Annotated in this window: 101 protein-coding genes, 3 tRNA genes and 1 pseudogene (1 of these 105 only partly in view); 27 read left to right on the top strand and 78 right to left on the bottom strand. The window is 68.4% G+C overall.

What is annotated here, in order from left to right:
* The 11 genes from truB to CKCBHOJB_RS06890 all read right to left on the bottom strand — a co-directional run.
* Positions 1-831, bottom strand: partial view of a tRNA pseudouridine(55) synthase TruB gene (gene truB, locus CKCBHOJB_RS06940; protein WP_281051251.1) — the 5' portion only. Its footprint begins 156 nt before the window's first position; 831 of the gene's 987 nt are visible here — the first part of the coding sequence; its start codon is at positions 829-831; its stop codon lies beyond the left edge, outside the window.
* Complete coding sequence (rbfA, locus tag CKCBHOJB_RS06935; protein ID WP_281051250.1) at positions 809-1,237, bottom strand: 30S ribosome-binding factor RbfA; 429 nt, start codon at positions 1,235-1,237, stop codon at positions 809-811. The genes truB and rbfA overlap by 23 nt, the downstream gene beginning before the upstream one ends.
* 3 nt (positions 1,238-1,240) lie before the next feature.
* Entirely contained in the window at positions 1,241-4,120 is a 2,880-nt protein-coding gene (gene infB, locus CKCBHOJB_RS06930; RefSeq protein WP_281051249.1) for a translation initiation factor IF-2, read from the bottom strand.
* Between the two features lie 13 nt (positions 4,121-4,133).
* Positions 4,134-5,609 (bottom strand): transcription termination factor NusA, encoded by a 1,476-nt coding sequence (gene nusA, locus CKCBHOJB_RS06925; protein ID WP_281051248.1) that lies wholly within the window; start codon positions 5,607-5,609, stop codon positions 4,134-4,136.
* Between the two features lie 27 nt (positions 5,610-5,636).
* Positions 5,637-6,071, bottom strand: coding sequence for a ribosome maturation factor RimP (rimP, locus tag CKCBHOJB_RS06920; protein ID WP_281051644.1), 435 nt, complete (start codon positions 6,069-6,071; stop codon positions 5,637-5,639).
* Positions 6,072-6,335: 264 nt separating this feature from the next.
* Positions 6,336-7,493 carry a 23S rRNA pseudouridine(2605) synthase RluB gene (gene rluB / locus CKCBHOJB_RS06915; RefSeq protein WP_281051247.1) on the bottom strand — a complete coding sequence of 386 codons (1,158 nt, stop codon included), beginning with the start codon at positions 7,491-7,493 and terminating at the stop codon, positions 6,336-6,338.
* Entirely contained in the window at positions 7,441-8,043 is a 603-nt protein-coding gene (gene scpB, locus CKCBHOJB_RS06910; protein ID WP_281051246.1) for an SMC-Scp complex subunit ScpB, read from the bottom strand. The genes rluB and scpB overlap by 53 nt, the downstream gene beginning before the upstream one ends.
* On the bottom strand, positions 8,021-8,851 hold the full coding sequence (locus CKCBHOJB_RS06905) for a ScpA family protein (RefSeq protein ID WP_281051245.1): 831 nt from the start codon (positions 8,849-8,851) through the stop codon (positions 8,021-8,023). The genes scpB and CKCBHOJB_RS06905 overlap by 23 nt, the downstream gene beginning before the upstream one ends.
* Positions 8,852-8,953: 102 nt before the next feature.
* Positions 8,954-9,613: a site-2 protease family protein gene (locus CKCBHOJB_RS06900; RefSeq protein ID WP_281051244.1), complete on the bottom strand. Its 660-nt coding sequence runs from the start codon at positions 9,611-9,613 to the stop codon at positions 8,954-8,956.
* A gap of 15 nt (positions 9,614-9,628) precedes the next feature.
* Complete coding sequence (locus CKCBHOJB_RS06895) at positions 9,629-10,252, bottom strand: L-threonylcarbamoyladenylate synthase (RefSeq protein WP_281051243.1); 624 nt, start codon at positions 10,250-10,252, stop codon at positions 9,629-9,631.
* A gap of 39 nt (positions 10,253-10,291) precedes the next feature.
* Positions 10,292-11,176, bottom strand: coding sequence for a 3',5'-nucleoside bisphosphate phosphatase (locus tag CKCBHOJB_RS06890; RefSeq protein WP_281051242.1), 885 nt, complete (start codon positions 11,174-11,176; stop codon positions 10,292-10,294).
* 125 nt (positions 11,177-11,301) lie between these two features.
* Between CKCBHOJB_RS06890 and CKCBHOJB_RS06885 the strand changes: the two genes are divergently transcribed.
* Positions 11,302-11,946, top strand: a complete 645-nt coding sequence (locus tag CKCBHOJB_RS06885) for a YitT family protein (RefSeq protein ID WP_281051241.1) — start codon at positions 11,302-11,304, stop codon at positions 11,944-11,946.
* Between the two features lie 3 nt (positions 11,947-11,949).
* Positions 11,950-12,237 carry a hypothetical protein gene (locus tag CKCBHOJB_RS06880; protein ID WP_281051240.1) on the top strand — a complete coding sequence of 96 codons (288 nt, stop codon included), beginning with the start codon at positions 11,950-11,952 and terminating at the stop codon, positions 12,235-12,237.
* A 3-nt stretch (positions 12,238-12,240) separates the two neighbouring features.
* Here CKCBHOJB_RS06880 and ylqF read toward each other — a convergent pair whose 3' ends face one another.
* Positions 12,241-13,179: a ribosome biogenesis GTPase YlqF gene (ylqF, locus tag CKCBHOJB_RS06875; protein ID WP_281051239.1), complete on the bottom strand. Its 939-nt coding sequence runs from the start codon at positions 13,177-13,179 to the stop codon at positions 12,241-12,243.
* A gap of 254 nt (positions 13,180-13,433) precedes the next feature.
* Between ylqF and CKCBHOJB_RS06870 the strand changes: the two genes are divergently transcribed.
* The 3 genes from CKCBHOJB_RS06870 to CKCBHOJB_RS06860 all read left to right on the top strand — a co-directional run bounded on the left by CKCBHOJB_RS06870 (position 13,434) and on the right by CKCBHOJB_RS06860 (position 19,108).
* Positions 13,434-13,643, top strand: a complete 210-nt coding sequence (locus CKCBHOJB_RS06870; protein ID WP_002926583.1) for a cold-shock protein — start codon at positions 13,434-13,436, stop codon at positions 13,641-13,643.
* An 89-nt stretch (positions 13,644-13,732) separates the two neighbouring features.
* Complete coding sequence (locus CKCBHOJB_RS06865; RefSeq protein WP_281051238.1) at positions 13,733-15,742, top strand: DEAD/DEAH box helicase; 2,010 nt, start codon at positions 13,733-13,735, stop codon at positions 15,740-15,742.
* A 219-nt stretch (positions 15,743-15,961) separates the two neighbouring features.
* Positions 15,962-19,108 carry an EAL domain-containing protein gene (locus CKCBHOJB_RS06860; protein ID WP_281051643.1) on the top strand — a complete coding sequence of 1,049 codons (3,147 nt, stop codon included), beginning with the start codon at positions 15,962-15,964 and terminating at the stop codon, positions 19,106-19,108.
* 58 nt (positions 19,109-19,166) lie between these two features.
* Here CKCBHOJB_RS06860 and CKCBHOJB_RS06855 read toward each other — a convergent pair whose 3' ends face one another.
* Genes CKCBHOJB_RS06855 through CKCBHOJB_RS06845 form a run of 3 tightly spaced genes read right to left on the bottom strand, consistent with a single transcriptional unit; the run spans position 19,167 to position 21,005 of the window.
* Positions 19,167-19,715: a YaeQ family protein gene (locus tag CKCBHOJB_RS06855; protein ID WP_281051237.1), complete on the bottom strand. Its 549-nt coding sequence runs from the start codon at positions 19,713-19,715 to the stop codon at positions 19,167-19,169.
* Positions 19,715-20,485 carry a hypothetical protein gene (locus CKCBHOJB_RS06850; protein ID WP_281051236.1) on the bottom strand — a complete coding sequence of 257 codons (771 nt, stop codon included), beginning with the start codon at positions 20,483-20,485 and terminating at the stop codon, positions 19,715-19,717. The genes CKCBHOJB_RS06855 and CKCBHOJB_RS06850 overlap by 1 nt, the downstream gene beginning before the upstream one ends.
* A 10-nt stretch (positions 20,486-20,495) precedes the next feature.
* Positions 20,496-21,005: an HAD domain-containing protein gene (locus tag CKCBHOJB_RS06845; RefSeq protein WP_281051235.1), complete on the bottom strand. Its 510-nt coding sequence runs from the start codon at positions 21,003-21,005 to the stop codon at positions 20,496-20,498.
* Positions 21,006-21,196: 191 nt separating this feature from the next.
* On the opposite strand from CKCBHOJB_RS06845, the gene fabI reads away from it, so the two are divergent.
* The 3 genes from fabI (at position 21,197) to folE (ending at position 23,336) form a co-directional block, all read left to right on the top strand.
* A complete protein-coding gene (gene fabI, locus CKCBHOJB_RS06840) occupies positions 21,197-21,976 on the top strand; it encodes an enoyl-ACP reductase FabI (protein ID WP_281051234.1) in 780 nt (259 codons plus the stop codon).
* A gap of 14 nt (positions 21,977-21,990) precedes the next feature.
* On the top strand, positions 21,991-22,587 hold the full coding sequence (locus tag CKCBHOJB_RS06835; RefSeq protein ID WP_281051233.1) for a hypothetical protein: 597 nt from the start codon (positions 21,991-21,993) through the stop codon (positions 22,585-22,587).
* 95 nt (positions 22,588-22,682) lie between these two features.
* Entirely contained in the window at positions 22,683-23,336 is a 654-nt protein-coding gene (gene folE / locus CKCBHOJB_RS06830; RefSeq protein WP_281051232.1) for a GTP cyclohydrolase I FolE, read from the top strand.
* A 25-nt stretch (positions 23,337-23,361) separates the two neighbouring features.
* Here folE and CKCBHOJB_RS06825 read toward each other — a convergent pair whose 3' ends face one another.
* From CKCBHOJB_RS06825 to rlmJ, 4 genes are all read right to left on the bottom strand, one after another.
* The gene (locus tag CKCBHOJB_RS06825; RefSeq protein WP_281051231.1) at positions 23,362-23,703 is read right to left on the bottom strand and encodes a DUF3301 domain-containing protein; all 342 of its coding nucleotides are present in this window, start codon (positions 23,701-23,703) and stop codon (positions 23,362-23,364) included.
* 48 nt (positions 23,704-23,751) lie between these two features.
* Positions 23,752-25,332, bottom strand: coding sequence for an inorganic phosphate transporter (locus CKCBHOJB_RS06820; protein WP_281051230.1), 1,581 nt, complete (start codon positions 25,330-25,332; stop codon positions 23,752-23,754).
* A gap of 98 nt (positions 25,333-25,430) precedes the next feature.
* Positions 25,431-25,799, bottom strand: coding sequence for a nucleotide pyrophosphohydrolase (locus CKCBHOJB_RS06815; protein WP_281051229.1), 369 nt, complete (start codon positions 25,797-25,799; stop codon positions 25,431-25,433).
* Positions 25,796-26,641 carry a 23S rRNA (adenine(2030)-N(6))-methyltransferase RlmJ gene (gene rlmJ / locus CKCBHOJB_RS06810; protein ID WP_281051228.1) on the bottom strand — a complete coding sequence of 282 codons (846 nt, stop codon included), beginning with the start codon at positions 26,639-26,641 and terminating at the stop codon, positions 25,796-25,798. The genes CKCBHOJB_RS06815 and rlmJ overlap by 4 nt, the downstream gene beginning before the upstream one ends.
* Positions 26,642-26,817: 176 nt before the next feature.
* Between rlmJ and CKCBHOJB_RS06805 the strand changes: the two genes are divergently transcribed.
* The 3 genes from CKCBHOJB_RS06805 (at position 26,818) to CKCBHOJB_RS06795 (ending at position 28,766) form a co-directional block, all read left to right on the top strand.
* Positions 26,818-27,372 carry a gamma carbonic anhydrase family protein gene (locus tag CKCBHOJB_RS06805; protein WP_281051227.1) on the top strand — a complete coding sequence of 185 codons (555 nt, stop codon included), beginning with the start codon at positions 26,818-26,820 and terminating at the stop codon, positions 27,370-27,372.
* Positions 27,372-28,070 carry an SIMPL domain-containing protein gene (locus CKCBHOJB_RS06800; RefSeq protein WP_281051226.1) on the top strand — a complete coding sequence of 233 codons (699 nt, stop codon included), beginning with the start codon at positions 27,372-27,374 and terminating at the stop codon, positions 28,068-28,070. Before CKCBHOJB_RS06805 ends, CKCBHOJB_RS06800 begins: the two co-directional genes overlap by 1 nt.
* A gap of 99 nt (positions 28,071-28,169) precedes the next feature.
* Positions 28,170-28,766, top strand: a complete 597-nt coding sequence (locus CKCBHOJB_RS06795; protein WP_281051225.1) for a C40 family peptidase — start codon at positions 28,170-28,172, stop codon at positions 28,764-28,766.
* A gap of 112 nt (positions 28,767-28,878) precedes the next feature.
* Here CKCBHOJB_RS06795 and ftsB read toward each other — a convergent pair whose 3' ends face one another.
* The 8 genes from ftsB to CKCBHOJB_RS06755 form a co-directional block, all read right to left on the bottom strand.
* The gene (gene ftsB, locus CKCBHOJB_RS06790; RefSeq protein WP_281051224.1) at positions 28,879-29,151 is read right to left on the bottom strand and encodes a cell division protein FtsB; all 273 of its coding nucleotides are present in this window, start codon (positions 29,149-29,151) and stop codon (positions 28,879-28,881) included.
* A gap of 76 nt (positions 29,152-29,227) precedes the next feature.
* The gene (eno, locus tag CKCBHOJB_RS06785) at positions 29,228-30,511 is read right to left on the bottom strand and encodes a phosphopyruvate hydratase (RefSeq protein ID WP_281051223.1); all 1,284 of its coding nucleotides are present in this window, start codon (positions 30,509-30,511) and stop codon (positions 29,228-29,230) included.
* A 157-nt stretch (positions 30,512-30,668) separates the two neighbouring features.
* Complete coding sequence (kdsA, locus tag CKCBHOJB_RS06780) at positions 30,669-31,508, bottom strand: 3-deoxy-8-phosphooctulonate synthase (RefSeq protein ID WP_281051222.1); 840 nt, start codon at positions 31,506-31,508, stop codon at positions 30,669-30,671.
* 11 nt (positions 31,509-31,519) lie between these two features.
* The gene (locus CKCBHOJB_RS06775; RefSeq protein ID WP_281051221.1) at positions 31,520-33,157 is read right to left on the bottom strand and encodes a CTP synthase; all 1,638 of its coding nucleotides are present in this window, start codon (positions 33,155-33,157) and stop codon (positions 31,520-31,522) included.
* A 103-nt stretch (positions 33,158-33,260) separates the two neighbouring features.
* Entirely contained in the window at positions 33,261-38,078 is a 4,818-nt protein-coding gene (locus CKCBHOJB_RS06770; RefSeq protein WP_281051220.1) for an NAD-glutamate dehydrogenase, read from the bottom strand.
* Positions 38,079-38,349: 271 nt separating this feature from the next.
* On the bottom strand, positions 38,350-38,892 hold the full coding sequence (locus CKCBHOJB_RS06765) for a hydrolase (protein WP_281051642.1): 543 nt from the start codon (positions 38,890-38,892) through the stop codon (positions 38,350-38,352).
* Between the two features lie 12 nt (positions 38,893-38,904).
* Positions 38,905-40,881: an acetoacetate--CoA ligase gene (locus CKCBHOJB_RS06760; protein ID WP_281051219.1), complete on the bottom strand. Its 1,977-nt coding sequence runs from the start codon at positions 40,879-40,881 to the stop codon at positions 38,905-38,907.
* 115 nt (positions 40,882-40,996) lie between these two features.
* Positions 40,997-41,404, bottom strand: a complete 408-nt coding sequence (locus tag CKCBHOJB_RS06755) for a thioesterase family protein (protein ID WP_281051218.1) — start codon at positions 41,402-41,404, stop codon at positions 40,997-40,999.
* Positions 41,405-41,563: 159 nt separating this feature from the next.
* Between CKCBHOJB_RS06755 and CKCBHOJB_RS06750 the strand changes: the two genes are divergently transcribed.
* Positions 41,564-43,201, top strand: coding sequence for an electron transfer flavoprotein-ubiquinone oxidoreductase (locus CKCBHOJB_RS06750; RefSeq protein ID WP_281051217.1), 1,638 nt, complete (start codon positions 41,564-41,566; stop codon positions 43,199-43,201).
* Positions 43,202-43,227: 26 nt separating this feature from the next.
* On the opposite strand, the gene CKCBHOJB_RS06745 is transcribed toward CKCBHOJB_RS06750, so the two are convergent.
* A complete protein-coding gene (locus CKCBHOJB_RS06745) occupies positions 43,228-43,797 on the bottom strand; it encodes a GrpB family protein (protein ID WP_281051216.1) in 570 nt (189 codons plus the stop codon).
* A 175-nt stretch (positions 43,798-43,972) separates the two neighbouring features.
* Here CKCBHOJB_RS06745 and CKCBHOJB_RS06740 point away from each other — a divergent pair, with 175 nt between their 5' ends.
* Together CKCBHOJB_RS06740 and parC are read left to right on the top strand one after the other, a co-directional pair.
* The gene (locus tag CKCBHOJB_RS06740) at positions 43,973-45,961 is read left to right on the top strand and encodes a DNA topoisomerase IV subunit B (RefSeq protein WP_281051215.1); all 1,989 of its coding nucleotides are present in this window, start codon (positions 43,973-43,975) and stop codon (positions 45,959-45,961) included.
* Between the two features lie 31 nt (positions 45,962-45,992).
* Positions 45,993-48,437: a DNA topoisomerase IV subunit A gene (gene parC / locus CKCBHOJB_RS06735; protein WP_281051214.1), complete on the top strand. Its 2,445-nt coding sequence runs from the start codon at positions 45,993-45,995 to the stop codon at positions 48,435-48,437.
* Between the two features lie 32 nt (positions 48,438-48,469).
* Here parC and CKCBHOJB_RS06730 read toward each other — a convergent pair whose 3' ends face one another.
* The 4 genes and pseudogenes from CKCBHOJB_RS06730 to rlmD form a co-directional block, all read right to left on the bottom strand.
* Positions 48,470-48,946 carry a DUF192 domain-containing protein gene (locus CKCBHOJB_RS06730; protein WP_281051213.1) on the bottom strand — a complete coding sequence of 159 codons (477 nt, stop codon included), beginning with the start codon at positions 48,944-48,946 and terminating at the stop codon, positions 48,470-48,472.
* A gap of 194 nt (positions 48,947-49,140) precedes the next feature.
* Positions 49,141-49,683: pseudogene (locus CKCBHOJB_RS06725) on the bottom strand (pseudouridine synthase); the annotation flags it as partial.
* Positions 49,684-49,737: 54 nt separating this feature from the next.
* Positions 49,738-49,827: transfer RNA gene (locus tag CKCBHOJB_RS06720), tRNA-Ser, on the bottom strand.
* A 37-nt stretch (positions 49,828-49,864) separates the two neighbouring features.
* Positions 49,865-51,175, bottom strand: a complete 1,311-nt coding sequence (rlmD, locus tag CKCBHOJB_RS06715; protein WP_281051212.1) for a 23S rRNA (uracil(1939)-C(5))-methyltransferase RlmD — start codon at positions 51,173-51,175, stop codon at positions 49,865-49,867.
* Between the two features lie 498 nt (positions 51,176-51,673).
* Between rlmD and CKCBHOJB_RS06710 the strand changes: the two genes are divergently transcribed.
* Positions 51,674-52,012: a hypothetical protein gene (locus tag CKCBHOJB_RS06710; RefSeq protein ID WP_281051211.1), complete on the top strand. Its 339-nt coding sequence runs from the start codon at positions 51,674-51,676 to the stop codon at positions 52,010-52,012.
* A 73-nt stretch (positions 52,013-52,085) separates the two neighbouring features.
* On the opposite strand, the gene bamC is transcribed toward CKCBHOJB_RS06710, so the two are convergent.
* From bamC to CKCBHOJB_RS06695, 3 genes are all read right to left on the bottom strand, one after another.
* The gene (bamC, locus tag CKCBHOJB_RS06705) at positions 52,086-53,228 is read right to left on the bottom strand and encodes an outer membrane protein assembly factor BamC (RefSeq protein WP_281051210.1); all 1,143 of its coding nucleotides are present in this window, start codon (positions 53,226-53,228) and stop codon (positions 52,086-52,088) included.
* Between the two features lie 26 nt (positions 53,229-53,254).
* Positions 53,255-54,133, bottom strand: coding sequence for a 4-hydroxy-tetrahydrodipicolinate synthase (gene dapA / locus CKCBHOJB_RS06700; protein ID WP_281051209.1), 879 nt, complete (start codon positions 54,131-54,133; stop codon positions 53,255-53,257).
* Positions 54,134-54,243: 110 nt separating this feature from the next.
* A complete protein-coding gene (locus CKCBHOJB_RS06695; RefSeq protein WP_281051208.1) occupies positions 54,244-55,170 on the bottom strand; it encodes a histone deacetylase family protein in 927 nt (308 codons plus the stop codon).
* Between the two features lie 156 nt (positions 55,171-55,326).
* On the opposite strand from CKCBHOJB_RS06695, the gene CKCBHOJB_RS06690 reads away from it, so the two are divergent.
* The 5 genes from CKCBHOJB_RS06690 to CKCBHOJB_RS06670 are packed head-to-tail and all read left to right on the top strand — an operon-like array spanning position 55,327 to position 61,138.
* Positions 55,327-56,244, top strand: a complete 918-nt coding sequence (locus tag CKCBHOJB_RS06690) for an AAA family ATPase (protein ID WP_281051207.1) — start codon at positions 55,327-55,329, stop codon at positions 56,242-56,244.
* Positions 56,244-57,242 (top strand): DUF58 domain-containing protein, encoded by a 999-nt coding sequence (locus CKCBHOJB_RS06685; protein ID WP_281051206.1) that lies wholly within the window; start codon positions 56,244-56,246, stop codon positions 57,240-57,242. The genes CKCBHOJB_RS06690 and CKCBHOJB_RS06685 overlap by 1 nt, the downstream gene beginning before the upstream one ends.
* Positions 57,239-59,242, top strand: coding sequence for a DUF3488 and transglutaminase-like domain-containing protein (locus CKCBHOJB_RS06680; RefSeq protein ID WP_348634862.1), 2,004 nt, complete (start codon positions 57,239-57,241; stop codon positions 59,240-59,242). Before CKCBHOJB_RS06685 ends, CKCBHOJB_RS06680 begins: the two co-directional genes overlap by 4 nt.
* On the top strand, positions 59,239-60,336 hold the full coding sequence (mltB, locus tag CKCBHOJB_RS06675; RefSeq protein WP_281051205.1) for a lytic murein transglycosylase B: 1,098 nt from the start codon (positions 59,239-59,241) through the stop codon (positions 60,334-60,336). Before CKCBHOJB_RS06680 ends, mltB begins: the two co-directional genes overlap by 4 nt.
* A gap of 13 nt (positions 60,337-60,349) precedes the next feature.
* Positions 60,350-61,138 (top strand): DUF2189 domain-containing protein, encoded by a 789-nt coding sequence (locus tag CKCBHOJB_RS06670; protein WP_281051204.1) that lies wholly within the window; start codon positions 60,350-60,352, stop codon positions 61,136-61,138.
* Positions 61,139-61,142: 4 nt separating this feature from the next.
* Here the strand turns inward: CKCBHOJB_RS06670 and rpoS are convergent, their stop codons facing one another.
* The 30 genes from rpoS to gyrA all read right to left on the bottom strand — a co-directional run bounded on the left by rpoS (position 61,143) and on the right by gyrA (position 89,860).
* Complete coding sequence (gene rpoS, locus CKCBHOJB_RS06665; protein WP_281051203.1) at positions 61,143-62,078, bottom strand: RNA polymerase sigma factor RpoS; 936 nt, start codon at positions 62,076-62,078, stop codon at positions 61,143-61,145.
* A gap of 9 nt (positions 62,079-62,087) precedes the next feature.
* Entirely contained in the window at positions 62,088-62,921 is an 834-nt protein-coding gene (locus CKCBHOJB_RS06660; protein ID WP_281051202.1) for a peptidoglycan DD-metalloendopeptidase family protein, read from the bottom strand.
* A gap of 17 nt (positions 62,922-62,938) precedes the next feature.
* Positions 62,939-63,541 carry a protein-L-isoaspartate(D-aspartate) O-methyltransferase gene (locus tag CKCBHOJB_RS06655; protein ID WP_281051640.1) on the bottom strand — a complete coding sequence of 201 codons (603 nt, stop codon included), beginning with the start codon at positions 63,539-63,541 and terminating at the stop codon, positions 62,939-62,941.
* A 47-nt stretch (positions 63,542-63,588) separates the two neighbouring features.
* Positions 63,589-64,332: a 5'/3'-nucleotidase SurE gene (gene surE / locus CKCBHOJB_RS06650; RefSeq protein WP_281051201.1), complete on the bottom strand. Its 744-nt coding sequence runs from the start codon at positions 64,330-64,332 to the stop codon at positions 63,589-63,591.
* Between the two features lie 120 nt (positions 64,333-64,452).
* Positions 64,453-64,529, bottom strand: a tRNA-Pro gene (locus CKCBHOJB_RS06645).
* A gap of 59 nt (positions 64,530-64,588) precedes the next feature.
* Positions 64,589-64,969: a MerR family transcriptional regulator gene (locus tag CKCBHOJB_RS06640; protein WP_281051200.1), complete on the bottom strand. Its 381-nt coding sequence runs from the start codon at positions 64,967-64,969 to the stop codon at positions 64,589-64,591.
* Positions 64,950-65,255 (bottom strand): integration host factor subunit alpha, encoded by a 306-nt coding sequence (locus CKCBHOJB_RS06635; protein ID WP_004299096.1) that lies wholly within the window; start codon positions 65,253-65,255, stop codon positions 64,950-64,952. The genes CKCBHOJB_RS06640 and CKCBHOJB_RS06635 overlap by 20 nt, the downstream gene beginning before the upstream one ends.
* Before the next feature lie 4 nt (positions 65,256-65,259).
* The gene (gene pheT, locus CKCBHOJB_RS06630) at positions 65,260-67,650 is read right to left on the bottom strand and encodes a phenylalanine--tRNA ligase subunit beta (RefSeq protein ID WP_281051199.1); all 2,391 of its coding nucleotides are present in this window, start codon (positions 67,648-67,650) and stop codon (positions 65,260-65,262) included.
* An 85-nt stretch (positions 67,651-67,735) separates the two neighbouring features.
* A complete protein-coding gene (gene pheS / locus CKCBHOJB_RS06625; RefSeq protein ID WP_281051198.1) occupies positions 67,736-68,767 on the bottom strand; it encodes a phenylalanine--tRNA ligase subunit alpha in 1,032 nt (343 codons plus the stop codon).
* A gap of 175 nt (positions 68,768-68,942) precedes the next feature.
* A complete protein-coding gene (rplT, locus tag CKCBHOJB_RS06620) occupies positions 68,943-69,302 on the bottom strand; it encodes a 50S ribosomal protein L20 (RefSeq protein WP_004299089.1) in 360 nt (119 codons plus the stop codon).
* Positions 69,303-69,314: 12 nt separating this feature from the next.
* Positions 69,315-69,512 (bottom strand): 50S ribosomal protein L35, encoded by a 198-nt coding sequence (gene rpmI / locus CKCBHOJB_RS06615; protein ID WP_002923845.1) that lies wholly within the window; start codon positions 69,510-69,512, stop codon positions 69,315-69,317.
* Between the two features lie 144 nt (positions 69,513-69,656).
* Positions 69,657-70,178 carry a translation initiation factor IF-3 gene (infC, locus tag CKCBHOJB_RS06610; RefSeq protein ID WP_281051639.1) on the bottom strand — a complete coding sequence of 174 codons (522 nt, stop codon included), beginning with the start codon at positions 70,176-70,178 and terminating at the stop codon, positions 69,657-69,659.
* Between the two features lie 26 nt (positions 70,179-70,204).
* Entirely contained in the window at positions 70,205-72,121 is a 1,917-nt protein-coding gene (gene thrS, locus CKCBHOJB_RS06605; RefSeq protein WP_281051196.1) for a threonine--tRNA ligase, read from the bottom strand.
* Positions 72,122-72,303: 182 nt separating this feature from the next.
* Positions 72,304-72,380 (bottom strand) — tRNA-Val (locus CKCBHOJB_RS06600).
* Between the two features lie 69 nt (positions 72,381-72,449).
* Positions 72,450-72,692 carry a GlsB/YeaQ/YmgE family stress response membrane protein gene (locus tag CKCBHOJB_RS06595; RefSeq protein ID WP_281051195.1) on the bottom strand — a complete coding sequence of 81 codons (243 nt, stop codon included), beginning with the start codon at positions 72,690-72,692 and terminating at the stop codon, positions 72,450-72,452.
* Positions 72,693-72,727: 35 nt separating this feature from the next.
* On the bottom strand, positions 72,728-73,531 hold the full coding sequence (locus CKCBHOJB_RS06590) for a 3'-5' exonuclease (RefSeq protein ID WP_281051194.1): 804 nt from the start codon (positions 73,529-73,531) through the stop codon (positions 72,728-72,730).
* Positions 73,531-73,959 (bottom strand): YdbL family protein, encoded by a 429-nt coding sequence (locus tag CKCBHOJB_RS06585; protein WP_281051193.1) that lies wholly within the window; start codon positions 73,957-73,959, stop codon positions 73,531-73,533. The genes CKCBHOJB_RS06590 and CKCBHOJB_RS06585 overlap by 1 nt, the downstream gene beginning before the upstream one ends.
* Positions 73,956-74,150, bottom strand: a complete 195-nt coding sequence (locus tag CKCBHOJB_RS06580) for a hypothetical protein (RefSeq protein ID WP_281051192.1) — start codon at positions 74,148-74,150, stop codon at positions 73,956-73,958. Before CKCBHOJB_RS06580 ends, CKCBHOJB_RS06585 begins: the two co-directional genes overlap by 4 nt.
* Positions 74,151-74,176: 26 nt before the next feature.
* A complete protein-coding gene (locus CKCBHOJB_RS06575; protein ID WP_281051191.1) occupies positions 74,177-76,267 on the bottom strand; it encodes a hypothetical protein in 2,091 nt (696 codons plus the stop codon).
* The gene (cysM, locus tag CKCBHOJB_RS06570) at positions 76,230-77,120 is read right to left on the bottom strand and encodes a cysteine synthase CysM (RefSeq protein WP_281051190.1); all 891 of its coding nucleotides are present in this window, start codon (positions 77,118-77,120) and stop codon (positions 76,230-76,232) included. The genes CKCBHOJB_RS06575 and cysM overlap by 38 nt, the downstream gene beginning before the upstream one ends.
* Positions 77,121-77,232: 112 nt before the next feature.
* On the bottom strand, positions 77,233-78,408 hold the full coding sequence (gene lapB, locus CKCBHOJB_RS06565) for a lipopolysaccharide assembly protein LapB (protein ID WP_281051189.1): 1,176 nt from the start codon (positions 78,406-78,408) through the stop codon (positions 77,233-77,235).
* A 6-nt stretch (positions 78,409-78,414) separates the two neighbouring features.
* Complete coding sequence (locus CKCBHOJB_RS06560) at positions 78,415-78,723, bottom strand: LapA family protein (protein WP_281051188.1); 309 nt, start codon at positions 78,721-78,723, stop codon at positions 78,415-78,417.
* A gap of 87 nt (positions 78,724-78,810) precedes the next feature.
* Positions 78,811-79,098, bottom strand: a complete 288-nt coding sequence (locus tag CKCBHOJB_RS06555) for an integration host factor subunit beta (protein WP_281051187.1) — start codon at positions 79,096-79,098, stop codon at positions 78,811-78,813.
* An 11-nt stretch (positions 79,099-79,109) separates the two neighbouring features.
* Entirely contained in the window at positions 79,110-80,813 is a 1,704-nt protein-coding gene (rpsA, locus tag CKCBHOJB_RS06550; RefSeq protein WP_281051186.1) for a 30S ribosomal protein S1, read from the bottom strand.
* Positions 80,814-80,903: 90 nt separating this feature from the next.
* A complete protein-coding gene (locus tag CKCBHOJB_RS06545; protein ID WP_281051638.1) occupies positions 80,904-82,856 on the bottom strand; it encodes a bifunctional 3-phosphoshikimate 1-carboxyvinyltransferase/cytidylate kinase in 1,953 nt (650 codons plus the stop codon).
* Positions 82,857-82,907: 51 nt separating this feature from the next.
* Positions 82,908-83,795, bottom strand: a complete 888-nt coding sequence (locus CKCBHOJB_RS06540; RefSeq protein ID WP_281051185.1) for a prephenate dehydrogenase/arogenate dehydrogenase family protein — start codon at positions 83,793-83,795, stop codon at positions 82,908-82,910.
* A gap of 13 nt (positions 83,796-83,808) precedes the next feature.
* On the bottom strand, positions 83,809-84,906 hold the full coding sequence (gene hisC, locus CKCBHOJB_RS06535; RefSeq protein ID WP_281051184.1) for a histidinol-phosphate transaminase: 1,098 nt from the start codon (positions 84,904-84,906) through the stop codon (positions 83,809-83,811).
* Between the two features lie 76 nt (positions 84,907-84,982).
* Positions 84,983-86,050 carry a prephenate dehydratase gene (gene pheA, locus CKCBHOJB_RS06530; protein WP_281051183.1) on the bottom strand — a complete coding sequence of 356 codons (1,068 nt, stop codon included), beginning with the start codon at positions 86,048-86,050 and terminating at the stop codon, positions 84,983-84,985.
* A 58-nt stretch (positions 86,051-86,108) separates the two neighbouring features.
* The gene (serC, locus tag CKCBHOJB_RS06525; RefSeq protein ID WP_281051182.1) at positions 86,109-87,206 is read right to left on the bottom strand and encodes a 3-phosphoserine/phosphohydroxythreonine transaminase; all 1,098 of its coding nucleotides are present in this window, start codon (positions 87,204-87,206) and stop codon (positions 86,109-86,111) included.
* Positions 87,206-89,860, bottom strand: a complete 2,655-nt coding sequence (gene gyrA / locus CKCBHOJB_RS06520; RefSeq protein ID WP_281051181.1) for a DNA gyrase subunit A — start codon at positions 89,858-89,860, stop codon at positions 87,206-87,208. Before gyrA ends, serC begins: the two co-directional genes overlap by 1 nt.
* Positions 89,861-90,143: 283 nt before the next feature.
* Here gyrA and grpE point away from each other — a divergent pair, with 283 nt between their 5' ends.
* The 3 genes from grpE (at position 90,144) to dnaJ (ending at position 93,983) form a co-directional block, all read left to right on the top strand.
* Entirely contained in the window at positions 90,144-90,719 is a 576-nt protein-coding gene (gene grpE, locus CKCBHOJB_RS06515) for a nucleotide exchange factor GrpE (protein ID WP_281051180.1), read from the top strand.
* A gap of 117 nt (positions 90,720-90,836) precedes the next feature.
* Positions 90,837-92,765, top strand: coding sequence for a molecular chaperone DnaK (gene dnaK / locus CKCBHOJB_RS06510; RefSeq protein ID WP_281051179.1), 1,929 nt, complete (start codon positions 90,837-90,839; stop codon positions 92,763-92,765).
* A gap of 96 nt (positions 92,766-92,861) precedes the next feature.
* Complete coding sequence (dnaJ, locus tag CKCBHOJB_RS06505; RefSeq protein WP_281051178.1) at positions 92,862-93,983, top strand: molecular chaperone DnaJ; 1,122 nt, start codon at positions 92,862-92,864, stop codon at positions 93,981-93,983.
* Positions 93,984-94,146: 163 nt separating this feature from the next.
* On the opposite strand, the gene cysS is transcribed toward dnaJ, so the two are convergent.
* On the bottom strand, positions 94,147-95,535 hold the full coding sequence (gene cysS, locus CKCBHOJB_RS06500; protein WP_281051177.1) for a cysteine--tRNA ligase: 1,389 nt from the start codon (positions 95,533-95,535) through the stop codon (positions 94,147-94,149).
* A 401-nt stretch (positions 95,536-95,936) separates the two neighbouring features.
* Between cysS and CKCBHOJB_RS06495 the strand changes: the two genes are divergently transcribed.
* From CKCBHOJB_RS06495 to CKCBHOJB_RS06480, 4 genes are all read left to right on the top strand, one after another.
* A complete protein-coding gene (locus tag CKCBHOJB_RS06495; RefSeq protein ID WP_348634865.1) occupies positions 95,937-96,455 on the top strand; it encodes a peptidylprolyl isomerase in 519 nt (172 codons plus the stop codon).
* Positions 96,456-96,551: 96 nt separating this feature from the next.
* The gene (locus CKCBHOJB_RS06490; RefSeq protein ID WP_281051175.1) at positions 96,552-97,046 is read left to right on the top strand and encodes a peptidylprolyl isomerase; all 495 of its coding nucleotides are present in this window, start codon (positions 96,552-96,554) and stop codon (positions 97,044-97,046) included.
* A gap of 53 nt (positions 97,047-97,099) precedes the next feature.
* Positions 97,100-97,864 carry a UDP-2,3-diacylglucosamine diphosphatase gene (locus CKCBHOJB_RS06485; RefSeq protein ID WP_281051174.1) on the top strand — a complete coding sequence of 255 codons (765 nt, stop codon included), beginning with the start codon at positions 97,100-97,102 and terminating at the stop codon, positions 97,862-97,864.
* 193 nt (positions 97,865-98,057) lie between these two features.
* Complete coding sequence (locus tag CKCBHOJB_RS06480; protein WP_281051173.1) at positions 98,058-98,468, top strand: DUF4332 domain-containing protein; 411 nt, start codon at positions 98,058-98,060, stop codon at positions 98,466-98,468.
* Positions 98,469-98,611: 143 nt separating this feature from the next.
* On the opposite strand, the gene CKCBHOJB_RS06475 is transcribed toward CKCBHOJB_RS06480, so the two are convergent.
* From CKCBHOJB_RS06475 to CKCBHOJB_RS06420, 12 genes are all read right to left on the bottom strand, one after another.
* Positions 98,612-99,799, bottom strand: coding sequence for an O-succinylhomoserine sulfhydrylase (locus CKCBHOJB_RS06475; RefSeq protein WP_281051172.1), 1,188 nt, complete (start codon positions 99,797-99,799; stop codon positions 98,612-98,614).
* 55 nt (positions 99,800-99,854) lie between these two features.
* On the bottom strand, positions 99,855-101,393 hold the full coding sequence (purF, locus tag CKCBHOJB_RS06470) for an amidophosphoribosyltransferase (RefSeq protein WP_281051171.1): 1,539 nt from the start codon (positions 101,391-101,393) through the stop codon (positions 99,855-99,857).
* A gap of 11 nt (positions 101,394-101,404) precedes the next feature.
* On the bottom strand, positions 101,405-101,896 hold the full coding sequence (locus CKCBHOJB_RS06465; protein WP_281051170.1) for a CvpA family protein: 492 nt from the start codon (positions 101,894-101,896) through the stop codon (positions 101,405-101,407).
* Between the two features lie 10 nt (positions 101,897-101,906).
* A complete protein-coding gene (locus CKCBHOJB_RS06460) occupies positions 101,907-102,638 on the bottom strand; it encodes an SPOR domain-containing protein (RefSeq protein ID WP_281051169.1) in 732 nt (243 codons plus the stop codon).
* Between the two features lie 12 nt (positions 102,639-102,650).
* Positions 102,651-103,970 carry a bifunctional tetrahydrofolate synthase/dihydrofolate synthase gene (gene folC, locus CKCBHOJB_RS06455; protein ID WP_281051168.1) on the bottom strand — a complete coding sequence of 440 codons (1,320 nt, stop codon included), beginning with the start codon at positions 103,968-103,970 and terminating at the stop codon, positions 102,651-102,653.
* Entirely contained in the window at positions 103,970-104,848 is an 879-nt protein-coding gene (gene accD, locus CKCBHOJB_RS06450; RefSeq protein WP_281051167.1) for an acetyl-CoA carboxylase, carboxyltransferase subunit beta, read from the bottom strand. Before accD ends, folC begins: the two co-directional genes overlap by 1 nt.
* A gap of 2 nt (positions 104,849-104,850) precedes the next feature.
* The gene (gene trpA, locus CKCBHOJB_RS06445; RefSeq protein ID WP_281051166.1) at positions 104,851-105,666 is read right to left on the bottom strand and encodes a tryptophan synthase subunit alpha; all 816 of its coding nucleotides are present in this window, start codon (positions 105,664-105,666) and stop codon (positions 104,851-104,853) included.
* 43 nt (positions 105,667-105,709) lie between these two features.
* On the bottom strand, positions 105,710-106,921 hold the full coding sequence (gene trpB / locus CKCBHOJB_RS06440) for a tryptophan synthase subunit beta (protein WP_281051165.1): 1,212 nt from the start codon (positions 106,919-106,921) through the stop codon (positions 105,710-105,712).
* A complete protein-coding gene (locus CKCBHOJB_RS06435) occupies positions 106,908-107,531 on the bottom strand; it encodes a phosphoribosylanthranilate isomerase (protein ID WP_281051164.1) in 624 nt (207 codons plus the stop codon). The genes trpB and CKCBHOJB_RS06435 overlap by 14 nt, the downstream gene beginning before the upstream one ends.
* A complete protein-coding gene (truA, locus tag CKCBHOJB_RS06430) occupies positions 107,532-108,329 on the bottom strand; it encodes a tRNA pseudouridine(38-40) synthase TruA (protein WP_281051163.1) in 798 nt (265 codons plus the stop codon).
* Positions 108,326-108,937 (bottom strand): CbiQ family ECF transporter T component, encoded by a 612-nt coding sequence (locus CKCBHOJB_RS06425; RefSeq protein ID WP_281051162.1) that lies wholly within the window; start codon positions 108,935-108,937, stop codon positions 108,326-108,328. Before CKCBHOJB_RS06425 ends, truA begins: the two co-directional genes overlap by 4 nt.
* Before the next feature lie 72 nt (positions 108,938-109,009).
* Complete coding sequence (locus tag CKCBHOJB_RS06420) at positions 109,010-112,126, bottom strand: FimV/HubP family polar landmark protein (protein ID WP_348634861.1); 3,117 nt, start codon at positions 112,124-112,126, stop codon at positions 109,010-109,012.
* Positions 112,127-112,210: the final 84 nt, after the last annotated feature.

Below are 112,210 nucleotides of genomic sequence, written 5' to 3'. Positions count from 1 at the left end.
CCCCTGCAGCAGGCCACGCGCAGCGTCCTCGTCCAGGTTCAGCACCGGGAAGTCCGCGACCAGCGCATCGACCGGCGCGAGCAGTGCATCGCGCCCGCCCTCCCCGGCCGCCTCGAGGGCTTCCAGGCTCACCGCGCCCGCCAGATCGAAACCGCCGATCGCGGTCCGGCGCAAGGCCGCGAGGTGGGCCCCGCAACCGAGCGCGGCGCCGATGTCCATCGCCAGGCTGCGGATGTAGGTGCCCTTGCTGCAATGCACACGCATGGCGAAGCGCTCGCCGGCGAAGTCGAGCAAGTCCAGCGCACGGATCGTGACCCGGCGCGCCTCGCGCTCGAGCTCGATGCCCTGGCGTGCATATTCGTAGAGCGCCTTGCCGTCGCGCTTGAGCGCCGAATACATCGGCGGCACCTGCTCGATCTCTCCGCGGAAGCGCTCGAGCACGGCCTCCAACGCCGCGCGATCGACCGCCACCGGATGGGTCGCGAGGACCTTGCCTTCGGCGTCGCCGCTGTCGGTTTCCACGCCGAGCTGCACCACCGCCTCGTAGGTCTTGTCGGCGTCGAGCAGCATCTGCGAGAACTTGGTGGCCTCGCCGAAGGTGAGCGGCAACAGCCCGCTCGCCATCGGATCGAGGGTGCCGGTGTGACCGGCCTTGGCGGCGTTGAGCAGGCGGCGCGCGGTCTGCAGCGCACCGTTCGAGCTCATGCCCTGTGGCTTGTCGAGCAGCAGCACGCCATCGACCGCGCGGCGGACGATCTTGCGCTGCGGCTGCTTCGGGCGTTTCGCCCGCGGCGCAAGCGCCGCAGCCTCAGGCGCGGGGCTTGCCGTCATCGTCCCTGGCGGCGGAGTCCTCGCCGTCGGCGGGCGCGTCCTGGTGACGCGCCTCGTCCTCCTTAACCACCGCATCGATCAGCTGCGACAGACGCGAGCCCTCCTCCACCGAACGATCGTAGTGGAAGTGCAGCTCCGGGATGGTGTGGATGCGGATGCGGCGCCCGAGCTCGCGGCGCAGGAAGCCGCTCGCGCGCCGCAGGCCCTGCAGGATCTCGGGCACGTCGCCCTCGCCGGTCATGCTGGTGAAGAACACCTTGGCGTGGGCGTAGTCGGGCGTGATCTCGACATCGGTGAGGGTGATGAAACCGACGCGCGGATCCTTCACCTCCAGCCGGATCAGCTCCGCCAGCTCGCGGCGGATCTGCTCCACCACGCGCTGGCTGCGGGAATACTCCTTGGGCATGGCTTACAGGGTCCTCGCCACTTCCTTGATCTCGAAGACCTCGAGCTGATCGCCTTCGTGGATGTCGTTGTAGTTCCTGAGCTGCAGGCCGCACTCGTAGCCGAACTTGACTTCCTTGACGTCGTCCTTGAAGCGCTTGAGCGACTCGAGTTCGCCGGTCCATACCACGGTGTGGTTGCGCAGCAGGCGGACGTGCGAGTTGCGCCGCACCACGCCTTCGAGCACGTAGCAGCCGGCGATCGAGCCGATCTTGGAGATCGTGAACACTTGGCGGATCTCGACCAGGCCGGTGATCTCCTCGCGCTTCTCCGGTGCCAGCATGCCCGACAGCGCCGCCTTCACCTCATCCACCGCATCGTAGATGATGTTGTAGTAGCGGATATCGACGCCGAAGGTCTCGGCGAGCTTGCGCGCACCGGCATCGGCACGGGTGTTGAAGCCGATGATGACCGCGCCCGAAGCCTGTGCCAGGTTGACGTCGGACTCGCTGATCGCGCCGACCGCGGCGTGGATGACGTTGACCCGCACCTCGTCCGTGGACAGCTTCTGCAGCGACTGCACCAGCGCTTCCTGCGAACCCTGCACGTCGGCCTTGATGATCAGCGGCAGGGTCTTGACCTCGCCCTCGGCCATCTGCTCCATGAGCGTCTCGAGCTTGGCGGCCTGCTGTTTGGCGAGCTTGACGTCGCGGAACTTGCCCTGGCGGAAGAGCGCGATCTCGCGCGCCTTCTTCTCGTCCGTGAGCGCGATCGCTTCATCGCCCGCGGCGGGCACGTCGGACAGGCCGAGGATCTCGACCGGAATGGACGGGCCGGCTTCGTCGATCTGCTTGCCGTTCTCGTCCAGCATCGCGCGGATGCGGCCGAAGGTGGCGCCGGCGAGCAGGACGTCGCCCTTGCGCAGCGTACCCGACTGCACGAGCAGGGAGGCCACCGGGCCGCGGCCCTTGTCCAGGCGCGCTTCGATGATCAGACCCTTGGCAGGGGTGTCCTTCGGCGCGGTGAGTTCCAGCACCTCGGCCTGCAGCAGCACGGCCTCGAGCAGTTCGTCGATTCCGGTACCCTTCTTGGCCGACACCGGCACGAACATGGTCTCGCCGCCATAGGCCTCGGGGATGACTTCCTCGGCGATCAGCTCCTGGGTCACGCGCTCGGGGTTGGCGTCGGGCTTGTCGATCTTGTTGATCGCCACCACCAGCGGCACGCCGGCCGCCTTGGCGTGGTGGATCGCCTCGCGCGTCTGCGGCATCACGCCGTCGTCGGCCGCGACCACGAGGATGACGATGTCGGTCGCCTTGGCACCGCGGGCACGCATCGCCGTGAAGGCCTCGTGACCCGGGGTGTCGAGGAAGGTCAGCATGCCGCGCGCGGTCTCGACGTGGTAGGCGCCGATGTGCTGGGTGATGCCGCCGAATTCGCCCGCGGCGACCTTGGCGCGGCGGATGTAGTCGAGCAGCGAGGTCTTGCCGTGGTCGACGTGGCCCATGACGGTGACCACCGGGGCGCGCGGCAGGACCTCGGCGTCCTTGTGCGCTTCGCTTTCCTCGAGGAAGGCATCCGGATCGTCGAGCTTGGCCGCCACCGCCAGGTGACCCATCTCCTCGACGATGATCATCGCGGTTTCCTGGTCCAGCACCTGGTTGATGGTGACCATCGAACCCATCTTCATCAGCGCCTTGATGACCTCGGTGGCCTTCACCGCCATCTTGTGGGCGAGATCGGCGACGGTGATCGTCTCGGGCACGTGCACTTCACGCACGATGGGCTCGGTGGGCGCCTGGAAGGACGAACGATCGTCCTGCTGGTGGCGGCCGTGACGGCCGCCGCCCTTGCCGGCACCTCGCCAGTTGCTGCCGGCGGTGGCACCGACCTCGCCGCGCGTCTTCATGCCGCCACGGCGCTTTCCGGCACCCTCGGCCTCGCGCGCCGGCGCTGCAGGCGCGGCGCGCTTGCTGTCGCGGCTGGCGGGCTTGTCCTCGGTCTTGGCCGGGCGATGCAGCGTGCCGGTGGTCGGCTTGACAGGCTTGGCCGGCTCTTCCTTCTTCTGCTGCTCCGCGCGCAGGCGGGCCTCTTCCTCTGCCTTGCGCGCCTCGGCCGCGGTACGCGCCGCCGCCTCGCGTTCCTGACGCGCACGCAGGTCGGCCGCCTGGCGCTCCTTCAGGGCGCGCTGGCGATCCTCGTCACGCTTGCGCGCGGCGATCTCTTCCTCGCTGAGGATCTCGGACAGCGGCAGCGGCTTGCTCAGCACCGTGGTGACCTGCGGCGCAGGTTCCTGGCGGCCGGGACGCCCGGCACGGCCCGAGGGCGCGGACTTGTCGCCCGCGGCAGACGGCTCCGCCGCGGTCGGCTCGGCGGCGGTCTCTTCGGCCACCGCAGGCGCGGGCGCCTCGACGACTTCCGGCACCACCGGCTCGGCGGCAACGACCCCGGGAACGATCTCGGGCGCGACGGGCTCCGCCGCAGCCACGGCCTCGATGGCCGGCGCTTCGGCAACCGGCGTCTCGAGCACCGGCGCGGGCACTTCGACCGCCGCGGCGAGCTCCTCGACCGGCACGGCTTCGGCCGCAGCCCCCTGCTCGGCGAGTTCGTCGCGCTTGACGAAGGTGCGCTTCTTGCGCACCTCGACCTGCACCGTACGCGCGCGACCGGTCGAATCGGTGGCGCGGATCTCGGTGGTCTGCTTGCGCGTCAGGGTGATCTTGCCCTTGGGCTGGGTGTCGCCGTGCGAACGCCGCAAGTATTCGAGCAGCTTCGCCTTGTCCTGTTCGGTGAGCAGGTCGGCGGCGCCGGATTTATCGACGCCCGCACGCTTCAACTGCTCGAGCAGCACCGCGGCCGGCATTTTCAGTTCGCCGGCAAACTGGGTCACGCTCATCTGTTCCATTACAGCCCTCCCATCATTCTTCGAACCAATGGGCGCGCGCAACGGAAATCAGCGCCTTGGCTCTTTCTTCGTCGATCCCGGCCATTTCGACCAGTTCGTCGACCGCGAGGTCGGCCAGGTCGTCACGGGTACGAATGCCCTGCTGGGCAAGTTTGGCGGCCAGGGATTTCTCCATGCCGTCCAGGTTGAGCAGATCGTCGGAGACGTTCTCCAACTGCTCCTCGGTGACGATGGCTTCGGTCAGCAGCACGTTGCGCGCACGATTGCGCAGCTCGTTGACCGTGTCCTCGTCGAAGGCCTCGATCTCCAGCATCTCGGCCAGCGGCACGTAGGCCACCTCTTCGAGCGAGGAGAAGCCTTCCTCGATCAGGATGTCGGCGAGTTCCTCGTCGACATCCAGCTTTTCCATGAACAGCGCGCGCAGGCCCTGCTGCTCCTGCGCGGTCTTCTCGGCCGACTCCTGCTCGCTCATCAGGTTGATCGTCCACCCGGTGAGCTCGGAGGCGAGCTTGACGTTCTGGCCGTTGCGACCGATGGCGATGGCGAGGTTGTTCTCGTCGACCACCACGTCCATCGCATGCGCCTCCTCGTCCACGACGATGGAGACGACTTCGGCCGGCTGCAGCGCGGCGACCACGAACTGGGCCGGATCGGCCGACCACACGATGATGTCGATCTGCTCGCCACCGATCTCGTTGCGCACCGCGGTGACGCGCGAGCCGCGCAGGCCGACACAGGTGCCGATCGGGTCGATGCGCTGGTCGTTGGACTTGACCGCGATCTTGGCGCGCAGGCCGGGGTCGCGGGCGCAGGCCTTGAGCTCGAGCAGGCCGTCCTCGATCTCGGGAACCTCGAGCTCGAACAGCTTCATCAGGAATTCGGGCGCGGTGCGCGAAAGGACCAGCTGCGGGCCACGGGCGCCGCGGTCGATGCGCAGCAGGAAGGCCTTGACGCGATCGCCGACGCGCAGGTTCTCGCGCGGAATCTGCTGATCGCGCGGCAGCACGGCTTCCATGCGGCCGACCTCGATGATCGCGCTCCCGCGCTCCATGCGCTTGATCGAACCGGAGACGAGGAATTCCTTGCGGTCGAGGAAGTCGTTGAGCACCTGCTCGCGCTCGGCGTCGCGGATCTTCTGCAGAATGACCTGCTTGGCGGCCTGGGCGCCGATGCGGCCGAAGTCGATCGGCTCGAGCTCTTCCTCGATGTAGTCGCCGATCTGGATGTCCGCACGCAGCTCGCGGGCGTCGATGATGCCCATCTCGGCCTCGTCGTTGACGACCTCCTCGTCGAGCATCACCAGCCAGCGGCGCTTCGAGGTGTAGTCGCCGGTGTCGCGATCGATCGACACGACCACGTCGGCGTCATCGTGGATGCGCTTCTTGGTCGCAGAGGCCAAGGCGGTTTCGAGCGCGGAAAAAACGATCTCCTTGGCGACGTTCTTCTCGCGCGCCAAGGCATCGACAAGCAGCAGGATCTCGCGGCTCATTTCAGTAAAACCTCCACATCCACAGTCTCAAAATTGGGGTACCAGGCGTGCCTTCTCGATGTCCTCGAAGGGCAGCAGCACCTCGCCCTTCTCGGTGCGCAGCGCCACCGCGCCCTCGCGCACCCCCTCGATCACGCCCACGAAATTGCGTTGGTTGCCGATCGGCAGCGACAGGCGCACCTGGGCCTGCTCGCCGGCGAAGCGCTCGAAGTCGGTCAGCTTCTTCAGCGGACGATCGAGGCCGGGCGAGGACACCTCGAGCCGGTCGTAATCGATGTTCTCGACCTCGAACACCCGCTGGAGCTGGTTGCTGACGGTGGCGCAGTCGTCGACCGTGATGCCGCGCTCGATGTCGAGGAACACGCGCAGCAAACGTCCCTTGGGCGAGAACTCGACATCCACGAGTTCGTACCCCAGTCCGGTCACCACCTGTTCGATCAGTTGCTCGACATCCGCTCGCATCTCGCCGCCCCACCACTCGCCGGCGCCCTTGTTCGGCGCCACAAATAAAAAATGGGCGAAACGCCCATCAAACAATTGTTCCTGCAGGAAACCCGCCGCTGGCCACAACCGCACGACAGACAGTTGATCGGCGCCGAACGCGGTCGACGCGGAAATCCATCCATCAAAGCCCGCCGAGTATACAGCCAAACCGTGTGGACGAGCAAATCCGCACGCGAGGATCGCGCGATCCCCGCGGTGCATCCGGGCGCGGGCGCCGCGCGCTCAGCGCGGCTGGGTGCGATGCAGCTTGACCGGGCGCTTGGCGCGCTCGTCCTGCTGCCGGCTCGGCTGCGGCGGCGGCAGGCCGGCGAGCGCGCAGGCCTCGGGCTCCGGCATCTCCATCCACATGCCGCGCTTGAGGCGCGCAGGCAGCTCGACGCTGCCGTAGCGCACCCGCATCAGCCGGCTGACGGTCAGGCCGACGGCCTCGAACATGCGCCGCACCTCGCGGTTGCGGCCTTCGGAGATGGTCACGCGGTACCAGTGGTTGGCACCCTCGCCGCCCTCGTCGCGCAGCAGGTTGAACTTCGCCGGCCCGTCCTCGAGCTGGATGCCCTCGGTCAGCGACTTCGCCTGCTCCTCGGCCAGCTCGCCGAGGATGCGCACCGCGTACTCGCGCTCGAGTTCGTAGCGCGGGTGCATCAGCTTGTTGGCGAGGTCGCCGTCGTTGGTGAACAGCAGCAGGCCGGAGGTGTTGAAGTCAAGGCGACCGACCGCCAGCCAGCGCCCCTTGCGCAGCATCGGCAGGCGCTCGAACACGGTGGGCCTGCCCTCCGGGTCGTCGCGCGAGACGATCTCGCCCTCGGGCTTGTGGTAGATCAGCACCCGCGGCGAGCGCTGGGTGAAGCGCAGCGGGATCAGCTTGCCATTGACCTTGACGCGGTCTCCCGGGCCGATCTTCTGTCCGAGCGAGGCCGGCAGGCCGTTGACCGAGATGCGCCCGGCGACCACCCACTCCTCGATCTCGCGCCGCGAGGCGACGCCGGCCTGGGCGAGCACCTTCTGCAGGCGTTCGGGCTCGGTCAGCGTGGTCGGCGCATTGCGCCCGCCCTGGCCGCGTCCGCGGGCGGGACGCTCGCCGCGCTCGGGCTGGCCGAGCGCGGACTTGTGCGCCTCGGGATGGCGCGCCGGGTCGCCCTCGATGCGCGGCCGGCGCGGCGCCGGGGCGGCACCTCCGGCACGCTGCGGCCGTGGCGTACGCGGGCCGCGCGGATCGGCGCTGAGATGGGCATCCTTGCGGCTGGGCTGGGCGTCCTCGTCACGAGGAGCCCCTTCGCCACGACGGCTGCGCGACTCGCGCGGGTCGCGATCGAGGATCTCGATCGCGTCAGACTTCTTCTTCAGGGGCGGGCGCAGCGGCCGGTTCGGTTTGTGAGGCATCGATGAGGTCCATGATCTTTTCGATTTCGGTGAGTGCCGGCAGCTCGGTCAGGCTGCGCAGCCCCATGTCATCGAGGAAGCGCCGGGTGGTGGCGAACAATGCCGGCCGCCCTGGCGTGTCGCGGTGGCCGACGACGTCGACCCAGCCGCGCGACTCGAGTGTCTTCAATACGTTGGGCGAGACCGCCACGCCGCGGATGTCCTCGATGTCGCCGCGAGTGACGGGCTGGCGGTAGGCGATGATCGCCAGTGTTTCCATGACCGCACGCGAGTAGCGCGGCGGCCGTTCCTCCTTCAGGCGGTCGAGGTAGACCTGATACTCGGCGCGGGTCTGGAAACGCCAGCCGCTCGCCAGCTGCACCAGTTCCACGCCGCGGCCGGCGGCGGACCAGTCCGCGCGCAGCTCGTCGAGGAGGCGGCGCACCAGGTCCGGTCCGGGGTCTTCGTCGAACAGCTTGCGCAGCTCGGACACCGGCAGCGGCGCCGGTGCGGCGAGCAGCGCGGCCTCGACGATGCGCAGCCAGGCCTCAGGCGTCGTCGCGGTTTCCATCTGCCAGTTTCACGTAGATCGGCGCAAAGGCCTCGTTCTGGGTCACTTCGACCAGTTTTTCCTTGACCAGCTCCAGCACGGCCAGAAAGCTCACCACCAGCCCCGATGCACCGAGCCGGACGTCGAACAGGGTGTCGAACACCACGAAGCTGCCGTCGCCCAGCTTGCGCAGGATCGCCGTCATGTGCTCGCGCACCGAGAGCTGCTCGCGCCCGACGCGGTGATGCTGGTTGAGCCGCGCCTTCTTCATGATGCGCAGCCAGGCCAGCTGCAGGTCGTGCAAACTGACTTCGGGCTGGCGCTCGATCACCTTCTCGGCGACGAACACGCCCACCCACTCGAAGTCGCGCTCCACCCGCGGCAGGCCGTCGAGGCGCAGCGCGGCGAGCTTCATCTGTTCGTACTCGAGCAGCCGGCGCACAAGCTCGGCGCGCGGATCCTCTTCTGCCGCGTTCTCGCGCGGCGGCCGCGGCAGCAGCATGCGCGACTTGATCTCGAGCAGCATCGCCGCCATCAGCAGGTACTCGGCCGCGAGCTCGAGGTTGGTCGCACGCATCGCCTCGACGTATTCGAGATACTGCGTGGTCAGCGGGGCCATCGGGACGTCGAGCACGTCCAGATTGGCCTTGCGGATCAGATACAGCAGCAGGTCGAGCGGCCCCTCGAAGGCGTCGAGGAAGACCTGCAGCGCATCGGGCGGAATATACAGGTCTTTCGGCAGTTCGAGCAGGGGCTCGCCATAGATGCGCGCGAACACATCTGCCGGTTCCACGGTGTCGACCGGCGCCAGCTCCAGCGTCATGTCCATGATGATCCCTGTTCCATCGTTTCGCGTGCGTGGCGATCAGCGGCGATCGAGTGCGATCGCGTCACGCACGGCGGAAAGGAGGCGTTGTGCGCACATGGGGACTCAGAAGCCGAAAACGGTGGAGAGCAGGAAGCGGAAGCCGGCGATCAGCGGCCACAGGATCTCGCCGAGGATGCCGGTGAACAGCAGCACGAGCAGGATCGGGAAGCCGTAGGGTTCGAGGCGGGCGTACTGCCAGGCGAGCCGGTCGGGGAGCAGGCTGACCGCGATGCGCCCGCCGTCCAGCGGCGGGATCGGCAGCAGGTTGAGCGCCATCAGCACGGCATTGATCTGGATGCCGGCGTCGGCCATCTTGAGCATCGGCAGCGTGTAGGCCCCGGTCTCGCCGCGGGCCGCGAACGCGAACAGGATCGCCCAGCCCACCGCCATGACCAGATTGACGAAGGGCCCCGCGGCCGCCACCCACAGCATGTCCGCCTTGGGGTTGCGCAGGCGGCCGAAATTGACCGGCACCGGCTTGGCCCAGCCGAACAGGATGCCGCCCCCACCCATCAGCGAGCTGAGCGCGAGGATGCCCGCCGGCACCAGGATGGTCCCCACCGGATCGATGTGGCGCAGCGGATTGAGCGTGATGCGGCCGGCGCGATCGGCGGTCGGGTCGCCGAAATGGCGTGCGACGTAGCCATGGGCCGCCTCGTGCAGCGTGATCGCCAGCAGCACCGGCAAGGCCCAGATGGCCAGCGTCGGAATCAGGGAATCCATACGGGCTCGCGGCGCCTACAGTCCGAAGGGCTCGAGCGAACCACGCCCGGCGCGGACCAGTTCCGGCGAGCCCGAGGTGAGATCGATCACCGTGGTCGCCTCCGGCCCGCAATAGCCGGCCTCGATGACCAGGTCCACCTGCTTGCCGAGACGGTCACGGATCTCGTCCGCGTCGGTCAGCGGCAGATCCTCGCCGGGCAGGATCAGGGTCGAACTGAGCATCGGCCCGTCGAGTTCGGCGAGCAGCGCCGACACCACCGCATGCTCGGGCACGCGCAGGCCGATGGTCTTGCGCTTGGGGTGCAGCACCCGCCGCGGCAACTCCTTGGTGCCCTCGAGGATGAAGGTGTAGGGCCCCGGCGTGGTCGCCTTGAGCAGGCGGTACTGACTGTTGTCCACACGGGCGTAGGTCGCGATCTCGGACAGGTCGCGACACAGCAGCGTGAAGTGATGACGATCGTCGACACCGCGGATGCGGCGCACGCGCTCGAGCAGCGCGGCGTCGCCGACCTGGCAGGCGAGCGCGTAGGCGGAATCGGTGGGCAGCGCGACCACGCCACCGGCGCGGATGATCTCGGCGGCCTGGCGGACGAGCCGCGGCTGCGGTTGCTCGGGATGAAGCGAGAAGAATTGAGCCATTAGAGTCAGCTTGTGATGACGGTTCGTGCGTGCAGCGGCCTAGCCGCGCACCATGGTGGGCGGCAGCAGCCGCATCCACACCGGCTCGAGATCGGGCGGCAGCGGATTGCAGCGACCGAGGTCGACCGGGCTTTCCTGCTCGCCATGGAAGTCCGACGCGCGCGAGGCGAGCAGGCCGCGCTGGCGCGCCACGGTGGCGAAGCGGCGCATCTCGTCCTCGCTGTGCGCGCCCGAGACCACCTCGACCGCCTCCCCGCCGGCGGCGACGAAGCGGTCGAACAGGGCGCCCATGTCGGCGGACGAAAGCCGGTAGCGCGCCGGATGCGCGACCACGGCGATGCCGCCCGCGGCGCGGATCCAGCCCACCGCATCCTCCAGGACCGCCCATTCGTGCTCGACGAAGCCGGGCTTGCCGCGCACCAGGTAGTGGTCGAACACCGTCCTGACGTCGGGCATCACCCCGCTCGCCACCAGATGGCGCGCAAAATGGGCGCGACTGACGAGTGCCGGATTGCGCGCGAAGCGCCGCGCACCGGCGAGCGCGTCGCGGATGCCGACCTTCTCCAGGGCATCGCTCATCTGCCGGGCACGGGCATCGCGACCACCACGCACCTGCGCCAGCCCCTGGAGCAGCACCGGATGGCGGTGATCGATGCCGAGGCCGACGATGTGGATCGTCTCGCCGGCGAAGGACACCGAGATCTCCACCCCGGCCACGAAGCCCAGCCCGTGCGCCTGCGCCACCCGTGCCGCGTCATCGATGCCGCCGACCTCGTCGTGGTCGGTCAGCGCCAGCAGCTCGACGCCGTTCGCCAGCGCGCGCAGGACCACCGCTTCGGGGTCGAGCCAGCCATCGGAGACGGTCGAGTGGCAATGCAGATCGGCATTGAGGACGCGCAGCCAGTCGGCTGACGGAACGCTCATGGATTTCCTGTAGGGGGATGTCGGCATCAATGATAACAAACGTGCCGCCGCTTCGCCGTCCGCTCTCCGGCGCCCGGGAGCCCGTATCATTGCGCCTCCCGACTACCGTATCGCGCAGCACCTCAATGTCCGCATCGCAAGCCAACACCGAGCCCGCCCGCCCGCTGCTGCCCCAGGCCCGGCCGCACACGCCCTTCGAGGACGTCCAGGGCGTGCTCACCGGCTGCCTGTTCGTGGCGCTGGCGCTGGTCATGTTCCGTGAGAGCACGCTGCTCACCGGCGGCACCACCGGCCTCGCCTTCCTGATCCACTACCTCGGCGGCTGGCCGCTGGGGGCGATCCTGTTCCTGCTCAACCTGCCCTTCTACGTGTTCGGGCTGCGCGTGCTGGGGCGGGCATTCACGATCAAGACCTTCTGCGCGGTGGCGGTGCTTGCGATGCAGACCGAACTCCTGCCCGCCCTGGTCAGCTTCGACCTGCTCGACCCGGTGTTTGCCGCGGTGATGGCCGGGCTGCTCGCCGGCACCGGCATCCTGATCCTGATCCGCCACGGCGCCAGCCTCGGCGGCGTGACCATCCTCGCGCTCTACCTGCAGAAGCGCCGCGGCTGGCGCGCGGGCTGGGTGCAGATGGCGATCGACTGCGCGATCCTGTCGTTGGGCTTCTTCGTGCTGTCGGCCGACAAGGTCGCGCTCTCCGTGCTGGGCGCGGCCGCCCTGAACTTCGTGATCGCGGTCAATCACCGGCCGGATCGCTACTTCGGCATCTGAACCATGGACACTGCGACCGCCCCCGCGCCGCATTCGCCAGGTTCACCCGCCACCGCGGCGCACGCGCGCGGCCCGGTCGCCGAGCTGCGGCGCTGCCCCACCTGCAATCGCTGGGGCGGCAAACGCGAGGTCGGCGAGGACGGCTCGACCGTGCATCTGCATCCGGTCGAGCAGCGCGGCGCGTGCAACGAAGGGCCGTGGCACGGCTCGCTGCGTGGTCCGCGCAACGCCTGCGGGCAGTGGCTGCGCTGGTTCGCGATCGCGGCCGAGCGCGACACGAGCCGCGCCTGACGCTCAGTCGCCGTCGCCGGCCGCCTCGTCCGCAGCGTCGGCGGGCTCGTCCGCCGCCTGCGCCGCCGCAGCGTGCGCGGCCGCGATCATCTGCGCCCGCGTCTCCGGCGTTTCCAGGCTGATGCGGCCGAGCGCGCCGTCGCGATAGTCCTGCAGCAGGATCTGCGCCGCCTTCTCGAGGTCGAGCCCGCCGCCCTTGACCAGGCAGCCGCGCCGGCGGCCCACCGCCTCGACCAGCGCCGGACCGTCCAGCGCCGCCACCAGCGCCGCATCCAGCCGATAGCGTGCGGCGAGCTGCGCCGGATAGCGCGCGATCAGGATCTCGCCGAGGAAGGCGGCCACCTCCTCGTCGATCACCGCGTTGCGGCCGATCGCATGGCTGGCGGCGAGCATGTAGCCATCGGCGTCGTAGTCGATCTTCGGCCACATCATGCCCGGGGTGTCGGTCAGCGTCATGCCGGGCCCCAGGTCGATGGTCTGCTGGTGCTTGGTCACCGCCGGCTCGTCACCGACCTTGGCCACCTTGCGCTTGAGGAGCGCATTCATCAGCGTTGATTTGCCGACGTTGGGGATGCCCATGATCATCATCCGCAGCGGCTTGACGCCGTCGTCCCGGTGCGGCGCGAGCTGGCTGCACAGCGCGGGGATGCGCGCCACCTCGGCCGCGCTCTTGGCCGAGATCGCCACCGCCTTGACGCCGGGCTGGCGGTTGTAGAAATCCATCCACAGGCGCGTGGCCGCCGGATCGGCCAGGTCCGACTTGTTCAGCAGCTTAAGGCACGGCCGGTTACGGAAGCGGCGCAGCTCGGCGATCATCGGATTGCTGCTGGCCTCGGGGAGGCGGGCGTCGGTGACCTCGATGACGACGTCGATGGATGCCATCGCCTCGGCCGCCTTCTTGCGCGCCGAGGCCATGTGTCCGGGAAACCACTGGATGGGCATGGGGATTCGCCTTGATTCGAGAGCTGCGGATTATCCCATCCGAGGTTTTTTTGTGCGAACCCCGAAATAAATCGCGCACACGGCAAAAAACCGTGTATCGTGCCGCTCGCAGTCGATTCAAGCAGTGGTTGTTCTGGTGGTTGCCCTGCGTGTTCCAAGAGAACGCGTGTCGGTTTGATGCCCCCTGATTACGTTTCTTGATCGTTCCTGCATCTCCAGGGCGCAAGCCCGCAATTCTTCATATGGAACGCAAAATGAGCACTCAAACCGGTACCGTGAAATGGTTCAACGACGCCAAGGGCTTCGGCTTCATCACTCCTGAAGGCGGCGGCGACGACCTGTTCGCCCACTTCTCGGAAATCCAGAGCAAGGGTTTCAAGAGCCTGGCCGAAAACCAGCGCGTGGAATTCGAAGTCAAGACCGGCCCGAAGGGCCTGCAGGCGGCCAACATCCGCCCGCTGTAATCGACGCGACGTCACCGACGTCCCTCGATTGATCCGAAACGCGGCCTTGCGCCGCGTTTTTGCTTTTGTAGCGCCCGGCCCGGAACATCATGACCGACTCTGCCCGCCCCGAATCCATCGACGCCGAAGCCACCCTGCGCTTCGCCGATCTCCAGCTGCCCGCTCCCCTCCTTTCCGCGCTCGCCGAAGTCGGCTACGAGACGCCTTCGCCGATCCAGGCCGCCTGCATCCCGCAGCTGCTCGCCGGCCGCGACATCCTCGGCGAGGCGCAGACCGGCACCGGCAAGACCGCCGCGTTCGCGCTGCCGATGCTCGCCCGCATCGACCTCGCCGACACCCGACCGCAGGTGCTGGTGCTGACCCCGACGCGCGAACTCGCGATCCAGGTCGCCGAGGCCTTCGCCAAGTACGCCCACCACCTGAAGAATTTCCACGTGCTGCCGATCTACGGCGGCCAGAGCATGGTGGTGCAGTTGCGCCAGCTGTCGCGCGGCGCGCAGGTCATCGTCGGCACGCCGGGCCGGGTCATGGACCATCTCGAGCGCGAGAGCCTCAAGCTCGACGCGCTCAAGGCCATCGTCCTCGACGAGGCCGACGAGATGCTGCGCATGGGCTTCATCGACGACGTCGAGTGGATCCTCGAGCACACCCCGGAAGACCGCCAGACCGCGCTGTTCTCGGCCACGATGCCGAACGTGATCCGCGACGTCGCCCGCCGCCACCTGCGCGAACCCGAAGAGATCAAGATCCGCGCCGCGACCGCCACCGTGGCCAAGATCAGCCAGCGCTACTGGCTGGTGCGCGGCGTGGACAAGCTCGACGCGCTGACCCGCATCCTCGACGCCGAGGAAAGCTTCGACGCCGCGCTCGTCTTCGTGCGCACCAAGCTCGCCACCGACGAACTCGCCGACAAGCTCGCTGCCCGCGGCTACGCCGCCGCCGCGCTCAACGGCGACATGACCCAGGGCATGCGCGAGCGCGTGATCGAGCAGCTCAAGGGCGGCGCCCTCGACATCGTCATCGCCACCGACGTCGCCGCGCGCGGCATCGACGTGCCGCGCGTGTCGCACGTCATCAACTACGACATCCCCTACGACACCGAAGCCTACGTGCACCGCATCGGCCGCACCGGCCGCGCCGGCCGCGAGGGGGTGGCGATCCTCTTCGTCGCGCCGCGCGAGACGCGCATGCTGAAGATGATCGAGCGCGCCACCCGCCAGCCGATCACGCCGATCGCGCTGCCGAGCAGCGAGGAAGTCACAAACCTGCGCGTGGCGCAGTTCAAGCGCCAGGTGGTGGACGCGATCGGCGGCGAGGACCTCGGCTTCTTCATGGGCATCGTCAACGACCTCGTCGAAGAGAACGAACTCGAGATCCACGAGGTCGCCGCCGCGCTGACCCTGCTCGCCCAGCGCGAGCGCCCGCTGCAGATCGAACAGTCCGGCCGCGGCTGGGACATCGCCACCGCCGCCCCGGGCGAGGGCCGCGCCCCGCGCGCCGAGCACTTCACCACCGGCGCGCCGCGCGAACGCACGCCGCGCCCCAACCGCGACGAGATCCTCGCCCGCCGCCGCGCCTTCAGCGACGGCGCCCTGGTCCGCTACCGCATCGAGGTCGGCCGCGCCCACGGCGCCAGCCCGAAGGAGATCGTCGGCGCGATCGCCAACGAGGGCGGCATCGAGGGCAAGTTCATCGGCCAGATCCACCTCTTCGACGATTTCTCCACGGTGGAGCTGCCGTCCAACCTGCCCGAGGACCTGCTCGCCGTCCTCAAGCGCACGCGCGTGCGCCAGATGCCGCTCAACATCCGTGCGCTGAGCGCGGCCGAAGCGGCGGCGACGCCGGAACGCCGCCGCCCGCCGCGCGACGAGGGCTGGCGTGCGCCGGCCGGCGACGAGCGTCCGCGCAAGCCCTTCGATGCCGAGCGCAGGCCCCGTCCGGAAGGCGGCTACGCCGGCAAGGGACGCCCGCAGGACCGTGACGAGCGCCCCGCGCGCGCCCCTGCCCCGCACGGCAAGGACGCGCCGCGCAAATCCTTCGACAAGGCTCCCCGCCCGTACGACGCCAAGCACAAGCCCTTCAAGCGTCGCGACAGCTGATCGAGCTGTGCGCGCGGCGTGATCTTGTCCGCAGACGCCGCGCGCCGGGGAGCCTAGAATGTGCGCCCTTCGAACGTGCGCCCTTCCGATCCGCTCCCCTGCGATGCACCAAGCTCCGTCCCTGCCCGCCATCGCGCCCACTCCCTCGGGCAGCGCGCGCCCGTGCACGGGCTGCCCGGGCGCGACAGCAGTTCGCCCGCCGGAGGCGGGCCGCTCTTGATGCGCCTCGTCCGGGTCCTGCTGGCCGTCCTCGGCCTGATCGGCAGCCTGCCCGGCCATGCCGGACAGGCGCTCACACTCGGCGTGTTCGCGGTCAGGCCGGCGCCACTGGTCGAGGCGATGTGGCAGCCCTTCGCGGATTACCTCGGCGCCGGCCTCGGCCAGGAAGTCCGCCTGCGCGTGCTCGACGCCGGCGGGATGGCGGATGCGATCGCCCGCCACGAGCTCGACCTGATCCTCACCAATCCGACCCACCTGATCGAACTGCGCGCCTCGAGTCCGCTCTCGGGCGCGATCGCGACCCGACTCGAGCTCACGACCGGGCACGCGGTGAGCGAGTTCGGCGGCGTCATCCTGGTCCGCCGTGACACGCCGCGGCTGCGCACGATCGCCGATCTGCGCGGCAGGCGCGTCGCCACCACGCACGCCAACTTCCTCGGCACCTTCCCCGCCCAGGCGCTGGAGCTCAAGCGCGCCGGCCTCGAGCCGTCCGCACTGCAACTGGTCCGGACCGGCCAGGACCAGGACAGCGTCGTCGCTGCACTTCTCGACGGCAGGGCGGATGCGGCCTTCGTGCGGACCGGCCTGCTCGAGCAACTGGCCGGCGAGGGCCGCGACCTGTCGATGCTGAGGGTCCTCAATCCGCTCACGGACCCGCCCTATCCCCACCAGCGCTCCACCCGCCTGTACCCCGAATGGCCGCTCGTCGCCCTCGCCCACACCGACGAGCGCACCGTGCGCAGGGTCGCGGCGCTGGTGCTGGCGCTGCCGGAAGACCATCCGGCCGCCCGCGCAGCCCACATCGCCGGCTTCACCATTCCCGCCGATTACTCCGTGGTCGAGGCGCTGATGCGCGAGCTCAAGCTGGCGCCCTTCGACCGCAGCACGGTGGTGAGCTGGCGCGACGTGTGGACGCAGTACCAGCACTGGATCGTCGCGCTCGCACTCGCGGCCTGCGCCATCGTGCTGCTGCTCGTACGCCTGGCGCAGCGCAATCTGCAGCTCGCGCGTGCGAGCGCCGTCGAGCGCCGACTGGCCGAGCAGGTCGACCTCGAGCGCCAGCACCTGCGCACGATCGTCGAGGCGGCACAGGCCGGCAGCTGGGAATGGAACGTGGTCAGCGGCGAATGGGACGCCGACGCGCGCTGGGCGTCGATGCTCGGCTACGCGAACATGAGCGAGCTCGCGCCCGGCCGCGAGCGCTCGGCCTGGCGTGCGCTGGTGCACCCCGAGGACCTGCAGGCGGCGGAGTCGGCGCTGGCGCGCCTGCTCGACGGGTCGTCGCCCGTCTACGCCCACGACCTGCGCCTGCGCCACCGCGACGGCCACTGGATCTGGATGCACGACCGCGCGATCGTCGCCCGCCGGGCCGCCGACGGCAGCACGCTGCTGCTCAAGGGCGCGCAGATCGACATCAGCCGCCACAAGTCCGCCGAGGAAAAGCTCTGCCTCGCAGCGAGCGTGTTCTCCTCCAGCTACGAGGCGATCATCATCACCGATGCCGACAACCGCATCGTCGACGTCAACCCCGCCTTCACCCGCATCACCGGTTACAGCCGCGACGAGAGCATCGGACGCGACCCGAGCCTGCTCAACTCCGGCCGCCAGAGCAAGGCCTTCTACCGCGCGATGTGGGACACGCTGGAGAAGCACGACTACTGGCAGGGCGAACTGTGGAACCGGCGCAAGGACGGCAGCGAGTTCGCCGAGGTGCTGTCGATCAGCCGCGTGCGCGACCAGGCGGGCCGGCTGCTGCACCATGTGGCCACCTTCTCGGACATCAGCCGCCTCAAGCGCCAGGAGGAAGAGCTCAACCGCATCGCCTATTTCGATCCGCTCACCGGCGCCCCCAACCGCCGCCTGCTCGACGACCGCCTGCGCCAGGCAATCGCCCATGCGAACCGCACCGGCAAGCCGCTCGCGGTGTGCGTGATCGACCTCGACGGCTTCAAGCCGATCAATGACCGCCACGGGCACAAGGCCGGCGACGACCTGCTGATCGGCATCGTCGACCGCCTCAACGCGATCCTGCGCGCAAGCGATACCGTCGCCCGCCTCGGCGGCGACGAATTCGTGCTGCTGCTGGAGGATGCCGAGGGCGACGCGGTGCTCGAGCGCTTGCTCGAGGCGATCCGCCAGCCGCTGCTGATCGGCAGCGAGCTCGTCGGCGTGTCGGCCAGCATCGGCGTGACCCGCTTCCCGGAGGACAACGCCGACCCCGAGACCCTGCTCCGCCACGCCGACCAGGCGATGTACCGCGCCAAGCAGCGCGGTCGCAACTGCATCCAGTTCTTCGACACCAGCGTGGAGGAGGAGCAGCGCCAGCGCAAGCTGCGCCTGGCCCGGCTCGAGGAGGCACTGCGCAAGCGCGAGTTCGTGCTCCACTTCCAGCCGCAGGTGAACATGAAGACCGGCGCCGTGACCGGCATGGAGGCCCTGATCCGCTGGCAGCATCCCGAACAGGGCCTGTTGCCGCCGAACAGCTTCCTCGCCGACATCGCCGGCACGGAGCTCGAGACCGCGCTCGACCAGTGGGTCATCGACGCCGCGCTCGAGCAGCTGCTCGAATTGCGCGCTCAGGGCGCGGACATCGGCGTCAGCGTCAACATCGGCGCGCGCCTGCTGCTGATGCCCGGCTTCGTCTCCGGCATCCGCAGCGCCCTCGCGCGCCATCCCGGCATCCCGCCCGAAAAGCTCGAGCTGGAGATCCTGGAGTCCTCCGCCCTGGACGACATCGTGCTCGCCACCGAGGTGCTGCACGCCTGCCGCCGGCTCGGCGTCCGCGTCGCGCTCGACGACTTCGGCACCGGCTACGCCTCGCTGCGCCACTACCGGCAGCTGCCGGTCGACAGGCTGAAGATCGACCGCGGTTTCGTGCTCGACATGCTTAAGGACAAGGAAGCGCGCGCGATCGTGGGCGCGGTCGTGCAGCTGGCGCGCACCTTCGAGCGCGAGGTCATCGCCGAGGGCGTCGAGACCCCCGCTCATGCCGCCGCGCTGATCGAACTCGGCTGCGAGCTCGGCCAGGGTTTCGGCATCGCCCGGCCGATGCCGGGCGCGCACATTCCGGCCTGGCTGTCATGGCAGTCGACACCTGCAGAGGGGCGCGCAATACAACACGACGAGACGCCCGCGCCCGCAGTCTGAGGCGCGATCTGCGGTGCAGCGTGTGCGCCCGGCCGTCAGCCCAGAAGCGGATGCGGACTCAGGGCCAGTCGGGGCCGAAGATCCGCTTCGGCTCCAGCGCCACGCTGTCGCGGCCGTTGCCGACCCACACGTGGCCGTCCTGGATCGTGAACTGCAGTCGCATCGTGCGCTCGGCCAGGCGGGCGAGCTCCGCGCTCGCCTCGCGCCCGAGCTCGAACACGCGCAGGTTGCCGTGGCGCTCGAGCTTGCCGCGCACGCCGTTCCACCACACCTCGAGCGCGCGCCCGTAGGCGAGCACCACGACCTCGCCGGCACGGCCGCAGGCCTTGCGGATCCACTTGTCGTCGGGCTGGCCGACGTCGATCCAGCGCTCGATCGCGCCGGTCAGGTCCTTCTGCCACAGGTCCGGCTCGTCATCCACACACAGGCCCTTGCCGAAGGCGAGCGCCGGATCGGCGAACAGCGAGAAGGCCAGCAGGCGCACCATCATGCGCTCGTCGGTCTCCGACGGATGGCGGGCCAGGGTGAGGCTGTAATCCGCATAGTGGTGCCGATCCATGTCTGCGACCTGGATCTCGGCCTTGAAGATGGTGGCCTTGAGCGCCATCAGTGGACCTGCGTCGGGCCGCGGCTGGCCTGCTGCCACGCGATCACCGCGCGCGCCGCATGGGCCATGACCAGGTCGCGCTGCTCCGCCGGCAGCTCGCGCGCGAGCGCGCCGAACAGCGCCTGGGTCGCCTCCTGGCCCACACCTTCGGCGGCGAGTCCGTCCGCCAGGCAGCGGATCTGGATGAAGGCCAGCGCATCGGCCACCAGGCGCCAGCCGGCGACCGGCATCGCGCGCGTCAGCGCCAGCAGCTGGCTGCCCAGATGGCCGGCCAGGCGCAGCGCCTCGTCACGGCTCTCGGTGGCGATCGACGAATGCCACAGCGCGAGATGCAGGCCGCGGCGCAGCTCGACCTTGAAGTCGATCGCGTTCTCCTCGGTGGCGCCGACATCCTCGAAGTGACGCAGGAAGCGCGCCTCCTGGCTTGCGTCGAGACCGGTGCGCAGCGCGCCGACGAGCTCGCTCAGGCCGGGGATGGCCACCAGTCCGAAGGCCTGGCTCCACGCCATGCCCCACTGGTCCATGCCGGTCAGCAGCAGCGCCAGGCGCAGCGCACGGGCCTCGCCGTCGGCAGCGGATGCGGTCCACTGCGAAAGCTCGGAACGCAGCTCCTCGACGCCCTTGTGGCGGACGCTCTCGGTTTCGGCCACGCTGAGGCGGAACACGCGGGCGAAGGCTTCCTGTGCCAGGCGGGCGGCCTGGCGCTGGGTTTCGGGATCGACCAGCGATGCCAGCCGGTCGGGCGGCAGGACGGATTCGGATGCGGTCATCGGGAAAGACTCAGGCGATGTTGCGCGCCCACAGCGAGTTCACCACCGGCCCGGGTGGCTTCGCCATCCCCGCACGGAAGCCCAGCAGCATGCGCCGCAAGGCGTTGGCGTCCTCGGCGGTGAAGCCGCGCTTGAAGTCGGTGAGGATCAGTCGCGAGCGCGACAGCCAGTTGCCCGGCGCATCGTCGATCGCGCACCAGGCGGCGTCGGCCGGGTCGCTCTCGTGCTGAGCCAGCCACAGCATCGCCTCGCGCTCGCGCAGGCCGTGCAGCTCGGAACCGGTCTTGGGCAGCATGTGCGGCGTCGCGCCGGCGATCTGCGGGCGCACATCCTCGGCGAAGCGTGCGACCAGCTTCTGCATCGAGAACAGCATGCGCCAGTCGGAGGCGATCACGATCCGCGCTTCCGGAAACTCCCGCACCACCGCCTCGATGTGCGGCAGACAGCGGAAATCCTCGACCTCGCCCCAGGGATGGGTGACGCCGTCGAAGTCCATGAAGATGTATGCGGTACGTGTCATATGCCACTCGGCGGCGGACGAAAATCCGCTGCGGTTTTCCAAAGATGCTGCAATGCGCAATATACTCGAAAGCGAGGTCCTCCGCCGCCTGGCGGATTTCACGCCCCCGCTGATTCGTGTAATCCGGGCGGCGTTCAATACCGATCTGTTGCAATGCAGCAACAAACTTCCGCTTCCACAAGGAAACCAGCATGAGCCCCATCGTCAACCTCGAAGGCAAGGTCGGTCTGATCACCGGCATCGCGAACGAGAAGTCCATCTCCACCGGCGTCGCCGAGGCCTGCGCCCAGGCCGGCGCCAAGCTCGTCATCACCTACCAGAACGAGAAGACCCGCGCCTTCATCGAACCTGTGATCCACCGTCTCGGCGTCGAGGACGTGTTCCTGCTCGACGTCACCCGTCCCGAGACCATGGACGCCGTCTTTGCCGAGATCGAAGCCCGTCACGGCAAGCTCGACTTCGCCATCCACAGCATGGCCTTCGCCAAGCGCGACGACCTCCACGGCCGCGTGGTGGATACCTCCGCCGACGGCTTCGCGCTGGCGATGGACGTGTCGACCCACTCCTTCGTGCGCCTGGCGAAGAAGGCCGAACCGCTGCTGGAGAAGGCCGGCGGCGGCGCGCTGGTGACCATGACCTACCTCGGCTCGGAGAAGGTCATCCCCCACTACGGCGTGATGGGCCTGTGCAAGGCCGCGCTCGAAGCCGCGACCCGCTACCTGGCGGCCGAGCTCGGCGCCAAGGGCATCCGCGTGAACGCGGTCTCGCCCGGCCCGCTGATGACGCGCGCCGCCTCCGGCATCGCCGGCTTCGACGGCCTGATGGCCGCCGCGGTCGAGCGCTCGCCGATGCACGCGCTGGTCACCCCCGAGGACATCGGCGCGCTGACCGCCTTCCTGGTCTCCGATGCCGGCCGTCTGGTCACCGGCGGGGTGCATTTCGTCGACGCCGGCTATAACATCATGGCGTAAGCGACGGAGGCGTCATGTTCGATCTGGCGGCGGCACGTGAGGCAATCGGGCGACAGGCCATCCTGCTGCCCGATCCGGTGCCGCCCCACCCGCTGCTCGACGGCAAGCGGGAGATCGGCCGTGGCGAGTACTCCATCGTGATCGACAAGGGCGACGGCGAGCGGGTGTACAAGATCGTCAGCTCGCCCGCCGACTACTTCCTCTACACCGCCGACGACCGGCCGCGCGGCGAGCACTTCCCGCACATCCATGCCGACCATGGCGTGATCGGGCGCGCCGCCTCGGGCTATCCGCTGCACCTGATCGAGATGGAGCGGCTCTATCCGCTGGCCGAGAACTCCGCGGCGGCGGAGCTCGCCAAGCGCCTGATCGAGTTCTACTGGTCGGCCTGCCAGCAGTGGAGCCGGCTGGGCGCCGACATGGGGCGGATCGCGCTCTATCACATGACGGTCCAGCCGCTGGCGATCAACGAGAGCCTGCAGCAGGCCCTGAAGGCGCTGTCCGACTTCGTCGAGGAATACCAGGTGCTGCCCGACATCCTCAACGCCAACAACCTGATGATGCGCAAGGACGGCACCCTGGTGTTCTCCGATCCGGTGTTCATCGCCTGATCGTCGTCCCGGTGCGCGCCAGCGGCGCACGGCCTACGGGCGCGGCAGTCGGTGAGTGCGCGTATCATCGGGACGTCTTCGCATCGAGCACCGCCATGAGCACGCCCCGCCACGACCATCCCGGCCACGACCACCCGCCCCAGCCCCATCCGGCCACGGTGGGCATCCCGCGCAGCGGCGATTTCGACCCCGTGGCCTTCGAGCGTGCGGTCGGCGACCTGCTGCGCGCCTGCGGCATCGCGCCGGACAACGCCCACACCGGCCGCACCGCGCAGCGGGTGCGCGAGCTGTGGCAGCGCCGGCTGCTCGGCGGCTACGAGCTCGACCCCGCGGACGTGCTCGGCGAGGGCTTCGAGGACCCACGGCGCGACATGGTCGTGGTGCGCGGCATCGCGGTGCACGGCGTGTGTCCGCACCACCTCGTCCCCTTCCGCGGCGTCGCCCACGTCGCCTACCTGCCGGGCGGAAGGCTGCACGGTTTCGGCCGCATCGCCCGCCTGGTCGACGCGATCGGCCACCGCTTCACCTACCAGGAGTGGATGACGCGCGACATCGCCGATGCGCTGATGGTGCACGGCAAGGCCGCGGGCGCGGCCTGCATCATCGAGGCGGAACAGCTCTGCCTGCTGCTGGGCGAGGACAGACGCGGTGACGAGCGCGTGGTGACGCAGGCCTTCGCCGGCACCTTCGAGCACTCGGAGCAGGCGCGCAACGAGTTCCTGCGCGCGATCGAGGGCCGGCGGGGCTGAGCGCGGCGCGCACGCCACCCGGACTTCAGTGCAGGTCGATGACCACCGCGCGCCGGGCCAGGCGGTGCGCGCTCACATCCACCAGCACCACCTCCCGCCCTTCCAGCACCACGGAGCCGGTGTGGCGGTCGTCCCCGCTCACCGAGTACTCGAACTCGAACGCGCGTCGTAGCACGACGTGTCCGCGCTCGTCGCGCGCCAGCCGCAGGCCATGGCCGACCACGGTCTCGTCGAGGAACTGCACCGCCTCGCGCAGGCAGGCTCGCCGCGCCGCATCGATGCCGGCCTCGCGCGCCTTGAGGCTGTCGAACCAGAACCAGACCAGCCCGCCCAGGAGCAGCACGGCTGCCAGCTCGGCAAGCGTCATGCCCGGCCCGCCGGCAGGAGAATCGGCACGTCCATCGGGGTCCCGGAATCAGGGCAGCATCATGCCGCGGATGGTGAAATACAGGATCGCCGCCATCAGCGCCGAGGCCGGCACGGTGATGACCCAGGCCGCGGCGATGCGCATCAGCTGCGAGCGCTTGACCAGTTCCCGGCGATAGACCTTCTTCAGGTCCTTGCGCTCGCCCTTGGAGAAATGCGCGGGGTCCTCGGCCTTCTTCGAGCGCTCCTTGAGGTCGCCGAGCATGCGGCCCTTCTCCTCGAGCGAGGCCTTGTCGAAGCGCTGGATGAAGGCCTCGATGGCGGCGAGGTCGCCCTCGGGGTGATGGGCCTTGATCTCGGCGAGCATGCGGTCGTAGTTGCTCTTCAGGTACTCGCGCAGGAAGCCGACGCCGAACACGCCGCCGACGGCGATGTGGGTGGAACTGACCGGCAATCCGAACTGGCTGGCGACGATCACCGTGATCGTGGCGGCCATCGCGATGCAGTAGGCGCGCATCTGATCGAGCTCGGTGATCTCCGAACCGACGGTGCGGATCACCTTGGGACCGAACAGCGCCAGACCGAGCGAGATGCCGATGGCGCCCACCATCATGACCCAGGTCGGGATCTGGGCGTCCTTGTGCATCGCACCGCCCGAACTGACCACATCCACGATCGCCGCCAGCGGCCCCACCGCGTTGGCCACATCGTTCGAGCCGTGGGCGAAACTGAGCAGCGCGGCGGCGAAGATCAGCGGCACGGTGAACAGCTTGTTCACGCTCTGCTTGGTGTTGGCGACGATGCTGGCATTGCCGCTGAGGACCTTGCGCACCACGACGAACACGGCAAGACCGACCACCAGCCCGTAGAGCGTCGCCGCACCGAAGCCGACCTTCCACACCTTGTTCAGACCCTTGAGGATCAGGTAGGTGGCGAAGGTCCACGCCATCAGGCCCACCAGCAAGGGCACCATCCGGCGCGCAGCCGCGGCCATGTCGACCTGGTAGGTGATGCTGCGCTTGACCAGGTACAGGAAGCCCGCCGCGAAGATGCCACCGAGGAGGGGCGAGATGACCCAGCTCGCCACGATGTTGCCCATGGTGCCCCAATCGACGATGTTCGGTCCGGCTGCGGCCATGCCGGCACCCAGCACCGCGCCGACGATCGAGTGCGTGGTCGACACCGGGGCCCCGACCGCGGTGGCGAGGTTGAGCCACAGCGCGCCGGCGAGCAGTGCGGCCAGCATGATCCACACGAAGGTGTCGGAGTCCGTGATCAGATCGGGATCGATGATGCCGCTGCGGATGGTGCCGACCACCTCGCCGCCGGCGATCAGGGCACCCGCAGCCTCGAAGATGGCTGCGATGACCAGTGCGCCGACGAGCGTGAGTGCCTTCGAACCGACCGCGGGGCCGACGTTGTTGGCAACGTCGTTGGCGCCGATGTTCATCGCCATGTAACCGCCGACCATGGCCGCCATGACCAGGGTCATGCTGCCTTCGCCGGTGCCGTTGAGCGCCGCGTAGAACATCACGCCGACGATGAAGATCACGCCCATGCCGAGGCGGAAGACTTCGCCCCGGCCGCTGTGCGCCGCGCGCTCGATATCGCTGATGTGCTGCAGGTCCACGATGGGGATCCGATGAATACGAAAGCCGATATTGTTTCAGAAAAATTGCACCGACCCAATGCGCGCGTGCGCCCGGGGCACAAATTCCCGCACCGGCGTCACAGCCGGTCGTACTTGTCGGCCCGTCCGCGCGCCAGTTCGACCGGGTACCGGCGCGCATTGATGGCCATCTTGCGCCGCGCCGCGTCGGCGAGGTCGATCCCGAGCACGTCGGCCATGCGCACGAGGTAGAGCAGGACGTCGGCCATTTCCAGCGCGACGGCTTCGCGCTCCGGCGCCGGGAGCGATGCCGACTGCTCTGCGCTCAGCCACTGGAAATGCTCGATCAGCTCGCCGGCCTCGCCGGAAAGCGCCATCGCCAGGTTCTTGGGCGTGTGGAAACGCTCCCATTCGCGCTCGGCGGCGAAACGGCGAAGCTCGTCACGCAATTCGCTGAGAGCATCGGGCGGGAGTTCGGCGGCACTCATGCGATGCGGTGCTCCAGGTCGAAACCCGCACCCTCGTCCACCGCGAGACGTTCGGCGAGCCAGGGCAGCGCCGCCTCCAGCCGTTGCGGCAGCACCCAGGGCGGGTTGATCACGTACAGGCCGCTGCCGAACATGCCGAAGCCGTCGCGCGGCGGCTTGCGCACCGCCAGCCGGACGTCGAGCCAGCTCTCGGCGCCGAGTTCGGCCAGACGCTCGGGCAGCGACCGCGCCTCCGCACGGGCGAGCATCGGGTACCACACAACGAAGGTCCCGGTGGGAAAGCGGCGCAACGCGTCGCGCACGGTGTCGACGACGCGCCGGTAGTCCTCCTTGAGCTCGTAGGGCGGATCGATCAGCACCACCGCCCGGCGCGAGGGCGGCGGCAGCAGCGACTTGAGGGCGCCGAAGCCGTCCGCGCGGCGCACCTGCACGCGCTCCTGCTCGCTGGCGAAGGTGCGCTGCAGGGACTCGAAGTCGGCCGGATGCAGCTCGAACAGGCGCAGCCGGTCCTGCGCCCGTGCGCGCGTCATCGCCAGCGCCGGAGAGCCCGGATAGAACAGCAGCCGTCCGTGCGGATTGAACTGGGCGACCGCGTCGACATAGCCCGCGACCGCCGGCGGCAGGTCCTCGCGCCCCCACAGCCGGCCAACGCCATCGGCCGCCTCGGCGGTCTTGTCGGCCTGCTCGCTGTCGAGCGCATAGCAGCCGCCGCCGGCGTGGGTGTCGACGTAGTACCAGGGCTTGTCCTTGCGGTTGTAGTAATCGAGCAGCTCGAGCAGCACGAGGTGCTTGAGGACGTCGGCGTGGTTGCCGGCATGGAAGGCGTGGCGGTAGCTGAGCATGTGGGTTTCCGGTTGGCGGGCGGCATCCTAGCACCCCCTGCCGCGGCGCAAAACCCTTGGCGGATCAGCCACATTGGGCCACGCACCGGTGTTTCCATGCTGCACCGCAGTTGCTATGATGCGCGCCCCGACTGCCGCGAGCATCCGGCGAGAGACATCCAATAGCGAGAACAAGCATGAGCATCTATGCCCTTGGCGACCGTCGGCCGAGCTTCGGCGAAGGCAGCTGGATCGCGCACAACGCGACGATCGTCGGATCGGTGACCGCCGGGCGCAACGTCAGCGTCTGGTACAACGTGGTGATGCGCGGCGACAACGACCCGATCACCATCGGCGACGACACCAACATCCAGGACGGCTCGGTACTGCACAACGACGACGGCGTGCCGCTGGTGATCGGCAAGGGCGTCACCGTCGGCCACATGGCGATGCTGCACGGGTGCACGATCGGCGACGGCAGCCTGATCGGCATCAACGCCGTGATCCTGAACAAGGCGGTGATCGGCAAGGAATGCATCATCGGCGCCAATGCGCTGATTCCGGAAGGCAAGGTGATCCCCGACCGCTCGCTGGTCGTGGGCTCGCCCGGTCGCGTCATCCGCACGCTGAGCGACGACGAGCTCGAGCATCTCAAGTGGAACGCGCAGCACTACATCGACAACGCCCGGCAGTACGGGCAGAGCCTGTGCGCGCTCGAGCCCTCCAGCGTGATCGGCAGGTCGGAGGCGTGATGCGCCACCGCCTAGCCGCGCTGTCCGCGGCGGCCGTGCTCGCCGCCACCCCGGTGCGCGCGGCCGAGCCCGTCGCCGCCGCGCAGGCGACCACGATCGAACTGTCTGCCGAGGCGAGCCGGGCTGCGGCCAACGACCTCGCCACTGCGGTGCTGTTCGCCGAGCGCAACGGCCCCAACCCGGCCGCGGTGGCGCGCGAGGTCAATCGCGACATCGCCGCCGCGCTCGACATCGCCCGCACGCGCGCCGACATCAAGGTGCGGTCGGGCAACACCTCGACCTGGCCGGTCCATGCCCCGGACGGCAAGGGCCGCATCGAAGCCTGGCGCATGCGCTCGGAGATCCGCCTCGAAAGCCCGAACCTCGCCGCCATGTCGGAGCTCATCGGCGAGCTCCAGTCCAGCCTCGCCCTCGCCCACATCTCGATGCAACCGGCGCCGGAAACCCGGCGCAAGGTCGTGGACGAGGCCACGGTCGACGCGCTGCGCGCCTTCGAACAGCGTGCGGCGCTGATCGCAGGCGCGCTCGGCAGGAAGCACCGGATCGCCCACCTGGCGGTCGGCGACAGCGGTTTCCAGCCGCCGATGCCACGCATGCGCGCCGCGGCGATGGTCGCGGAAGCGGCCGCCGCGCCGCTAGAAGGCGGCGAGAGCCAGGTCTCGGTGCAGGTCAGCGGCCGCATCGAACTGATCGACTGAGTGACCGACACCCGGCACGCAGCCGCGGGCAGCATGGCCGCGCGGCTGCCGCAGGGTGGACCGCAGCCCTGCTGCTGGCTTATCTTTGCGGCCATGAAGATGACGCGCCGATTCGGGCGGGAACGCCGCTCCGCCGAAACCGCCCCCGTCCACCACACTGCGGAGCACCTCCCTGCGCACCGTGGCGCGCTCGCCGGCGCAGCCCTCGTGGTGGCGCTGCTCGCGGGCTGCAGTTCGACGCCGGTTGTCGCCCCACAGACCACCGCCCGCAGCGCCCCGGCTGCGGAGCGCTACATCACGCTCGACGACGAAGCCCAGACCCAGGAGATGGTGCTGTTCGCGCTCGGCCTGCTCGACACCGGCTACCGCTTCGGCGGTCGCAATCCGGAAGCCGGGCTGGACTGCAGCGGCATGGTGGCCTACATCGTCGAGAACATCAGCGCCCGCCGCCTGCCGCACAACGCCGCGCAGATCGCCGACCGCACCCGACCGATCGACGTGGACGAACTGCAACCGGGCGACCTGGTGTTCTTCAACACCATGAAACGCCGGCACTCCCACATGGGCATCTACATCGGCGACGGTCGTTTCGTGCACGCCCCGTCCAGTCGCGGGCGGGTGCGGGTGGAGCGCCTGGACAATCGCTACTTCGCCCAGCGCATCGACGGCGCGCGCACGCTGCTGGCACGCAACTGAGCTCCCCTGCGGGCCGCGCCGGGGACGAGAAAAAGCCGCTCGTCCCGACCGGGAAGAACGGCTCTTCAGTCGTGCGCCGCGATGTTCGAGTGCAGGCGCCAGGCGCGTTGTTTCAGCGCTGCGGAATCTGCACGTAGATCTCGCCCGGCTTGATGAGACCGAGTTCGTAGCGCGCGCGCTCCTCGATCGCCTCGTTGCCCGACTTCAGGTCGCTGACCTCGGCCTCCAGGCTCGCATTGCGCTGCTCGAGGCGCAGGTTCTGCTCGCGCTGCGCCTGCAACTGGCGGTCGACCTCCCACACCCGCAGCCACCCGCCCTTGCCGAGCCAGAGCGGATACTGCAGCAGGACGACGAGTGCGATCAGGATCAGAATCGGCCAGCGCATCGGGCAGGAAGGATCTCGGCAGTTGGTGGCAGCAGCGGGCCGGCAGCGCTTCCGCCGACCCGATGCAGGACACGAATCAGCGCAGGTTGTAGAACGCGCGCTTGCCCGGGTAGAAGGCGGTATCGCCCAGATCTTCCTCGATGCGCAGCAGCTGGTTGTACTTCGAGATGCGGTCCGAGCGGCTCAGCGAGCCGGTCTTGATCTGCATCGCGCGCAGGCCGACGGCGATGTCGGCGATGGTCGAGTCGTCGGTTTCGCCCGAGCGGTGCGAGATCACCGCGGTGTAGCCGGCGAGCTTGGCCATCTCGACCGCGGCGAAGGTCTCGGTCAGCGTGCCGATCTGGTTGATCTTGATCAGGATCGAGTTGGCCACGCCCTGCTCGATGCCCTGCTGCAGGATCTTGGTGTTGGTGACGAAGAGGTCGTCGCCCACCAGCTGCACGCGCTTGCCCAGGCGCTCGGTCAGGATCTTCCAGCCGTCCCAGTCGCCCTCGGCCATCGCGTCCTCGATCGACACGATCGGGAACTTGTCGCACAGGGTCTCGAGGTAGTCGGTGAAGCCTTCGGCGCTCAGCGACAGGCCTTCGCCCTTCAGCTCGTAGCGGCCGTCCTTGTAGAACTCGGAGGCGGCGCAGTCGAGCGCCAGCAGCACGTCCTGGCCGGGCACGTAGCCGGCGGCGACGATGGCTTCCTGGATCAGGTTGAGCGCTTCCTCGGTGCCCGAGACGTTGGGGGCGAAGCCGCCTTCGTCGCCGACGGTGGTGGGGTAGCCCTTGGCGTCCACGATCTTCTTGAGGTGCTGGAAGATCTCGGCGCCGCAGCGCAGCGCCTCGCGGAAGCTGTCCATGCTCACCGGCATGATCATGCATTCCTGGATGTCGAGGCTGTTGTTGGCGTGCTCGCCGCCGTTGATGACGTTCATCATCGGCACCGGCATCACCATCGGGCTGGAACCGCCGAAGTAGCGGTACAGCGGCAGGCCGGCCTCTTCGGCGGCGGCCTTGGCCACCGCCATCGACACCGCCAGCATGGCGTTGGCGCCCAGGCGCGACTTGTTCTCGGTGCCGTCGAGCTCGATCAGGGTGCGGTCGATGAAGGCCTGCTCTTCGGCGTCGAGGCCGATGATCGCCTCGGCGATCTCGGTGTTCACGTTCTCGACCGCGCGCAGCACGCCCTTGCCGAGGAAGCGCGACTTGTCGCCGTCACGCAGCTCGATCGCCTCGCGCGAGCCGGTGGAGGCGCCCGAGGGCACCGCGGCGCGGCCCATCACGCCGGATTCCAGCAGCACGTCGGCTTCGACGGTGGGGTTGCCGCGGGAGTCGAGAATCTCGCGGGCGATCACATCAACGATTGCACTCATGTCTTGTCCTGTAGCAGTTGCGGGGGATTCGAATCGATCGGCGGGAGACGCGGACCGGCGGACTGCCCATGCTGCCGCACGCGCGCCGCCTCGTGAGCGACACCCGGCAATAGCATCTATCAGCGCACGCGATACCGGGCGTCGCCCGAATCTGTTCTCAAAGCGTGGTTTCGAGGAAACCCTGGCGCTTGACCAGGGTGTCGATGTCCTTGAGCGTGGTCAGCAGCGCCTTCATCTTCGGCAGCGGCCAGGCATTGGGACCGTCGGAGAGCGCCTTCGCCGGGTCCGGATGGGTCTCCATGAACAGACCCGCGACGCCCACCGCCACCGCGGCGCGCGCCAGCACCGGCACGAACTCGCGCTGGCCGCCCGAGGCCGTGCCCTGCCCGCCCGGCAGCTGCACCGAATGGGTGGCGTCGAACACCACCGGACAGCCGGTGTCGCGCATGATCGCCAGCGAGCGCATGTCGGAGACGAGGTTGTTGTAGCCGAAGGAGGCGCCGCGCTCGCACACCATGATGGTGTCGGCGCCGCCGTTGGCCTCGCGCGCCTTGTCGGCGACGTTCTTCATGTCGCCGGGGGCGAGGAACTGGCCCTTCTTGATGTTCACCGGCTTGCCGCTGGCCGCCACCGCGTGGATGAAGTCGGTCTGGCGGCACAGGAAGGCCGGGGTCTGCAGCACGTCGACCACGGATGCGACCAGCGGGATCTCCTCGATCGTGTGCACGTCGGTCAGCACCGGCAGGCCGAGCTGCTTCTTGACCGCCTCCAGCATCTTCAGGCCGGCGTCCATGCCGTGGCCGCGGAAGCTCTTGCCCGAGCTGCGGTTGGCCTTGTCGTACGAGGCCTTGAAGATGTAGGGGATGCCCAGCTCGGCGCAGATTTCCTTCATCTGCCCGGCGATGTCCAGGCACATCTGCTCGGACTCGGCCACGCAGGGGCCGGAGATCAGGAAGATCGGCTTGTCGAGGCCGACTTCGAATCCGCAGAGGTTCATGCTTCGCTCCTTCAGGCCGCGGCCTGCTTGTGCGCGATCGCCGCCTTCACGTAGGCGGTGAACAGCGGATGGCCCTTGCGCGGGTTGGAGGTGAACTCGGGGTGGAACTGGCAGCCGACGAACCAGGGATGGACCTCGGCGGGCAGCTCGACCATCTCGCACAGGTCGGTGACCGGCGCCCGCCCCGCGACCACCAGGCCCTTCTCCTCGAGCCTGGCGAGCAGGGTGTTGTTGACCTCGTAGCGATGGCGGTGACGCTCCATGATCTCCGGCGAACCGTAGATCGCGCGCGCCAGCGTGCCGTCCTTCAACTGGCAGACCTGGCCGCCGAGGCGCATGGTGCCGCCGAGATCGGACTCCTCGGTACGCTTCTCGATCTTGCCCGTGCGGTCCTTCCACTCGGTGATCAGGCCGATGACCGGGAATTTCGTGTCGCGCTCGAACTCGGTCGAGTGCGCGCCCTCCATGCCGGCCACGTCGCGGGCGAACTCGACCACCGCGAGCTGCATGCCGAGGCAGATGCCCAGGTAGGGCACCTTGTTCTCGCGCGCGTAGCGGATGGCGGCAATCTTGCCCTCGGTGCCGCGCTTGCCGAAGCCGCCCGGCACCAGGATCGCGTCCATGGCGTCGAGCACGCCGCAGCCGTCGCGCTCGATGTCCTCGGAGTCGATATAGTGGATCTTCACCTTCGACTCGGTGTGCATGCCGGCGTGGTTGAGCGCCTCGATCAGCGACTTGTACGACTCGGTGAGGTCGACGTACTTGCCGACGAAACCGATATCCACCGTCTGCTTCGGGTTCTCGAGCGCGTGGATCAGCTTGTCCCATACCGAGAGGTCGGCCGCGCGCGCGAGGATGTCGAGCTTGTGGCAGACGATCTGGTCGAGCATCTGGTCGTGCAGCTGGCCGGGGATCTTGTAGATCGAGTCGGCGTCCAGGCACTCGATGACCGCCTCGGGCATCACGTTGCAGAACAGCGCGATCTTGCGCCGCTCATCCTCGGGCACCGGGCGGTCTGCACGGCAGAGCAGGATGTCGGGCTGGATGCCGATCTCGCGCAGTTCCTTGACCGAGTGCTGGGTGGGCTTGGTCTTGAGCTCGCCGGCGGTCGGGATGTAGGGCAGCAGCGTGAGGTGGATGAAGCAGGTGCCGTGGCGGCCCTCCTCGAAGCCCATCTGGCGGATGGCCTCCAGGAAGGGCAGCGACTCGATGTCGCCCACCGTGCCGCCGACCTCGACGATCGCCACGTCGGCGCCCTCGGCGCCGCGCTTGACGTAGGCCTTGATCTCGTCGGTGATGTGCGGGATGACCTGCACGGTCTTGCCCAGGTACTCGCCGCGGCGCTCCTTCTTCAGCACCGACTCGTAGATCTGGCCGGTGGTGAAGTTGTTGCGCTTGCTCATCTTGGCGCTGGTGAAGCGCTCGTAATGGCCGAGGTCGAGGTCGGTTTCCGCACCGTCTTCGGTGACGAAGACTTCGCCGTGCTGGAACGGGCTCATGGTGCCCGGATCGACGTTGATGTACGGGTCCAGCTTGAGGTGCGTGACCTTGATGCCGCGGGACTCGAGGATCGCCCCCAGGGAGGCGGCCGCGATGCCTTTGCCCAGGGAGGACACGACACCGCCGGTAACGAAGACGTATTTGGTCATGGGAGATGTGCTGCGGGAAAGCGCGATGATAACCGAAGCACCCGGGCCACGTCAGCAGGCAGACCGGGCACGGGCCGCGCGGCGGCCCGTGCCCGGCGCGCGCTCACGCCATGCCGCGCAGCTCGCGCAGCAGCACCGACAGCATCGCCAGGTCGATGCTCTGCGCACCGTGGATCTCGGCGAGCAGATGCTGGTAGCGCTCGAGGGCGACGGCGGCACGGCTGCGCCAGGCCGCGAGCATGGCCTCGACTTCGCTGCCCTCCGGCGCCAGCCGGATCGCCTCGCCGGCGAGCGTGCGTGCGAGCGCCGACAGGTCGGTGCGCAGGGCGCCGCGGGCGAGGTTCTGCCAGCGCGTCTCCGCCGGCAGCGCCGAGATCTGCCGCCCCAGCCAGTGCAGGTCGAGCTCGCCGCCGAGGGCGAAATACACCCGCGCCACGGTCGCCTCGTCCCGCCCGCTTTCGGCCGCGACCTCGACCAGATCGAGCGCCGAATACAGCTCGTCGAGCGCCGCCACCCGACGCGCCAGCGCCTCGGGCACGCCCTGCTCCACACGGCGCGCGATCGATTCGTCCAGCTCGGCACGGTAGGCCGGTGCGACGTATGCGGTCAGGCGCTCGGCCAGCGCCGCCACCCCCGGCGAGAAGTGCGCCAGCGTCGCCTGCAGATCCGTCAGCCAGCGCCGCTGGCGCAGGAACCACAACGTGCCGCGCTGCACCAGCCGGCCCGACTCCATGATCAGCTCGGTCTGCAGCGTGTTGTCGATGCGGTTGTCGAGCGCCTCGATGTCCTGCCACAGCCCCACCAGGCCGAACACCTCGCGCGTCGCCATGTAGGCGCGCACCACGTCCGCCGGCGCGGCGCCGAGCTCGCCCTTGAGCCGGCTGACGAAGGTCGGGCCGACGCGATTGATCATGCTGTTGATGACGTGCGTGGAGATGATCTCGCGGCGCAGCGGGTGGGCCTGGATCTGCGTCGCGAAGCGCTGGCGCAGCGGCACCGGGAAGTAGCGCTCGAGCGCGGTGCGGATGTAGGGATCCTCCGGCACGTCGGAAGCGAGCACCTCGTCGTAGAGCTCGATCTTGCTGTAGGCCAGCAGCACCGCGAGCTCGGGGTTGGTCAGTCCGATCCGCGCCGTCCTGCGTTCGGCGACTTCCTCGTCGTTGGGGAGGTATTCGAGCTTGCGGTTGAGGCGGCCGGCGTGCGCCAGCCGGCGCATGAACTCGGCCTGCTCGTCGAGCAGGGCCACGCCGCGCGTGCGCGTCACCGACAGGATCTGGGTCTGCGCGTAGTTGTCGCGCAACACCAGCGCGGCGACTTCGTCGGTCATGTCGGCGAGCAGCTGGTTGCGCTGCTTCATGGTCAGCTCGCCTTCGGCCACCACGCCGCCGAGCAGGATCTTGATGTTGACCTCGTGGTCGGAGCAGTCCACGCCGCCGGAGTTGTCGATGGCGTCGGTGTTGACCCGCCCGCCCTTGAGCGCGAACTCGATGCGGCCGAGCTGGGTGGCGCCCAGATTGCCGCCCTCGCCCAGCACCTTGCAGCGCAGCTCGCCGCCATTGACCCGCACCGGGTCGTTGGCACGGTCGCCGACCGCGGCGTCGGTCTCGGATGCGGCCTTGATGTAGGTGCCGATGCCACCGTTGTAGAGGAGCTCGACCGGCGCGGCGAGGATGGCGCGAATCAGCTCGGTCGGGGTCAGGCGCTCGGCCTCGATGTCGAGCGCGGCGCGCACCTCGGGCGACAGGGCGATCGACTTGGCGCTGCGCGGCCACACGCCGCCGCCCGGCGAGATCAGGGACTTGTCGTAGTCGTCCCAGCTCGAGCGCGGCAGCGCGAAGATGCGCGCGCGCTCCTGCCACGAGCGCGCGGGGTCGGGATCGGGGTCGATGAAGACGTGGCGATGGTCGAAGGCCGCGATCAGCCGCGTCTGCCTCGACAGCAGCATGCCGTTGCCGAACACGTCGCCCGACATGTCGCCGATGCCCGCCGCGGTGAAGGGTTCCTGCTGGATGTCCTTGCCCATCTCGCGGAAGTGGCGCTTGACCGCCTCCCAGGCGCCGCGCGCGGTGATGGCCATCTTCTTGTGGTCGTAGCCCACCGAGCCGCCGGAGGCGAAGGCGTCGCCCAGCCAGAAGCCGTACTCGGCCGAGACCGCGTTGGCGTAGTCGGAAAAGCTCGCCGTGCCCTTGTCGGCCGCCACCACCAGGTAGGGGTCGTCCTCGTCGTGGCGCACCACGTCCGCGGGCGGCACCATCGCGCCCTGCACCAGGTTGTCGGTGAGGTCGAGCAGGCCGCGCAGGAAGTTGCGGTAGCAGGCGATGCCTTCGGCGAGCAGCGCCTCGCGTCCGCCCTCGGCGGGCGGGCACTTGACCACGAAGCCGCCCTTGGAGCCCACCGGGACGATGACCGCGTTCTTGACGATCTGCGCCTTCACCAGGCCGAGGATCTCGGTGCGGAAGTCCTCCATGCGGTCCGACCAGCGCAGCCCGCCGCGCGCGACCTTGCCGCCGCGCAGGTGCACGCCCTCGAGCCGCGGCGAATACACGAAGATCTCGAACATCGGCAAGGGCTGCGGCAGATTGGGGATCTTCGCCGGCAGGAACTTGAACGAGGTGTAGGCCTTGGGCGCGCCGTCGCTGCCGCGCTGGAACCAGTTGGTGCGCAGCGTGGCCAGGACCATCGCCAGGAACTGGCGCAGGATGCGGTCCTCGTCGAGGTTGGCGACGTTGTTCAGATCGGCCTCGATGCCCGCCACCAGCGCCGCGCACTGCGCCTCGCGATCACCCGCCAGCGCGGGGTCGAAGCGGGTGCGGAAGAGCTCGAACAGCGCGCGCGCGAGCTTCGGGTAGGCCGCCAGCGTCTGCTCCATGTAGGCCAGGCTGAAGGTGAAGGCGGCCTGGCGCATGTAGCGGGCGTAGGTGCGCAGCACGCTGACCTCGCGCCACGACAGCCCGGCGAGCAACACCAGACGGTTGAAGTCGTCGTTCTCGACCTCGCCGCGCCATGCACGCAGGAAGGCGTCCTGGAACAGCGGGCGCACGTCGTGGATGTTCAGGTTCTCCGCCCCCGCGAAGTGCAGGCCGAAGTCGTGCATCCACACCGTGCGCCCGTCCTGGCGCTGGATGTCGGAGGGACGCTCGTCCATGACCCTGACGCCCATCTTCTCCAGCATCGGCAGGCTCTGCGACAGCGGCACCGGCGCATCCAGCCGGTACAGGCGCAGGTTCAGGCGCCCGGCCGGCGCCTCGAGCGGCACATAGAGGTTGAGCCCGAGCGCCTCGCCGTCGGCCAGCGCCTCCATCTGCTCGATGTCGAACACCGCCATGCGCGGCGAGTAGTCCTCGCGATAGCCCGCCGGGAAGCCGCCGCCATAGCGCCGCATCAGCGCCAGGCCGCGCTCCTCGCCGCACTGCTCGACCAGCGCCTGCTGGAGCTCGTCCTCCCAGCGCCGCGCGGCGCGGATCAGGCGCTGCTCGAGCTCGCGCACGTCGAAGGGCGGGATCGTCGAGTCGGTGGTGCGCACCGTGATCAGGATGCGGGCGAGCGCGGAATCCGAGAACTGCACGTCGAACTCGGACGCGCTGCCGTTGAAGGCGTCCATCAGCACCGCCTGCATGCGCTTGCGCTGGTCGGTGTTGTAGTGCTCGCGCGGCACATAGACGAGGCAGGAGACGAAGCGCGCAAAGGGGTCGCAGCGCACGAACAGCCGCGTGCGCAGGCGCTCGCCCAGGCGCAGGATGCCCATCGCGTGGGCGAAAAGCTCGTCGCTGCCGATCTGGAACAGCTCGTCGCGCGGATAGCGCTCGATGATGGTCTGCAGCGTCTTCGCCGCATGGCCGCCCGGCGGCAGGCCCGCGCGCTCGATCACCGCCGCGACCTTGCGCCGCAGCAACGGGATCTGCGCCGGCGTGGTGCCGTAGGCGGTCGACGCGAGCAGCCCGATCACCCGGCGCTCGCCGCACACCAGACCGTCGGCGTCGTACACCTTGACGCCGAGGAAATCGAGGTAGGCGGGCCGATGCACCGTCGACCGCGTGTTGGACTTGGTGATCGTCAGCACGCCCGGCATGTGCGCCTGCGCCTTGAGCTGGGGCGGCAGCGCGGCGAACGAACGCGACTGCCCGTCCTCGCCCTCGCCGCGCAGCAGGCCCAGCCCGGAGCCGGGGACGATGCGCAGCTCGTTGCCCTCCTCGCTGCTGACGAGCTCGTAGTCGCGGCAGCCGAGCAGCACGAAGTTGTCCGCCGCGAGCCATTCGAGGAAGGCGCGCGCCTCGGCGCGCTCCCCGGCATCGACCGTGGCCGGGATGGTGTCGACGCCGGCGATGACTTCCTGGAGCCGCTCGCGCATCCGCGGCCAGTCGGTGACCGCCGCGCGCACGTCGGCGAGCACGTGCTCCAGCCCCTCGCGCAGGGCCTTGAGGTCCGCCGGATCGGTGCGGCGGTCGACCTCGAGGTGCATCACAGATTCCGGCGCCGCCTCACTGTCGCCACGTTCGGCCAGGCGCTGCAATCGCCCGTCTTCGTCGCGCACGACACGCAGCACCGGGTGGATGATCAGGTGCAGCGTCAGCCCCTGGCGGTTGATCTCCATTGTCACCGAGTCGACCAGGAAGGGCATGTCGTCGCCGACGATCTCGATCACCGTGTGCGCCGACTCCCAGCCATGCTCGTCGAGCCGCGGATTGAACACGCGCACGACGCTGCCCGCGCTGCGGCGGGTGATGAAATGCCACTGGCTGAGCACGGCGCCGTAGAGATCGGACACCGACAGGGCCTCGAGGTCCTCCGGATCGACCTGGGCGAAGAATCTCGCCGCGAACGTACCGACCGCCTGCGCCTGTTCGGCCGGCAGACGCGCACCGATCTGCTCCACGACCGCGTCCACGTTCGCGGCCAACCGGCTCTTCTCCCTTTGTTCCATCACTCGCCCCCCTGTCGATGATCAGGACATGGCAAGGCGCACGGCAGGGCTCCGGCAATCGAGGTAACGGAGGTGCGTATCGCGTCGCCGTTCAAGAAGGCGACAGGCTAGGCGATGCCCAACGACCGGGATAGGCGAGTTTTCCCTATGTCGGCGGCGGGTACGAGCGGGCCGCGAGGGTATCGGCACCCGCGGCCCGCTCGCGCGGCACAGGGAACGGACTCGTGCGGGAGCTGGACACCTTGCGTCCGGCTCCCGCCGAAGGCCGCGACTATCGGATGTAGTCGCGGTTGACCTCGCGGAACAGCTCGGTACCGCCGCGCTGCAGCCACTCGAAGGCGACCATCTCGCGCGACACGATCTCGATGCCGTGGCTGCGCATGCGCGCGAAGGCGAGGTCGCGGTTGGCGGGATCGCGCGAGCCCGAGGCCTCGGCGACGATGAACACCTCCTTGCCCGCCCAGCGCAGGTCGAGCGCGGTCTGCTGCACGCAGACGTGGGCCTCGGTGCCGCACACGATCACCTGGCGGCGCGCGTCCACCGCAGTGTCGGCGAGGCAACCGTCGGCCTGGGCCGAGAAGCACTGCTTGCTCACGTACTGCGCATTGGCGGTCACCGCCCGCACCGAATCCAGCGTGCCGCCGATCTTCTCGGGGAAGTGCTCGGTGACGACCACCGGCACGCCGATGCGCTCGGCCACCTGTGCCAGCCACACGCAGTTGGCGGCCACCTTATCGCCGTCGTGTATCGAGGGCGCCAGGCGCGCCTGCACGTCCACGATCAGCAGCACGGATTTGTCACGGTTCATCAGCATGCTCATCGTCCCTCACTCCACCAGTTCGGCGCGGTCGCGGAAGTGCGCCAGCGCCTCGGGGTTGGCCAGCGCCTCCTGATTCTTCACCGGGCGGCCGTGCACCACGTTCCTCACCGCCAGTTCGACGATCTTGCCGCTCTTGGTGCGCGGGATGTCGGCCACCTGCAGCACCTTGGCCGGCACGTGGCGCGGCGTGGTGTTGTCGCGGATCGTCTGGCGGATGCGTTTCGTGAGGTCGTCGTCCAGCGTCAGCCCTTCGCGCAGCTTCACGAACAGCACCACGCGCACATCGTTGGGGTTTTGCGGCGGCCAGTCCTGGCCAATCACCAGCGATTCGACGACCTCGTGCAGCTTCTCGACCTGGCGGTAGATCTCGGCGGTGCCGATGCGCACCCCGCCCGGGTTGAGCGTGGCATCCGACCTGCCATAGATGACAAGTCCGCCGTGCGCCGTGATCTCGCAGAAGTCGCCGTGGCACCAGACGTTGTCGAAGCGCTCGAAGTAGGCGGCGCGATACTTGCTGCCATCGTCGTCGCCCCAGAAGCCGATCGGCATCACCGGGAAGGGCTTGCTGCACACCAACTCGCCCTTCTCGCCGCGCACCGGGCGGCCGTCGTCGTCCCACACGTCCACCGCCATCCCCAGGCCGCGGCACTGGATCTCGCCGCGCCACACCGGCAGCACCGGGGAGCCGAGCACGAAGCAGGAGATGATGTCGGTACCGCCCGAGATGGACGAGAGCTGCAGATCGGCCTTGATGTCGCGATAGACGTAGTCGAAACCTTCGGCCACCAGCGGGCTGCCGGTGCTCATCATCGCGCGCACCGTATCGAGCCTGTGGGTCTCGCGCGGCTTCAGTCCAAACTTCGCCGCGGCGTCGAGGAACTTGGCCGAGGTACCGAAGTGCGTCATGTGCTCGGCGTCGGCGTAGTCGAACAGGATCTGGTTGTCGCCGGCAAAGGGCGAGCCGTCGTAGAGCAGCAGCGTGGCCTCGGCGGCGAGCGCGGAGACCAGCCAGTTCCACATCATCCAGCCGCAGGTGGTGAAGTAGAACACGCGGTCGGCGGGCTTCACGTCGCCGTGCAGCTTGTGTTCCTTGAGGTGCTGCAACAGCGCGCCGCCGGCGCAATGCACGATGCACTTGGGCACGCCCGTCGTGCCCGAGGAATACATGATGTACAGCGGGTGATCGAAGGGCAGCTCGGCGAACTCGATGTCGTCGACGAAGTGGTAAGGCGCGATGAAGTCGGCGTACATGCGCGCATGCGGCACGTGCGACAGGTCGTGGTCGTGATGCACGTAGGGCACGACGACCACGCGTTTCACCGAAGGCAACTGGCCGACGATCTCGCCGAGCTTGCCGAGCACGTCGACCGTCTTGCCGGCGTAGTAATAGCCGTCGCAGGCGATCAGCACCTTGGGCTCGGTCTGGCCGAAGCGGTCGAGCACGCCCTGCACGCCGAAGTCCGGCGAGGCCGAGGTGAAGATCGCGCCGATACTCGCCGCCGCCAGCATGGCGATCACCGTCTCGGGCATGTTGGGCATGTAGGCGGCGACGCGGTCGCCCTTCTCCACGCCCATCTCGCGCAGCGCGGCGACGAAATGCGCCACCGCGCGGTACAGCTCGCCGTGGCTCATGCGGTTCATCACATGGTCTTCGCCCCAGAACACGATCGCGTCGTGCGCGTCGCGCGAGCGCAGCAGGTTGCGGGCGAAGTTGAGCTTTGCGTCGGGGAACCACTGCGCGCCGGGCATCTTGTCGCCATCGACCAGCACGCGCTCGCCGCGGTGGCCGACGACCCCGCCCTCCTCCCAGACACTGACCCAGAACTGCTCCGGGTGCGCGACCGACCAGTCGTACAGCGCGTCGTAGTCGGGCAGGCTCACGCCCCAGCGCTTCTCCGCCGCCAGGCGGAAGGCGGTGACGTTGGCCGAGGCGATGCGCTCGGCGGATGGCGCCCAAAGGGGCTTGTCTTCATGCAGATTCATGATGTCTCCTCACCATCAATCGGAACTTCGGATTGTCCTGCGGGCCGTGCGCCGCCTGCGGGTCCCCGGTGTCTCCCGGTGCAGACCTCGTCGCGGGCCCGCCAAGGGCGCGGGCTCAGTCGAACAGCGCGCGCACCACCTCGGGAATCGGCGACGACTTGCCGGTGCGCATGTCCATCCACACCGTCTTCGCAGATCCCTCGCAATAGACGCGATCCTCGCCCTCGACGAGCAGTTCGTACCAGGTCATCACGCTCGAACGCCCGGGCTCGCCGGCGTACATCTTGATGACGACCGTCGCAGGATAATTCACCGGCGCGAAGAAGGTGCACGCGGCATTGATGATGACCGGGCCGACCGGCTCCTCCGGACTGACCCGGCAGCCCATCTGCTCGAGCCACTCGACGCGTGCCTGCTCGAAGTAGCGGAAATACACCGTATTGTTCACATGGCCGTAGGCGTCCATGTCGCCCCAGCGCACCGGCATGCGCGTGGTGTAGATCAGCCTGGCGTTCTCGTTCATCCTGCGATCTCCTCTTTGTGTTTTGTGAGCAAGCTAATGTAACATACGGCCCCGTATGTTGTGCAGCACCCGGCCAAGCCCGCGACAGGTGCGCCGGGCCCGTGCGAGCTTATAGACTGGCGGCATCGACGTGCCCCGGGAAGGGAACAGGAGAACAGGATGGAACGCGAATCGATGGAATTCGATGTGCTGATCGTCGGTGGCGGCCCGGCCGGGCTGGGCGCCGCGATCCGCTTGAAGCAACTGGCCGCGGCCAAGGGTCAGGAGATCTCGGTGTGCCTGATCGAGAAGGCCGCCGAGATCGGCGCCCACATCCTGTCGGGCGCCGTCATCGATCCGCGACCGCTCGACGAGCTGATCCCCGACTGGAAGGACAAGGGCGCCCCGATCACCACCGCGGTCACCGAGGACCAGGTCGTCTTCCTCACCACGAAGGGCTCGTTCCGCAATCCACCCGCGCTCACCCCCGACTGCTTCGACAACCACGGCAACTACATCGTCCGCCTGGGCAACGTCGTGAAGTGGCTGGGCGAGCAGGCCGAAGCCGCCGGCGTCGAGGTCTATCCGGGCTTCGCCGGCGCCGAGATCCTCTATGACGAGGCCGGCGCGGTGAAGGGCGTGGCCACCGGCGACATGGGTCTGAACCGCGACGGCACCCCCGGCCCGCACCACCAGCCGGGCATGGAACTGCACGCCAAGTACACGCTGTTCGCCGAAGGCTGCCGCGGCCATCTGGGCAAGCAGCTCGAGGCCCGGTTCAATCTGCGCGACGGCGTCGATCCGCAGACCTACGGCATCGGCATCAAGGAGCTGTGGGAGGTCAAGCCCGAGATGCATCGCCCCGGCCTGGTCGTGCACACCGCCGGCTGGCCGATGGACAACCGCACCTATGGCGGCGGCTTCATCTACCACCTCGAGGACAACCTGGTCGCGCTCGGCTTCGTGGTCGGCCTCAACTACGAGAACCCGCACCTGTCCCCCTTCGACGAGATGCAGCGCTGGAAGACCCACGCCGAGGTGCGCAAGCACATCGAAGGCGGCAAGCGCCTGGCCTACGGTGCGCGCGCCATCGCCACCGGCAACATCCAGAGCCTGCCGCGGCTGATCTTCCCGGGCGGCGCCCTGATCGGCGACGACGCCGGCTTCCTCAACGCCGCGCGCATCAAGGGCACGCACACCGCGATCAAGTCGGGCATGCTCGCCGCCGAGGCCGCCTTCGAGGCGCTCGCCCACGAACGCCAGCGCGACGCACTCACCGCCTACCCGGCCGCCTTCCGCGACTCGTGGCTGTACGCCGAGCTCCACAAGTACCGCAACTTCAAGCCGCTGATGAAGAAGGGCCTGATCCTCGGCTCGCTGCTGTTCGGCATGGACCAGATGCTGTTCCGCGGCAAGGCACCGTGGACGCTGCACAACAGCGCCGACCACGACAAGCTCAAGCCGGCGTCCGAGTGCCCGAAGATCGACTATCCGAAGCCGGACGGCGTGCTGACCTTCGATCGCCTGTCCTCGGTGTTCCTGTCCAACACCAACCACGAGGAAGAGCAGCCCTGCCACCTGCAGCTCAAGGACGCCTCGGTGCCGATCGCGATCAACCTCGCGAAGTACGATGCCCCCGAGCAGCGCTACTGCCCGGCCGGGGTGTACGAGATCGTGCACGAAGAGGCCGGTCCGCGCCTGCAGATCAACGCGCAGAACTGCGTGCACTGCAAGACCTGCGACATCAAGGACCCGACCCAGAACATCAACTGGGTGGTGCCGCAGGGCGGCGAAGGGCCGATCTACCAGGGCATGTAAGTCGCCCGCGGGCAGACTGGCGAGGGCTATCGCGGCTTCCGCCGCGCCGCCCGCATCGCCTCGCGTACGAAGCGCGTCTTGGCCTTCGCGTAGGCCACGCGGTCGTCGGGGTGCTCGGCAGCGATCCGCTGCTTGAGTTCGCCGTACGCCCGCGCGGCCTCGGGATGGGCGCGCAGGTAGTCGCGGAACAGCAGGCGCTCCCACTCCGACGAGCCCGCCTGCAGGAAATGGATGTGGTGCGTGCGCCGCCCCGCCGCATCGCGGCGGATGAACCAAGCGTAGTCCATGCCCGGCAGCCCATGCTCCGGAGCCCGCCAGAAGAACTCGTAGCCCTCGGCCTGCAGCAAGGGCGCGATGCGCCGGGCCACGTCCTCCATCGAGCGCACCTCGACCAGCATGTCGATGATCGGCTTCGCCGCCAGTCCGGGCACCGCGGTGCTGCCGAAATGCTCGATGCGGCCAATCAGCTCCGCCGGCAGCAGCGCGCGCAGATGCACCACTTCCGCGGCGAACAGCGCCGGCCAGGCCGGATCGTAGGGCACGATCTCGACCCGCTCGTGCAGCGCGCGTTCGACATGGCGTGGGGCGGGCGTCATGGGCGCAACTATAGCCCTTCGGACACGTCATCCACCCGACACCCGCGTCTGGCGTGCCCATCCGGCGGGCCCGCGGCGTCTCGCGCCCCGCGGCCCCTGGCCGACAACTGAACATACATACAGCGCACAGCTCTGCTATCCTTGCGCCCTTCTTGATTCCCGACGGGCCCGCAGCATGGCTGGCAAGCAAGACACCCCAAAGCAGTACGACGAGTCCTCCTTCCGCGTCCTCAAGGGACTCGAGCCGGTGCGCGAGCGCCCCGGCATGTACACCCGCACCGACAGCCCGGCGCACATCATCCAGGAAGTGATCGACAACGCCGCCGACGAGGCGCTCGGCGGCTTTGCGAAGAAGATCCACGTCACCCTGCATGTCGACGGCTCGGTCACCGTGGCCGACGACGGCCGCGGCATCCCGGTCGGCCTGCATCCCGAGGAAGGCGTGCCGGTGGTGGTGCTGGCCTACACCCGCCTGCACGCCGGCGGCAAGTTCGACAAGCGCGAGGGCAACTCGGCCTATGCCTTCTCGGGCGGTCTGCACGGCGTCGGCGTGTCGGTGACCAACGCGCTGTCGACCCGCATCGAGGTCGAGGTCAAGCGCGACGGCAAGGTGCACCGCATCGACTTCGCCGACGGCGGCGAGACGATCAGCCCGGTGCGCATCGAAGGCGACTGCGGGCGCCAGACCGGCACCCGGGTGCGGGTGTGGCCGGACGGCAAGTACTTCGAATCGCCGCGCGTGCCGATGAACGAGCTCGAGCGCCTGCTGCGCTCGAAGGCCGTGCTGCTGTCGGGCGTGGCGGTGCGGCTCGACATCGAACAGGCCAGCGGCCCGGCGCTGAGCAAGACCTGGTCCTACCCCGAGGGTCTGGCCGGCTACCTCAAGGAGCTCGCCGGCGACGTCGAGGCGGTGGCGCCGATCTTCACCGCCGAGAAGTATGCCGGCAAGGACGATGCGACCTTCGCTGCGGGCGAAGGCGCCGCCTGGGCGCTGGCCTGGTTCGAGTCGGCGGTGCCGAGCGAGTCCTACGTCAACCTGATCCCCACGGTGAATGGCGGCACCCACGAATCCGGCCTGCGCGCCGGCGTGTTCGAGGCCATGAAGTCCTTCATCGACCATCACACCCTGCTGCCGCGCGGCGTCAAGCTGCAGCAGGAGGACGTGTGCGGGCGGATGAGCTTCGTGCTCTCGGCGCGCCTGCTCGATCCGCAGTTCCAGGGCCAGGTGAAGGAAAAGCTCAACTCGCGCGAGGCGGTGAAGCTGGTGTCCTCGCAACTGCGCGACCCCTTCGAGATCTGGCTCAACAACCACGTCGAGGCCGGCAAGGCCATCGCCGAGCTGTCGATCAAGCAGGCACTCGCGCGCCAGAAGAGCGCGCAGAAGGTCGAGAAGAAGAAGACCTCGGGCGTCGCCGTGCTGCCCGGCAAGCTGTCGGACTGCGAGTCCGAGGACATCGCCGACAACGAACTCTTCCTGGTCGAGGGCGACTCCGCCGGCGGCTCGGCCAAGATGGCGCGCAACAAGGAAACCCAGGCTATCCTGCCGCTGCGCGGCAAGGTGCAGAACGCCTGGGAGATCGACCCCGACCGCCTGTTCGCCAACGCCGAAATCCACGACATCGCGGTGGCGCTCGGCGTGGATGCGCACAAGGCCGACAGCGACGTGGACCTCTCCGGCCTGCGCTACGGCAAGGTCGTCATCATGTCCGACGCCGACGTGGACGGCGCCCACATCCAGACCCTGCTGCTGACCCTGTTCTTCCGCCACTTCCCCAAGCTGATCGAGCGCGGCCACGTGTATGTGGCACAGCCGCCGCTGTACCGCGTGGACGTGCCGGCGCAAGGCAAGAAGCGCCCACCGCGCCGCCTGTACGCGCTCGACGAGGGCGAGCTCGCCGCGATCCGCGAACGCCTGGAGAAGGAAGGCTTCAAGCCCGACGCGATCGAGATCGGCCGCTTCAAGGGCCTGGGCGAGATGAACCCCGACCAGCTGCGCGAGACCACCATGGACCCCGCCACCCGCCGCGTGCTGCCGGTCAAGGTGCGCAGCGGCGCGCTCGAGGACACGCTGAAGATGTTCACGCTGCTGATGGGCAAGGGCGAGGCCTCCGGCCGACGCGCGTGGATGGAAGAAAAGGGCGACAGCGTCGAAGCCGACGTCTGAGATTTCCCACCGGATTCAATTACGCAGTGCAATGACGACCGAAACCCCAGACCTGTTCGACATGCCAGACCCCGCCGCGGGCTCGCCCAAGCCCGCTCAGGCCACCCCCTCCATTGCGGGCGCGGCGACGACTGCCAGCCCGCCCGCACCGACACAGGCGGGCGAGGATCTGCCCCCGCCCCCAGCCCCACCCGCAGAGCCCGAACCGGAGCCCGAAGACGACGGCACGCTGGCGCTCGACCGCTACGCCGAGCGCGCCTACCTCGCCTACGCGATGAGCGTGGTGAAGTCGCGTGCGCTGCCGCAGGTCGAGGACGGCCTGAAGCCGGTGCAACGCCGCATCCTGTACGCGATGAACGAGATGCGGCTGTCGTCCACGTCCAAGCACGTGAAGTCCGCGCGCGTGGTCGGCGACGTGATCGGCAAGTACCACCCGCACGGCGACACCAGCGTCTACGACGCCATGGTGCGAGTGGCGCAGGACTTCTCGCTGCGCTATCCGCTGGTCGACGGCCAGGGCAACTTCGGCTCGCGCGACGGCGACTCGGCGGCGGCGATGCGTTACACCGAATGCCGGCTGACGCCGATTGCCGAGCTGCTGCTGTCCGAGATCGACCGCGGCACGGTGGACTTCATCCCCAACTACGACGGCGCCTTCGAGGAGCCGCAGCTGCTGCCCGCGCGCCTGCCCTTCGTGCTGCTCAACGGCGCCTCGGGCATCGCGGTGGGCATGGCCACCGAGATCCCGCCGCACAACCTGCGCGAGGTGGCCGAGGCCACCTGCCACCTGATCCGCAACCCCGAGGCCACGCTCGAGGACGTGCTCGGGATCATCCCCGGACCGGACTTCCCCGGCGGCGGCCAGCTCATCTCCACCCCCGAGACGATCCGCGACGCCTACGCCACCGGCCGCGGCAGCCTGCGCCTGCGCGCGCGCTGGAAGATCGAGGAGCTCGCCCGCGGCCAGTGGCGCGCGATCGTCGAGGAACTGCCGCACGGCGTGTCCGCCGCGCAGGTGCTGTCCGAGATCGAGACCCTGACCAACCCGCAGCCGCGCGCGGGCAAGAAGGAAGTCTCGCAGGAGCAGAAGAACCTCAAGCAGCTCGTGCTCGGCGTGCTCGACACCGTGCGCGACGAATCCAGCGACAAGGCGCCGGTGCGCATCGTGCTGGAGCCCAAGTCCAGCCGCCAGAACCGCGACGAGTTCATGGCGGTGCTGCTCGCCCACACCAGCCTGGAGACCTCGGCTTCGGTCAACATGACGATGATCGGGCGCGATGGACGGCCGCAGCAGAAGAACCTGGTGCAGATCCTGCGCGAGTGGATCGACTTCCGCTACGTCACCGTCGAGCGCCGCACCAAGCATCGGCTGGACGAAGTCGATCGCCGCATCCACATCCTCGAAGGCCGCATGATCGCCTTCCTGCACATCGAGGAAGTGATCCGCGTGATCCGCGAGTCGGACGAGCCGAAGCCGGCGCTGATCGCCGCCTTCGGCCTGTCCGACATCCAGGCCGAGGACATCCTCGAGATCCGCCTGCGCCAGCTCGCCCGTCTCGAAGGCTTCAAGATCGAGAAGGAACTCGCCGAACTGCGCGACGAACGCGCCGGCCTGCAGCATCTCCTCGACAGCCGCACGGCGATGACGAAGCTGATCCTGAAGGAGGTCCAGGACGACGCGAGGAAATACGGCGACGACCGCCGCACCCTGGTGGAAGCCGTGGCCGCAGTCGCGCCGGCGGAGATCTCGGTGCCCGACGAGCCGGTCACCGTGATCGTGTCGAAGAACGGCTGGGTGCGCTCGCGCCAGGGCCATGGCATCGACCCCGTCGGCATCGCCTACAAGGCCGGCGACTTCGGCTTCGCGATGATCGAGACGCGCACCACCTGGCCGCTGATCGTCATCGACGGCAACGGCCGCGCGTACACGGTGAAGGTCTCAGACCTGCCCGGCGGACGCGGCGACGGCGTGCCGATGAGCACGCTGGTCGAGTTCCAGGACGGCGGCAAGCTCGCCCAGGTCGTCACCGACACCCCGGATTCCGTCTATTTCTTCGCCAACAGCGGCGGCTACGGCTTCCTGTGCAGCGTCGCCGACGCGACCAGCCGTCAGCGCGCCGGCAAGGCCTTCATGAGCCTGGAAAAGGGCGAGAAGGTGCTGGCGCCGGCTAAGGTGTTCGGCGACTGGATCGCCGCGGCCTCGGAGAACGGCCGCCTGCTCGTCTTCCCGTGTCCCGAGATGAAGATGCAGAGCGGCGGTCGTGGCGTGATCGTGATGGCACTGGACGAAGGCGAGGCGCTTGCCGCCGTCGCCGTACCGGCCGACGACGCGGTGCTGAGCATCGAGGGTACGGGGCGCGGCGGCAAGACCACGACGGTCGAGCTCAAGCCCGCCCAGCGCGAAGCGCTGCGCCATCGCCGCGCGCGCAAGGGTGCGCCGCTGACGCCGAAGCTCAAGCCGGAAAGGATGCGCTGAGCGCTGTCCGGGGAACCTTGCCGGCCGCGCGCTCAGCGCGGCGCCGGCAGGCGGTCGAAGCCGCGCAGGGTGTCACCGGCCTTGATGCCGCGCTCGGCGAACCAGCCCAGGTTCATCTCCAGCGCAAAGCGCGCCGGGCCCGCGGCACAATGGTTATCGGTGGTGTTCGGCTGCATGTCCTCGATGTTGATCACCCGGCCCTGTGCGTCGAGGAAGGCCACCGACAGCGCCAGCAGCGTGTTCTTCATCCACATGCAATGCGCGCGTTCATCGGGGAACACGAAGACCATGCCGCGATGCAAGGGCATTGCGGTGCGATTCATCAGCCCGCTCTGGCGCGTCTCGAAGGTGTGCGCCACCTCGGCCTCGATGCGGTACATGCCGAAGCCGAGCTCGGCCAGGGGCAGTGCCGGCTGGGCCACGGCTGCGGCGGCAAAGGCGCCGAGCGCGCCCCCTGCCAGCAGCACATTGACGAGGGCGTGACGGCCCGTCTTCTTCGTTCCACTCATTTACGTCGCTCCATCTTGTGCGGCTTGTCGCGGGCCGCAGGCTCGTGCCGCCCCGAATCGCCGGCGGCCGCGCGTCCCGGCCGGGAGGGCTTCACGGCTTCGCCCCCGCCTCGCCGCCACGCCGCACCGTCAGCACGCCCGGGGCGCGCAGGCGAACCCTGCCGATCGGGCGTCCCGGCAAGCGCGCCCAGCTCCGCCGGATCGAGCGCGCGCCACTGCCCCGGCTGCAGGCCATCGAGCCGCCACGGGCCGATCGCGATCCGGATCAGGCGCAGGGTCGGGAAACCGACCTTGGCGGTCATGCGCCGCACCTGACGGTTCTTGCCCTCGCGCAGCACGATCTCCAGCCAGCTCGTCGGCACCGCCTTGCGGAAGCGCACCGGCGGAACGCGCGGCCACAGCCAGTCCGGTTCCGCCACCGGACGCGTCTCGCACGGCAGGGTATGGAAATCGCCGAGGTCGAGGCCCGCGCGCAGCCGCGCCAGGGCGGCTTCGTCGGGTTCGCCCTCCACCTGCACCAGGTAGGTCTTGGCGAGCTTGTGGCGGGGATCGGCGATGCGATGCTGCAGGCGTCCGTCGTCGGTGAGCAGCAGCAGCCCCTCGCTGTCGGTGTCGAGCCGCCCGGCGGCATAGACCCCGGGCACGGCGACGCAGTCCTTCAGCGTCGCCCGGCCAGCCTGGTCGGTGAACTGGCAGAGCACGCCGTAGGGCTTGTTGAGGAGGATGAGGCGGGACATGAGCAGCGCCGGGGCGCTCGAAAAAGCTGCCCGATCAACAGGTTGCCGCGTTGTTGGCGGAGGCGGTGAGATTCGAACTCACGAGGGGCGCAAACCCCTGACGGTTTTCAAGACCGTTGCATTCAACCGCTCTGCCACGCCTCCACAAGGGCGCGCAGTATATCACCGCGTGCCGGCGGCTTCACGCCGACGCCGGGCGCTCGAAGAGCGCGATCGACTCCACGTGCGAGGTCTGCGGGAACATGTTGGCGATGCCGGCGCCCTTGAGCACATAGCCCTTCTCCCGCACCAGCACCGCCGCATCGCGCGCCAGCGTGGCCGGGTTGCACGAGACGTAGACGATGCGTGCGGGCTGCTGCTGGGGGCCGATCGCCTTGGCGACCGCGATCGCGCCCTCGCGCGGCGGATCGATCAGCAGCTTGTCGAGCGGTCCGAGCGCGGCGAGGCTGTCCTCGGTGGCCTCGAAAAGGTTGGCGGCGTAGAAGCTCGTGCGCTCGGCCAGGCCGTTGCGCCGCGCATTGTCGAGCGCGCGCGCCACCAGCGCGTCGCTGCCCTCGACGCCGACGACGTGGGCGCCGCGACGCGCGATCGGCAGGCTGAAGTTGCCCAGCCCGCAGAACAGGTCGGCGATGCGCTCGCCCGGCTGCGGATCGAGCAGCTGCATCGAGCGCCGGATCAGCAGGCGGTTGATGTGCACATTGACCTGGGTGAAATCGGTCGGGCGGAAGTCCATGCGCACGTCGAACTCCGGCAGGGTGTAGGCGAGCGCCGGGCCCTCGAGCGGATGCAGCGGGGTCGCCGAATCCGGCCCGTTCGGCTGCTGCCACACCTGGATGCCCTCGGCCTCGGCGAACGCGGCCAGGCGCTTCTGATCGGCGCGGCTGAAGGGCAGCAGGTTGCGGAACACGAACACGGTGGCCTCGTCGCCGATCGCGATCTCGACCTGCGGCAGGCGATCGGCGATCGACAGGTCGGCGATCATCTCGCGCAGGCGCGGCAGCATCGCCGAGATGACCGGCGGCAGCACCGGGCATTCGCGCATGTCCACGATGTAGCTCGAACGCCGCTCGTGGAAACCCACGCGCAGCCCGCCCTTGCTCGGCACCAGGCGCACGCCGAGGCGGGCGCGGTAGCGGTAGCCCCAGGCGGGACCGTGAATGGCGGGGTAGATGATCTCCGGCCGCAGCTTGCCGATGTGCCAGAGCGCGTCCTCGAGGATGCGCTGCTTGGCAGCGGCCTGCGCCTCCGCATCCAGATGCTGCATCGAACAGCCGCCACAGGTGCCGTAATGCCGGCAGCGCGGCGGCACGCGCTGGGCGCTCGCCTTCAGGATCCGCAAGGTCTCGGCCTGCTCGTAGCTCGGCCGCGCACGGCGCACGACGTACTCCACCCGTTCTCCCGGCAGCGCACCATCGACGAACACCGCCTTGCCGTCCTGGCGGGCGACACCGCGTCCTTCGTGGTCCAGGGATTCGATGAGGGCAATGGGCATGATGGCAGGCGATCGGAAAGGAAGCGCGATTCTAGCGCGCACCCGCAGGGCCGGCGCGCCGAACTTCCGCCCTCCACCCCGGAACGCCATTTGCAACATGGTGTGCGCACCCGAGTTGGCAGCGCCACTCCGCAGGCAGCTGCGAGTTCGTGCCGGCACCGCCGCCCGATACGCGCAGCCCCCCCGCGACGCCCCGATCCGGGCACGCCCATTGCCTCGGAATCCCGTCGGCGAGACGGCGAAAGGGCATCATGAATCGATGCGTGGCGTGCATTCCGTCCCGCAGCGAAGAGCGTCGATCGGCGCTGCCTTGAGGCCTGTTCCGAAATGCTTTCTTACGCTTGGATGATATCTTGCAACGCAGCATGCCATCCCTCTGACATTACCTGCGCGGTAGAATCGATCCGCTTTCGCTGCACTCCGAAGCCGTCCGGGACAAGCCCGGACACGAGGGAATCCGGCAGCGGAAGTCCCCTGAACCCCGAAAGGAACAAGATCATGAAGAATTCCCTGCTCGTTGCTGCCCTCGTTGCCCTCGCCGTCTCCGCCTGCGGCAAGAAGGAAGAACCCGTCGCCGCGCAACCCGCCCCGAGCGCCCAGGAGCAGATGAAGGAATCCGCCGCCCAGGCCGTCGATGCGGCGAAGGAAAGCGCGAAGGCTGCCGGTGACGCCGCCGCAGCCGGCGCCCAGGTGATCAAGGAAGAAGCGGCGACCGCCGCCGACGCGACCAAGGAAGCGGCCACCGCAGCGGCCGAGGAAGCCTCGCAGGCGGTGGACGCCGCCAAGGCCGCCGCCGAGGCCGCGGTCAGCGCCGCCAAGGAGTCGGCGCAGAAGTAAGCAGCACCTGCCTGACTGTCGTAGCAAACAAAAAGCCGGCTCGCAGCCGGCTTTTTGTTTGTGCGGGACGCGATCAGCGCAACTGCTCGTGCAGCAGCCCCAGCATGCGGCGCGCCGTCTCGGAGTTGTCCTGGCCACCCTCGCGGCTGAGCACACTGACCCGCGAACCGTCGCCCTGGCCCTCGACGCGCAGACGGTACTCGCTGCCCCCCTGGGCCGGCTTGTCATCGCTGCGCCAGAAGGCGAGACGCGACAGGAACCCCTTCTCCGGGCTGCGGTTGTCGGCATCGGGATCCACATAGCGCACGAAGTAGAGCCCCTTGGCGCGATCGCGATCCTCGACGGTGAAGCCGATGCGGTCGAGCGCGAGCCCCACGCGGCGCCAGGCGCGATCGAAGGGCTCCTCCATCGTCAGCATGACCTGGCCGTCGGCCGCGGACCTGATCTGCGCACGCTCGGGCGCCTGCTCGGTGGCGACGGCGGCTTCGGCGCGCGCCTCCTCGGCGCCCAGCCGGACCATCAGGCGGCGCAGCATCTCCGCCTCGAGTTCGGGGTCGGCCGGACGCGGCTGCCAGATGGTCGAGTCCTTGGCCTCGGTCGGATAGATCTCCATCATGCCGCGATGGCTGATGTAGACCTCGACGGTGCCCGGCTCCTTGCCCTGCTCCAGACGGGTGCGGAACTTGTCGCGCTCGGGCGTCGAGAACAGGCCGTCGAACACCTTGCCGATGCTCGAGCGGATGAAGTCCTGCGGGATCTTGGCGCGATCCTCGGCCCAGTCCGTCTCCATGACACCGATCTCGGGACTGTCGACGTTCAGGATGAAGCCGAGCTCCAGCCAGAAATCCTTGATCTGCGGCCACAGCTCCTCCGGCGAGCCACTGACCACCAGCCAGCGCTGGCTGCCTGCGCGTTCGATGCGCATGGTGTCCGACTTGGCCAGCACGTCGGCCGCGGCCGAGGCGGTCGCGGGCTGCCCGGCGCGGTCGGCCGAGTAAGCCGAATAGGTCGCGACGCCGCGCGGCGACACGTCCGGCACGGCGAAGCGGTCGTCGCGCTGCGGCGCGGTCAGGTCGGGCGGGATCTCGAGCGGGCGCTCGATCTGGCGGGCGCTCTTGTAGTCGATGCGCTTCGATTCGAGCAGCGATCCCGAACAACCGCCGAGCGCAAGCGACAGCGCGATCAGGGACAGGGAGGTGCGCGTGGTACGGTTCATGGAATTCCTGGACAGATGGATTCGGTTCAGACCTTGATGCCGGCCTTGCGCATGGCCTTCAGCACACGCTCGTGATGGCATTCGGAGAGCTGAGTCAGCGGCAGGCGCAGGCCGTCGCCGATCAGGCCCATGCGGGCGACGGCCCACTTGACCGGAATCGGGTTGGCCTCGCAGAACAGGTCGCGATGCAGACCGGTCAGCGCGGCATTGGTTTCACGCAGCGCGCGCATGTCGCCGCGCGCCGCTGCCGCGCACAGCTCGTGCATGGCGCGCGGCGCGACGTTGGCGGTCACCGAGATCACGCCGTGGCCGCCCAGCATCAGGAAGGCGGCCGAGCTCATGTCGTCGCCGCTGTAGAGGGCGAAGTCGGCCGGTGCGCGCTCGATCAGGTCGCAGGCACGATCGATGTTGCCGGTGGCGTCCTTGAGGCCGACGACGTTGCCGATTTCGGCCAGGCGCAGCGTGGTGTCGTTGGACAGGTCGGCCACCGTGCGGCCGGGCACGTTGTAGAGGATCAGCGGCAGCTCGACCGCCTCGGCGATCGTGCGGAAGTGGCGGTACAGCCCTTCCTGCGTCGGCCTGTTGTAGTAGGGCACCACCGACAGGTGGGCATCCGCGCCCGCCTGCTTGGCGAAGCGGGCGAGCTCGACGGCCTCGGCGGTGGAGTTGGCGCCGGTGCCGGCGACCACGGGCACGCGGCCCGCGACGTGCTCGACGGAGGCACGGATGAGTTCGCAGTGCTCGTCCACGTCCACGGTGGGCGATTCGCCGGTGGTGCCGACGATCACGATGCCATCGGTGCCCTCGGCGATGTGCCAGTCGATAAGGCTGCGCAGGCGGGGAAAATCAAGGCTGCCGTCGTCGTGCATGGGCGTGACGATGGCGACGAGCGATCCGGTAATCATGGCGTCGGGCTGGAAATTAAAGGTTCGATTCTAACGCCGACACGGGCACAGCGCGACACGCCTCGATGCGCGCGCGCAGAACCCCGTCACGACGTTTCCGGGTTTGCGATTCAAAGATCGGCGAGCGTCTTGATGTGGGCGACCACCGAGCGCGCCAGCGAGGACAGCGAGTAGCCGCCCTCGAGGATCGACACGACGCGCTTGTGGCCACAGTCCTCGGCCACGTCCTTGATCTGCTTGGTCGCCCACATGTAGTCGGCCTCGAGCAGGCCGAGCGAGCCCATGTCGTCCTCGTAATGCGCATCGAAGCCGGCCGAGATGAAGATCATCTGCGGATTGTGGCTGCGCAGCGCAGGCACCACGATGTCGCCGAAGACCTGGCGGAAGGCGTCGCCACGGGTGCCGGCCGGCAGCGGCACGTTGCACATGTGCGCCGGCGGATTCTCGGTGCCGCAGTACGGATAGAAGGGATGCTGGAAGATCCCGGCCATCATCACCCGCGGATCGTCACGGAAGATGTCCTCGGTGCCGTTGCCGTGGTGCACGTCGAAATCGACGATCGCCACCCGCTCCAGGCCGTGCGCCGCGATGGCATGGCGCGCAGCGATGGCGACATTGTTCATGAAGCAGAAACCCATCGCCTTCGCGCGCTCGGCATGATGGCCGGGCGGACGCACCGCGCAGAATGCGTTCTCGATCTCGCCCTTCATGACCAGGTCGGTGGCGAACACGCCCGCGCCCGCCGAGCGCAGCGCGGCCTTCATCGTCCCCGGGCTCATCGCGGTGTCGGGGTCGAGGTGGCGGATGCCGTGCTCGGGCACGTTGCCGAGCAGGCTGTCGAGGTATTCGGACGGATGCACCCGGGTGATCTGCTCGCGTTCGGCGACCGGCGCGTCATAGAAGGAGATGTACATGTCCAGGCCAGCAGCGATCAGGCGATCGTTGATCGCCGACAGCCGGTCCGGACATTCCGGGTGCATGGACCCCATGTCGTGCAGCCAGCAGTCACGGTGCGTGATGAATGCCGTGGTGGTCATACTCCTCCTTCTCCCATCGCGAACGTCCGACGGGGCAACCGAGGTTGCCTGCGCCGGCTACTTGTCTTGCCGGTCATCGTGATGAACGTCATCCGGACCGGCTGGCTTTGTCGTCTATTATCACCGCTTCCCGGCCAATTTCACAGTACGCCCGCAATGCCCCTGCATCATGCAAATCGCCTGCTCGAGACGGCCGGCCGCATCATCCTCGGCAAGGAACGCGAGCTGCGCCTCGCCCTTGCCTGCCTGATCGCGCGCGGCCATCTTCTGATCGAGGACGTCCCCGGGGTGGGCAAGACCACGCTCGCCCATGTGCTCGCGCGGCTGATCGGGCTGCAGTTCCAGCGCATACAGTTCACCAGCGACCTGCTGCCGGCGGACATCCTCGGCGTGTCGATCTTCGATCGCAGCACCAGCGCCTTCCGCTTCCATCCCGGCCCGGTGTTCGCCCAGCTGATCCTCGCCGACGAGATCAACCGCGCCACGCCGAAGACGCAGAGCGCCCTGCTCGAGGCCATGGAGGAGCGCCAGGTCACCGCCGACGGCGCCACCCTGGCGCTTCCCGAACCCTTCTTCGTCATCGCCACCCAGAACCCGGCGCATCAGATCGGCACCTTCCCGCTCCCGGAGAGCCAGCTCGACCGCTTCCTGCTGCGGATCCGCCTCGGCTACCCGGACCGCGCCGCCGAACGCGCGCTGCTGATGGGCGAGGACCGCCGCGAACTGCTCGAGCGCCAGCCCGCGGTCGCCAGCCCGTCCGCGCTGCTCGAGCTGCAGCATGCCGCGCAGGGGCTGCACGTCTCGGACGCACTGGTCGACTACGTGCAGGCCCTGCTCGGCGCCACCCGCAACAGCCCGGAGCTGGTCAACGGACTCAGCCCGCGCGCCGGCCTCGGCCTGCTTGCCGCGGCCCGGGCCTGGGCGCTCCTCGACGGTCGGGACCATGTGCTGCCGGAAGACGTGCAGACCCTGTTCCCGCATGTGGCCGCGCACCGCCTGCATCTGGCCGGCGACGGCAGGCCGGTGCCGCCGGCCACGCTGGTGCGCCTGATGCAGGCGGTCGCGGTCCGCTGATGCGTCGGGCCGCACACCTGGCGGCCGCCCTGCGCCGGGGCGCCGATCGCTGGCTGTTCCGCGTCGGCAAACCCGAAGCGGCGCCGATCCGCCTCACTCAACGCCGCATCTACGTGCTCCCGACTCCGGCCGGGCTGGGATTCGCCGCCGCGCTCGCAGTGATGCTGCTGACCTCGATCAACTACAACCTCAGCCTCGGCTACGGTCTCGTCTTCCTGCTCGGCGGCGCGGCGACGGCCAGCATCGTGCACGCCTTCCGCAACCTGCTCGGACTGTCCCTGCGGCCGGCGCGCTGCGAGCCGGTGTTCGCCGGCGAGGCGGCAGGGTTCCGGCTGCTGATCGACAATCCCCGCCCGTCGCGCCGCCCGGCGCTCAGGCTGCGGGCACACGGACAGGTCGGCACGTTCGAACTCGGCCCGGCGACCGAATCGACCATCCTGCTGGCCTGCCCCACCACCCGCCGCGGCCGCCTGCACCTGGGCCGCAGCGTCATCGAGAGCACCTGGCCACTCGGCCTGATCCGGGCCTGGAGCGTGTTCGTGCCCGACGCCGACTGCATCGTCCATCCGGCACCCGAACCCGCGCCGCCTCCGCTGCCCGACAGCGGCGCGGATGGGGCAGGCACGAGCGCCAGCACGCGCGAAGGCGACGACGACTTCGCCGGCCTGCGCGCGCACCGCAGCGCCGACTCGCCACGGCACGTCGCCTGGAAGGCGCTGGCCCGCGGCGGCCCGATGCTGACCAAGCAATACAGCGCTGCCCGCGGCGGCGAACTGCTGCTGGCGTGGTCCGCGCTGCCGGTGCACCTCGACGACGAACAGCGCCTGTCGCGGCTCACCGCGTGGATCCTGCGCGCCGAGCAGGACGGGCGCCGCTATGGCCTGCACATACCGAACACGCGGATTGCGCCGGACCTCGGCCACGACCATCGCGACCGCTGCCTGCGCGCGCTTGCGCTGTTCGGCAGCACGGCAGAGGACACGGAGCGGCGACCATGAGCGCCGGGGCGACCCGATTCGCGGCGATGCTGAAACGCAGGGGCTCGGCCCGCCCCGCGCCGGCACCCGCCCTCGACCGCCACCAGGGCCTGTGGCTGCTCGCGGCCGCGGCGCTCACCGTCGCCCCGCACGGCATCTGGCTGCCGGCCTGGATCCATGCCCTCTGCCTGCTGTTCCTGGCCTGGCGCGGCCTGATCCTGTGGCAGGGTAGCCGCCCGCCGCCGGCTGTGCTGCTGTTCGCCCTGGCCGCAGCCGCCGCAGCCGGCGTGCGTCTCGAATTCGGCCATTTCTTCGGCAAGGATCCCGGCGTCGCCCTGCTCGCCCTGCTGCTCGGGATGAAGTTGCTGGAGGCACGCGCGGCACGCGACATCCACACCGGCGTGCTGCTGTGCCTGTTCCTGCAACTGGCGCTGTTCCTCGAGAACCAGTCGATCGCGGCAGCCGCCATGGCATTCCTCGGCACCCTGACCTGCCTCGGCGCCCTCGTCGCGCTGGCCGACCCGGCCGGCAGCGTGCGCGAGCACCTGCGCAGCGCGACACTGCTGCTCGTGCACGGGCTACCGTTCCTGCTCGTCTTCTTCGTGCTCTTTCCGCGCATCCAGGGTCCGCTGTGGGGCTTGCCCGCCGACGCCTTCAGCGCCCGCACCGGCCTGTCGGACACGATGACGCCGGGCTCGATCAGCGCGCTCGGCAATTCCTCGGCCATCGCTTTCCGCGCCGCGTTCGACGGCCCGCCGCCGCCGCCCGCGCAGCGCTACTGGCGCGGGCCCGTCCTCGGCAGTTTCGACGGCCGTACCTGGACCGCGGCGCGGTTTGCCGAGGCGGACGCGCCCTTCTATCGCCCGGTCGGCCGCCGACTGGACTACGTGCTCACCCTCGAGCCTCACAACCGGCGCTGGCTGCTGGCGCTGGACTACCCGGGCGCGGCCGGGCCGCTCGTGCGCTTCGCCAGCGACCACCAGGCGCTGAGCGCGCGGCCGGTACAGACGCGCAGCCGCTTCGCACTCAGCGCCTACCCGGACGCGCCGGTCGGCACCGACGAATCGCCAGCCGTCCTCGCGGCCGCAACGCGTCTGCCGGCGGACAGCAATCCGCGCAGCCGCGAACTGGCCGCAAGCCTGGCTGCCGGCGCCGCGTCCGACGCCGAGATTCTCGAGCGCGTGCTCGCGCACATGCGGGCAGCCCGGCTCAGGTACACGCTGCGTCCGCCGCTGCTCGGCACCGACAGCGCGGACGAATTCCTGTTCGACACCCGCAGCGGCTTCTGCGAGCACTTCGCCTCGGCCTTCGCGGTCCTGATGCGGGCGGCCGGCGTCCCCACCCGCATCGTCACCGGCTACCAGGGCGGCGAGATCAATCCGGTCGACGGCTATCTGGTCATTCGCCAGTCCGACGCCCATGCCTGGGCCGAGGTCTGGCTGGAAGGGCGCGGCTGGCTGCGGGTCGATCCGACCGCGCTCGCCGCGCCGGAGCGGATCGCGGACGGGCTGGCTGCGGCGCTGAGCGCCGAGGACGCGCTCCCACTGATGCTGCAGGCGGACATGGCCTGGCTGCGCGGCCTGCGCCATCGCTGGGAGGCGCTCTCGAACTCCTGGAACCAGTACGTTCTTGGCTACAATCCCGAACGCCAGCGCGAATTTCTGGCCAGTCTCGGTTTCGATCCCCGCAGTGCGGCGAAACTGGCCGGACTGCTGGCGGGCATCTCGGCCCTGCTGCTGCTCGCACTCTATGCCTGGGCAAGCTGGCAGCGCCGGACCTCGGACCCCGTGCAGCGAGCCTGGGAACGCTTCTCCGCCCGCATGGCGCGGGCGGGCCTGGGGCGCGAACCGTGGGAAGGACCGCTCGCCTACGGCGACCGCCTGGCCGAAGCCCTGCCGGAACAGGCGGACAGCCTGCATGCGATCTGTGCAGCCTATGCCCGCCTCCGTTACGGCGCCGTGCAGGCGGGGGATCAATCGCGCGCGCTGGAAAAGCAGATGAAAGGAATCCGAATCCAATGACCCAGAACATCGCGCCCACCCACATGCCGCCGGGCAACGCCCCCGGGGCCGGACGGCACCGCCTCGGCACGCGCCTGCGCAACCTCTTCGGCAGCCTGGTCGCCGGCCTGCTGCTCGCCGGGGCCCCCGTCGGCACCTCCGCCTCGTATGCGGACCGCGAGGAAACGCGCGGCTTCATTGCCGAAGTCGCCGCGCGCCATGCCTTCGACCCCGCCGACCTCGAGCGTGCGCTGGCACATGCCCGCCACGAGCCTGCGGTGATCCGCCTGATCACGCCGCCGACGCGCAAGGGCGTGCGCTCCTGGCGCGACTACCGGGCGCGCTTCCTCGACGACGTCCGCATCGATGGGGGCATGGCATTCTGGTATCAGTACGCGGGCGAGCTCGAGCGTGCCGCCACCGAATTCGGTGTGCCGGCGGAGGTCATCGTCGCCATCATCGGCGTGGAAACGCTTTACGGCCGCAACACCGGCAACTTCGAGACGCTGTCGGCGCTCGCCACCCTGGCCTTCGACTACCCGCCGCGGGCGGACCTGTTCCGGCGCGAGCTCGAGGCCCTGTTCCTGCTCGCCCGCGAACAGGGACGCGACCCCGGCAGCTACAGCGGCTCCTTCGCCGGCGCGCTCGGCTATCCGCAGTTCTTGCCGAGCAGTGTCCGAGCCTATGCGGTCGACTTCGATGGCGACGGCCGCATCGACTTCGACAGCGACCCGATCGATGCCATCGGCAGTGTCGCCAACTACCTGCGCGTCCATGGCTGGCAGCCGGGCGAGCCGGTCGCCGAGCGCGCCCGCCTCGCCCCCGACACCGACGGGGCCGCGCTGATCGCCGCCGGCATCGAACCCCGGCTCGAGCCCGCGCATCTGAGCGCGCGCGGCGTCACCACGCTGGACGGACGTCCGGCGGCTGCGGTCGCCACGCTGGTGGACCTGGAGACGCCCGGCGAGGACACCGAGTACTGGCTCGGCTACCGCAACTTCTACGTCATCACACGCTACAATCGCAGCAGTTTCTACGCCATGTCGGTGTTCGAGCTCGCCGAGGCGCTGCGCCTGCGCAGGGCGGTCGACGGGATCCGCGCCGAGCGACGCTGAGGGATTTCCCGCCATGACCGCCCGCCCAAACACCCACGAAGCATCAGCGAATCTGGTTTCGGCGCCCCTGACCCTGTCCGACATCGGCGCTTCGGTGCGTTTCGGCCTCGGGCAGTTCCGCGCGATGCCGCTGATCAGCGCGGCCTTCGCCGCACTCTTCGTGGCGATCGGCGTACTCATGTATGCGGTGCTCGAATTCGGCCAGATCGCACCGATGAGCCTGTCCCTGGCCGGTGGATTCATGCTCGTTGGACCGGCCCTGCTCGTCGGCTTCTTCTCGCTCTCGGACAAGTTGCGCAAGGCCCGCCACGTCGGCTTCGCCGACATCTGGGAGGGCTTTCGGCGCATGCCGCGCGGCGGCTGGGTGGTGTCCTTCGTCTGCGGCCTGCTGTTCCTGATCTGGATCACCGACGCCGGGATCCTCTACGGCTTCATGGTCGGCCGCGAGTCCTTCGGCTTCCTGCGCCTGCTGCGGATCGAGGGCATCGTGGTGAACTACGCCGCCTACAGCGCGATCATGGGCGCGGTGCTCGCCTTCATCCTGTTCACGGTGTCGGCGTTCTCTATCCCCCTCATCTACGACCGGCGGGCGCAGCTCGTCTCCGGCGTCGTCGCCAGCGTCCGTGCGGTGTTCGGACACTTCGGCGTCATGATGTGCTGGGCGCTGCTGCTCTCGGCGGTGATCATCGTCAGCGCCCTGCTGCTGCCGCTGCTGCTGGTGACCTTGCCGGTGATGGCCTACGCCAGCCGCGAGCTCTATCTGCGCGCATTCCCGACGGCCGACGGCCCGTACGGGGCCTGAACCCTCACAACAGGGCGTCGCGCGAGATGCCGTGACGCTTGAGGATGCGCCGCAGCTGGCCGAGCGCCTCCAGCTGGATCTGGCGCACGCGCTCGCGCGTCAGCTCCAGACGTGCCGCGAGTTCTTCCAGGGTCAGCAATTCGCATTCGTCGATGCCGTAGCGATGACGGATCACCATGCGCTGCTTGTCGCTCAGCATCTTGATCCACTCACGCACGAGGGACTCCACTTCCGAGCCGTGGATCTGCACGTCAGCGGTCGCCTGGTGCTCGTCCGCCAGCGACTCGCCGATCGACAGCGTGGGATCGATGTCGAGCGGAGCGTCGAGCGAGGCCGTGTGTTCGCTCAAGGCCAGGATGCTGCGCACCTCCTCGATGCTCTTGCCGAGCCGGGTGGCAATCTGCTCGAGGGAGGACTCGCCGTTCGAGTGCGACTCGATATGGCGTTGCGCCCGCAGGACCTGATTGAGCTCCTTGACCACGTGCACCGGCAGGCGGATGGTGCGCGACTGGTTCATGATCGCGCGCTCGATGTTCTGCCGGATCCACCAGGTGGCGTAGGTCGAAAACCGGAAGCCGCGCTCTGGATCGAACTTCTCGAGGGCGTGCATGAGACCGAGGTTGCCCTCCTCGACCAGGTCGAGCAACGGGATGCCGCGATTCAGGTAGTGCTTGGCGATATTGACGACGAGGCGCAGGTTGCGCTCGATCATCGTCTGACGCGCATCGAAATCGCCCATGCGCACGCGCCGGGCGATCTCGAGTTCCTCCACCGCGGTGAGCAGCGGATTGGCGCCGATCTCGTTCAGATAAAGCTGCGTGACGTCGCTGAAGAAGTCGTTCTCGACCACCGGCAGCGCATGGGACGCGAACACCTCCACCTCGGGTGGAAGATCCGGTTCATGACTTTCCAGTTCGTCAAGATTCGCCGGCTCTTCCATGCTTTCCCCTTAGCGTGCGGGCAGATATCCCATCGGATCCACGGCCTTGCCCTGCTTGCGGATCTCGAAGTGCAACTTGGGCCGATCGGCTTCCGAGCTGCCCAGCTCCGCGATCTTCTGGCCCTGGACGACGTCGTCGTCCTCCTTCACCAGCAGCTTGTCGTTGTGTGCATAGACCGAGTTGTACTCCTGGTTATGCTTGATGACAATCAGCTTGCCGTAGCCACGCAGGCCGCTGCCCGCATACACGACCTTTCCCGCGGAAGCCGCATACACCGGGTCGCCGACGCTGCCGCCGATATCGAGGCCCTTGTTGGAAGCCTCGTTGTAGCCGGCGATCAGCGTGCCCTTTGCCGGCCACTGCCACTGTCCGCTCATGGCGGCCGCGGACGGGGTGGCTGCAGGCGGAGGCGTCGGCACCGACGGCTCGGTGATCGGCGCCTTGCCGCCGATCGGCTCGCGCACCAGCGGCACCGCCCCGGCATCGGTCCCGCTCGGCGGCACCGGCGTCGCGACCGCAGCGCCCTGGCCCGGCGCGACGATCGCCACCGGCGCGGCACCGGTGGGCGAGACCCGGATGGTCTGGCCGACGTGGATCTGGTTGGGATCGGTGATGCCGTTCCAGCTCACCAGATCCGGCAGCGTCACCCCGTACTGGCGGGCGATCGCGAGCAGCGTCTCGCCCTGACGCACGGTATGGAAGCCGGAAACCGGTGCGGGCGTCGTCACGCCGCCGGCGGCGCTTCCGCTCCCGTCACGCACCGGCGCGGTGACCTTGGAGGCGCAGCCCGCACTCAGCAGTGCAACGAGGAGAAGAGAGAGATAGCTTGTACGTGTATGCATCCGAAATTACCGTTGTTTCATTCCGTACCGCCGAGCAAGGGAACGAAGCGCACCGCCTCGTACACGCTCTCGCGGAACACATTGCCCTGCCGTTCGATCAGCACGAGCCGCTGTTCGCCGCCGCCCACCGGCACGATCAGGCGCCCGCCGGGCGCCAGCTGGTCCTTGAGCGCCGGCGGCACGCCGATGGCCGCAGCGGCAACGACGATGCTGTCGAAGGGCGCCGCCTCGGGAAGACCAAGGCTACCGTCGGCAAGTTTCAGCCGTACGTTCGGAAGACGCAAGGGGCGCAGATTCGCCCGCGCACGATCGAGCAAGGGGCGAATCCGCTCGACCGCATAGACCTCCGAGGCCAGCAGCGAGAGGACGGCCGCCTGGTAGCCGCAGCCTGCACCGACCTCCAGCGTCCGCCCGAGCTCGCGACCGGCACGCAGCAGTTCGATCATCCGCGCCACGACGAAGGGCTGCGAAATCGTCTGCTGGAACCCGATAGGCAGCGGAGTATCGTCGTAGGCGCTGAAGGCCAGCCCTTCCTCGACGAAGGCGTGACGGGGGACAGCCTGCATGGCCGCGAGCACACGCTCGTCGCGGATGCCTTGCGTGCGCAGGCGCTCGACCATGCGCGCGCGCGCGCGCGCCGCCTGCCCCGCGTCGGCCACCCGTGTGATCACTGCTGGAGCCAGTCGAAAACCGGCGCGATCAGGCCGGTGTGGGTGAGGTCGATCTGCAGCGGCGTGACCGACACGAAGCCGTTGGCCACCGCGTGGAAATCTGTCCCCTCGCCCGCATCCGCCGCGCCCCCCGCCGCGCCCACCCAATACACCGTATCGCCGCGCGGCGTCTGGCTGCGCACCACCGGTTCGGCCTTGTGGCGCTTGCCCAGCCGGGTCACCCGCACGCCGCGCAGGCGCTCGTAGGCGACATCGGGAACGTTGACGTTCAGGAGGACCGGATGCGGAAAGGGATTGCGCATGAAGCGCTCTGCGAGGTCGCGCGCCACCCGTGCCGCGGCGCTGAAATCGGTGGCCGACTTGCTGACCAGCGACACCGCGATCGAGGGTACGCCGAGCAGGAAGCCTTCCGTCGCTGCAGCTACGGTACCCGAGTAGACCGTATCGTCGCCCATGTTCGCGCCGTGATTCACGCCGGACACGACCATGTCCGGCAGATGGTCCAGCATGCCGGTGACCGCCAGGTGGACGCAGTCGGTCGGCGTGCCATTGACGTGGTAGAAGCCGTTGGCCGTGCGCTTGAGCGAGAGCGGGCGATCCAGGGTCAGCGAGTTGCTCGCACCGCTGCGGTCCCGCTCCGGCGCCACCACCGTGACTTCGCCGAGCGTGCCCAGAGCCTCGGCGAGCGCCGAAATACCCGGAGCGAAATAACCGTCGTCGTTGCTGACCAGAATACGCATTTGAAATCCGTACGGGTTACCGGGAAGAACGGCCGGAGTAGCGGATGTTAGCACAGCGTCCTTGCGCTATCGGCACGGGCGCCACAAAACAAAAAACCGGCCGAGGCCGGTTTGTTTGATTGGTCGGGGCGGCGGGATTCGAACTCGCGACCCCTTGCACCCCATGCAAGTGCGCTACCAGGCTGCGCTACGCCCCGACACAAGCCGCCATTATAGCGGCGGTTTCTGGAATTACCAGAAATTTTCCAAGAAAATTTCAGCCTCGCAGATCCGCCAGCGTCGTCTCGATGTCGCTGCGCAGCGCCCGCAGCACCTCCCGGTAGCGCTCCACCTCGACCTGGCTCTCCTGCGCGTGGATCGCCGACTCGCCAAGCCGGTTGCGCGCACCGGAGATCGTGAAGCCTTCCTGGTACAGGAGCTGCCTGATGCGACGGATCAGCAGCACTTCATGGTGCTGGTAGTAGCGCCGGTTGCCACCGCGCTTGACCGGCTTGAGCTGGGTGAACTCCTGCTCCCAGTAACGCAGCACGTGCGGCTTGACCAGGCACAACTCGCTGACCTCGCCGATCGTGAAATAACGCTTCGCCGGGATCGGGGGCAGATCCTGCGCTTCGGTATCAGGGCTGCTTGCTTGCATCGCTGAGTTGCTCCACCGCGGCCTTCAGTTTCTGGCTGGCGTGGAAGGTGACCACACGGCGCGCGGTGATCGGGATTTCCTCGCCGGTCTTGGGGTTGCGTCCGGGACGCTGAGGCTTGTCGCGCAACTGGAAATTGCCGAAGCCCGACAGCTTGACGCTGTCGCCACGCTCGAGCGCAGTCCGGATCTCCTCGAAGAAGCCTTCGACCATGTCCTTGGCCTCGCGCTTGTTGAGCCCGACCTGCTCGAACAGGAGATCCGCGAGTTCTGCCTTGGTCAGCGTCATCGCGTCAGCCTCCCGCGCCACGCAGTCGGCCTCCGAGCACGGTCTCCGCCTGGTGCACGAGCACGGCCATCGCCGCCTCGACCTCGGCGTCCTCGAGTGTGCGTTGAGTATCTTGCATCGATACCCTGAAGGCAAGACTCTTCTTGTCCGGGTCGATGCCCTTGCCATGATAGAGGTCGAACAGGCTGATCTCGCGCACGATGGCGGGCGCGGCCGCGCGCAGCACTTCCAGCACGCGCTCGACCGGGACATCCATGGCGATCACGAGGGCAAGGTCGCGACGCACGGCCGGCATGCGCGAAATCTCGGCATAGCCAGGCATGCGCGCGGCGAGCGCGGCATCGAGCGCGAGCTCGAACACCACTGGCGCAGTGCCCAGGTCGTAACGCTGCACCCACACCGGATGCAGCTCGCCGATCACGCCGATGACGTGGCCATCGAGCCTGACTGCGGCCGCACGCCCCGGATGTAGCGCCGGATGCGACAGCGGCGCGAAGGCAAGCTGGCGCGGCGCGAACAGGGCCTCGAGGTCGCCCTTGACGTCATAGAAGTCGACGTTGCGCGAACGCTCGCCCCACTGCTCCGGCAGCACCGAGCCGGCGGCCAGGCCGGCGACGTTCATGACCTGCTGGAAGCCGCGCACCGGCTCGCCATCGGCCTTGCGTTCGAACACCCGCGCCACCTCGAACACGCGCACGCGCTCGATCTGGCGCTTGCGGTTGGTCGCCAGGGTGTCGACCAGGCCGGGGATCAGGCTCGAGCGCATCACGCTGAGCTGGCTAGCGATCGGGTTGGCGAGGCGGATGGGGTTCTCGTTGGCGCAGAAATCGCGCTCCCAGGCCTCCTCGACGAAGGCGAAGTTCACCACTTCCTGGTAGCCGCGGGCGGCGAGCAGGTGGCGCAGCGCCCACACCGGACGGCTGTGCTCGGAACTGGGCAGCATCATCAGGCTGCCCTGCGGCGCAACCGCGGGGATGTTGTCGTAGCCGTGCAGGCGGGCGAGCTCCTCGATCAGGTCTTCCTCGATCTCGATGTCGAAGCGCCACGACGGCGGCGTGACCAGGAAGTCGTCGCCGTCGCGCACCACGCCCAGGTGCACGCGCTGCAGCAGGGCGAGCATGGCTTCGTCGTCGAGCGTGACGCCGAGCACGCGGCGAGCACGCGCCGGGCGCAGGCGCACCGGCTTGCGCGCCGGCAGCGCGTCGGGCGCCTGCGCCTCGACCACCGGGCCGGCTTCGCCACCGCAGATCTCGAGCACGAGCTGCGTCGCGCGCTCGATGGCAGGGCGCGCGAGCTCCGGGTCGACCCCGCGCTCGAAGCGGTGCGAGGCGTCCGAGCTGAAACCGTAGCTGCGCGCACGGCCGGCGATGGCGTCGGGCGCGAAGAAGGCGCTCTCCAGGAAGACTTCGGTGGTCTCCAGCGTGATGCCGCTGTCCTCGCCGCCCATGATGCCGGCGAGCGCAAGCGCACGCGCCTCGTCGGCGATCAGCAACGTGTCCGCGGCCGGAGTCACGGTCTGCTCGTTGAGCAGCAGCACCCGTTCGGCCGCGCGCGGCAGGCGCACGTGGATCGCCCCCTGCAGCCGGGTGTTGTCGAAAGCGTGCAGCGGCTGGCCGAGTTCGAGCATCACGTAGTTGGTGATGTCGACCAGCGCGCTGATCGAGCGCACGCCGCTGCGCACCAGGCGGCGCACCATCCATTCCGGCGTCGGCGCCTTGGCATTCACCCCGTGCAGGATGCGGCCGCAGTAGCGCGGGCAGGCGGCGGGTGCATCGAGCACGATGTCGCGACGCGCATCGACGGTGGGTACGACCGCGTCGACCATGGTATGGCGCAGCGACGCGCCGGTGATCGCCGCCACCTCGCGCGCCACCCCCGTCAGACTCAGGCAATCGGCACGGTTGGGGGTCAGCTTGATCGTGAACAGCGTGTCGTCGAGTCCGAGATAGTCGCGGATGTCGGCACCGACCGGCGCATCCTCGGGCAGGGCGTAGAGCCCACCGTGGTCCTCGGACAGGCCGAGCTCGCGCGCCGAGCACAGCATGCCGAAGGATTCGACGCCGCGCAGCTTGGCCTTCTTGATCTCGAACTCGCCCGGCAGCACCGCACCGACCACCGCACACGGCACCTTCATGCCGGCGGCGGCGTTGGGGGCACCGCAGACGATCTGCAGCAGCTCGCCGATGCCGGCATCGACCTTGCACAGCTTGAGCTTGTCGGCGTTGGGATGCTTCTCGGCCTCGACGATCTGCGCCACGACCACGCCCTTGAAGGCAGGCGCGGCCGGCTCGGCCTCCTCGACCTCGAGGCCGGCCATGGTCAGCAGGTGGCCGAGTTCGGCACTGTTCAACTGCGGATCGACGAAGGTCCGCAGCCACTGTTCGGAGAATTGCATGATTCGATTACCCGGATTGCGTGAGAAGGCAAGATCTGATCGGCGCCGCGCGGAGGCAACGCCCCGGAGGGCGCCACTCGGGCGCTCAGCGGAACTGGCTCAGGAAGCGCAGGTCGCCTTCGAAGAACAGGCGCAGGTCGTTCACGCCGTAGCGCAGCATGGTCAGGCGGTCGGGCCCCATGCCGAAGGCGAAGCCGGTGTAGCGCTCGGGATCGATGCCGCCGAAGCGCAGCACGTTCGGGTGCACCACGCCGCAGCCGGCGATCTCCAGCCAGCGCCCTTCCAGCGCGCCGCTCATGAAGGCGACGTCGATCTCGGCCGAAGGCTCGGTGAAGGGAAAGAAGGACGGCCGGAAGCGTACCTGCAGGTCCTCGGTCTCGAAGAAGCGGCGCAGGAAGTCGGCGATCACGCCCTTGAGGTCGGCGAAGCTGACCTTCTCACCCACCCACAGACCTTCGACCTGGTGGAACATCGGCGAGTGGGTGGCGTCGGAGTCGACGCGGAACACGCGGCCGGGGGCGATGATGCGCAGGTCGGGCATCGCCGCCGCGTCACGATAGCGCTCGACGTGGGCCTGCATGGCGCGGATCTGCACCGGGCTGGTGTGGGTGCGCAGCAGCACGTCATCGTGACCTTCGAGGTAGAAGGTATCGTGCATCGAACGCGCCGGATGGTTCTCGGGCGTGTTCAGCGCGGTGAAGTTGTGCCAGTCGGTCTCGATCTCGGGGCCGTCGGCGACCACGAAGCCGATCGAGGCGAACAGCTGCTCGACACGCTCGAGCGTGCGGCTGACCGGGTGCAGGCCACCTTGCGCAGCGCCGCGCCCGGGCAGCGTCACGTCCAGCGCCTCGGCGGCGAGCTGGGCCAGCAGCGCGGCTTCGCGCAGGGCGTTGCGACGCGCCTCGAGCGCGTTCTCGATCGCCACCTTGGCGGCGTTGATTGCCGCGCCCGCTTCGCGGCGCGCGTCCGGATCGAGCTTGCCGAGCGACTTCAGGCGCTCGGTGAGCGACCCCGCCTTGCCGAGATAACGCGCCTTGACCTGTTCGAGCTGCGCGCCATCGGCTGCCGCAGCGAAGTCGGCTGCAGCCTGTTGTACCAGTTGATCGAGCTGTTCCATGTCCCTGCCCTGGCGGAATGCGGTGTTGCGAGATGGCGGCCGCGGATCCGGCCGCTCATCGAGGAATTCGTGAGTTCTGCGTGATTTCTGTGCCGGCGCCCAAGGCCTTGCCCGCGGCGGCGGCGATTCAGAAAAAAAAAGGAGGCCAGGCCTCCTTTTTTCGGACTGCGTGAGATTACGCAGCGAGTTTGGCCCGGGCCTGTTCGGCAATCGCGGCAAACGCCGGCTTGTCGAACACGGCCAGGTCGGCCAGCACCTTGCGGTCGATCTCGATCGCGGCTTTCTTGAGGCCGTTCATGAAGACGCTGTAGGTCAGACCCAGTTCACGCGCGGCGGCGTTGATACGCGCGATCCACAGCGTGCGGAACTGACGCTTGCGCTGACGACGGTCGCGGTAGGCGTACTGGCCAGCCTTCATCACCGCCTGCTTGGCGATGCGATAGACGTTCTTGCGACGGCCGCGATAACCCTTGGCCTGGGAAAGGACTTTCTTGTGACGGGCGCGGGCGGTTACACCACGTTTAACGCGAGGCATTGCGGTCTCCTATCAAGCGTACGGAAGCATGGCGCGAATCAGCTTTTCATCGGCCGCATGAACTTCGGTCATGCCGCGCAGCTGACGCTTCGCCTTGGTCGTTTTCTTGGTCAGGATATGGCGCTTGAACGCCTGGGACCGCTTGATCCCGCCACTCGAGCGGACCTTGAAGCGCTTCTTGGCGCCGCTCTTCGTCTTCATCTTGGGCATTGCTGAGACTCCATGTTTTTGGATGACACCTGGGTAGCGCCGATAAGCCCCGACGCGTTTCATTACCCGGCATCACTTGTTTTCCGCCGGACGATCTTCCGATATCCAGCGGTCTTGCCCCCGCAGGGGCAAATCCCTAGAACCTTAGCGGTTCTTCTTCGGCGCGATGATCATGATCATCTGGCGCCCTTCCATCTTGGGCATCTGCTCGACCTGGCCCAGCTCCTCCAGATCTGCCTTGACGCGCTCGAGCTGCCGCAGACCGAACTCCTGGTGCGCCATCTCACGACCGCGGAAGCGCAGCGTGACCTTGCACTTGTCGCCTTCTTCCAGGAAGCGCTTGAGATTGCGCAGCTTGATCTGGTAGTCGTTCTCGTCGGTGCCGGGGCGGAGCTTGACCTCCTTGACCTGCACCTGCTTCTGCTTGAGTCGGGCTTCGTGGGCCTTCTTCTGTTCCTGATACTTGAACTTGCCGAAATCCATCAGCTTGCACACGGGTGGCACTGCCATCGGTGCGATTTCGACCAGATCCAGCCCGGCCTCTTCGGCCATGTTGAGGGCTGCGTTCAGGGACACGATTCCGAGCTGCTCGCCTTCTTCGCCGACCAGCCGGAGTTCGGGCGCGTTGATCTCCCTATTTACGCGCTGCTTTTTTTCTTGAGCGATGGTTCAACTCTCCACGAAAACCAATATCAGACCGGGCCGGCTTTCGCTTCGACTTCGCGACGCCAGCGCTCGATCAGTGCATCGAGGGTCATTTGGCCAAGATCCTGGCCGCCTCGGGCGCGCACGGCCACCAGGCCCGCCGCCTTCTCCTTCTCGCCGGTGACGATCTGGTAGGGCAGCTTCTGCACGCTATGTTCGCGAATTTTATAGTTAATCTTTTCGTTACGCAAATCGGCCTCGACCCGGAACCCCGCCTTGCGCAGCTTCTCGGCGACCTCGGCGGCATACTCGGCCTGCCCTTCCGAGATGTTCATCACCACCGCGTGCTGCGGCGCAAGCCACATCGGCATCGCGCCCGCGTGATGCTCGATCAGGATGCCGATGAAGCGCTCCAGCGAGCCCAGGATGGCGCGATGCAGCATGACCGGCACCTTCTTGGTGTTGTCCTCGTCGACGTACTCGGCGCCCAGGCGCACCGGCAGGTTGAAGTCGAGCTGCAGCGTGCCGCACTGCCAGACGCGTCCCAGGCAGTCCTTCAGCGAGAACTCGATCTTCGGACCGTAGAAGGCGCCCTCGCCGGGCTGCAGCTCGTAATGCAGGCCCTGGGCGTCGAGCGCGGCGGCCAGCGCGGCCTCTGCGGCATCCCACTGCTCGTCGGTGCCGACGCGCTTTTCCGGACGGGTCGACAGCTTCACCTGCACGTCGGTAAAACCGAAATCCGTATACACCTGCTGCAGCAGGCGGATGAACTCGGCCGACTCGGCCTGCACCTGGCTCTCGGCGCAGAAGATGTGGGCATCGTCCTGCACGAAGTTGCGCACGCGCATGATGCCGTGCAGCGAACCCGAAGGCTCGTTGCGGTGGCAGGAGCCGAACTCGGCCATGCGCAGCGGCAGGTCGCGGTAGCTCTTGAGGCCCTGATTGAAGATCTGGATGTGGCACGGACAGTTCATCGGCTTGACCGCGTAGTCGCGCTTCTCGGACTGCGTAGTGAACATCAGGTCGGAGTACATGCCCCAGTGGCCGGACTTCTCCCACAGCGAGCGATCGACGATCTGCGGCGTCTTCACCTCCTGGTAGCCATGCTCGCCGATCGTGCGGCGCAGGTACTGCTCGACCTGCTGCCACAGCGTCCACCCCTTGGCGTGCCAGAACACCATGCCCGGCGCCTCGTCCTGGATGTGGAAGAGGTCGAGCTGGCGGCCGAGCTTGCGATGGTCGCGCTTCTCGGCCTCCTCGATCATGTGCAGGTAGGCGTCGAGCTCGTCCTTCTTCGTCCACGCCGTGCCATACACGCGCTGCAGCATCTCGTTCTTCGAGTCGCCGCGCCAATAGGCACCGGCCAACTTCATCAGCTTGAAGACCTTGAGCTTGCCGGTCGAGGGCACGTGCGGGCCGCGGCACAGGTCGATGAAGTCGCCCTGACGGTACAGCGACACATCCTCGCCCGCCGGAATCGAGGCGATGATCTCCGCCTTGTAGTGCTCGCCGATGCCCTTGAAGAAATCCACGGCCTTGTCACGCGGCCACACCTCGCGCTGCACCGGAATCTCGCGCTTCGCGATCTCGGCCATGCGCCCTTCGATCGCGGCGAGATCCTCGGGCGTGAACGGGCGCTTGTACGAGAAATCGTAGTAGAAGCCGTTGTCGATCACCGGCCCGATCGTCACCTGAGCATCGGGAAAAAGCTCCTTCACCGCGTGCGCCAGCAGGTGGGCGGTAGAGTGGCGGATGATCTCGAGACCTTCCGCGCCCTTGTCGGTGACGATCGCCAGATCGGCATCGGCGTCGAGACGATGCGACAGGTCGACCATGCGTCCGCCCACGCGACCGGCCAGCGCGGCCTTGGCGAGGCCGGCACCGATCGAGGCGGCGACCTCCGCCACGGTCACCGGATGATCGAAGCTGCGAACGGAACCGTCGGGAAGCGTGATATTGGGCATGGCTGTGACCTCGGGCAGAGCTTGCCCCCGACTGGGTCGCGGGCCAGGATACGGACGAAAATTGTGGACGAAAAAAAAGCGCGGTCTAGGCGCGCTTTTTTCTCTAGCAGACAAGCGGAGCCGACCTGTTCAGTTTCCGGCCTGAGTGGTAGTTCGGAACATGATGATCAACTCCAGAATCTTGGTAGGCGCGATTGGATTCGAACCAACGACCCCCACCATGTCAAGGTGGTGCTCTAACCAACTGAGCTACGCGCCTGCTGAAGCCCCACATTATAGGCACTCGAAAAATCTTGTCAAAGATTTTTTGCGCCGCGGGGCAAAAAACTTACTTCCTGAGTCGCGACACGATAAAGAGGATCAGGAACGCGCCCACGACCGCACCGATGAAGCCCGCTCCTTCGCCAGCATGATAGATGCCCAGGGCCTGCCCGCCGTAGGTCGCAACCAGCGAACCGGCGATGCCGAGCAGCGAGGTCATGATCAGGCCGAGGCCGTCCTTGCCCGGATGCAGCAGCCGCGCGACCAGACCGACGATGAGGCCGATGAGGATGGTGTAGAGGATGCCCATGTGCTTCTCCTTGCCTTGATGAATGTGCTGCAGGCTCAGCCCTGCCCGTCTCCGGCCTGCGGCCAGGCGCCGAGGAACTGTCTCCAGTGCGGCGCATCGATCCGCCCGAGGGCGTCGCGCACCACCTGCACCTCGGCTGCCCATGCCGCAGCGTCGAGGTGCCCGCGCATGCGCTCGAAGCGCAGATAGACGAGATAGGTATTGACCACGTCCGTTTCGCAATAATCACGGATCTCGGCGATCCGGCCATCCTGCCAGGCCTGCCACACCGCCGAACCGTCCATGCCGAGCTTGCCGGGGTAGCCCATGAGCTTGGCGAGGTCGTCGAGCGGCGCGTTGGCGCGCGGCTGGTACAGCGCCAGCAAGTCCATCAGGTCAAGGTGACGGCTGTGATAGCGGCTGATGTAGTTGTTCCACTTGAAGTCACGCGAGTCGTGATAGTCGCCCTCGCCCTGGTCCCAGTACCGCGGCGCCGAAACGCCGTTCAGCATGCCACGGTAATGGAGCACGGGGAGATCGAAGCCGCCACCGTTCCACGACACGATCTGCGGCGTGTAGCGTTCGATGCCGTCGAAGAAGCGCTGGATGATCTCGCCCTCGCCGCTCTCCGGCTCGGACAGCGAGAACACCCTGAAGTGCTGCGCATCGCGCAGCGCACAGGAGATCGTCACCACCCGCTGCAGGTGGTGGGGCAGGAAATCGCTGCCGTGGCTCGCCCGCCGCTGCTGGAACGCCCATTCGGCGACCTCGTAGTCCGAGAGGCCCGCGGGCAGATCCTCGATCGCGCGGATGCCGGCGACATCGGGAATGGTCTCGATGTCGAAGACGAGGACCGCCATTACTTGCGCACCCACTTGCCGCCCTGCTGCACCCACCAGCCGGGCTGCGCACGATCGACCCAGCGCTGGGCGAAGGTGCGACGGACGTCGCCTTCCCACTCGGGATGATTGTTGGCGCGGGCAATCTCGCGATAGAGGGCGGCACGATCGGCGTTCTCGGCGGCGATCACGCTGTTGACCTGGGCGCTCTGGGCAAGCGGAACGCCGGCGGCATCGCGCAGCGCGACGGTACCGTCCGTGGCCAGTCCGACTGCACCAGCTGCATACAGCGGCGCGAGCTGTGCATGGCGCTTCTGCATCGACTGCTTCAATGCGGAAATGGCCGGTGTGTCGATCTCGAGATTGCCCTGCGCATGCACCGCAGCAGCCAGCGTGACGCCGACCACGAGCGCACCGAGCTTGCGCAGGATTGCGGGAAGCACGCTCATTTCGCCTCTCCTTGCGGTGATTCCGGCGCCGGCGTGCCACCCGCGCCTTCGCGCAGCTGCCACACCTCGTCGATGATGCGGTCCGCCGCCTTTTCGGCCGCAGCCGCCGGGAAATAGATGTTGATGGTGACGCAGGCCGACGCCGACAGGGCGAGGGCTGCTGCCAGGAACCACCTGGATGCGACAGGCATGCGGTTCTCCTTCCGGTTTCCGGGAGTCAGCGCAGTTCGGGCGAGACGTTTTCGGCCACCACCCGCTGCAGGCGCGCGACCAGCTCGTCCCAATCCACGCGCCGATTGTAGCCGATGACATCCAGCGCCGGGACGCCGCCGCCGCGCACGATCACGAAGCCGCCATCGGCGCGCTCGCCGCCCTCGATCCCATCCATGACGCATACGCCGCTGGCAAGCCGGCAATGCAGCCCGAGCTCGCGATAGCCGAAGGTCTCGAACAGGCGCAGCAGGCTACGCTGGATCGCCGCCACCGCACCGGCGCCGCCGAGGGCGCTGATGTTCTCCACCGCGCGCTGGCTTATCCGGCGCCGATAGTCGCCCGGGCTGCTGGCGATCCGCGCATCGAAGGCCACCGGGCGCCAGCGCACCAGCTCGAGGCCGCGCACATCGGCATCGACGAAGCCGGTGATGCTGCCGAAACTGAAGGTCTCGGTCAGTTGGGCGAGGTCGATGTGGCGCGCCTCGAGGTCGCCGCTCAGGTGCGCGGCAACGCCGAAGGGCTCGCGCAGTCGCAGGCCGGTCGCGCGCAGGTAGCCGTCGAACACCGAGATCACGAGGGCGCCATCGAGCGCGATCTCGCCCGGACTCACGCGCAGCTCGGGCAGCGATGCCGACAGCACGCCCGCCATCAGCGGCAGGTCGAGCGCAGCAGTCAGGGCCGGCATCGACACCGGCTCGATCACGACGCTGCCGCGGCCCTGCCAACCGGCCGGCCCGCGGGACAGGGACAAGTCCTCGAGCACGAGCGCGCCGTCGAGCACCGGCACCATCGTGCGGGCAAGACGCGCACCGTCGTCCATCAACTCCGCATGGATGACGAAGGCACCGAGCGCGAGCTTCTCCCAGCGCCCGCCGGCCACCTCGAGCCGCGTCCGCCTGCGCTCCCCCTGCGCCCACGAGGCCTGGCCGGCAATCGGCCCGAGCACCACCCCTGGACCTTCCGCGACCCCGATCAGACTGAAGCCGGCGTCCTCGAAACGGAGCTCGACCGCCTGCAGTCGCCCCTCACGGACTTGCAGCGCGCCGCTCAAGTGGCCGGCGAAGCGCAGGCGCTCGGCACTGGCGGGCGCCAACAGCGGCGCGATCCAGCGTGGCCCGATGAGCGCGAGGTCGGCCCCGTCGACATCCACCGACAGGCTGGTCTCGTCCAGCGCATCGAGGTTCGCGGTCGCCGTGGCGCGTAACCGGCGGACGCCCTCGACCTCGAGCGCCGCATCGTCGACCCGGAGCCGCCTGCCATCGAGCCGCCCGCTCGCGCTGAGCCTCGCCCCCGCCTCCAGATAAAGCGGATGCAGGTAGGCCGCCCCCTCCTTCCAGTCCACTCCGGCCTGCCAGTGCCAGGCACCGCCGGCCTGCCGTGCGTCGACCGCGAACTCCACGCCGACGCGCTCGGCGGCCTGCAGACCGTCCGCACTGCCGAAAGCGGCATCCGCGATGCGGAATCGCGCACTCAGACGCGACGCCCGAGCGCCGGCCGTACTCCACGCGAGCTCGCCGCTCGCGCGACCTTGCGGCTTGAAGTCCCGCATCGCGCGCGCGACCGGCGGCGACCAAGGCGACAGCAGGGCGTGCACGGCATCGGCCGGAAGCTCGACCACTCTGGCCAGCAGATCACCGCCTCCGTCCAGATCCACTTCAATACGCCCCCCCTGATCGAACCCGGCGGCGAGTCGCACCTCACCGCTGCGGCGATCGAGCTCGAAGTCGAGCGCCGCCGACACAGGCTTGCCCGCCAGGTGCAGGTCGGCGCCATGGCAGGAAAAGCCGTCGAAGCTCAGAGAGGCCCGTGCGCAGCGCAGGCGGACATCGCGCAGCACGCGCGCGCCGACCCGCGCGCGCGCCACCGAGATCGTCGCCGTTGCGCCGCCCGCATCGAACACGGCCTGGATGTCGTGGAGCGCGAAAACGGGACTGGCGACATCTGCAATCTTCAGGCTCAGGCGCTCGACCGCGAGCGCCGGCGACAGACCGAGGGCCAGCGCCAGCAGCCACCCGCGCGCAAATGTCCGGACGCGCGCGCCCGGCCGCTGCGCGGACTCAGGCCGGAAACACGCCAGTGGACAGGTAGCGGTCACCGCGGTCACACACGATGGACACGATCACCGCGTTCTCGACCTCGGCGGCGATGCGCAGCGCCACGTGCAGGGCGCCACCCGAGGAGATCCCGGCGAAGATGCCCTCCTCGCGCGCCAGGCGCCGGGTCATCTCCTCGGCATCGGCCTGGCTGACCGGCTCGAAGCGATCCACCCGCGGGCGCTCGAAGATGCGCGGCAGGTAGGCTTCGGGCCACTTGCGGATGCCAGGAATCTGGGAGCCCTGCTCGGGCTCGCAGCCGACGATGCAGATGTCGGGATTGCGCTCCTTCAGGAAGTGCGAGGTCCCCATGATGGTGCCGGTGGTGCCCATCGAGCTTACGAAGTGGGTAATGCGCCCGCCAGTCTGCTCCCAGATCTCCGGACCGGTACCCTCGTAATGGGCGAGCGGATTGTCCGGATTGGCGAACTGGTCGAGGATGATCCCCCTGCCCTCGTCACGCATCTTCTCGGCCACGTCGCGCGCCATCTCCATGCCGCCCGAGCTCGGCACCAGCACCAGCTCGGCACCGAAGGCGCGCATGGTCTGGCGACGCTCGATGCTCTGGTTCTCGGGCATCACCAGGATCATCCGGTAGCCACGGATGGCCGCGGCCATCGCCAGCGCGATGCCGGTGTTGCCGCTGGTGGCCTCGATCAGGGTGTCGCCGGGCCTGATCTCGCCGCGCGCCTCCGCACGCATCACCATCGACAGCGCCGGGCGGTCCTTGACCGAACCCGCGGGGTTGTTGCCTTCCAGCTTGGCGAGGATCACGTTGTTGCGACCTGCAGTGATGCGCTTGAGGCGTACCAGCGGGGTGTGGCCGACGTAATCTTCCAGCGTCCTGAATTCCATTTGGGGTCGTGCTCGATTCGGGGTTGAAGGACCGGTCCGACGCCGCGCGACGGGCGCGGCAGGCGTCGCCGGATGCCGCAGGCCGCGGGCCGCGGGCTCGCATGCGCCACGCTCAGGGCGTGAGATCGAACTCCTCGGTGCGGCGCGGGGGATAGGTTTCCCAGCCGCCGCAGGCCGGGCAGCGCCAGTGGAACTGCCGCGCCTTGAAGCCGCAGGCGTCGCAACGATAACGCGCCACGCGGCGGGTATGGCCGTGGATCAGCTGCTTGACGAGCTCGATGTCACTGCGCTGCTCCGCGGGGGCGGCAAGCACGGCCGCTTCGAGCAGCTTGTCGAGGCCGAGCAGCGTCGGGTTGCGGCGCAGCTCCTCGCGCACGAGCTCGTAGGCGGCCTTGGCCCCCTCGCGCTCGAGCTCCCAGTGGAACAGCTCGTCGAGCAGATCCAGCGAGGCGTGCGCCGACAGCCAGGCGCGCAACAGCTGATGCCCCTGGTCGACCCGCCCCAGGCGCCCGGAGGCATCCATGACGCGCTCCGCCACCAGCGCCAGATAGACCGGATCCTGGTTCTCGATCCGCTTCCACGCCTCGAGCGCCTCCTCGTCGCGCCCTTGCGCCGCGAGCAGGTCGCCGAGCAGGACGCTGGCGCGCACGCTGCGACGATTGACCTCGAAGGCCTGGTCGAGATGGCGCCGGGCCTCGTCGTAGCGCGAGTTGGCCATCGCGCTCGCGGCGAGTTCGCAATGGAAATTGGCCATCTCGGTGCGCCACATCACCCCTTCGTGCTCCGGCAGGGCCTGCGCGACCTCGATCGCCCTGGCCCAGTCCTTCTCCTGCTGGTAGATCTCGAGCAGGTAGCGCAGGGCCACGTCGTTGGCCCGGGTGTCGCGCAGGCGCAGGAAGGCCGCCTCGGCGCGATCGAGCAGGCCGGCCTTGAGGAAATCCTGTCCCAGTTCGCCCAGGGCCTGCAGGCGGTGCTCCTCGCTGATGTCCTCGCGATCGACCAGCAACTGATGGATGCGGATCGCGCGATCGGTCTCGCCGCGGCGCCGGAACAGGCTGCCGAGGGCGAAGTGCAGCTCCACGGTCTGCGGATCGATGCGCACCGCCTCGACAAAGGCGTCGATCGCCTTGTCGGGTTGTTCGTTGAGCAGGAAGTTGAGCCCGCTGAGGTAGGAGCGCGGTAGCGCGCGCGACTCCTGAACCACCTGACGGATGTCGATGCGCGCGGCCAGCCAGCCAAGCCCGAAGAAGAGCGGCAGCGCGAGCAGCCACCAGAATTCGATTTCCATCGGCGGTCAGGGCATCGGCAGTTGAGCTTCACCGGCGGTGAGCGCGGTCTCGCCCGAAACCTTGGTGCGCTCGGCGAGCTCGAGCTGACGGCGCAGGCGCGAGATCTCGCGACGCTGACGCACAAGGGAGGCGAGGGTCGCCGTCACGCCGAGCAGCGCACCCGCGGCGAAGGTCAGCAGGATGACGAACACGAGCGGCAGCTGCCACTGGCTGCCGAAGAAGAAGTTCAGGGTGACCAGCTGGTCGTTCTTGATCGCGAACCCGAACAGCAGGAAGAACAGCAGCAGGCGGATGAACCAGATGATTGCGCGCATGGCCGGCATTATCCCCGAGCGGTGAACAAAAAAGAAGGCGGCCGCAGCCGCCTTCCATTATTGCCTGTAAAACCGATCGCCGCGCGGTCAATTGCCGCCGAGATCCACCCTTTCGCGCAATTCCTTGCCCGCCTTGAAATGCGGAACGTATTTTTCCGGCACGTGCACCTTCTCGCCGGATTTCGGATTGCGCCCGGTACGGGGCGGACGATAGTTCAGCGCAAAGCTACCAAACCCGCGGATCTCGATGCGATCGCCACGCGCCAGCGCGTCGGTCATCGCATCGAGGATCATCTTGACCGCGTAATCGGCGTCCTTTGCGACCAGCTGGGGGAAACGCTCCGCCAGTTGGGCGATCAGCTCCGATTTGGTCATGACCGGTCAGATTACTGCTTCTGCTCGTTCAGCTTGGCCTTGAGCAGGGCACCCAGGTTGGTCGTGCCGGCGGCAGCCGAGCTCTCCGAAGCGAGCTTGCTCATGGCTTCCGACTGCTCGGCCTGATCCTTGGCACGGATCGACAGGCTGATCGAACGGGTCTTGCGATCCACGTTGATCACCAGCGCCTCGACCTCGTCACCTTCCTTCAGCATGGTGGTCAGGTCGTCGACACGGTGCGGAGCCGCTTCGGACGCACGCAGGTAGCCCTCGACGTCGTCACCCAGCGAGATCACCGCGCCACGCGCCTCGACCGACTTCACGGTGCCGCGCACGAGGCTGTTCTTCTCGTGAGTGGCGATGAAGTTGGTGTAGGGGTCGCCCTCGAGCTGCTTGATGCCCAGCGAGATGCGCTCGCGCTCGACATCGATCGCCAGCACCACGGCCTCGACCTCGTCGCCCTTCTTGAACTTGCGCACGGCGTCTTCGCCGGACTCGCTCCAGGACAGGTCGGACAGGTGAACCAGGCCGTCGATGCCGCCTTCCAGGCCGATGAACACGCCGAAGTCGGTGATCGACTTGATCTGGCCACGAACCTTGTCGCCCTTCTTGTGGTTGATCGCAAAATCGTCCCACGGGTTCGACATGCACTGCTTCATGCCCAGCGAGATGCGGCGACGGTCTTCGTCGATCTCGAGGATCATCACTTCGACCTCGTCGCCCAGCTGGACGACCTTGGTCGGGTGGATGTTCTTGTTGGTCCAGTCCATCTCGGACACGTGGACCAGGCCCTCGATGCCCTGCTCGACTTCGACGAACGCGCCGTAGTCGGTGATGTTGGTCACCTTGCCGAACAGGCGGGTGCCCTGCGGGTAGCGACGCGAGATGCCGACCCACGGATCTTCGCCGAGCTGCTTGAGGCCCAGCGAGACGCGGTTCTTTTCCTGGTCGAACTTGAGGACCTTGGCTTCGATCTCGTCACCGACGTTGAGCACTTCGCTCGGGTGACGGACGCGGCGCCAGGCCAGGTCGGTGATGTGCAGCAGGCCATCGATGCCGCCGAGGTCGACGAACGCACCGTAGTCGGTGATGTTCTTGACGATACCCTTGACGACGGTGCCTTCCTTGAGGTTGGCGAGCAGCTTCTCGCGCTCTTCGCCCATCGACTCTTCCAGCACGGCGCGACGCGAAACCACCACGTTGTTGCGCTTGCGGTCGAGCTTGATGACCTTGAATTCGTATTCCTTGCCTTCGTACGGCGTGGTGTCCTTGACCGGACGCATGTCGACCAGCGAGCCCGGCAGGAAGGCGCGGATGCTGTTGGTCATGACGGTCAGGCCACCCTTGACGCGGCCGGTGATGACGCCCTTGACCAGGGAGCCTTCGTTGAGCGCCTTCTCGAGGTCGTTCCAGGCCGAGATGCGCTTGGCCTTGTCGCGCGACAGGCGGGTTTCGCCGAAGCCGTCTTCGAGCGCGTCGATTGCGACGTGGACGAAATCGCCGATTTCGACTTCGAGCTCACCGCGGTCGTTGCGGAACTCTTCGACGGGGACGTAGCTTTCGGACTTCAGGCCGGCGTTGACGACGACGAAGTTCTGATCGATGCGCACGACTTCAGCGGTGATGACTTCACCGGCGCGCATTTCCTGGAGGGCGAGGCTTTCCTCGAAGAGGGCGGCAAAGCTTTCTTCGAAGGCGGGGGTGGCGTTGGACATAAAAGGTCGGTTCCGGCACCGCCGTGGGACGGCAAACATGGCTGGTTCAAGAAAAAACGCGCCGGAGCCCACGCTCCCGCGCGATTGCGTTCAACCGGAAACCCTGACGCCCGCCTGCACGAGGTCGAGCACGAAGGCCACGGCCTGTTCGACATCCCTTTCGGTGGTATCGAGCAAGACCGCGTCCGGCAGCTTCGTCAGGGGGGCGACGGCGCGGGCCGCATCGCGCGCATCCCGTTCCCGAAGATCCTTCAGAAGACTTTGCATGTTAGCAGGCAAACCCTTTTCCATCAACTGCTTATACCGCCGCTCGGCACGCGCCTCGGCAGAGGCGGTAAGGAAGACCTTGATGTCCGCGTCGGAGAAGATCACCGAGCCCATGTCCCGGCCTTCGGCGACCAGGCCGGGCGCGACGCGGTAGTCGCGCTGGCGGTCGAACAGCGCCGCCCGTACCGCAGGCAGCACCGCCACCTTCGAGGCGCCGACCGAACACGCCTCGGAGCGGATCTCGTCGCTGACGTCGTCGCCCTCGAGCAGCACACGATCACCCTCGAAGCGCGCCGGCAGCGCCGCCGCCAGCGCGGCCACGCCGGCCTCGTCGTCGAGCGCCACGCCCGCACGCATCGCGGCGAGCGCAGTCAGGCGGTAAAGCGAGCCGCTGTCCAGGTAGTGCCAGCCCAGTGCCGCGGCCACGCGCGCGGCCACCGTGCCCTTGCCCGATGCGGAAGGACCATCGATCGCCACCACCGGCACCGGTCGGGCGACCTGCGCAAAGGCGTCGAAGTAGCCGGGGAAGGTCTTGTTCACGCACTTCGGGTCGTTGATGCGCACCCGGCAGCCGCCCAGACTCACCAGCGAGAAGCACATCGCCATGCGGTGGTCGTCGTAGGTGTCGATTGCCGCCGGCCTCAGGCGCTGCGGACGGCTCACCACCAGGTAATCGGCGCCCTCCTCCACCTCGGCGCCGACCTTGCGCAGCTCGGTCGCCATCGCCGCGATGCGGTCGGTTTCCTTGACCCGCCAGCTGGCGATGTTGCGCAGCCGGCACGGGCCGTCGGCGAACAGTGCCGCCACCGCCAGCGTCATCGCCGCGTCCGGGATGTGGTTGAGGTCGAGGTCGAAGGCCTTCAGCACGCCGCCCTCGGGCGCCGAAGCCTCGATCCAGTTGTCGCCCAGGGTGATGCGCGCACCGAGCTGCGCCAGCGCCTCGGCGAAGCGCACGTCGCCCTGGATGCTGGTCCGCCCCACGCCCTCCACCCGCACCGGCCCGCCGCCGATCGCGCCGGCGGCGAGGAAGTAGGACGCCGACGAGGCGTCGCCCTCGACGAACACGGTGCCCGGGCTGCGGTAACGCGCACCGCCAGGCACCACGAAGCGTTCCCAGCCCTGCTGCTCGACCTGCACGCCGAAGCGCGCCATCAGTTCGAGGGTGATGCGGATGTAGGGCTTGGATATCAGCTCGCCCACCACCTCGATCGTGGTCTCCACGCCGGTCAGCGGCAGCGCCATCAGCAGCGCGGTCAGGAACTGGCTGGAGACGTCACCGCGCACCTTCACCACGCCCCCGGGGCGGATCGTCGCCGGCTTCAGATGCAGCGGCGGATAGCCCTCGTTGGCGGTGCAGCTGATGTCGGCGCCGAGCTGGCGCAGCGCATCGACGAGATCGCCGATCGGGCGCTCGTGCATGCGCGGCACGCCCGACATCCGGTACTCGCCGCCCGACAGTGCGAGCGCCGCGGTCAGCGGGCGGAAGGCTGTGCCGGCGTTGCCGAGGAAGAGGTCGCCGTGCTTGACCGGAAACGGCCCGCCCACGCCGCGCACGCGATAGTTCAGGCTGTCGCCATCGCGCTCCCAGGCCACGCCGAGCGCACGCAGGGCATCGAGCATGCGCTCGACGTCGTCGGACAGCAGCAGGTCGCGGATGTCGGTCTCGCCCTCGGCGAGCGCGGCCAGCAGCAGCACGCGGTTGGAGATGCTCTTCGAACCGGGCAGGCGAACCGTGCCGGCGGCGCCCAGCATCGGGGGCAGATCGAGAAATTCCATCATGACCTCTGAAAGCATGTCCTGCCGCGCAGGACGAGGGATTCGTGGCGACTATTCGGCGGTGCGCAGCGGCAGGCCTTCGGCCCAGGCGTTGCGGGCGCGCCGCGCGCGCTCGAACACCGCCTCGAGCCCGTCGCCGTCGGCCTCGACCAGCATCGTGCGCAGGCGCCCGAGTTCGCCGAGATAGGCATCGAGCTCTTCCAGCAGCGCCACCCGGTTGGCGACGCAGATGTCGCGCCACATCTCCGGATGACTGCCGGCGATGCGGGTGAAGTCGCGGAAGCCGCTGGCCGCGTGCGAGAACAGCAGCGGCGCGTTGCTGCGTCCGGCGAGGTCATCGACCAGGCCGAAGGCGAGCAGGTGCGGGAGATGGCTCACCGCGGCGAACACGCGGTCGTGCTCCTGCGGCGTCATGCCGACGACCTTCGCCCCGCACGCCTCCCAGGCGTCGCGCACCTTCTGCACCGCCTCCGGACGGCTCTCGGGCAGCGGCGTCAGCACCACCTTGCGCCCCATGTAGAGTTCGGCGAAGGCCGCCTCTACGCCGCTCTTCTCGGCGCCGGCGATCGGATGCGCCGGCACCACGTCGGCCAGCGCCGCGTCGAAGTGCCGCTGCACCGCATCGACCACGTCGCGCTTGGTGCTGCCGGCGTCGGTGACGATCGTGCCTGGCTGCAGGTGCGGCGCCATGGCCGCCATGATCGCATCCATCTGGCCCACCGGCGCCGCGAGCAGCACCATGTCGGCACCGTCGAGCGCATCCGCCCAGTCTTCCGCGATGTCGTCGATGACGCCCAGCGCGCGCGCGCGCTCGAGCGGCTCGCGGCGGCGGCCGATGCCGACGATGCGGCCGACCGCATGCGCATGGCGCAAGGCGAGCGCGAAGGAGCCGCCGATGAGGCCGACGCCGCAGACGACGAGCTTGCCGATCAGGGGCATCGCAAACCTCCGCTCAGGCCAGCGCCTGTTTGAGCGCAGCGATGAAGCGGGCATTCTCTTCCGCGAGGCCGATCGACACGCGCAGCCAGTGCGGCATGCCGTAGGCGCCGATCGGGCGCACGATGACGCCCTGGCGCAGCAGCGCCTGGTTGATGCCCACCGCGTCGCCGGCCTTGAAGGTGACGAAGTTGCCCGCGGACGGGATCCACTCCAGGCCGAGCTCGGTGAATGCGGCGGTCAGCTGCGCCATGCCGCGGCGGTTGATCTCGGCGCTGCGGGCGATGAACTCCTCGTCGCCGAGCGCAGCCTCGGCCGCCGCCAGGCCGACCGAGGACACGTTGAAGGGCTGGCGCACACGGTTCATCAGGTCGGCCACGTCCGGGTGGGCGATGCCGTAGCCCACGCGCAGCCCGGCCAGACCGTAGGCCTTGGAGAAGGTGCGCGACACCAGCAGATTGGGGAAGCACGCCAGCCAGGAGATCGAGTCGTAGCGCTGCTCGGGCGCGAGGTACTCGGTGTAGGCCTCGTCGAGCACCACCAGCACATGGCGCGGCACCCTGTCGAGGAAGGCCTCGAGCTCCGGCCCGGCGATGAAGGTGCCGGTCGGGTTGTTGGGGTTGGCGATGAAGATCACCCGCGTCTGCGCCTCGATCGCCGCCAGCATCGCATCGAGGTCGTGGCCGAAGTTCTTCGCCGCCACCTCGATGCCGCGCGCGCCGCGGGCGTTGGTGGCGAGCGGGTAGACCGCGAAGGCGTGGCGCGAGTAGATGGCCGACAGCCCGGGCGCGAGGAAGGCCTGTGCCACGAGCTCGAGGATGTCGTTGGAGCCGTTGCCCACCACCAGCTGCTCCGGCCGCACGTCGAACTTCGCGCACAGCGCCGCCTTGAGCGCGAAGGCGCCGCCATCCGGGTAGCGCGCGACATCGGCGAGAGCGGCGAGCGCGGCGTCACGGGCCCGGGCGCTCATGCCGAGCGGATTCTCGTTGGATGCGAGCTTGACGATGCTCGACTCGGCAATGCCCATCTCGCGGGCGAGTTCGGAAATCGGCTTGCCCGGCTGGTAGGCCATGATCGCGCGGATGTAATCGGGGGCGAGGCTGGCGATGCTCATTGGTTCTCTCCTGCTGCGGCGCTGCAGCACGCAGCGCCGGGAAACGATCGGGAATTCGGTCGGGAACGGGCCCGGCTCAGATCGCGGCGACCGGATAGGAGCCGATGACCTTCACGAAGGCCGCACGCTCGTTGAGCTCCTGCAGCGCAGCGGCCACCGGCGGATCCTCGCGATGACCATTGACGTCGGCGTAGAAGACGTACTCCCACAGCCCCGAGCGCGCCGGGCGCGACTGCAGCTTGGTGAGGTCGACGCCGTGGCGCGCCAGCGGTTCGAGCAGGCCATGGATGGCGCCCGGACGGTTGGGCGTGGAAAACACCAGCGAGGTGCGGTCCTGTCCCGACGGACCGGCGTCGTGATCGGCGATGACCAGGAAGCGGGTGGTGTTGTTGGGATCGTCCTCGATGTTGGGGGCGAGGACGTTGAGCCCGTAGAGCTGCGCCGCGGCCTCGCCGGCGATGGCGCAGGATTCCGGGTCCTCGGCGGCCATGCGCGCGGCTTCGGCGTTGCTCGCCACCGGGATGCGCGGCAGGTGCGGCAGGTTGCGGTTGAGCCATTCGTGGCACTGCGCCAGCGACTGCGCATGCGAGTAGATGCGCCGCGCGGCACCGATGCCCTCGGCGCGCGACATCAGCTGCTGGTGGATGCGCAGGCGCACCTCGCCGCAGACCTTGAGCGGGTTGGCGAGCAGCAGGTCGAGCGTGCCGCCGACGGCGCCCTCGGTGGAGTTCTCCACCGGCACCACGCCGTAGTCGGCATTGCCGGCCTCGACCGCGCGGAAGACGTCGTCGATCGCCGCCATCGGCATGAAGTTGGGCGCCGAGCCGAAGTGCTTGCGGCTGGCGCTCTCGGAGAAGGTGCCGGCTGGGCCGAGGTAGGCCACGCGCAGCGGCTGCTCGAGGCCGAGGCAGGCCGACATGACCTCGCGGAAGATGGTCTTGACCGCATCCGCGGACAGCGGACCGGGATTGAGTTCGGCCAGCCGGCGCAGCACCTGGGCCTCGCGCTCGGGGCGGTAATACATGACGCCGCGCTTGATCTCGCCCACGCGCTGCGCGCAGCGCGCGCGCTCGGACAGGCGGGCGAGGATTTCCTCGTCAAGGCGGTCGATCTCGTTGCGCAGTTTAAGCAGTTCGTCGCTCATGCTCGGCCCGTGGCCCCTCCAGCTTCCGCTTTCCGTTCGTTCGTGATCTTGCCCGGACTCAACCGCGGCGCGCGGCGAAGTCGCGCATGAAGTCGACCAGCGCCTGCACGCCTTTGATCGGCATCGCGTTGTAGATCGATGCGCGCATGCCGCCAACCGACTTGTGGCCCTTCAGCTGCACCAGCCCGGCCGCCTTCGACTCGGCCAGGAAAGCGTCGTTGAGCGCCTCGTCCTTGAGGAAGAAGGGCACGTTCATCCGCGAGCGGCAGGCGGGATCGACGCGATTCTCGTAGAAATCGCTGCCGTCGAGGAAGTCGTACAGCAGCTTCGCCTTGGCCACGTTCTGCGCCTCGATCGCGGCCACCCCGCCCTGGCGCTTCAGCCACTGGAAGACCAGGCCGGCGATGTAGATCGCGTAGGTCGGCGGGGTGTTGTACATCGAGCCGTTGTCGGCCACCACCTTGTAGTCGAAGGCGCTGGGGCACAGCGGCATCGCGCGCCCGACCAGGTCCTCGCGCACGATGACGATGGTCAGGCCCGCGGGTCCGATGTTCTTCTGCGCGCCGCCGAAGATCAGTCCGTACTTGGACACGTCGATCACGCGCGACAGGATGTGCGAGGACATGTCGGCCACCACCGGCACCTCGCCGCGGCCGATCTGCGCCAGGTCGGGCTCGAAGGGGTACTCGACGCCACCGATGGTCTCGTTGGTGCAGGTGAACACGTAGGCCGGATCGGCCGACAGCTTCCACTCCGCCATCGGCGGCACGGTGGTGAAGCCGCTCGCCTCGGACGAGGCGGCGATGTTCACCTCGGCGTACTTGCGCGCCTCTTTCTGCGACTTCTGCGTCCACGAGCCGGTGACCACGTAGTCCGCCGCGCGCCTGTCGCCCATCAGGTTCATCGGGATGATCGCGTTCTCGGCAATCGCCCCGCCCTGCATGAACAGGATGCGGTAGTTCGCCGGCACCGCGAGCAGCTCGCGCAGGTCGGCTTCGGCCTGCGCGGCGATGGCGGTGAATTCCTTGCCGCGATGGCTCATCTCCATCACGCCCATGCCCGACCCGTGCCAGTCGAGCATCTCCGCGGCGGCCTGGCGCAGCACCTCCTCGGGCAGCACCGCGGGACCGGCGCTGAAATTCCACACGCGACTCATCAAGCCTCTCCTTGCTCGCCGGCGGCCGGGGCCTCGCCCTCGCCGCCCTCACTCCCCTCGCCCGCCGCAGCGTGCGCTCCGCCCTCGGCCGCCTCGTCACTGGCGCGCATACTCTCGTCCGACTCGGACTCGGCCACCTTCTCGATGCTGGCGAGGAAGGTGCCCTCGTCGAGGTTGATCAGGGTCACGCCCTGGGTCGAGCGTCCCATCTCGCGGATGCTCTCGACGCTGGTGCGGATCAGCACGCCGCCGGTCGAGATCAGCATCACCTCGTCGGAGGGCTCGACCAGCACCGCACCGACCAGCTTGCCGTTACGGTCGCTGGTCTGGATCGCGATCATGCCCTTGGTGCCGCGGCCATGGCGGGTGTATTCCGCCACTGGCGTGCGCTTGCCATAGCCGTTCTCGGTCGCGGTCAGCACCGACTGCGACTCGTCCTTGGCCACCAGCATGGCGATCACCGCCTGGCCGTCTTCCAGCATCATGCCGCGCACGCCGCGGGCCTCGCGGCCCATCGGGCGCACGTCGGTTTCGGCGAAGCGCACCGCCTTGCCGGCGTCGGAGAACAGCATCACGTCGCACTGGCCGTCGGTGATGGCCACGCCGATCAGGTGGTCGCCGTCGTCCAGGTTGACCGCGATGATCCCAGCCTTGCGCGGGTTGGAGAACGCGGTGAGCGCGGTCTTCTTGACCGTGCCTTCCGAGGTCGCCATGAACACGAAGTGCTCCTCGTCGAACTCCTTGATCGGCAGCACCGCGGTGATCTTCTCGCCTTCGATCAGCGGGAAGAGATTGACGATGGGCTTGCCGCGCGAGTTGCGGGTGCCTTCGGGCACCTCGTACACCTTGAGCCAGTAGCAGCGCCCGCGGCTGGAGAAGCACAGCACGGTGTCGTGCGTGTTGGCGACGAAGAGGTGGTCGATGAAGTCCTCGTCCTTCATCGAGGTCGCCTGCTTGCCGCGGCCGCCGCGGCGCTGGGCGCGGTAGTCGGCGAGCGGCTGGCGCTTGAAGTAGCCGGTGTGCGACAGGGTCACGACCATGTCTTCCGGCGTGATCAGGTCCTCGATGTTGATCTCGGCGGTGTTCATGACCAGCTCGGAGCGGCGCGGGTCGCCGAACTGGTTGCGCACCGCGGTGAGCTCCTCGACGATGATCGCGGTGATGCGCTCGGGGCGGGCGAGGATGTCGAGCAGGTCGGTGATGATGTCCATCACCTCGCGATACTCGCCGACGATCTTGTCCTGTTCGAGTCCGGTCAGGCGCTGCAGGCGCAGCTCGAGGATGGCCTGGGCCTGGGCTTCGGACAGGCGGTAGCCCTGCTCCGAGAGGCCGAACTGCGCATCCAGCCCTTCCGGCCGGTAGCTGTCGGCCAACGCGCGCGACAGCATCTCCTCGACCAGCGGCGAACGCCAGGTGCGCTCCATCAGCCCGCGCTTGGCTTCGGCGGGTGTCGGCGCGGCCTTGATCAGGGCGATGATCTCGTCGACGTTGGACAGCGCCACCGCCAGGCCTTCGAGGATGTGGCCGCGGTCGCGCGCCTTGCGCAGTTCGAAAATGGTACGGCGGGTGACGACCTCGCGCCGGTGCTCGAGGAAGCACACCAGCATCTGCTTGAGGTTGAGGAGGCGCGGCTTGCCGTCGACCAGCGCCACCATGTTCATGCCGAAGCTGTCCTGCAGCTGGGTGTGCTTGAAGAGCTTGTTGAGCACCACCTCGGGCATCTCGCCGCGCTTCAACTCGATGACCAGGCGCATGCCCGACTTGTCGGACTCGTCGCGGATCTCGCTGATGCCCTCGATCTTCTTCTCGTTGACCAGCTCGGCCATGCGCTCCTGCAGGGTGCGCTTGTTCACCTGGTAGGGCAGCTCGTCGACGATGATCGCCTGGCGGTCGGTCTTGCCGATCGGCTCGAAGTGGGTGCGCGCGCGCATGATCACGCGCCCGCGCCCGGTGCGGTAGCCCTCGCGCACGCCATGCAGGCCATAGATCAGGGCGGCAGTCGGGAAGTCGGGCGCCTGGACGATATCGATCAGGGCCTCGATGTCGGTATCCGGCTCCGCCAGCAGCTTCAGGCAGGCGTCGACGACCTCGCCCAGGTTGTGCGGCGGGATGTTGGTCGCCATGCCCACCGCGATGCCGGCCGAGCCGTTGATCAGCAGATTGGGGATGCGCGCGGGCAGGACCAGCGGCTCCTTCTCCGAGCCGTCGTAGTTCGGCCCGAAGTCGACCGTCTCCTTGTCGATGTCGGCCAGCAGCTCGTGGCCGATGCGCGCCATGCGGATTTCGGTGTAACGCATGGCCGCGGCGTTGTCGCCGTCGACCGAGCCGAAGTTGCCCTGGCCGTCGACCAGCATGTAGCGCAGCGAGAAGTCCTGCGCCATGCGCACGATGGTGTCGTACACCGCGATGTCGCCGTGCGGGTGGTACTTGCCGATGACGTCGCCGACGATACGCGCCGACTTCTTGTAGGCGCGGTTCCAATCGTTGGAGAGCTCGTGCATCGCGAACAGCACGCGCCGGTGCACCGGCTTGAGGCCATCGCGGGCGTCGGGGAGCGCGCGCCCCACGATCACGCTCATCGCGTAATCGAGGTAGGAGTGGCGCATCTCCTCTTCGAGGCTGATCGGCAGGGTTTCCTTGGCGAACTGGGTCATGCTTGCAGGCGGACAAGCCGCGAAAACCAAAACACGTGATCTTACCACGCCGCCAGCACCTCCCTCAGATCGAAGGCGGCCGCAGGCGCGGTGGCCGACCCGCAAGTCGCCTGTGCGCGTCCGTTCGCGGCCGGGCGCCGCAGACCCCGGAACCGGACCCCGGAGTCCAAGACCGGGCCGGGCTCACCGCGCCCGTTCTTTTTTCCTCCCTCCCCTCTTGAACTGGCGCACTACGCCCCAAAGTACCCGGCTGTTTCAGGAATCAACAGGGAGCCAGACCGACATGCAGGACCCGAACCAGGCCAGCCAGACCTCCGCCGAACAGCCCGCCGACATCGGCCTCGATGCCGCGGCCGCGGCGGCCGACACCGCGCCGGAGAACGGCATCGACAGCATGCCCAATCTCGAGGAGGCGCTGCGCCAGGCCGAGCTGAAGGCGGCCGAGCACCACGACGCCTGGCTGCGCGCCAAGGCCGAGACCGAGAACGTGCGCCGCCGCGCCCAGGAAGACATCGTCAAGGCGGGCAAATTCGCTGCCGAGAAGTTCGCCACCGCGATGCTGCCGGTCAAGGACAGCCTGGAGGCTGCGCTCGCCACCGAGAACCAGACCGTGGAAAAGATGCGTGAAGGCGTCGAGCTCACCCTGCGTCAGCTCGTCTCGGCCTTCGAGGGCGCCAGCCTGAACGAAGAGAACCCGCTCGGCCAGAAGTTCGATCCCAACAAGCATCAGGCGATCAGCATGGTCGAGGCCGACGCCGAAGCCAACACCGTGGTCACCGTGTTGCAGAAGGGCTACCTGCTCAACGAGCGCGTGATCCGTCCGGCGATGGTGATGGTGTCCAAGGGCAAGAGCCAGTAAGGGCGGCCAGCAATTTGTCGCGGCGCGCTTGAAAGCGGAACGCGCCGCCCCATATTCGAACCAGACCGGCGCGCAACCCGCCGCGCCTCCCCGAATACAGACTGAAAAGGAACACTCATGGGCAAGATCATCGGCATCGACCTCGGCACCACCAACAGCTGCGTTTCCGTGATGGAAGGCGGCAAGCCGAAGGTCATCGAGAACTCCGAAGGCGCGCGCACCACCCCCTCGGTGGTCGCCTACGCCGAAGACGGCGAGATCCTGGTCGGCGCGCCGGCCAAGCGCCAGGCGGTCACCAACGCCAAGAACACCCTGTTCGCGATCAAGCGCCTGATCGGCCGTCGCTTCGAGGAGAAGGAAGTGCAGAAGGACATCGCGATGATGCCCTTCACCATCGCCAAGGCCGACAACGGCGACGCCTGGGTCGAAGTGCGCGGCAAGAAGATCGCGCCGCCGCAGGTGTCCGCCGAGATCCTGCGCAAGATGAAGAAGACCGCCGAGGACTACCTCGGCGAGGAAGTGACCGAGGCCGTCATCACCGTGCCGGCCTACTTCAACGACAGCCAGCGCCAGGCCACCAAGGACGCCGGCCGCATCGCCGGCCTCGAGGTCAAGCGCATCATCAACGAGCCGACCGCGGCTGCGCTCGCCTTCGGCATGGACAAGAAGCCGGGCGACTCCAAGATCGCGGTGTATGACCTCGGCGGCGGCACCTTCGACATCTCGATCATCGAGATCGCCGATCTCGACGGCGAGCACCAGTTCGAAGTGCTGGCCACCAACGGCGACACCTTCCTGGGCGGCGAGGACTTCGACCAGCGCATCATCGACTACATCGTCACCGAGTTCAAAAAGGAACAGGGCGTCGATCTCAAGAACGACGTGCTCGCGCTGCAGCGCCTGAAGGAAGCCGCCGAGAAGGCCAAGATCGAGCTGTCCTCCGGCCAGCAGACCGAGATCAACCTGCCCTACATCACCGCCGACGCCTCGGGCCCGAAGCACCTGGCGATCAAGATCACCCGCGCCAAGTTCGAGTCGCTGGTCGAGGACCTGATCGAGCGCTCGATCGAGCCCTGCCGCATCGCGCTGAAGGACGCCGGCCTCAAGGTCTCGGACATCGACGACGTGATCCTGGTCGGCGGCCAGACCCGCATGCCCAAGGTGATCGACCGCGTGAAGGAGTTCTTCGGCAAGGAACCGCGCCGTGACGTGAACCCGGACGAGGCCGTGGCCGTCGGCGCCTCCATCCAGGGCGGCGTGCTGCAGGGCGAGGTCAAGGACGTGCTGCTGCTCGACGTCACCCCGCTGTCGCTGGGCATCGAGACCCTGGGCGGCGTGATGACCAAGCTGATCCAGAAGAACACCACGATCCCGACCAAGGCCTCGCAGGTGTTCTCGACCGCCGACGACAACCAGAGCGCGGTGACCATCCACGTGCTGCAGGGCGAGCGCGAGATGGCCTCGGGCAACAAGAGCCTGGGCCAGTTCAACCTCTCCGACATCCCGCCGGCGCCGCGCGGCATGCCGCAGATCGAGGTCACCTTCGACATCGACGCCAACGGCATCCTGCACGTGTCGGCCAAGGACAAGGCCACCGGCAAGGAGAACAAGATCAAGATCCAGGCCAACTCCGGCCTGTCGGACGCGGAAGTCGAGCGCATGGTGCGCGACGCCGAGGCGCATGCCGAGGAAGACAAGAAGGCGCACGAACTGGTCGACGCCCGCAACCAGTGCGACGCGCTGATCCACTCGACCAAGAAGGCGATGGGCGAGTACGGCGACAAGCTGTCGGACGACGAGAAGGCCACGATCGAAGCCGCGATGAAGGACGCCGAAGAGGCCATCAAGAGCGGTGACAAGGACACGATCGAAGCCAAGAGCCAGGCCCTGGCCATGGCCGCGCAGAAGCTCGGCGAGCAGATGTACGCCCAGGCCCAGGCCGAAGGCGGTGCCCAGGGCGCGGCCGGCGGCCAGCAGGCCGGCGGCAAGGCCGAGGACGCCGACGTGGTGGATGCCGAATTCACCGAAGTGAAGGACAAGAAGTAATCGTCATTCTGGCGAATCCTTCGCGGCCGAGCCCCGCCGGAGCACTGCTCCGGCGCCGGCTCGGCCTTTGCTTGAGACCAGACTGAGCGCAGCACCATGTCCAAACGGGATTACTACGAGGTCCTCGGCGTCAACCGCGACGCCGGCGACGACGAGATCAAGAAGGCCTACCGCAAGCTGGCCATGAAGCACCACCCGGACCGCAATCCGGACAACAAGGACGCGGAAGAGAAATTCAAGGAGGCCAAGGAGGCCTACGAGATGCTCTCCGACCCGCAGAAGAAGGCCGCCTACGACCGCTACGGCCACGCCGGCGTCGACCCGTCGATGGGCGCGGGCGGCCAGGGTTTCGAGGGCGGCTTCGCCGATGCCTTCGGCGACATCTTCGGCGACCTTTTCGGCGGCGGCGGCCGCGGCGGGCGCTCGAACGTCTACCGCGGCGCCGACCTGCGCTACAACCTCGAGATCACGCTCGAGGAGGCGGCGCGCGGCGCCGAGAAGACGATCCGCATCCCCACCGTCGAGGAATGCGGCACCTGTAACGGCAGCGGGGCCAAGCCCGGCACCCAGCCCAAGACCTGCCCGACCTGCAACGGCCACGGCCAGGTGCGCGTGCAGCAGGGCTTCTTCTCGATCCAGCAGACCTGCCCGAAGTGCCACGGCAGCGGCAAGATCATCCCCGACCCCTGCCGCGACTGCGGCGGCGCTGGCCGGGTGAAGAAGCAGAAGACGCTCGAGGTGAAGATCCCCGCCGGCATCGACGAAGGCATGCGCCTGCGCCACGCCGGTCACGGCGAACCGGGCGTCAATGGCGGCCCGCCGGGCGACCTCTATGTCGAGATCCACATCCGCAAGCATGCGGTGTTCGAACGCGACCACGACGACCTGCACTGCGAGATGCCCATCAGCATCACGGTTGCGGCACTCGGCGGCGAGATCGAGATTCCGACGCTGGAAGGCATGGCACGGCTCAAGATCCCCGCCGAGACGCAGAGCGGCAAGGTCTTCCGGCTGCGCGGCAAGGGCATCAAGAACGTGCGCAGCCACGTCCATGGCGACCTGATGTGCCACGTCGTGGTCGAGACCCCGGTGAGCCTCACCGAGCGCCAGAAGGAGCTGCTGCGCGAGTTCGAGGAGATCTCCAGCGGCAACGCCGACCGTCACAATCCGAAGGCCAAGGGCTGGATGGACAAGGTGCGGGACTTCTTCGGGAACTGAAGCCGGCCAGGCGGTCTGCGGTCCGTGCGAGCGGGCCCCACCCCCCAAAAGCGAGAACGCCCGCTCCTGCATTGCAGGGCGGGCGTTCTTACGATGTTTCGGGCTGCCGGGAAATCGCGACCGGAGCGCCGCATCCATCGCGGACGGCTTCTTCCCTCCTCGCTCAGGCGCGCCGCCAGGTCGTCCCGCCAGGACCGTCCTCGAGGATCACGCCGGCCTCGAGCAGCTCGGCACGAATGCGATCGGCGTCGGCGAAGTTCTTCGCCTTCTTGGCTGCGGCGCGTTCGGCGATCCTCGCCTCGATCGCGTCGGCATCCACCCCGCCCGCCGCATCCGGCGCGCCCGCCTGCAGGAAGGCCTGCGGCTCGCGGCCGAGCAGGCCGAGCACGCCGCCGAGCGCCTTCAGCTGCGCGGCGAGCGCCGGCGAGGCGCAGCGGTTGACCTCGTTGGCGAGCTCGAACAGCACGGCCACCGCCTCGGCGGTGTTGAAGTCGTCGTCCATCGCCGCACGGAAGCGCTGCGCGTGCGCCTCGCTCCAGTCGGGCACCGCCTCGCCCTGCACCGGCACGTTCTTGAGCGCGGTGTACAGGCGGGTGAGCGCGTTGCGGGCGTCCTTGAGATGGGCGTCGGAATAGTTCAGCGCGCTGCGGTAGTGCGCGCGCAGGATGAAGAAGCGCACCACCTCGGGGTCGTACTTCTGCAGCACCTCGCGGATGGTGAAGAAGTTGCCGAGCGACTTCGACATCTTCTCGTCATCGACGCGCACGAAGCCGTTGTGCATCCAGTAATTGACGAAGGCGTGGCCGTGCGCGCCCTCGGACTGGGCGATCTCGTTCTCGTGGTGCGGGAACTGCAGGTCCATGCCGCCGCCGTGGATGTCGAAATGCTCGCCGAGCAGCTCCGAGCTCATCGCCGAGCACTCGATGTGCCAGCCCGGCCGGCCCTCGCCCCAGGGCGACGCCCACTTCACCTCGCCCGGCTCCTCGACCTTGGCGTGCTTCCACAGCACGAAGTCGAGCGGATCGTTCTTGTCCTGGGCCACGTCGACGCGCTCGCCGGCGCGCAGTTCGTCGAGGGACTTGCCCGACAGCTTGCCGTAGCCCTCGAACTTTCGCACCGCGTAGCACACATCGCGGTTGGCGGCGACGTAGGCCAGGCCCTTTTCCTCGAGGCGCGAGATCAGCGACTGCATCTGCGCGACGTAGTCGGTGGCGCGCGGCTCGTGGTCGGGGCGCAGCACGCCGAGCGCATCGGCATCCTCGTGCATCGCGGCGATGAAGCGGTCGGTGAGCTGGCGGATGGTCTCGCCCTTGTCCTGCGCGCGACGGATGATCTTGTCGTCGATGTCGGTGATGTTGCGCACGTAGGTGACGTCGAGCCCGCTCGCGCGCAGCCAGCGCGCCACCATGTCGAACACGACCATCACCCGCGCATGGCCGAGGTGGCAGAAGTCGTACACCGTCATGCCGCACACGTACATGCGGACCTTGCCGGGGTCGATCGGGGTGAAGACTTCCTTGTTGCGCGACAGGGTGTTGTAGATCGAGAGCATCGGGATGACGGATAAACGGGAGGGAAAACCACGCCGGCAGCGCGATTGTTAGGGGTGGGGCTTGTTGCTAGAATCTGGCGCCGTTCAGCGGCCGCAAGCCCGTGCTGGAAGGGCGCAAATATACCATGGCTGGCGGGGCCGCCATTTCGTCCGCCGGGCCGTTGCCGTCGGGTTCCTCCACCGCGGCAACGATGGCCCGTCGCGGGTCGACCTGCGGCGGGCGGGCCCACCGCAGCCGACGCGCACGGGCATTCGCCGCCGCGCCGACCGCATCACAATCACCTCTGCCGCCCCGCCCGGGCCGCGGCTGCAGGCAGAACACCGGAGATTCCATGAAAAAGCACCTGATCGCCTTCGCCGCACTCGCCAGCACCGCGCTGAGCGCGCTGGCCGCCAACCCCATGGTCGAGATGAAGACCAGCCAGGGCGAGATCGTCGTCGAGGTCTTCGCCGACAAGGCGCCCAAGTCGGCGGAGAACTTCGTCCAGTACGTCAAGGACGGCTTCTACGACGGCACCGTGTTCCACCGCGTCATCGACGGCTTCATGATCCAGGGCGGCGGCTTCGACGCCGAGATGAAGCAGAAGAGCACCCGCGCGCCGATCGAGAACGAGGCGAAGAACGGCCTCAGGAACGAACCCGGCACGCTGGCCATGGCGCGCACCGCCGACCCGCACTCGGCGAGCGCACAGTTCTTCATCAACCTCGTGCCCAACACCTTCCTCGACTACCCCTCGCGCGACGGCTGGGGCTATGCCGTGTTCGGCAAGGTGGTCAAGGGCATGGAGGTGGTCGAGAAGATCGGCAAGGTGCAGACCGCGAACCGCGGCTTCCACCAGAACGTGCCGGTCGAGGCGGTCGTCATCGAGAGCGCGCGCGTGCTCGAAACCGTCAAGCCGGCGAAGAAGCCGGCCAAGTAAGCGCAAGATCCATCGTGCCGGGCCGCGCCGCCCGGCATGGCCCACGCCGGCCGCGCCGCGGCCGGGCCAGAGACCGGTTCATCCAGGAGAACACACATGGCAGTCAAGCTGCACACCAACCACGGCGTCATCACCCTCGAACTCGACGCCGACAAGGCGCCCGTCACCGTCGCCAACTTCCTCGCCTACGTCGCGGCCGGCCACTACGACAACACCATCTTCCACCGCGTCATCGACGGCTTCATGATCCAGGGCGGCGGCTTCGAGCCCGGCATGAACCAGAAGCCGACCGGCGAGCAGATCAAGAACGAAGCCGACAACGGCCTCAAGAACGAGCGCGGCACCATCGCCATGGCGCGCACTCAGGCGCCGCACTCGGCCACCGCGCAGTTCTTCATCAACGTCGCCGACAACGACTTCCTCAACCACCGCTCGCCCGACCTGCAGGGCTGGGGCTACTGCGTGTTCGGCCGCGTGAGCGAAGGCATGGACGTCGTCGACAGCATCCGCAAGGTCAAGACCGGCTCCAGCGGCTTCCACCAGGACGTGCCCAAGGAAGACGTGGTCATCGAGCGCGCCGAAGTCGTCTGATCGTGCCCGATCGCACTCCCTCCCCCGCCCGCCCGGGCGGGGCAGCCTACGGAATGCCGGAAGCCGCGCATGCGGGGCTTCCGGCATTGTTCATTTCGGACCTGCACCTCAGCGAGGACGAGCCGGCCAACGTCGACGCCTTCCTCGGCTTCCTGCAGGGCCCGGCACGCGAGGCGGCGAGCCTTTTCATCCTCGGTGACCTGTTCGAATACTGGGCCGGCGACGACGACCTCGCCACGCCCTTCAACGCCGCCATCGCCGCCGCGATCCGCGCCCTGGCCGACGCCGGCACCGCCGTGTTCTTCATGACCGGCAACCGCGACCTGCTCGCCGGCGCGGACTTCGCAGGCGCGATCGGCGCCACCCTGCTCGAGGATCCGGCACGCGTGCGTCTCGGCGAAGGCGACAGCGCCCCGGTAGTGCTGCTCGCCCACGGCGACGCGCAGTGCACCGACGACCTCGCCTACCAGGCCTACCGCCGCCAGGTCCGCGATCCCGCCTGGCAGGCCGGCTTCCTGGCCCAGCCCCTGGCCGCGCGCAAGGCCTTCATCGCCTCGCTGCGGCAGAAGAGCGAAGCCGCCAAGGCCGGCAAGTCGATGGAGATCATGGACGTCAATGCCGACGCGGTCGCGGCGCTGCTGCGCGCGCACGGCTATCCGACGCTGATCCATGGCCACACGCACCGCCCCGACCGGCACCAGCTGCGCATCGACGGTCGCGACTGCGTGCGCCACGTCCTCGCCGACTGGCGCGGCACGGCGCGCTGGCTCGCCTTCGACGGCAAGCGCTTCACCACCGGCGACGGGACCACCGCCTGAGGCGGCCACGACGACACGTTCGTCACGCCGGCAGCGCCGGCGGCCGCTGCCCGGCGCGGCCGTTGCACGATCAGAGCGATCCTGCGCGGATCGCGGGTTATCATCGTCATACGTGGAATCGATGCGGATGGCGGGGTCGACCGGCACGCATCGTCGCGTTCACCATTCCGGAACAGACCATGGAGGCAGGACGATGGCGAATTACAGGATCGAAGACATCGAAGGCATCGGCGAAGTGATCGGCAAGAAATTCCGTGATGCCGGCGTCAAGGACACCGACTCGCTGCTCGCTGCCAGCACCACGCCGGCGGCGCGCGCCAAACTGGCCGAGGCCACCGGCATCTCCGCCGGCCAGGTGCTGAAGTTCGCGAACATGGCCGACCTCTACCGCATCAGCGGCGTCGGCGCGGACTACGCGCAGCTGCTCGAGGCCGCCGGCGTCGACACCGTGCCCGCCCTCGCCCGTCGCGCGCCGGCCAACCTGGCTGCCACGCTGGCCGAGGTCAATGCCGAGAAGAAGCTGACCCGCCGCGTCCCGCCCGAGGCGGACGTCGTCAAGTGGGTCGCCCAGGCCAAGGAACTGCCGCGCGTACTCGAGTACTGAGTGCGCCGCATCGTGGCGAACGACGACTCGACGTTCTCCCCGCTAGCAGGAAAGACGGCGGGAGGTTGATGAAAAAACGGGGAGGGTCCGCCCGCAGGGCGCCCTCCCCTATCCGTACATCGCGATGGCTGCGGGATGCGCGCTTATCCCCGCGCCAGGCCGCGCGCCAGGTCTTCCTTCAGGTCCTCGACGTCCTCCAGCCCGACCGCGACTCGCAGCAGGCCGTCGCCGATGCCCGCAGTGGCACGTGCTTCCGCGCTGATGCGGCCGTGGGTGGTGGTCGCCGGATGGGTGATGGTGCTCTTGGTGTCGCCGAGGTTGGCGGTGATCGAGATCAGGCGGGTGGAATCGACCACCTTCCACGCCGCATCGCGGCCGCCTTTCACGTCGAAGCTGACGATCGCGCCCCCGCTCTTCTGCTGGCGCATCGCGAGCGCGTGCTGGGGGTGGGATTCCAGCCCAGGATAATAGACACGGGCGACGCCGGGCTGCGACTCGAGCCAACGCGCCAGTTCCAGCGCGCTCGCCGACTGGGCCTGCATGCGGATGCGCAGCGTCTCCAGGCCCTTCAGGATCACCCAGGCGTTGAATGGCGACAGCGTCGGGCCGGCGGTGCGCAGGAACTTGAACACCTCGTCGGTGACCGCCTTGCTGCCGACCACCGCGCCGCCGAGCACCCTGCCCTGGCCGTCGAGATACTTGGTCGCCGAATGCACCACCACGTCGGCGCCCAGTTCCAGCGGGCGCTGCAGCGCCGGCGTGCAGAAGCAGTTGTCGACCGCGAACAGCACCCCGGCCTCGCGTGCGATCGCCGCCACGCCGGCGATGTCGATGACCTCGGTGAGGGGATTGGACGGCGTCTCGGTGAAGAACAGCCTGGTGCGCGGCGTGATCGCGGTACGCCAGGCGTCGAGCTCGGTGGCCGGCACGAAGGTGGTGGCGATGCCGAACTTCGACAGGATGCCGCCGAAGAGCTGCTGGGTGGCACCGAACAGGCCGTTGGAGGCCACCACGTGATCGCCCGCCTGCAGGGTCGCCATCGCCAGCGACATGATCGCCGACATGCCGGACGCGGTGGCGATGCATGCCTCGCCGCCCTCGAGCGCGGCGAGCCGGGTCTGCATCGCGGTCACTGTCGGATTGGAGAAGCGCGCGTAGACGTAGCCCTCCTCGGCACCGGAAAAGCGCGCCGCCGCCTGCGCCGCGCTCTCGAACACGAAGCTCGAGGTCAGGTACATCGCGTCGCCGTGCTCCCCGAAGGGCGTGCGTTCGATGCCAGCGCGCACAGCCAGGGTGTCGGGATGGTAGGCCGGGAAGTCGGGGAGGCTCATGTCGTTCTTCGTGTTCGTGCTGCGGTTGGGGCCGGGCGGAGGAAGCCGCTGGCGATCAGCGCTCGCCGCCCGAGGCGAGGTTCAGGTCGAGCTGGCCGTCGTCCGCATCGTCGCCGCTGTCGGCCTTGGAGGGCTTGGCCTCGCTGCGCTGGTGCTCGACCCCGTTCAGGTACTCGACGGTGATGTCGCCGGTGATGTACTGGCCGTCGAAGCAGGAGGTCTCGAAGAAGCTGATCGCGGGATTGAGGGCGCGCACCGAGGCCTTCAGATCGTCGAGTTCCTGGTAGATCAGGCCGTCGGCGCCGATCTCGGCGCAGATCTCCGCTTCGGTCCGGTCGGAGGCGATCAGTTCGGCGCGGGTCGGCATGTCGATGCCGTACACGTTCGCATAGCGCACCGGGGGTGCCGCCGAGGCGAGATAGACCTTGGTCGCGCCGGCCTCGCGCGCCATGTTCACGATCTCCTTGCTGGTGGTGCCGCGCACGATGGAGTCGTCGACCAGCAGCACGCTCTTGCCCCTGAATTCCTGGTGGATGGTGTTGAGCTTCTGGCGCACCGATTTCTTGCGCGTGGCCTGGCCGGGCATGATGAAGGTGCGGCCGATGTAGCGGTTCTTGACGAAGCCCTCGCGGAAGGGCAGGTCGAGGCGGTGCGCCATCTGCATCGCAGACGGGCGGCTCGAGTCCGGGATCGGGATCACCACGTCGATATGCACGTTCGGCATCGTGCGCCGCATCTTGTCGGCGAGGAACTCGCCCATCTTCATGCGCGACTCATAGACCGACACGCCGTCGATGATGGAGTCCGGACGCGCCAGATAGACGAACTCGAACATGCACGGCGCCTGGACCGTCTTGGTCGCGCACTGGCGACTGTGGAAATTGCCGGTGGTATCGACCAGCACCGCCTCGCCCGGCGCGACATCGCGCAGCAGGCGGAAGCCCAGCACATCGAGCGCCACCGACTCGGAGGCCACCAGCCATTCGGTGCCGGCCTCGCAGTCGTTACGGCCGATGACCAGCGGGCGGATCCCGTAGGGGTCGCGGAAAGCGAGCAGGCCGTAGCCGGCGATCATCACCACCACTGCGTAGGCACCGCGGCAGCGGCGGTGCACCCCGGCCACCGCGCGGAAGATCGCCTCCTCGTCGAGCTTGAGGCCGTTGCAGGCCGCCTGCAGCTCGTGCGCCAGCACGTTCAGCAGCACTTCCGAGTCGCTGCTGGTGTTGATGTGGCGCAGGTCGGACAGGAACATCTCGCGCTTGAGCTCTTCCGAGTTCGTCAGGTTGCCGTTGTGCGCCAGCAGCAGGCCGAAGGGCGAATTGACGTAGAAGGGCTGTGCCTCGGCGGCGTTGTAGGCCGAGCCGGCGGTCGGGTAGCGGACGTGGCCGATGCCCCAGTTGCCCTGCAGGTTGCGCATGTTCCGGGTGCGGAACACGTCGCGCACCAGGCCCGAGCCCTTGTGCATGTGGAAGCGTCCGGCTTCGGAGGTGGCGATGCCCGCCGCGTCCTGACCACGATGCTGCAGCACCTGCAGTCCGTCGTACAGCAACTGGTTGACCGGGGAGGTGGCGACGACACCGAGAATTCCGCACATGGAAGTAACGCCTATCTGAATCGAATCTTGTCGGCCACCTCGACGGGCAGCCACGGTTTTGCAGCGATCACCGCCGACTCCATCGGCGGCGAGAACAGCGCCTGGGTCCACCAGGGTTCGCGCGACACGCCGGCCAGTCCGCCGATCAGCACCACGACGAAGGCGATCGCCAGGCCGCGGGCGATGCCGAACAGCGCACCGAAGAAGCGGTCGGTCGCACCCAGCCCGGCCGCGCGCAGCAGCTCGCGCAGCAGGTAACGGATGAGCGCGGCGAGGATCAGCACACCGACCACGACCAGCGCGCCGCCGGCCACCTGCCGCCATACCGGCTCGACGATCAGGCCCGAAAACACCTGCGCCGCCTGTTCGTTATAGCGCCACGCGGCGAAGAGTGCCGCCACCCAGGCGAGCACGGCCATGATCTCGCTGACCAGGCCGCGCCACATGCCGATGGCTGCCGACAGCCCCAGCACGGCGAGAAAGACGTAATCGAATACCGTCATCGTCGATCGTTCAGCGCGGCTGGAGAACGGCGCGGTGGCCGGCAGACTTCAGTCGCGCGGCGGCGGAATCGGCGGCCGCCCGTCCGGCGATCGGGCCCACGCGGACGCGGGTGACGTTGCCGGCGCGCTCGGTGTAGGCCGCGAAGCCCTTCGCCTTCAGCTCCTCGGCCAGGCGCGCGGCCTTGGCGGCGTCGCTGAAGGCGCCGATCTGCAGCACGAAGGATTCGCCGCGCGGCGGCACCGCCTGCCCGCTGAGGATCGCCCGCACCCTGGCCTCCTCCTCGGCGGACGGGGTGGCAGGCCGCGGTTCGGGTGCCGCTGGGGACTTCGCCGGCGGCGGCTCGGTACGCGGCGCTGCAGGCTGTGGTGACTGGGCCTGCTGCTGCGCCGAGCGCGGCGGCGTCGCCGGCGCCGCGGCGGCCTCGGCCGCGGGCTTGGCGGCGGGCTTGGCGGCGGGCTCGGCCACAGCCGCAGCGGCCTTGTCACTGGCGGCGAGTTCGTCGTCCTCGGGTACCGGCACCGCGGCGACCGGCGGCTGGCTTTCGCCGGCGGGCGACGGGCGCGGCAGCGCGGCGACCGCGTCGCGGTCGGGAATCGTGATCTGGATGTCCTGCACGGCTCGATGCGGCTCCTGGTCCATGATCATCGGCAGCACCACGGCCGCGAGCAGCGCCAGCGCGACCGCGCCGACGAGCCGGCGCCGCGCCCGCTTCTTGATGTCCAGATTCTCTGTGTCACTCACCGCCGAACCTCGTCAGTGCCTTGCCGCCTTGATCGCTGCGAGCACATCTGCCACCGTCAGGAAGGATCCGAAAACGACGATTCTATCACCCTCGCCGACTTCCTTTTGCGCTGCAGCAAACGCATCGGCGGGCGAGCCGAAGCAGCGGACGTCGCGCTTGTCGCTCACCCCACGCACCACTTCGGCCAGAGCCTCTGCGCCCAGCCCCCGCGGCCCGGGCAGGTCGGCGAGCAGCCAGTGATCCACGCGCCCGGCCATCAGTCCCACGACCCCGGCAACGTCCTTGTCGGCCAGCATCCCGAGCACCGCCCAGGTCTCGGAGTAGAACCCCATGTTGCCGAGGTTGTCGGCCAGCACGCCTGCGGCCTGCGGGTTGTGCGCCACGTCGAGGACGATGCTGGGCCGGCCGGCCAGGACCTGGAAGCGTCCCGGCACGTCGACCAGCATCAGCCCCTGGCGGATGTGCTGCATCGACACCGGGATGCGCGCGCGCAAGCATTCGAGCGCGGTGATGACCGCCGAGGCGTTGAGCAGCTGGTTGGCGCCGCGCAGGGCCGGATAGGCCAGGCCGCCGCGCTTGACCAGGCTGCCCTGCGCCGGCGGCTGCGCATAGCGCCAGTAGCCCCACTGCTGGCGGTCGCCGCCGAAGCCGAAGTCGCGCCCGCTGATCCACAGCTGCGCGCCGACCGCGGCGGCCTGCTCCACCAGGCTCGCAGGCGGCTGCGGGTCGCCGCAGACGGCCGGGCAGCCGCTGCGGAAGATGCCCGCCTTCTCGCGACCGATCGCCTCGCGCGTGTCGCCGAGGTAATCCATGTGATCCATCGCCACGCTGGTGACCAGCGCGCAGTCGGAATCGAACACGTTCACCGCATCGAGGCGGCCGCCGAGGCCGACCTCGAGGATGACGACGTCCGGCCGTTCACTTGCGAACACGTGCCAGGCGGCCAGCGTGCCGTGTTCGAAATAGGTCAGCGGCGTGTCGCCGCGCGCGGCCTCGACCGCGGCGAAACCGTCGACCAGGCTCCGATCGCTCGCATCCTTGCCATCCACGCGCACGCGCTCGTTGTAGCGCAGCAGGTGGGGCGAGGTATAGCAGCCGACACGGTAGCCGGCCGCAAGCAGGATGCTCTCCAGCATCGCGCAACACGAGCCCTTGCCGTTGGTGCCGCCCACGGTGATCACCACCGCATCGCAGTCCACTGCCATCCGCTCGCGCACGGCGGCCACCCGCGCGAGGCCGAGTTCGATGCGCTGGCCATGGCGCGCCTCGAGCAGCGCGAGCCAGCCGGCGAGGCTGTCGGGCATTGTCGACCTCAGCACCTCGTCAGCCATCAGTCGGCAACCACGTCCGCGGGTTGACGGCTGAGCATCGCAAGCAGCGTGGCGAGCTGGTCGCGCATCTCGCGACGATCGACGATCAGGTCGATCGCACCCTTCTCGAGCAGGAACTCGGCACGCTGAAAGCCTTCGGGCAGTTTCTCGCGCACGGTCTGCTCGATCACGCGCGGGCCGGCGAAGCCGATCAGGGCATTGGGTTCGGCGATCACGAGGTCGCCCATGAAGGCGAAGCTCGCCGACACGCCGCCCATGGTCGGGTCGGTGAGCAGGGTGACGAAGGGCAGGCGGCGCTCCGCCAGCCGGGTCACCGAAGCGGTCGTCTTGGCCATCTGCATCAGCGACAGCAGGCCCTCCTGCATGCGCGCACCACCCGAGGCGGTCACGCAGATGAAGGGCACGCGCTGCTCGAAAGCGGCCTTGGCGCCGCGCACGAAGCGCTCACCCACGACCGAGCCCATCGAGCCGCCGAGGAACTCGAACTCGAAGCACGCCACCACCACCGGAATGCTCTTGATCGCGCCGCTCATCACCACCATCGCATCGGCCTCGCCGGTGTCGGCGGTGGCCGTGGACAGGCGCTCGGGGTACTTGCGCGAATCCTTGAACTTGAGCGCATCGACCGGCGTCACCTCGGCGCCGATCTCCACCCGGCCTTCGGTGTCGAGCAGCAGGTCGAGGCGGCGGCGTGCGCGCAGGCGGTGGTGATGGCCGCACTTGGGGCAAACGCCGAGATTGCCGTCGAGGTCGGAGCGGTACAGCACCGACTCGCAGCCCTCGCACTTGCTCCACAGACCTTCCGGGATGGATTTGTTGCGCCCCGACGCGTCGCCGCGCTTGATCTTCGGCGGCAGCAGCTTCTGCAACCAGCTCATGCTCAGACTCCTTTGCCCGGTACGAGGGCGTCGAGCGCGACACGGATGTCGTGCATGAACGCGGTCACGCGCGCGACCTCGGCGCCCGGGTTGTTCTCGATTTCCTCGATGATGCGGCTGCCGATCACCACCGCGTCGGCCACTGCGCCGATGCGCTGCGCGCTCTCGGCGTCACGGATGCCGAAGCCCACGCCTACCGGCATGCCGACCGCGGCGCGGATCTGCGGGATGCGGCGTGCGACCTCGTCGACGTCGAGCTTCGCGCTGCCGGTCACGCCCTTCAGGGAAACGTAGTAGATGTAGCCGCTGCCCGCACGGGCGACGTCGGCGAAGCGCTGCTCCGACGAGGTCGGCGCGAGCAGGAAGATCGGATCGAGCCCACCCGCCTTGGCGGTAGCGGCGAAACCGACGCATTCCTCGGGGGGGTAATCGACGACCAGCACGCCATCGACGCCGGCCTCATGCGCGGCGGCAACGAAGCGCTCCTGCCCCATGGCCTCGATCGGATTGGCGTAGCCCATCAGCACCACCGGCGTGTCGGCGTTGGTGGCGCGGAAGGCGCGCACCAGCTCGAGCACCTTGCGCAGGCTCATGCCCTGCGCGAGCGCACGCTCGGAGGCGCGCTGGATGGTGGGGCCGTCGGCCATCGGGTCGGAAAACGGCACGCCGAGCTCGATGATGTCGGCGCCGCCTTCGACCAGCGCGTGCATCAGCGGCAGGGAGAGCTCGGGCGCCGGGAAGCCGGCGGTGACGAAGGGGATCAGCGCCTTGCGGCCATCGGCCTGCAGGCGCTGGAAAACGGTCTGGATTCGCGACATGTCTCGATCACACTGCGGGCCGCATCAGCGGCCCGCGACAGGTTCAGAACTGGATGCCGGAGCGTTCGGCGACGGTGTGCATGTCCTTGTCGCCACGGCCGGAAAGGTTGACCAGCAGGACCTTGTCCTTGGGCAGGGTCGGCGCCAGCTTGGCAGCGTAGGCCAGCGCGTGCGAGGACTCGAGCGCGGGGATGATGCCTTCGAGCCGGCACAGGTCGTGGAAGGCCTTCAGCGCCTCGGCATCGGTGATGCCGACGTATTCGGCGCGCGCACTGTCCTTGAGCCAGGCGTGCTCGGGGCCGACGCCCGGATAGTCGAGGCCGGCGGACACCGAGTGGGTCTCGATGATCTGCCCGTCCTCGTCCTGCAGCAGGTAGGTGCGGTTGCCGTGCAGCACGCCGGGACGGCCGGCGGTCAGCGAAGCCGAATGGCGACCGGTGTCCAGGCCGTCGCCCGCGGCCTCGACGCCGATCAGCTTCACGCCCGGCACGCCGATGTAGGGATGGAAGATGCCCATCGCGTTCGAGCCGCCGCCCACGCAGGCGATCACGCAGTCGGGCTGCCGCCCCACCATCTCGGGCATCTGCACCAGGCACTCCTTGCCGATCACCGACTGGAAGTCGCGCACCATCATCGGATAGGGATGCGGGCCGGCGACGGTGCCGATGATGTAGAAGGTGTCGGCGACGTTGGTCACCCAGTCGCGCATCGCCTCGTTGAGCGCATCCTTCAGCGTCCTCGAGCCGGACTCGACCGGGACCACGGTGGCGCCGAGCAGCTTCATGCGGTAGACGTTGGCGGCCTGGCGCTTGACGTCCTCCGAGCCCATGTACACCACGCACTCCATGCCGTAGCGCGCGGCCACGGTGGCGGTGGCGACGCCGTGCTGGCCGGCGCCGGTCTCGGCGATCACGCGCGGCTTGCCCATGCGGCGGGCGACCAGCGCCTGGCCGATGCAGTTGTTCACCTTGTGCGCGCCGGTGTGGTTGAGGTCCTCGCGCTTGAGGTAGATCTGCGCGCCACCGAGGATGCCCGACCAGCGCTTGGCATGGTAGATCGGGCTCGGGCGGCCGACGTAGTGCTTGAGCTCGTACTCGAACTCGGCGACGAATTCCGGATCGTTCTGGCAGGCCGCGTAGGCCTCGCGCAGCTCGGCCAGGGCCGGCATCAGCGTCTCGGAAACGAAGACGCCGCCGTAGGGGCCGAAATGCCCGCTCGCATCGGGAAACTGGTAAGGCGTGTCAGCCATCTGCATGTCGAACTCCGGCGATGAACGCGGCGATCTTTTCCGCGTCCTTGATTCCCTTGGCACTTTCGACCCCGCTCGACACGTCCACCGCCCACGGGCGGACGCGACGCACGGCATCGACGACGTTGTCCGCATCCAGCCCGCCCGACAGCACGAGCGGACGCGCGAACCCTGCGGGGATCAGCGTCCAGTCGAAAGTCTTGCCCCCGCCGCCGTAACCATCGACGAAGGCGTCGACGAGGATGCCGCTGGCGCGCGGATGCGAAGCCGCGAATTCTAGCAGATCGACCCCCGGCCGCATCCGCGCCGCCTTGATCCAGGGTCGTCCGTAGCGCGCGCATTCGGCTTCCGCTTCGTCCCCGTGGAACTGCAGAAGTTGCAGCGGCACGCGTTCGAGCACCGCATCGACCTCGCCGGGCGCGGGATTGACGAACAGGCCGACCGACGTCACGAAGGGCGGCAGCAGCGCGACCAGCTCCGCCGCGTGCTCGATCGAGACCGCGCGCGGGCTGGGCGGATAGAACACGAAGCCGATCGCGTCGGCACCGCCATCGACGGCCGCGCGCACGTCCTGCGCACGGGTCAGGCCGCAGATCTTGATTCGGGTACGGGTCATTCAGACGAGGGGTAGCTGGGGCAGCGCGATGATACGCCCATCGCCGGGGAGCGGCCAGCGCGCCGGGTAGGTCACGCCGCATAGGTAGAGCCCGTCCGGGGAGAAGGTCGGCGCCGCGCGGCTGCGGTCGCGCGCGGCGAGCAGTTCGCGCATCCACACCACCGGATAGCGCCCCTTGCCGACATAGACCAGCGCACCGACCAGGTTGCGGATCATGTGGTGCAGGAAGCCGTTGGCACGGAAATCGAACAACAGGTAATCGCCCTGGCGCGTGACCCGCGCCTCGTGCATCAGCCGCAGCGGCGTCCTGGCCTGGCAGCCCGCGGCACGGAAGGACGAGAAATCGTGCGTGCCGACGAGGCATTCGGCCGCTGCCGCCATCCGCGCCTCGTCGAGCGGCAGGTGGAACCACCCCACCCGCCCGGCGAGCATCGCCGGCCGCGTCGGGGCGTTGTGGAGGATGTAGCGGTACTGGCGCTCGCTGGCGAGATAGCGGGCATGGAAGTCGTCTCCGACCTCGGCCGACCAGCGCACCACCACCGCCGGCGGCAGCAGCGCATTGACGCCGCGCACCCAGGCCGAGGACGGACGCTGTGCACGGGTGTCGAAATGCACCACCTGCGCGCTGGCATGCACGCCGGTGTCGGTGCGACCCGCGCAGTGCAGGCGGACCGGCTCGGCGGCGATCTGCGCCAGCGCGGCTTCCAGCACGTCCTGCACGGTGCGTCCGTGAGCCTGGCTCTGCCAGCCGAAGAAGGCATCACCGGCGTATTCGAGGCCGAGCACGATGCGCTTCATCGCAGGCTCCACCACAGCAGGCCGGCGAACACGGCGAGCGCGATCGTCGCGTCCGCCATTCCCAGCCGTTCCCTATTCAGCACGACGACCTCCTCCGCAGCCCCGATTCCATCCTCCTCGCCCCCCTCGGGCAGCAGCCATTCCCGCCACTGGCCGCGCCCATGGCCGCGCGGCGACGCCTCGACGTAGCGCAGCACCAGCAGCAGGCGCAAGGCCAGGCGCTCCGGCGGCACGCCGATCAGGCGAAGCGGGCGGGCGAGCGCATGCAGTCCGCCGACCAGCCTGTGCAGCGACAGGCGCTCGAGCAGGACCGCCACCGCGCACACCACCGCAACCAGGCGGCCGGCATGGAGCATGGCGAGCGCAAGCCCCTCGCGCGTCGGTCCCAGGCGCGGCCACTCGTGAAGCAAGGCCTCGCCGGGCGTGAACCACGCGAACAGGATCGCGATCGCCAGCAGCAGCACGCGAACCCTGCGCAACAGACGCAGGAAGCGCGTGCGCGCGAGGACCGCCGCAGCCAGCAGGCAGAGCGGCACCACGGCGGCAAGCGCAGCGGGCGAAAGAAGCTGGATCGACGCCACGGCCGCCAGCCAGAGAATCAGGATCAAGCCGGAATGCATGTCGGTAAACGCAACAGGCCACCCCGAGCCCGGACTCGGAGCGGCCTGGCGACGGGGGCTTCAGCCCAGGCGGGCGATCATATCGCGCGCCGCCGCCTGTTGTCTCGCCGAGCCCTCGCTCACCACCTCCAGGAGCAGCTCGCGGGCGCCCTCCTTGTCACCCATTTCCTCGTAGGCACGGGCGAGCTCGAGCTTGGTTTCGGCCTCCTCGCTGTCCGCGCCCGCCGGCAGCTCGGCGGCCGACCCAGCAGCATCGACATCCGTCACCGTCGGCTCCTCCAGATTCTCGAGCTCGAGATCGATCGACGCCAGGTCGAGCCCGGCAGGCACAGCCGACGGGGTGTCGCCCGACGCGGCCTGCGCATCGAGGTCGAAGTCGAAATCGATCAGGCTGGCATCGAAGCTCGTCGCGTCGAGATCGACCGCCGGCTGTGCGCCCTTGGCGGCATCCGCGGCCGCCCGCCCGGCGGAGACACCGTCGTCCTCGCCATAATGGATCGGAGAATCGCTGATGACCGTGGCATTGAGATCGAAACGATCCGCGGCGGAATCGAGTTCCAGATCCGGAAGCTCGAAATCCAGCCCGGTGGCCAGCATCCGCCCCAGGTCCTCGTCGATCACCGTTGCCGCCCCCAGATCGGCGACGGGCACCGCCGGGTTGCCGGCTGCGACGACCGGCGCGGCCATCGATTCCGCCGCGACCTCCTCCGGCTCGCCGATGTCGAGATCGAACACCATGCTGGCCACGCCCTGTTCCTCTGCCGGGGCCGCCGAGGCCTCGGCGGTCAGATCGAGCTCGAAGGCCGGCTCGGCGGCCTCCGCCGACTCGCCGGGCGCGGCGTCCGAAGACGCCTGCTCGTTGAAATCGAGTTCGAAGTCGAGCGTACCCACATCCACCGCCCAGTCGTCGACAGGCGCGTCCTCGACCACCTCAGCCGCGGCCACCGGTTCGACCACGGGCGCTACTTCGGCACCGCTGCGGATCGGCTCGGCGGGCGAACGCCCGGTTTCAGCCAGCGGCAGCGGGGTGGGCTCGGCGTGCCCGGCCGTCGTGAAATCGAGCGCCGAGAGCTCGAGCCTGGGCTCCTCCTCCGCGCTGGCCGGCTCGTCCGCTGGCGCGGGTGCGACCGGGGCAGCAACTGCCGAGGCACTCGCCATCGCGCCTGCAGCCACCGCGCCCGCGGCGGCGAGCGTCCCGGCAGCGGACGACGGCTGCGTCGTGGCGGCGGACGGCTCGCGCCCGGCGGCATAGAGCGGGTTGTCCGGATCGAGCTTGCGCCCCAGCGCAGCCGCCTTGTCCCACTCCCGGCCCTGCCCGCCGGTGCGCGCGAACAGCTCGCTCGCAACCGCCTCGAACTGGCGACCGTTCTTGCGCTGGGCATGGATCTCGAGCAACTTCACATAGATCGCCGCCCGCCCAGGGTCGGCCTTCAGCGCGTCCTGCAGGATCTCCTCGGCCTGCACGTCGCGACCGTAGGCCATATAGACATCCGCCTCGGCGACCGGATCGACCCCCTCGTCGGTATCGATCGAGGACAGCCCGGTCTGGCCGAAATCGGTGTGCATGATGCTCATCGCACCGGTGTCGACGCTCTGTCCGCCGGTGCCCGAGAACACGCCCTGACCTGCGACGCCGTCCTCCGACGCGGCGAGCTCGGCCTCGGCCGCCTCGACTTCGGCCTCCTTGCGGCGCTGACGTGACTTGAAGCCCGCATAGGCAAGAAGGAGGGCGAGGATGCCGCCTCCGCCCGCGAGCACGGCGGGATCCTCGAGCATGGCGTCGACGAAGCCGGCCTGCGCAGGCGGAGCCTCGACCGGCGCGGGGCGCGGGGCCGGAGCCGTGACAGGCGCGGGCTGTGCAGTTGCCGCCGGCGGCGCTGAAGGCACGGCCACGGCGGCCGGCGCCGTCGCCTCGCCCGTCTTCGCTGCTTCGCCAGCGGCCTGCTCGGTCACGACGGCCGGAGCGGCCGGAACCGCGCCACCGGCACCGGCCTGCAACTGCCCCATGGTGCCGCTCTGCACTTCGAGCAAACGCTGCAGATCGCGAATGCTGCGCTCCAGTTGCACCAGTCGTTCATTGGCTTCCTCGAGCGACTTCGAACGGCTGGTGAGCTCCTCCTCGAGGGCGTGCAGACGAGCCTCGGCCCCGGCGTCCTCGCCACTGTCGCTGCGCGAGACCTTGACCTGGTCGCCGGACTCGGTCGCCGGGGCAGGCTCGTCCACCTTCGGCACGATCCTGCCGGCGCTTTCCTGCGCCGCCTCGGCAGGCTGGACCGGCGTCCGAGTGCTGGCCGCAGTCGCGAGGCCGCGACGGTAGGCTTCGAAATCGGCCGCCTGGGCGCGCAATTCGCGACGCGCCTCGGCCCTCTCGATTGCCTTGACCGTGTCGGCGGACGGCACGCTCAGCACCGAACCGGCGCGCAGGCGGTTGATGTTGCCGCCGTCGAAGGCCTTGGGATTTGCGCGCAGGAGCGCGACCAGCATCTGGTCGAGCGTCGTGCCCGCATGGGCATTGGCGGTGGCGATGCGGTGCATGGTGTCGCCGCGGCGCACGGTGTAGCTTTCCGGAACCGCACGTGCCGCGGGCGCACTGCGGGCGGGCTGAGCCCGGCTGGCGATGGGCCGCGCGACGGGAGGCGCCGCCGGCGTATCGACCGCTGCGGAGAGCGGACGCAGCGCAGCGATGTCGACCGGATCGAGCAGGAAGGTGTACTCGCGCACCATCCGACCGGTCGCCCAGTTGAGTTCGACCAGCAGGTCGACGAAGGGATCGTTGATCGGGCGGTCGCTGGAGAGGCGGATCACCGGACGGGAAGCGCGGGTGTCTACGCTGACGCGGATGGCGCTGACCGCGCCGCCATAGCTGAGGTTCGCCTGCCGGAACGCATCGGCGGAAGCGATGCGCGCGCTCAAGGACTGCAGCTCCTGCGGGGTGGCGCTGATCTGGATCTCTGCGCGCAGCGGCTGACCGAGGCCGCTATAGACGTTGATCTGCCCCAGGCCCGCCGCTTGCGCGGAGAGCGGGAACGCGGCGATGGAAAGGGCGAGCAGCGAGGCTCGGAGCGACGTTGTCATGTTCGATTTCAAACCGCGTTCCCCCCGGAACTGAGCAGTACGGCAAGGGACGGAGATCCCTGTTCGGCCACGGAATCTAGCATTTCCCGACGCCAGCCGCATTAGTCGGGCCTGATTCGCATGCGTCCTGCGTGACGAATTACCGCCGACGCCACGACCAGACCGAAAAAAAGGGGGCCGAAGCCC

Origin of the sequence: Thauera sp. GDN1 (genome assembly GCF_029223545.1) — a bacterium.
GTDB lineage: Bacteria > Pseudomonadota > Gammaproteobacteria > Burkholderiales > Rhodocyclaceae > Thauera.
The sequence above is the reverse complement of the archived record's forward strand: the minus strand, read 5'-3'. Positions and strand labels throughout refer to the sequence as shown.

What these genes read in the sequence shown, in the direction of transcription:
- CKCBHOJB_RS06740 (WP_281051215.1), top strand. Translation starts at nt 43,973, where the DNA reads ATGGCTGGCAAGCAAGACACCCCAAAGCAGTACGACGAGTCCTCCTTC.
- CKCBHOJB_RS06855 (WP_281051237.1), bottom strand. Translation starts at nt 19,715, where the DNA reads ATGGCGCTCAAGGCCACCATCTTCAAGGCCGAGATCCAGGTCGCAGAC.
- purF (WP_281051171.1), bottom strand. Translation starts at nt 101,393, where the DNA reads ATGTGCGGAATTCTCGGTGTCGTCGCCACCTCCCCGGTCAACCAGTTG.
- CKCBHOJB_RS06595 (WP_281051195.1), bottom strand. Translation starts at nt 72,692, where the DNA reads ATGGGCATCCTCTACACCATCCTCATCGGCCTCATCGTCGGTCTGGTC.
- grpE (WP_281051180.1), top strand. Translation starts at nt 90,144, where the DNA reads ATGCAGGACCCGAACCAGGCCAGCCAGACCTCCGCCGAACAGCCCGCC.
- CKCBHOJB_RS06775 (WP_281051221.1), bottom strand. Translation starts at nt 33,157, where the DNA reads ATGACCAAATACGTCTTCGTTACCGGCGGTGTCGTGTCCTCCCTGGGC.
- rlmJ (WP_281051228.1), bottom strand. Translation starts at nt 26,641, where the DNA reads ATGCTCAGCTACCGCCACGCCTTCCATGCCGGCAACCACGCCGACGTC.
- CKCBHOJB_RS06655 (WP_281051640.1), bottom strand. Translation starts at nt 63,541, where the DNA reads ATGGTCGAGCGCCTGCGCACGCAAGGCATCCGCGACGAGCGTGTGCTC.
- cysS (WP_281051177.1), bottom strand. Translation starts at nt 95,535, where the DNA reads ATGCTCTCGATCTACAACACCCTGTCGCGCAACAAGGAAGTCTTCACC.
- CKCBHOJB_RS06800 (WP_281051226.1), top strand. Translation starts at nt 27,372, where the DNA reads ATGCGCCACCGCCTAGCCGCGCTGTCCGCGGCGGCCGTGCTCGCCGCC.
- CKCBHOJB_RS06485 (WP_281051174.1), top strand. Translation starts at nt 97,100, where the DNA reads ATGCCGGAAGCCGCGCATGCGGGGCTTCCGGCATTGTTCATTTCGGAC.
- rlmD (WP_281051212.1), bottom strand. Translation starts at nt 51,175, where the DNA reads ATGCCCATTGCCCTCATCGAATCCCTGGACCACGAAGGACGCGGTGTC.
- CKCBHOJB_RS06435 (WP_281051164.1), bottom strand. Translation starts at nt 107,531, where the DNA reads ATGACCCGTACCCGAATCAAGATCTGCGGCCTGACCCGTGCGCAGGAC.
- lapB (WP_281051189.1), bottom strand. Translation starts at nt 78,408, where the DNA reads ATGGAAATCGAATTCTGGTGGCTGCTCGCGCTGCCGCTCTTCTTCGGG.
- CKCBHOJB_RS06685 (WP_281051206.1), top strand. Translation starts at nt 56,244, where the DNA reads ATGCGTCGGGCCGCACACCTGGCGGCCGCCCTGCGCCGGGGCGCCGAT.
- CKCBHOJB_RS06905 (WP_281051245.1), bottom strand. Translation starts at nt 8,851, where the DNA reads ATGGACATGACGCTGGAGCTGGCGCCGGTCGACACCGTGGAACCGGCA.
- CKCBHOJB_RS06480 (WP_281051173.1), top strand. Translation starts at nt 98,058, where the DNA reads ATGGCGAATTACAGGATCGAAGACATCGAAGGCATCGGCGAAGTGATC.
- CKCBHOJB_RS06850 (WP_281051236.1), bottom strand. Translation starts at nt 20,485, where the DNA reads ATGACCGCATCCGAATCCGTCCTGCCGCCCGACCGGCTGGCATCGCTG.
- CKCBHOJB_RS06590 (WP_281051194.1), bottom strand. Translation starts at nt 73,531, where the DNA reads ATGGCGGTCCTCGTCTTCGACATCGAGACCATTCCCGATGTCGCCGGC.
- eno (WP_281051223.1), bottom strand. Translation starts at nt 30,511, where the DNA reads ATGAGTGCAATCGTTGATGTGATCGCCCGCGAGATTCTCGACTCCCGC.
- CKCBHOJB_RS06795 (WP_281051225.1), top strand. Translation starts at nt 28,170, where the DNA reads ATGACGCGCCGATTCGGGCGGGAACGCCGCTCCGCCGAAACCGCCCCC.
- CKCBHOJB_RS06835 (WP_281051233.1), top strand. Translation starts at nt 21,991, where the DNA reads ATGTTCGATCTGGCGGCGGCACGTGAGGCAATCGGGCGACAGGCCATC.
- CKCBHOJB_RS06770 (WP_281051220.1), bottom strand. Translation starts at nt 38,078, where the DNA reads ATGGAACAAAGGGAGAAGAGCCGGTTGGCCGCGAACGTGGACGCGGTC.
- thrS (WP_281051196.1), bottom strand. Translation starts at nt 72,121, where the DNA reads ATGCCCAATATCACGCTTCCCGACGGTTCCGTTCGCAGCTTCGATCAT.
- CKCBHOJB_RS06640 (WP_281051200.1), bottom strand. Translation starts at nt 64,969, where the DNA reads ATGCAAGCAAGCAGCCCTGATACCGAAGCGCAGGATCTGCCCCCGATC.
- ylqF (WP_281051239.1), bottom strand. Translation starts at nt 13,179, where the DNA reads ATGCCCATCCAGTGGTTTCCCGGACACATGGCCTCGGCGCGCAAGAAG.
- rluB (WP_281051247.1), bottom strand. Translation starts at nt 7,493, where the DNA reads ATGCCTCACAAACCGAACCGGCCGCTGCGCCCGCCCCTGAAGAAGAAG.
- infB (WP_281051249.1), bottom strand. Translation starts at nt 4,120, where the DNA reads ATGGAACAGATGAGCGTGACCCAGTTTGCCGGCGAACTGAAAATGCCG.
- CKCBHOJB_RS06805 (WP_281051227.1), top strand. Translation starts at nt 26,818, where the DNA reads ATGAGCATCTATGCCCTTGGCGACCGTCGGCCGAGCTTCGGCGAAGGC.
- trpB (WP_281051165.1), bottom strand. Translation starts at nt 106,921, where the DNA reads ATGCAGATGGCTGACACGCCTTACCAGTTTCCCGATGCGAGCGGGCAT.
- surE (WP_281051201.1), bottom strand. Translation starts at nt 64,332, where the DNA reads ATGCGTATTCTGGTCAGCAACGACGACGGTTATTTCGCTCCGGGTATT.
- CKCBHOJB_RS06710 (WP_281051211.1), top strand. Translation starts at nt 51,674, where the DNA reads ATGAAGAATTCCCTGCTCGTTGCTGCCCTCGTTGCCCTCGCCGTCTCC.
- CKCBHOJB_RS06585 (WP_281051193.1), bottom strand. Translation starts at nt 73,959, where the DNA reads ATGAGCGTGCTTCCCGCAATCCTGCGCAAGCTCGGTGCGCTCGTGGTC.
- CKCBHOJB_RS06465 (WP_281051170.1), bottom strand. Translation starts at nt 101,896, where the DNA reads ATGACGGTATTCGATTACGTCTTTCTCGCCGTGCTGGGGCTGTCGGCA.
- rplT (WP_004299089.1), bottom strand. Translation starts at nt 69,302, where the DNA reads ATGCCTCGCGTTAAACGTGGTGTAACCGCCCGCGCCCGTCACAAGAAA.
- scpB (WP_281051246.1), bottom strand. Translation starts at nt 8,043, where the DNA reads ATGGAAACCGCGACGACGCCTGAGGCCTGGCTGCGCATCGTCGAGGCC.
- CKCBHOJB_RS06765 (WP_281051642.1), bottom strand. Translation starts at nt 38,892, where the DNA reads ATGCTGATGAACCGTGACAAATCCGTGCTGCTGATCGTGGACGTGCAG.
- CKCBHOJB_RS06560 (WP_281051188.1), bottom strand. Translation starts at nt 78,723, where the DNA reads ATGCGCGCAATCATCTGGTTCATCCGCCTGCTGCTGTTCTTCCTGCTG.
- CKCBHOJB_RS06880 (WP_281051240.1), top strand. Translation starts at nt 11,950, where the DNA reads ATGGACACTGCGACCGCCCCCGCGCCGCATTCGCCAGGTTCACCCGCC.
- CKCBHOJB_RS06865 (WP_281051238.1), top strand. Translation starts at nt 13,733, where the DNA reads ATGACCGACTCTGCCCGCCCCGAATCCATCGACGCCGAAGCCACCCTG.
- dapA (WP_281051209.1), bottom strand. Translation starts at nt 54,133, where the DNA reads ATGATTACCGGATCGCTCGTCGCCATCGTCACGCCCATGCACGACGAC.
- kdsA (WP_281051222.1), bottom strand. Translation starts at nt 31,508, where the DNA reads ATGAACCTCTGCGGATTCGAAGTCGGCCTCGACAAGCCGATCTTCCTG.
- gyrA (WP_281051181.1), bottom strand. Translation starts at nt 89,860, where the DNA reads ATGACCCAGTTCGCCAAGGAAACCCTGCCGATCAGCCTCGAAGAGGAG.
- ftsB (WP_281051224.1), bottom strand. Translation starts at nt 29,151, where the DNA reads ATGCGCTGGCCGATTCTGATCCTGATCGCACTCGTCGTCCTGCTGCAG.
- CKCBHOJB_RS06580 (WP_281051192.1), bottom strand. Translation starts at nt 74,150, where the DNA reads ATGCCTGTCGCATCCAGGTGGTTCCTGGCAGCAGCCCTCGCCCTGTCG.
- fabI (WP_281051234.1), top strand. Translation starts at nt 21,197, where the DNA reads ATGAGCCCCATCGTCAACCTCGAAGGCAAGGTCGGTCTGATCACCGGC.
- truA (WP_281051163.1), bottom strand. Translation starts at nt 108,329, where the DNA reads ATGAAGCGCATCGTGCTCGGCCTCGAATACGCCGGTGATGCCTTCTTC.
- parC (WP_281051214.1), top strand. Translation starts at nt 45,993, where the DNA reads ATGACGACCGAAACCCCAGACCTGTTCGACATGCCAGACCCCGCCGCG.
- trpA (WP_281051166.1), bottom strand. Translation starts at nt 105,666, where the DNA reads ATGTCGCGAATCCAGACCGTTTTCCAGCGCCTGCAGGCCGATGGCCGC.
- CKCBHOJB_RS06475 (WP_281051172.1), bottom strand. Translation starts at nt 99,799, where the DNA reads ATGAGCCTCCCCGACTTCCCGGCCTACCATCCCGACACCCTGGCTGTG.
- CKCBHOJB_RS06845 (WP_281051235.1), bottom strand. Translation starts at nt 21,005, where the DNA reads ATGACACGTACCGCATACATCTTCATGGACTTCGACGGCGTCACCCAT.
- rbfA (WP_281051250.1), bottom strand. Translation starts at nt 1,237, where the DNA reads ATGCCCAAGGAGTATTCCCGCAGCCAGCGCGTGGTGGAGCAGATCCGC.
- bamC (WP_281051210.1), bottom strand. Translation starts at nt 53,228, where the DNA reads ATGAACCGTACCACGCGCACCTCCCTGTCCCTGATCGCGCTGTCGCTT.
- pheS (WP_281051198.1), bottom strand. Translation starts at nt 68,767, where the DNA reads ATGGAACAGCTCGATCAACTGGTACAACAGGCTGCAGCCGACTTCGCT.
- CKCBHOJB_RS06695 (WP_281051208.1), bottom strand. Translation starts at nt 55,170, where the DNA reads ATGACCACCACGGCATTCATCACGCACCGTGACTGCTGGCTGCACGAC.
- cysM (WP_281051190.1), bottom strand. Translation starts at nt 77,120, where the DNA reads ATGGAATTCAGGACGCTGGAAGATTACGTCGGCCACACCCCGCTGGTA.
- CKCBHOJB_RS06670 (WP_281051204.1), top strand. Translation starts at nt 60,350, where the DNA reads ATGACCGCCCGCCCAAACACCCACGAAGCATCAGCGAATCTGGTTTCG.
- CKCBHOJB_RS06825 (WP_281051231.1), bottom strand. Translation starts at nt 23,703, where the DNA reads ATGACGCTTGCCGAGCTGGCAGCCGTGCTGCTCCTGGGCGGGCTGGTC.
- pheT (WP_281051199.1), bottom strand. Translation starts at nt 67,650, where the DNA reads ATGCAATTCTCCGAACAGTGGCTGCGGACCTTCGTCGATCCGCAGTTG.
- CKCBHOJB_RS06555 (WP_281051187.1), bottom strand. Translation starts at nt 79,098, where the DNA reads ATGACCAAATCGGAGCTGATCGCCCAACTGGCGGAGCGTTTCCCCCAG.
- CKCBHOJB_RS06755 (WP_281051218.1), bottom strand. Translation starts at nt 41,404, where the DNA reads ATGAACGAGAACGCCAGGCTGATCTACACCACGCGCATGCCGGTGCGC.
- rimP (WP_281051644.1), bottom strand. Translation starts at nt 6,071, where the DNA reads ATGCGAGCGGATGTCGAGCAACTGATCGAACAGGTGGTGACCGGACTG.
- hisC (WP_281051184.1), bottom strand. Translation starts at nt 84,906, where the DNA reads ATGAGCATCGCCAGCCTCGCCCCCGATTACATCCGCGCGATCATGGCC.
- CKCBHOJB_RS06750 (WP_281051217.1), top strand. Translation starts at nt 41,564, where the DNA reads ATGGAACGCGAATCGATGGAATTCGATGTGCTGATCGTCGGTGGCGGC.
- CKCBHOJB_RS06760 (WP_281051219.1), bottom strand. Translation starts at nt 40,881, where the DNA reads ATGAATCTGCATGAAGACAAGCCCCTTTGGGCGCCATCCGCCGAGCGC.
- rpoS (WP_281051203.1), bottom strand. Translation starts at nt 62,078, where the DNA reads ATGGAAGAGCCGGCGAATCTTGACGAACTGGAAAGTCATGAACCGGAT.
- CKCBHOJB_RS06690 (WP_281051207.1), top strand. Translation starts at nt 55,327, where the DNA reads ATGCCCCTGCATCATGCAAATCGCCTGCTCGAGACGGCCGGCCGCATC.
- rpsA (WP_281051186.1), bottom strand. Translation starts at nt 80,813, where the DNA reads ATGTCCAACGCCACCCCCGCCTTCGAAGAAAGCTTTGCCGCCCTCTTC.
- rpmI (WP_002923845.1), bottom strand. Translation starts at nt 69,512, where the DNA reads ATGCCCAAGATGAAGACGAAGAGCGGCGCCAAGAAGCGCTTCAAGGTC.
- nusA (WP_281051248.1), bottom strand. Translation starts at nt 5,609, where the DNA reads ATGAGCCGCGAGATCCTGCTGCTTGTCGATGCCTTGGCGCGCGAGAAG.
- pheA (WP_281051183.1), bottom strand. Translation starts at nt 86,050, where the DNA reads ATGAGCGACGAACTGCTTAAACTGCGCAACGAGATCGACCGCCTTGAC.
- CKCBHOJB_RS06730 (WP_281051213.1), bottom strand. Translation starts at nt 48,946, where the DNA reads ATGAGTGGAACGAAGAAGACGGGCCGTCACGCCCTCGTCAATGTGCTG.
- CKCBHOJB_RS06540 (WP_281051185.1), bottom strand. Translation starts at nt 83,795, where the DNA reads ATGCCCCTGATCGGCAAGCTCGTCGTCTGCGGCGTCGGCCTCATCGGC.
- CKCBHOJB_RS06860 (WP_281051643.1), top strand. Translation starts at nt 15,962, where the DNA reads ATGCGCCTCGTCCGGGTCCTGCTGGCCGTCCTCGGCCTGATCGGCAGC.
- CKCBHOJB_RS06495 (WP_348634865.1), top strand. Translation starts at nt 95,937, where the DNA reads ATGGTCGAGATGAAGACCAGCCAGGGCGAGATCGTCGTCGAGGTCTTC.
- CKCBHOJB_RS06890 (WP_281051242.1), bottom strand. Translation starts at nt 11,176, where the DNA reads ATGAGCGTTCCGTCAGCCGACTGGCTGCGCGTCCTCAATGCCGATCTG.
- CKCBHOJB_RS06420 (WP_348634861.1), bottom strand. Translation starts at nt 112,126, where the DNA reads ATGCGGCTGGCGTCGGGAAATGCTAGATTCCGTGGCCGAACAGGGATC.
- CKCBHOJB_RS06545 (WP_281051638.1), bottom strand. Translation starts at nt 82,856, where the DNA reads ATGGAATTTCTCGATCTGCCCCCGATGCTGGGCGCCGCCGGCACGGTT.
- CKCBHOJB_RS06870 (WP_002926583.1), top strand. Translation starts at nt 13,434, where the DNA reads ATGAGCACTCAAACCGGTACCGTGAAATGGTTCAACGACGCCAAGGGC.
- CKCBHOJB_RS06745 (WP_281051216.1), bottom strand. Translation starts at nt 43,797, where the DNA reads ATGACGCCCGCCCCACGCCATGTCGAACGCGCGCTGCACGAGCGGGTC.
- folC (WP_281051168.1), bottom strand. Translation starts at nt 103,970, where the DNA reads ATGGCTGACGAGGTGCTGAGGTCGACAATGCCCGACAGCCTCGCCGGC.
- dnaJ (WP_281051178.1), top strand. Translation starts at nt 92,862, where the DNA reads ATGTCCAAACGGGATTACTACGAGGTCCTCGGCGTCAACCGCGACGCC.
- CKCBHOJB_RS06635 (WP_004299096.1), bottom strand. Translation starts at nt 65,255, where the DNA reads ATGACGCTGACCAAGGCAGAACTCGCGGATCTCCTGTTCGAGCAGGTC.
- mltB (WP_281051205.1), top strand. Translation starts at nt 59,239, where the DNA reads ATGACCCAGAACATCGCGCCCACCCACATGCCGCCGGGCAACGCCCCC.
- folE (WP_281051232.1), top strand. Translation starts at nt 22,683, where the DNA reads ATGAGCACGCCCCGCCACGACCATCCCGGCCACGACCACCCGCCCCAG.
- CKCBHOJB_RS06490 (WP_281051175.1), top strand. Translation starts at nt 96,552, where the DNA reads ATGGCAGTCAAGCTGCACACCAACCACGGCGTCATCACCCTCGAACTC.
- CKCBHOJB_RS06660 (WP_281051202.1), bottom strand. Translation starts at nt 62,921, where the DNA reads ATGCATACACGTACAAGCTATCTCTCTCTTCTCCTCGTTGCACTGCTG.
- serC (WP_281051182.1), bottom strand. Translation starts at nt 87,206, where the DNA reads ATGAGTCGCGTGTGGAATTTCAGCGCCGGTCCCGCGGTGCTGCCCGAG.
- CKCBHOJB_RS06895 (WP_281051243.1), bottom strand. Translation starts at nt 10,252, where the DNA reads ATGGCTCAATTCTTCTCGCTTCATCCCGAGCAACCGCAGCCGCGGCTC.
- accD (WP_281051167.1), bottom strand. Translation starts at nt 104,848, where the DNA reads ATGAGCTGGTTGCAGAAGCTGCTGCCGCCGAAGATCAAGCGCGGCGAC.
- dnaK (WP_281051179.1), top strand. Translation starts at nt 90,837, where the DNA reads ATGGGCAAGATCATCGGCATCGACCTCGGCACCACCAACAGCTGCGTT.
- CKCBHOJB_RS06885 (WP_281051241.1), top strand. Translation starts at nt 11,302, where the DNA reads ATGTCCGCATCGCAAGCCAACACCGAGCCCGCCCGCCCGCTGCTGCCC.
- CKCBHOJB_RS06680 (WP_348634862.1), top strand. Translation starts at nt 57,239, where the DNA reads ATGAGCGCCGGGGCGACCCGATTCGCGGCGATGCTGAAACGCAGGGGC.
- CKCBHOJB_RS06815 (WP_281051229.1), bottom strand. Translation starts at nt 25,799, where the DNA reads ATGAGTGCCGCCGAACTCCCGCCCGATGCTCTCAGCGAATTGCGTGAC.
- CKCBHOJB_RS06900 (WP_281051244.1), bottom strand. Translation starts at nt 9,613, where the DNA reads ATGGATTCCCTGATTCCGACGCTGGCCATCTGGGCCTTGCCGGTGCTG.